The 115,343-nt window shown below is 63.0% G+C and carries 100 protein-coding genes, 5 tRNA genes and 4 pseudogenes (2 of these 109 running past the window's edge); 45 read left to right on the top strand and 64 right to left on the bottom strand.

The window, feature by feature from the left end:
* From D886_RS0114335 to D886_RS0114345, 3 genes and pseudogenes are all read right to left on the bottom strand, one after another.
* A pseudogene (locus D886_RS0114335) lies at positions 1–5,538 on the bottom strand (non-ribosomal peptide synthetase) (it extends 651 nt beyond the left edge of the window).
* A gap of 1 nt (position 5,539) precedes the next feature.
* Positions 5,540–12,019 (bottom strand): non-ribosomal peptide synthetase, encoded by a 6,480-nt coding sequence (locus D886_RS0114340; RefSeq protein WP_027594584.1) that lies wholly within the window; start codon positions 12,017–12,019, stop codon positions 5,540–5,542.
* 377 nt (positions 12,020–12,396) lie between these two features.
* Complete coding sequence (locus tag D886_RS0114345) at positions 12,397–13,380, bottom strand: TauD/TfdA family dioxygenase (protein WP_027594585.1); 984 nt, start codon at positions 13,378–13,380, stop codon at positions 12,397–12,399.
* Positions 13,381–13,559: 179 nt separating this feature from the next.
* Between D886_RS0114345 and azu the strand changes: the two genes are divergently transcribed.
* Positions 13,560–14,012: an azurin gene (gene azu, locus D886_RS0114350; protein WP_027594586.1), complete on the top strand. Its 453-nt coding sequence runs from the start codon at positions 13,560–13,562 to the stop codon at positions 14,010–14,012.
* A gap of 46 nt (positions 14,013–14,058) precedes the next feature.
* Complete coding sequence (locus D886_RS0114355; RefSeq protein ID WP_027594587.1) at positions 14,059–15,711, top strand: cyclic peptide export ABC transporter; 1,653 nt, start codon at positions 14,059–14,061, stop codon at positions 15,709–15,711.
* Positions 15,712–15,872: 161 nt separating this feature from the next.
* On the opposite strand, the gene D886_RS0114360 is transcribed toward D886_RS0114355, so the two are convergent.
* Together D886_RS0114360 and cysK are read right to left on the bottom strand one after the other, a co-directional pair.
* On the bottom strand, positions 15,873–16,808 hold the full coding sequence (locus D886_RS0114360) for an aspartyl/asparaginyl beta-hydroxylase domain-containing protein (RefSeq protein ID WP_027594588.1): 936 nt from the start codon (positions 16,806–16,808) through the stop codon (positions 15,873–15,875).
* A 172-nt stretch (positions 16,809–16,980) separates the two neighbouring features.
* On the bottom strand, positions 16,981–17,955 hold the full coding sequence (cysK, locus tag D886_RS0114370; RefSeq protein WP_027594589.1) for a cysteine synthase A: 975 nt from the start codon (positions 17,953–17,955) through the stop codon (positions 16,981–16,983).
* Positions 17,956–18,088: 133 nt separating this feature from the next.
* On the opposite strand from cysK, the gene D886_RS0114375 reads away from it, so the two are divergent.
* The 3 genes from D886_RS0114375 to D886_RS0114385 all read left to right on the top strand — a co-directional run bounded on the left by D886_RS0114375 (position 18,089) and on the right by D886_RS0114385 (position 21,426).
* On the top strand, positions 18,089–19,162 hold the full coding sequence (locus tag D886_RS0114375) for a DUF748 domain-containing protein (RefSeq protein ID WP_027594590.1): 1,074 nt from the start codon (positions 18,089–18,091) through the stop codon (positions 19,160–19,162).
* A 229-nt stretch (positions 19,163–19,391) separates the two neighbouring features.
* Positions 19,392–20,237, top strand: coding sequence for a MoxR family ATPase (locus D886_RS0114380; protein WP_027594591.1), 846 nt, complete (start codon positions 19,392–19,394; stop codon positions 20,235–20,237).
* 10 nt (positions 20,238–20,247) lie between these two features.
* The gene (locus tag D886_RS0114385) at positions 20,248–21,426 is read left to right on the top strand and encodes a VWA domain-containing protein (RefSeq protein WP_027594592.1); all 1,179 of its coding nucleotides are present in this window, start codon (positions 20,248–20,250) and stop codon (positions 21,424–21,426) included.
* A 36-nt stretch (positions 21,427–21,462) separates the two neighbouring features.
* Here D886_RS0114385 and D886_RS27855 read toward each other — a convergent pair whose 3' ends face one another.
* From D886_RS27855 to D886_RS0114415, 5 genes are all read right to left on the bottom strand, one after another.
* Complete coding sequence (locus D886_RS27855) at positions 21,463–22,254, bottom strand: RHS repeat-associated core domain-containing protein (RefSeq protein WP_256215091.1); 792 nt, start codon at positions 22,252–22,254, stop codon at positions 21,463–21,465.
* 331 nt (positions 22,255–22,585) lie between these two features.
* Positions 22,586–23,503: a biotin-dependent carboxyltransferase family protein gene (locus D886_RS0114400; protein ID WP_027594595.1), complete on the bottom strand. Its 918-nt coding sequence runs from the start codon at positions 23,501–23,503 to the stop codon at positions 22,586–22,588.
* A complete protein-coding gene (gene pxpB, locus D886_RS0114405; RefSeq protein ID WP_027594596.1) occupies positions 23,500–24,195 on the bottom strand; it encodes a 5-oxoprolinase subunit PxpB in 696 nt (231 codons plus the stop codon). The genes D886_RS0114400 and pxpB overlap by 4 nt, the downstream gene beginning before the upstream one ends.
* Entirely contained in the window at positions 24,192–24,971 is a 780-nt protein-coding gene (locus D886_RS0114410) for a 5-oxoprolinase subunit PxpA (RefSeq protein WP_027594597.1), read from the bottom strand. The genes pxpB and D886_RS0114410 overlap by 4 nt, the downstream gene beginning before the upstream one ends.
* A 9-nt stretch (positions 24,972–24,980) precedes the next feature.
* Positions 24,981–26,267 (bottom strand): MFS transporter, encoded by a 1,287-nt coding sequence (locus D886_RS0114415; RefSeq protein ID WP_027594598.1) that lies wholly within the window; start codon positions 26,265–26,267, stop codon positions 24,981–24,983.
* Between the two features lie 131 nt (positions 26,268–26,398).
* Here D886_RS0114415 and D886_RS0114420 point away from each other — a divergent pair, with 131 nt between their 5' ends.
* A complete protein-coding gene (locus D886_RS0114420; protein ID WP_027594599.1) occupies positions 26,399–27,310 on the top strand; it encodes a LysR family transcriptional regulator in 912 nt (303 codons plus the stop codon).
* Positions 27,311–27,434: 124 nt separating this feature from the next.
* On the opposite strand, the gene D886_RS0114425 is transcribed toward D886_RS0114420, so the two are convergent.
* Genes D886_RS0114425 through D886_RS0114435 form a run of 3 tightly spaced genes read right to left on the bottom strand, consistent with a single transcriptional unit; the run spans position 27,435 to position 29,251 of the window.
* A complete protein-coding gene (locus tag D886_RS0114425; RefSeq protein ID WP_027594600.1) occupies positions 27,435–27,956 on the bottom strand; it encodes a DUF2937 family protein in 522 nt (173 codons plus the stop codon).
* Between the two features lie 9 nt (positions 27,957–27,965).
* Complete coding sequence (locus tag D886_RS0114430; RefSeq protein ID WP_027594601.1) at positions 27,966–28,739, bottom strand: class II glutamine amidotransferase; 774 nt, start codon at positions 28,737–28,739, stop codon at positions 27,966–27,968.
* A gap of 14 nt (positions 28,740–28,753) precedes the next feature.
* Positions 28,754–29,251, bottom strand: a complete 498-nt coding sequence (locus tag D886_RS0114435) for a hypothetical protein (RefSeq protein ID WP_027594602.1) — start codon at positions 29,249–29,251, stop codon at positions 28,754–28,756.
* A 132-nt stretch (positions 29,252–29,383) separates the two neighbouring features.
* On the opposite strand from D886_RS0114435, the gene D886_RS0114440 reads away from it, so the two are divergent.
* Positions 29,384–31,426: a S9 family peptidase gene (locus tag D886_RS0114440; RefSeq protein ID WP_027594603.1), complete on the top strand. Its 2,043-nt coding sequence runs from the start codon at positions 29,384–29,386 to the stop codon at positions 31,424–31,426.
* A gap of 144 nt (positions 31,427–31,570) precedes the next feature.
* Here the strand turns inward: D886_RS0114440 and D886_RS0114445 are convergent, their stop codons facing one another.
* Positions 31,571–31,849 (bottom strand): hypothetical protein, encoded by a 279-nt coding sequence (locus tag D886_RS0114445; protein WP_027594604.1) that lies wholly within the window; start codon positions 31,847–31,849, stop codon positions 31,571–31,573.
* A 132-nt stretch (positions 31,850–31,981) separates the two neighbouring features.
* Here D886_RS0114445 and D886_RS0114450 point away from each other — a divergent pair, with 132 nt between their 5' ends.
* Together D886_RS0114450 and D886_RS0114455 are read left to right on the top strand one after the other, a co-directional pair.
* Positions 31,982–32,353 carry a YajD family HNH nuclease gene (locus D886_RS0114450; RefSeq protein ID WP_027594605.1) on the top strand — a complete coding sequence of 124 codons (372 nt, stop codon included), beginning with the start codon at positions 31,982–31,984 and terminating at the stop codon, positions 32,351–32,353.
* A gap of 71 nt (positions 32,354–32,424) precedes the next feature.
* Positions 32,425–32,895 (top strand): RNA methyltransferase, encoded by a 471-nt coding sequence (locus tag D886_RS0114455; RefSeq protein ID WP_027594606.1) that lies wholly within the window; start codon positions 32,425–32,427, stop codon positions 32,893–32,895.
* Between the two features lie 127 nt (positions 32,896–33,022).
* Here D886_RS0114455 and D886_RS0114460 read toward each other — a convergent pair whose 3' ends face one another.
* The 5 genes from D886_RS0114460 to D886_RS0114485 all read right to left on the bottom strand — a co-directional run bounded on the left by D886_RS0114460 (position 33,023) and on the right by D886_RS0114485 (position 39,104).
* Positions 33,023–34,513: an aldehyde dehydrogenase gene (locus tag D886_RS0114460; RefSeq protein ID WP_027594607.1), complete on the bottom strand. Its 1,491-nt coding sequence runs from the start codon at positions 34,511–34,513 to the stop codon at positions 33,023–33,025.
* Positions 34,514–34,515: 2 nt separating this feature from the next.
* Entirely contained in the window at positions 34,516–35,418 is a 903-nt protein-coding gene (locus D886_RS0114465; RefSeq protein ID WP_027594608.1) for a dihydrodipicolinate synthase family protein, read from the bottom strand.
* A gap of 75 nt (positions 35,419–35,493) precedes the next feature.
* Positions 35,494–36,822: an MFS transporter gene (locus D886_RS0114470; RefSeq protein WP_027594609.1), complete on the bottom strand. Its 1,329-nt coding sequence runs from the start codon at positions 36,820–36,822 to the stop codon at positions 35,494–35,496.
* 183 nt (positions 36,823–37,005) lie between these two features.
* Positions 37,006–38,325 (bottom strand): FAD-binding oxidoreductase, encoded by a 1,320-nt coding sequence (locus D886_RS0114480; protein WP_027594610.1) that lies wholly within the window; start codon positions 38,323–38,325, stop codon positions 37,006–37,008.
* 62 nt (positions 38,326–38,387) lie between these two features.
* On the bottom strand, positions 38,388–39,104 hold the full coding sequence (locus D886_RS0114485) for a GntR family transcriptional regulator (RefSeq protein ID WP_027594611.1): 717 nt from the start codon (positions 39,102–39,104) through the stop codon (positions 38,388–38,390).
* 333 nt (positions 39,105–39,437) lie between these two features.
* Between D886_RS0114485 and D886_RS0114490 the strand changes: the two genes are divergently transcribed.
* Complete coding sequence (locus tag D886_RS0114490; protein ID WP_027594612.1) at positions 39,438–39,779, top strand: YgaP-like transmembrane domain; 342 nt, start codon at positions 39,438–39,440, stop codon at positions 39,777–39,779.
* A gap of 179 nt (positions 39,780–39,958) precedes the next feature.
* Here the strand turns inward: D886_RS0114490 and D886_RS0114495 are convergent, their stop codons facing one another.
* A complete protein-coding gene (locus D886_RS0114495) occupies positions 39,959–41,173 on the bottom strand; it encodes a hypothetical protein (protein WP_027594613.1) in 1,215 nt (404 codons plus the stop codon).
* Between the two features lie 41 nt (positions 41,174–41,214).
* Positions 41,215–41,664 carry a YcgN family cysteine cluster protein gene (locus D886_RS0114500; RefSeq protein WP_027594614.1) on the bottom strand — a complete coding sequence of 150 codons (450 nt, stop codon included), beginning with the start codon at positions 41,662–41,664 and terminating at the stop codon, positions 41,215–41,217.
* Between the two features lie 144 nt (positions 41,665–41,808).
* On the opposite strand from D886_RS0114500, the gene D886_RS0114505 reads away from it, so the two are divergent.
* Entirely contained in the window at positions 41,809–42,402 is a 594-nt protein-coding gene (locus tag D886_RS0114505) for a nitroreductase family protein (RefSeq protein ID WP_027594615.1), read from the top strand.
* A 110-nt stretch (positions 42,403–42,512) separates the two neighbouring features.
* Here the strand turns inward: D886_RS0114505 and D886_RS0114510 are convergent, their stop codons facing one another.
* From D886_RS0114510 to D886_RS0114525, 4 genes are all read right to left on the bottom strand, one after another.
* Positions 42,513–43,445: a D-2-hydroxyacid dehydrogenase gene (locus tag D886_RS0114510; RefSeq protein ID WP_027594616.1), complete on the bottom strand. Its 933-nt coding sequence runs from the start codon at positions 43,443–43,445 to the stop codon at positions 42,513–42,515.
* Between the two features lie 78 nt (positions 43,446–43,523).
* A complete protein-coding gene (locus tag D886_RS0114515) occupies positions 43,524–43,817 on the bottom strand; it encodes a YcgL domain-containing protein (protein ID WP_027594617.1) in 294 nt (97 codons plus the stop codon).
* Positions 43,814–44,947, bottom strand: a complete 1,134-nt coding sequence (rnd, locus tag D886_RS0114520) for a ribonuclease D (RefSeq protein WP_027594618.1) — start codon at positions 44,945–44,947, stop codon at positions 43,814–43,816. The genes D886_RS0114515 and rnd overlap by 4 nt, the downstream gene beginning before the upstream one ends.
* Before the next feature lie 108 nt (positions 44,948–45,055).
* Positions 45,056–46,693 (bottom strand): phosphoethanolamine transferase, encoded by a 1,638-nt coding sequence (locus D886_RS0114525; protein WP_027594619.1) that lies wholly within the window; start codon positions 46,691–46,693, stop codon positions 45,056–45,058.
* A 297-nt stretch (positions 46,694–46,990) separates the two neighbouring features.
* Between D886_RS0114525 and D886_RS0114530 the strand changes: the two genes are divergently transcribed.
* Positions 46,991–47,227, top strand: coding sequence for a YdcH family protein (locus D886_RS0114530; RefSeq protein WP_027594620.1), 237 nt, complete (start codon positions 46,991–46,993; stop codon positions 47,225–47,227).
* Positions 47,228–47,288: 61 nt separating this feature from the next.
* Here D886_RS0114530 and D886_RS0114535 read toward each other — a convergent pair whose 3' ends face one another.
* Positions 47,289–48,473, bottom strand: a complete 1,185-nt coding sequence (locus D886_RS0114535) for a PLP-dependent aspartate aminotransferase family protein (protein WP_027594621.1) — start codon at positions 48,471–48,473, stop codon at positions 47,289–47,291.
* Between the two features lie 128 nt (positions 48,474–48,601).
* Between D886_RS0114535 and D886_RS0114540 the strand changes: the two genes are divergently transcribed.
* Positions 48,602–49,063, top strand: a complete 462-nt coding sequence (locus tag D886_RS0114540) for an Lrp/AsnC family transcriptional regulator (RefSeq protein WP_027594622.1) — start codon at positions 48,602–48,604, stop codon at positions 49,061–49,063.
* A 39-nt stretch (positions 49,064–49,102) separates the two neighbouring features.
* Here the strand turns inward: D886_RS0114540 and D886_RS0114545 are convergent, their stop codons facing one another.
* A complete protein-coding gene (locus tag D886_RS0114545; RefSeq protein ID WP_027594623.1) occupies positions 49,103–51,433 on the bottom strand; it encodes an FdhF/YdeP family oxidoreductase in 2,331 nt (776 codons plus the stop codon).
* Positions 51,434–51,778: 345 nt separating this feature from the next.
* On the opposite strand from D886_RS0114545, the gene moaA reads away from it, so the two are divergent.
* Positions 51,779–52,783, top strand: a complete 1,005-nt coding sequence (gene moaA / locus D886_RS0114550) for a GTP 3',8-cyclase MoaA (RefSeq protein ID WP_027594624.1) — start codon at positions 51,779–51,781, stop codon at positions 52,781–52,783.
* 20 nt (positions 52,784–52,803) lie between these two features.
* Complete coding sequence (locus tag D886_RS0114555; RefSeq protein ID WP_027594625.1) at positions 52,804–53,703, top strand: bestrophin family protein; 900 nt, start codon at positions 52,804–52,806, stop codon at positions 53,701–53,703.
* Between the two features lie 40 nt (positions 53,704–53,743).
* On the opposite strand, the gene moaB is transcribed toward D886_RS0114555, so the two are convergent.
* Complete coding sequence (gene moaB / locus D886_RS0114560) at positions 53,744–54,283, bottom strand: molybdenum cofactor biosynthesis protein B (RefSeq protein ID WP_027594626.1); 540 nt, start codon at positions 54,281–54,283, stop codon at positions 53,744–53,746.
* 141 nt (positions 54,284–54,424) lie between these two features.
* Between moaB and D886_RS0114565 the strand changes: the two genes are divergently transcribed.
* Positions 54,425–55,312: a LysR family transcriptional regulator gene (locus tag D886_RS0114565; RefSeq protein WP_027594627.1), complete on the top strand. Its 888-nt coding sequence runs from the start codon at positions 54,425–54,427 to the stop codon at positions 55,310–55,312.
* On the opposite strand, the gene D886_RS0114570 is transcribed toward D886_RS0114565, so the two are convergent.
* Positions 55,300–56,082 (bottom strand): AraC family transcriptional regulator, encoded by a 783-nt coding sequence (locus D886_RS0114570; RefSeq protein WP_027594628.1) that lies wholly within the window; start codon positions 56,080–56,082, stop codon positions 55,300–55,302. The two genes, D886_RS0114565 and D886_RS0114570, sit on opposite strands and share 13 nt — an antisense overlap.
* A gap of 359 nt (positions 56,083–56,441) precedes the next feature.
* On the opposite strand from D886_RS0114570, the gene D886_RS0114575 reads away from it, so the two are divergent.
* The 5 genes from D886_RS0114575 (at position 56,442) to D886_RS0114595 (ending at position 62,993) form a co-directional block, all read left to right on the top strand.
* The gene (locus tag D886_RS0114575) at positions 56,442–58,058 is read left to right on the top strand and encodes an APC family permease (protein WP_027594629.1); all 1,617 of its coding nucleotides are present in this window, start codon (positions 56,442–56,444) and stop codon (positions 58,056–58,058) included.
* Between the two features lie 28 nt (positions 58,059–58,086).
* Positions 58,087–59,013, top strand: a complete 927-nt coding sequence (locus D886_RS0114580; protein WP_027594630.1) for a 4-hydroxyproline epimerase — start codon at positions 58,087–58,089, stop codon at positions 59,011–59,013.
* Positions 59,014–59,069: 56 nt separating this feature from the next.
* Positions 59,070–60,017, top strand: coding sequence for a dihydrodipicolinate synthase family protein (locus tag D886_RS0114585; RefSeq protein ID WP_027594631.1), 948 nt, complete (start codon positions 59,070–59,072; stop codon positions 60,015–60,017).
* 138 nt (positions 60,018–60,155) lie between these two features.
* Entirely contained in the window at positions 60,156–61,733 is a 1,578-nt protein-coding gene (locus D886_RS0114590) for an aldehyde dehydrogenase (NADP(+)) (RefSeq protein WP_027594632.1), read from the top strand.
* Between the two features lie 3 nt (positions 61,734–61,736).
* A complete protein-coding gene (locus D886_RS0114595) occupies positions 61,737–62,993 on the top strand; it encodes an FAD-binding oxidoreductase (RefSeq protein WP_027594633.1) in 1,257 nt (418 codons plus the stop codon).
* Between the two features lie 121 nt (positions 62,994–63,114).
* On the opposite strand, the gene xenA is transcribed toward D886_RS0114595, so the two are convergent.
* Positions 63,115–64,206: a xenobiotic reductase XenA gene (xenA, locus tag D886_RS0114600; RefSeq protein WP_027594634.1), complete on the bottom strand. Its 1,092-nt coding sequence runs from the start codon at positions 64,204–64,206 to the stop codon at positions 63,115–63,117.
* A gap of 49 nt (positions 64,207–64,255) precedes the next feature.
* On the opposite strand from xenA, the gene D886_RS0114605 reads away from it, so the two are divergent.
* On the top strand, positions 64,256–64,591 hold the full coding sequence (locus tag D886_RS0114605) for a helix-turn-helix transcriptional regulator (protein ID WP_027594635.1): 336 nt from the start codon (positions 64,256–64,258) through the stop codon (positions 64,589–64,591).
* A 117-nt stretch (positions 64,592–64,708) separates the two neighbouring features.
* On the opposite strand, the gene D886_RS0114610 is transcribed toward D886_RS0114605, so the two are convergent.
* The 3 genes from D886_RS0114610 to mqo all read right to left on the bottom strand — a co-directional run bounded on the left by D886_RS0114610 (position 64,709) and on the right by mqo (position 67,843).
* Positions 64,709–65,326 (bottom strand): metalloregulator ArsR/SmtB family transcription factor, encoded by a 618-nt coding sequence (locus D886_RS0114610; RefSeq protein WP_027594636.1) that lies wholly within the window; start codon positions 65,324–65,326, stop codon positions 64,709–64,711.
* Positions 65,326–65,964, bottom strand: coding sequence for a hypothetical protein (locus D886_RS0114615; protein ID WP_027594637.1), 639 nt, complete (start codon positions 65,962–65,964; stop codon positions 65,326–65,328). The genes D886_RS0114610 and D886_RS0114615 overlap by 1 nt, the downstream gene beginning before the upstream one ends.
* Positions 65,965–66,205: 241 nt before the next feature.
* Positions 66,206–67,843 (bottom strand): malate dehydrogenase (quinone), encoded by a 1,638-nt coding sequence (gene mqo, locus D886_RS0114620; protein ID WP_027594638.1) that lies wholly within the window; start codon positions 67,841–67,843, stop codon positions 66,206–66,208.
* Between the two features lie 334 nt (positions 67,844–68,177).
* Between mqo and D886_RS0114625 the strand changes: the two genes are divergently transcribed.
* The 3 genes and pseudogenes from D886_RS0114625 (at position 68,178) to D886_RS26995 (ending at position 72,280) form a co-directional block, all read left to right on the top strand.
* A complete protein-coding gene (locus D886_RS0114625; RefSeq protein WP_027594639.1) occupies positions 68,178–68,708 on the top strand; it encodes a sigma-70 family RNA polymerase sigma factor in 531 nt (176 codons plus the stop codon).
* A 4-nt stretch (positions 68,709–68,712) separates the two neighbouring features.
* Positions 68,713–69,678 (top strand): FecR domain-containing protein, encoded by a 966-nt coding sequence (locus D886_RS0114630; protein ID WP_027594640.1) that lies wholly within the window; start codon positions 68,713–68,715, stop codon positions 69,676–69,678.
* A gap of 161 nt (positions 69,679–69,839) precedes the next feature.
* Positions 69,840–72,280, top strand: a pseudogene (locus D886_RS26995) (TonB-dependent siderophore receptor).
* Between the two features lie 85 nt (positions 72,281–72,365).
* Here D886_RS26995 and D886_RS0114640 read toward each other — a convergent pair.
* Complete coding sequence (locus tag D886_RS0114640; RefSeq protein WP_027594641.1) at positions 72,366–72,557, bottom strand: DUF4223 family protein; 192 nt, start codon at positions 72,555–72,557, stop codon at positions 72,366–72,368.
* Positions 72,558–72,762: 205 nt separating this feature from the next.
* Between D886_RS0114640 and D886_RS0114645 the strand changes: the two genes are divergently transcribed.
* The 5 genes and pseudogenes from D886_RS0114645 (at position 72,763) to D886_RS0114660 (ending at position 75,069) form a co-directional block, all read left to right on the top strand.
* Positions 72,763–73,380, top strand: a complete 618-nt coding sequence (locus tag D886_RS0114645; protein ID WP_027594642.1) for a LysE family transporter — start codon at positions 72,763–72,765, stop codon at positions 73,378–73,380.
* Positions 73,381–73,895: 515 nt separating this feature from the next.
* Positions 73,896–74,159, top strand: a complete 264-nt coding sequence (locus tag D886_RS0114650; protein WP_027594643.1) for a hypothetical protein — start codon at positions 73,896–73,898, stop codon at positions 74,157–74,159.
* 108 nt (positions 74,160–74,267) lie between these two features.
* Positions 74,268–74,543, top strand: a complete 276-nt coding sequence (locus tag D886_RS0114655; RefSeq protein WP_027594644.1) for a DUF3077 domain-containing protein — start codon at positions 74,268–74,270, stop codon at positions 74,541–74,543.
* 63 nt (positions 74,544–74,606) lie between these two features.
* Positions 74,607–74,732 (top strand): annotated as a pseudogene (locus D886_RS28585) (type II toxin-antitoxin system RelE/ParE family toxin); the annotation flags it as partial.
* Positions 74,725–75,069: an addiction module antidote protein gene (locus tag D886_RS0114660; protein ID WP_027594645.1), complete on the top strand. Its 345-nt coding sequence runs from the start codon at positions 74,725–74,727 to the stop codon at positions 75,067–75,069. The pseudogene D886_RS28585 and the gene D886_RS0114660, both read left to right, overlap by 8 nt.
* A 128-nt stretch (positions 75,070–75,197) precedes the next feature.
* On the opposite strand, the gene D886_RS0114665 is transcribed toward D886_RS0114660, so the two are convergent.
* From D886_RS0114665 to dapA, 5 genes are all read right to left on the bottom strand, one after another.
* Positions 75,198–75,287, bottom strand: a tRNA-Ser gene (locus tag D886_RS0114665).
* 92 nt (positions 75,288–75,379) lie between these two features.
* Positions 75,380–76,090, bottom strand: coding sequence for a phosphoribosylaminoimidazolesuccinocarboxamide synthase (gene purC / locus D886_RS0114670; RefSeq protein WP_008097517.1), 711 nt, complete (start codon positions 76,088–76,090; stop codon positions 75,380–75,382).
* Between the two features lie 29 nt (positions 76,091–76,119).
* Positions 76,120–76,878 (bottom strand): MBL fold metallo-hydrolase, encoded by a 759-nt coding sequence (locus tag D886_RS0114675; protein ID WP_027594646.1) that lies wholly within the window; start codon positions 76,876–76,878, stop codon positions 76,120–76,122.
* On the bottom strand, positions 76,879–77,997 hold the full coding sequence (gene bamC / locus D886_RS0114680) for an outer membrane protein assembly factor BamC (RefSeq protein WP_027594647.1): 1,119 nt from the start codon (positions 77,995–77,997) through the stop codon (positions 76,879–76,881).
* A gap of 17 nt (positions 77,998–78,014) precedes the next feature.
* The gene (dapA, locus tag D886_RS0114685; protein ID WP_027594648.1) at positions 78,015–78,893 is read right to left on the bottom strand and encodes a 4-hydroxy-tetrahydrodipicolinate synthase; all 879 of its coding nucleotides are present in this window, start codon (positions 78,891–78,893) and stop codon (positions 78,015–78,017) included.
* 259 nt (positions 78,894–79,152) lie between these two features.
* On the opposite strand from dapA, the gene D886_RS0114690 reads away from it, so the two are divergent.
* Positions 79,153–79,713: a glycine cleavage system protein R gene (locus D886_RS0114690; RefSeq protein WP_027594649.1), complete on the top strand. Its 561-nt coding sequence runs from the start codon at positions 79,153–79,155 to the stop codon at positions 79,711–79,713.
* Positions 79,714–79,723: 10 nt separating this feature from the next.
* The gene (locus D886_RS0114695) at positions 79,724–80,197 is read left to right on the top strand and encodes a peroxiredoxin (RefSeq protein ID WP_027594650.1); all 474 of its coding nucleotides are present in this window, start codon (positions 79,724–79,726) and stop codon (positions 80,195–80,197) included.
* A gap of 100 nt (positions 80,198–80,297) precedes the next feature.
* On the opposite strand, the gene D886_RS0114700 is transcribed toward D886_RS0114695, so the two are convergent.
* A complete protein-coding gene (locus D886_RS0114700) occupies positions 80,298–81,368 on the bottom strand; it encodes an AI-2E family transporter (RefSeq protein WP_027594651.1) in 1,071 nt (356 codons plus the stop codon).
* 20 nt (positions 81,369–81,388) lie between these two features.
* Positions 81,389–81,628: a sulfurtransferase TusA family protein gene (locus tag D886_RS0114705; RefSeq protein WP_027594652.1), complete on the bottom strand. Its 240-nt coding sequence runs from the start codon at positions 81,626–81,628 to the stop codon at positions 81,389–81,391.
* Between the two features lie 120 nt (positions 81,629–81,748).
* Here D886_RS0114705 and D886_RS0114710 point away from each other — a divergent pair, with 120 nt between their 5' ends.
* On the top strand, positions 81,749–83,185 hold the full coding sequence (locus D886_RS0114710) for a M48 family metalloprotease (protein WP_027594653.1): 1,437 nt from the start codon (positions 81,749–81,751) through the stop codon (positions 83,183–83,185).
* A gap of 118 nt (positions 83,186–83,303) precedes the next feature.
* Here the strand turns inward: D886_RS0114710 and nadA are convergent, their stop codons facing one another.
* Both nadA and D886_RS0114720 read right to left on the bottom strand, forming a co-directional pair.
* On the bottom strand, positions 83,304–84,362 hold the full coding sequence (gene nadA, locus D886_RS0114715; protein WP_027594654.1) for a quinolinate synthase NadA: 1,059 nt from the start codon (positions 84,360–84,362) through the stop codon (positions 83,304–83,306).
* Between the two features lie 215 nt (positions 84,363–84,577).
* Positions 84,578–86,086 (bottom strand): YdgA family protein, encoded by a 1,509-nt coding sequence (locus tag D886_RS0114720; protein WP_027594655.1) that lies wholly within the window; start codon positions 86,084–86,086, stop codon positions 84,578–84,580.
* Between the two features lie 473 nt (positions 86,087–86,559).
* Here D886_RS0114720 and D886_RS0114725 point away from each other — a divergent pair, with 473 nt between their 5' ends.
* From D886_RS0114725 to D886_RS0114735, 4 genes and pseudogenes are all read left to right on the top strand, one after another.
* Positions 86,560–87,912, top strand: coding sequence for an APC family permease (locus tag D886_RS0114725; RefSeq protein WP_027594656.1), 1,353 nt, complete (start codon positions 86,560–86,562; stop codon positions 87,910–87,912).
* Between the two features lie 285 nt (positions 87,913–88,197).
* Positions 88,198–89,187, top strand: a pseudogene (locus tag D886_RS28855) (HAMP domain-containing protein); the annotation flags it as partial.
* A 102-nt stretch (positions 89,188–89,289) separates the two neighbouring features.
* Positions 89,290–90,045, top strand: coding sequence for a methyl-accepting chemotaxis protein (locus D886_RS28860; protein ID WP_371097899.1), 756 nt, complete (start codon positions 89,290–89,292; stop codon positions 90,043–90,045).
* Positions 90,046–90,183: 138 nt separating this feature from the next.
* Positions 90,184–91,143: a cation diffusion facilitator family transporter gene (locus tag D886_RS0114735; protein ID WP_027594658.1), complete on the top strand. Its 960-nt coding sequence runs from the start codon at positions 90,184–90,186 to the stop codon at positions 91,141–91,143.
* 69 nt (positions 91,144–91,212) lie between these two features.
* On the opposite strand, the gene D886_RS0114740 is transcribed toward D886_RS0114735, so the two are convergent.
* The 18 genes from D886_RS0114740 to D886_RS0114825 form a co-directional block, all read right to left on the bottom strand.
* Positions 91,213–91,288: transfer RNA gene (locus D886_RS0114740), tRNA-Lys, on the bottom strand.
* Between the two features lie 61 nt (positions 91,289–91,349).
* On the bottom strand, positions 91,350–92,024 hold the full coding sequence (queC, locus tag D886_RS0114745; RefSeq protein WP_027594659.1) for a 7-cyano-7-deazaguanine synthase QueC: 675 nt from the start codon (positions 92,022–92,024) through the stop codon (positions 91,350–91,352).
* Between the two features lie 17 nt (positions 92,025–92,041).
* Positions 92,042–92,689: a 7-carboxy-7-deazaguanine synthase QueE gene (gene queE, locus D886_RS0114750; RefSeq protein ID WP_027594660.1), complete on the bottom strand. Its 648-nt coding sequence runs from the start codon at positions 92,687–92,689 to the stop codon at positions 92,042–92,044.
* Between the two features lie 159 nt (positions 92,690–92,848).
* Positions 92,849–93,664, bottom strand: a complete 816-nt coding sequence (gene ybgF / locus D886_RS0114755; protein WP_027594661.1) for a tol-pal system protein YbgF — start codon at positions 93,662–93,664, stop codon at positions 92,849–92,851.
* Positions 93,665–93,670: 6 nt separating this feature from the next.
* On the bottom strand, positions 93,671–94,168 hold the full coding sequence (gene pal, locus D886_RS0114760) for a peptidoglycan-associated lipoprotein Pal (RefSeq protein ID WP_008090230.1): 498 nt from the start codon (positions 94,166–94,168) through the stop codon (positions 93,671–93,673).
* Positions 94,169–94,222: 54 nt separating this feature from the next.
* Positions 94,223–95,494, bottom strand: coding sequence for a Tol-Pal system beta propeller repeat protein TolB (gene tolB, locus D886_RS0114765; RefSeq protein WP_033694211.1), 1,272 nt, complete (start codon positions 95,492–95,494; stop codon positions 94,223–94,225).
* Between the two features lie 26 nt (positions 95,495–95,520).
* Positions 95,521–96,645 (bottom strand): cell envelope integrity protein TolA, encoded by a 1,125-nt coding sequence (gene tolA / locus D886_RS0114770; protein WP_033694212.1) that lies wholly within the window; start codon positions 96,643–96,645, stop codon positions 95,521–95,523.
* Entirely contained in the window at positions 96,645–97,097 is a 453-nt protein-coding gene (gene tolR / locus D886_RS0114775; RefSeq protein ID WP_012273765.1) for a protein TolR, read from the bottom strand. The genes tolA and tolR overlap by 1 nt, the downstream gene beginning before the upstream one ends.
* Positions 97,098–97,111: 14 nt before the next feature.
* Positions 97,112–97,807, bottom strand: coding sequence for a protein TolQ (tolQ, locus tag D886_RS0114780; protein ID WP_008090219.1), 696 nt, complete (start codon positions 97,805–97,807; stop codon positions 97,112–97,114).
* A 2-nt stretch (positions 97,808–97,809) separates the two neighbouring features.
* The gene (gene ybgC, locus D886_RS0114785; RefSeq protein ID WP_027594664.1) at positions 97,810–98,262 is read right to left on the bottom strand and encodes a tol-pal system-associated acyl-CoA thioesterase; all 453 of its coding nucleotides are present in this window, start codon (positions 98,260–98,262) and stop codon (positions 97,810–97,812) included.
* Between the two features lie 123 nt (positions 98,263–98,385).
* Positions 98,386–99,432, bottom strand: coding sequence for a Holliday junction branch migration DNA helicase RuvB (ruvB, locus tag D886_RS0114790; RefSeq protein WP_027594665.1), 1,047 nt, complete (start codon positions 99,430–99,432; stop codon positions 98,386–98,388).
* A complete protein-coding gene (gene ruvA, locus D886_RS0114795) occupies positions 99,429–100,046 on the bottom strand; it encodes a Holliday junction branch migration protein RuvA (protein ID WP_027594666.1) in 618 nt (205 codons plus the stop codon). Before ruvA ends, ruvB begins: the two co-directional genes overlap by 4 nt.
* 109 nt (positions 100,047–100,155) lie before the next feature.
* The gene (gene ruvC / locus D886_RS0114800) at positions 100,156–100,680 is read right to left on the bottom strand and encodes a crossover junction endodeoxyribonuclease RuvC (protein ID WP_027594667.1); all 525 of its coding nucleotides are present in this window, start codon (positions 100,678–100,680) and stop codon (positions 100,156–100,158) included.
* A gap of 110 nt (positions 100,681–100,790) precedes the next feature.
* On the bottom strand, positions 100,791–101,537 hold the full coding sequence (locus D886_RS0114805) for a YebC/PmpR family DNA-binding transcriptional regulator (RefSeq protein ID WP_027594668.1): 747 nt from the start codon (positions 101,535–101,537) through the stop codon (positions 100,791–100,793).
* Positions 101,538–101,651: 114 nt separating this feature from the next.
* A complete protein-coding gene (aspS, locus tag D886_RS0114810; protein ID WP_027594669.1) occupies positions 101,652–103,427 on the bottom strand; it encodes an aspartate--tRNA ligase in 1,776 nt (591 codons plus the stop codon).
* Positions 103,428–103,520: 93 nt separating this feature from the next.
* Positions 103,521–103,742, bottom strand: coding sequence for an FmdB family zinc ribbon protein (locus tag D886_RS0114815; RefSeq protein ID WP_027594670.1), 222 nt, complete (start codon positions 103,740–103,742; stop codon positions 103,521–103,523).
* Between the two features lie 92 nt (positions 103,743–103,834).
* Entirely contained in the window at positions 103,835–104,164 is a 330-nt protein-coding gene (locus tag D886_RS0114820; RefSeq protein ID WP_027594671.1) for a ribbon-helix-helix domain-containing protein, read from the bottom strand.
* A 181-nt stretch (positions 104,165–104,345) separates the two neighbouring features.
* Complete coding sequence (locus D886_RS0114825) at positions 104,346–104,819, bottom strand: Dps family protein (protein ID WP_027594672.1); 474 nt, start codon at positions 104,817–104,819, stop codon at positions 104,346–104,348.
* A 277-nt stretch (positions 104,820–105,096) separates the two neighbouring features.
* On the opposite strand from D886_RS0114825, the gene D886_RS28675 reads away from it, so the two are divergent.
* Complete coding sequence (locus D886_RS28675) at positions 105,097–105,690, top strand: cold shock domain-containing protein (RefSeq protein ID WP_027594673.1); 594 nt, start codon at positions 105,097–105,099, stop codon at positions 105,688–105,690.
* Between the two features lie 39 nt (positions 105,691–105,729).
* On the opposite strand, the gene D886_RS0114835 is transcribed toward D886_RS28675, so the two are convergent.
* Together D886_RS0114835 and D886_RS0114840 are read right to left on the bottom strand one after the other, a co-directional pair.
* Positions 105,730–105,936 (bottom strand): SlyX family protein, encoded by a 207-nt coding sequence (locus tag D886_RS0114835; RefSeq protein WP_027594674.1) that lies wholly within the window; start codon positions 105,934–105,936, stop codon positions 105,730–105,732.
* A gap of 1 nt (position 105,937) precedes the next feature.
* On the bottom strand, positions 105,938–106,360 hold the full coding sequence (locus D886_RS0114840) for an HIT domain-containing protein (protein ID WP_155951424.1): 423 nt from the start codon (positions 106,358–106,360) through the stop codon (positions 105,938–105,940).
* 765 nt (positions 106,361–107,125) lie between these two features.
* Between D886_RS0114840 and D886_RS0114845 the strand changes: the two genes are divergently transcribed.
* The 3 genes from D886_RS0114845 to D886_RS0114855 all read left to right on the top strand — a co-directional run bounded on the left by D886_RS0114845 (position 107,126) and on the right by D886_RS0114855 (position 111,259).
* Complete coding sequence (locus D886_RS0114845; protein ID WP_027594676.1) at positions 107,126–108,409, top strand: OprD family porin; 1,284 nt, start codon at positions 107,126–107,128, stop codon at positions 108,407–108,409.
* A gap of 160 nt (positions 108,410–108,569) precedes the next feature.
* Positions 108,570–110,285, top strand: coding sequence for a proline--tRNA ligase (locus D886_RS0114850; protein WP_027594677.1), 1,716 nt, complete (start codon positions 108,570–108,572; stop codon positions 110,283–110,285).
* Between the two features lie 20 nt (positions 110,286–110,305).
* On the top strand, positions 110,306–111,259 hold the full coding sequence (locus D886_RS0114855; protein ID WP_027594678.1) for a hypothetical protein: 954 nt from the start codon (positions 110,306–110,308) through the stop codon (positions 111,257–111,259).
* Between the two features lie 28 nt (positions 111,260–111,287).
* On the opposite strand, the gene dinB is transcribed toward D886_RS0114855, so the two are convergent.
* Complete coding sequence (gene dinB, locus D886_RS0114860; protein WP_177323896.1) at positions 111,288–112,346, bottom strand: DNA polymerase IV; 1,059 nt, start codon at positions 112,344–112,346, stop codon at positions 111,288–111,290.
* A 221-nt stretch (positions 112,347–112,567) separates the two neighbouring features.
* Between dinB and D886_RS0114865 the strand changes: the two genes are divergently transcribed.
* The 4 genes from D886_RS0114865 to mprF all read left to right on the top strand — a co-directional run.
* Positions 112,568–112,644 (top strand) — tRNA-Met (locus D886_RS0114865).
* Between the two features lie 134 nt (positions 112,645–112,778).
* Positions 112,779–112,855, top strand: a tRNA-Met gene (locus D886_RS0114870).
* Between the two features lie 133 nt (positions 112,856–112,988).
* Positions 112,989–113,065: transfer RNA gene (locus tag D886_RS0114875), tRNA-Met, on the top strand.
* Positions 113,066–113,330: 265 nt separating this feature from the next.
* On the top strand, positions 113,331–115,343 hold the 5' portion of the coding sequence (mprF, locus tag D886_RS0114880; RefSeq protein WP_027594680.1) for a bifunctional lysylphosphatidylglycerol flippase/synthetase MprF. 630 nt of this gene lie beyond the right edge of the window; the window shows 2,013 of its 2,643 coding nt (coding positions 1–2,013); the start codon lies at positions 113,331–113,333; its stop codon lies beyond the right edge, outside the window.

Genomic DNA, 115,343 nt, shown 5'->3' on the forward strand with positions numbered 1-115,343 from the left:
CTCGGCACGGGGCGCGCCAATCACCGGCAGGGTGTTGATGAACAGGCCGATCTGCTCTTCCACCCCGGCGAGGTCCGCGGGGCGGCCGGCCACCGTGGCGCCGAAGCACACGCTGGCCTGACCGGTGCAGCGCTGCAACAGCAGCAACCAGGCCGATTGCACCAGGGTGTTGACGGTAACGCGGTTAGCGCGGGCGAAGGCTTCGATGCGGGCGGTCTGCTCGGCATCGAGGGCCAGGCGATGATCACCGTAGCCGCTGCCCGCATCGCCTGCGCTACCGGCAATGGCCTGGGCCAGGCGCGTCGGCTCGTCGAGCGCGGCCAGCTGGGCCTGCCAGAAGGCTTCGGCGACCGCCGCGTCCTGGCCTTGCAGCCAGGCGATATAGTCGCAGTAGTGCGTGGTCTGGGCCTTTGGCGCCATGCCTGTGTAACGTTGCAGCACTTCGCCCAGGAGGCGTGAGGTGCTCCAGCCATCCATCAAGATGTGGTGGTTGGTGTAGATCAGGTGGTGGCGGGCTTCGCCCGTTTGCACCAGCACCAGGCGCAGCAGCGGCGCTTCGGTCAGGTCGAACGCTTGTTGGCGCTCGCCTTCGGCCAGCGCCTGCAGGGCCTGCTCAAGCGCCGGCTGGCCACGCCAGTCATGCTCGCTGCACGGCAACGCCACCGATTTGCGCACCACCTGCACGGCCTGCTCCAGCTCGCCCTGCAGGACGAAACCGCTGCGCAGGATGTCATGGGCATCGAGCGCGGCCTGCCAGGCCTGCTTGAAGCGCTGCACATCCAGCCCCTCGACATCGACCCGCAACTGGTTGATGTAGTTGCCGGCCTGTTGGTCGTAGAGCGTGTGGAACAGCATGCCCTGCTGCATCGGCGACAGCGGATACACATCGGCGATCTGCGCTGCAGGTACAGGCAAGCTGTCCAACTGGCCCTGGGTGAGCGCGGCCAATGGGAAGTCTGAAGGCGTCACGCCGTGGTGCTGCGCCTGGCAGCAATGCTCGACCAACTCGGCCAGTGCCTGCTCGTAGGCCTGGGCCAGCTGCTGGATGGTTTCCGGGCGGTAGACGTCGTCGCTGTAGGTCCACTCCATGAACAGCTCGCCGCCATACACCTGGCCGGTGATGCTCAGCCAGTTGCCCAGTTGCGCACCGGCGCATTGGGTACGCCCGGCGCTTTCGCCGCTCGGGCTGAACACGGCAGCATCGTCGGTCGTGAAACTGCTGTCGAACTGGCCCAGGTAGTTGAAGGTGACGCGTGGCTGCGCAGTGCCGCTGAGCCGCTCACGTACCGGGGTGTCGCCCAGGTAACGCAGCAAGCCGTAACCGATGCCCTTGTCCGGCACCGCGCGCAATTGCTCTTTGATTGCCTTGATCGACGGGCCCAGCGCCTGGCCAGGGGCAAGGCGTACCGGGAACACGCTGGTGAACCAACCCACCGTGCGGCTGAGGTCAAGGTCGTCGAACAGGTCTTCGCGGCCATGGCCTTCCAGTTGCACCAGCACCTCGTCCTGCGCGCTCCACTGGCACAGGGTACGCGCCAGCGCGGTCAGCAGCAGGTCGTTGACCTGGGTGCGGTAGGCGGCGGGTGCCTGCTTCAGCAACTGGGCGGTACGCGCGGCATCCAACCGCGATGCAGCGGTGCGGGCATGCGGGTTGCCCAGGCTGCCCTGCGGGTTGTCACGCGGCAGTTCTGCCGGGCTGCCTTGCAGCACCTGCTGCCAGTAGTCAGCCTGGGCGTGCAGCGCTGGGCTGCTGGCGTGAGTGACCAGGCGCTCTGCCCAGGTTTTCACGCCGCAGGTTTTGGCCGGCAGGCTAACGACTTGCCCGTTCAGGCGTTGCTGGTAAGCCTCTTGCAGGTCCTCCAGCAGTACCCGCCATGACACGCCGTCTACCACCAGGTGGTGAATGACCAACAGCAAACGCTGCTGGCCATCGGCGACGTCGAACAGTTCGGCACGCAGCAGCGGCCCGTGCTCCAGGTCGAGGCTGGCTTGCGCCTGAGTGCCCGCAGCGTCCAGTTCGCTCAACGCCGCGAGGCTGCGCTGGCGCAGCACCGGCGAAGCGTCCAGGGCCTGGAAGCGCGCTTGCCACTGGCCGTTCTGGCGGCTAAAGCGCAGGCGCAAGGCATCGTGCTGTTCCAGCACCGCACGCAGGGCCGACTCCAGGTGCTCCACTTGCACACGCTGGGCCGGTTTCAGCAGCACCGACTGGTTCCAGTGCGCAGGCTGGGCGATGTCCATCTCGAAGAAACGCACCTGGGCCGGCAGCAGCGCCACCTCACCGCGGGTCGCGGTATCTACGGGGGCTGCAAGCGGTTGCTTGGCTTCGATGAGCTTGGCGACCTGGGCCAGTTGGCCAACGGTCTGCTGTTCGAACAGTTGCTTGGGGGTGATCTTGATGCCTTGGCGCTTGGCCCGGGCAATGATTTGCAGGCTGAGGATGGAGTCGCCACCCAACTCGAAGAAGTTGTCGCTGCTGCCCACGCGTTCCAGCTTGAGCACATCGGCCCACACGGCGGCGAGCTTCTCTTCGACCTCGCCTTCTGGGGCCACATAGCCGCGGCTTACCGCGCCCGGTGTGGGCAAGGCACGCTTGTCGAGCTTGCCGTTGGCGGTCAGTGGCAGGCGCTCGAGCAACAGGATGTGTGCGGGCACCATGTAGTCAGGCAGGTGCGTCTGCAGGTGCGCCTGCAACTGCTGCGTGCTCATGCCCCCTTCAGCCACCAGGTAGGCCACCAACTGCAGGCGCTCGGCATCGCCTTCCAGCGGCACGGCCAGGACCACGGCGTCGCTGACACCGGGCAGCCCAGCGATGACTCGGCCGATTTCACCCGGCTCGACGCGATAGCCACGGATTTTCACTTGGTCATCGGCACGCCCGATGAATTCGATCAGGCCTTCAGCACTCATTCGCGCTCGGTCGCCCGTGCGGTACAGGCGGGCGCCACCCGGGGCCGGTACAAAGCGTTCGGCCGTCAGCCCCGGCTGGCCCAGGTAGCCCTGGGCAACGCCCTGCCCCCCCAGGTACAGCTCGCCGGCCACGTGCGGCGCCAGCGGGTTGAGGTAACCATCGAGCACCTGGGCGCAGGCATTGCCCAGCGGGCGACCGACCGGCACTGTGCGGCAGCCTTGCAGACGCTGGCTTGGCTCGAAGGTCAGCACGCCGACCGTGGTCTCGGTCGGGCCGTAGTGGTTGATGACCCGGCACCCCGGGCGCAACTCACGAACTTTTTCCAACAGGCTCCAGGGGCACGCTTCGCCGCCCAGAATCAACGCTTCAGCAGGCAGCACCTCGGCGGCGCGGGACGCTTGCAGCAGGCCTTGCAGGTGGCTTGGCACCAGCTTCACCACGCCCACCTGGTGCTGCGCCATGTAGCTGGCAAACCCGTCGGGGTCGAAGGCCAGTTCCTGCGGCAACAAATGCAGCAGGCGGCCCGAGGCCAGGGCACCGAACAGCACGGTGTGGCCCAGGTCGGCGGCGGTGGTGGACACCATGGCCATGCTCGCGCCGGCGGGCAGTTGCAGGCGCTCCAGCACGGCTTGGATGTAGCTGGCCAGCGACCCGTGGCTGACCACCACGCCTTTCGGCTGGCCGGTCGAGCCCGAGGTGTAGATGAGGTAGGCCGGCTGTTCAGGGCTGACTGCAACCGCTACTCGGCTGTCGCTGCAGCCTGCCCAGGTGGCGGGTTCACAGGCAACCGCCTGTACCCCGTCGAGGCCCGCGAAGCGTGTATCGCTCGGCTCATGCAGCAGCACGGCAGCGCCACTGTCGACGATCAACTGCTGCAAGCGCTCTTGCGGCTGCTGGGTGTCCAGCGGCAGGTAAGCGGCCCCGGTCTTGAGGACTGCCAGCAAGGCCGTAACCCACTCGATGGAGCGCGGCAGGCACAGGGCAACGATGCTGCCGGCACCGACGCCGCGCTGGCGCAGGTAGTCGGCCACGCGGTTGGACGCAGCGTCCAGCCCGGCCTGGGTCATGAAGCGGTCACCTGCACGCACGCCACCCTGGGCCTGCCCTTGGGCCATCGCCTGGTGCCACAGGGCAAGGAAGTCGCGGTGCGGGTAAGCTGCTGGCGCGGCCTGCTGCTGCGCCGCCACTTCAAGGTGTTCGACGATCGGCGTGTGCGGGGCGTGGCTGAGCACGTCCAGCACGCGCCGCAGCGAATCCGCCAGGCGCTGAATGGTGGCCTGCTCGAACAGGTCGGTGGCGTAGGTGAAGTACCCCTCGATGCCTTCGGGTTTGTCCGAGAAGTCGAAGGCCAGGTCAAAGCGCGCATCGCCTCCTTCGCGGGCAAAGCCTTCTACCTCCAGCTCGCCCAGGCGCTTGCGCGAGGGGTCGCCGGCCGCCACGTGCTGGTTGATCTTGAACTGGAACAGCGGGTTGTGGGCCAGGTTGCGCTCTGGCAGCAAAGCATCCACCAGGTGCTCGAACGGCAGCTCCTGATGCGACTGGGCGCCGCCGATCACGTCCTTGACCTGTTCCAGCAGCGCAGCGAAGGTCGCGCGCTCGTCCACTTGCACGCGCAGCACTTGGGTATTGATGAAGAAGCCGATCAGGCCTTCCAGCTCTTTGCGGTTACGCCCGGCATTCGGCGCGCCGATGCGGATGTCCGACTGCCCGCTGTAGCGCGACAGCACCACCGCCATGGCCGCCAGCATCAGCACGAATACGGTGTGGCCGCCCTTGCGTGCCTGGGCGCGCAAAGCCTCGGCCTGCTCGGCGCCGATGTTCAGTTTGAGCACCGCGCCGCGATAGCTCGGCGTGGCCGGCCGCTCGAAGTCCAGCGGCAGGCTCAGCAACGGCTGCTCGTCACCCAGTTGCGCCTGCCAGTACGCCAGCTGGCGCTGGGCCTCACCGGCCTCCAGCCAGGCACGCTGCCAGATCGCATAATCGGCGTACTGGATCGGCAGGGCCGGCAATTCGGCCTGACGGCCTTCAGCCAACGCGGTGTACAGCTGGATGAATTCCTGCACCAGCAGGTCGCTCGACCAACCGTCGGAGATGATGTGGTGCATGCTCAGGGCCAGCACATGGTGCTCGGCGTCCACGCGCAGCAGCGTAACCCGCATCAACGGCCCGGCCAGCAGGTCGAACGGCTGCTTCAGCGCGGCATCGACAGCCAGGCTCAAGGCGGCTTCATCGTCCTGGCACTCGACCACGTCCAGCAGCAGCGGGCAGGCGTCGAGAATGTCCTGATGGAACTCGCCTTCATCCGAGACGAAGCGGGTACGCAGTGATTCATGGCGGCTGACCAGCGCATCCAGCGCCTGCTGCAATACCGCCAGGTCGAGTGCGCCCTTGAGGCGCACGGCCATCGGCACGTTATAGGCCGGGCTATCGGGCTCCAACTGCCACAGGAACAGCAAGCGCTGCTGGGCAAACGACAACGGAATGCGCGCCAGGCCCTGGCGTGCGGGCACGATGGGCAACAGGCGGAAGCTTTGCCCGGTGGCCTGCATTTTCTCCAGGATCTGCTGACGCTGCTCCACAGGGAGGCCGACGAAGCGTTGGGCAATGCGTTGTGCTGCAGTGAGTTCCATGTCAGGCCTCTGTGAATTCATTCATCATTTTTTCGATATCGCTCAGGCCATCGTCGCTCAGCGACAGGCCCTGCTCGTCCAGTGCCTGGGCGAACGCACGCAGCTCGGGGTGGGCGAAGATCAGCCGCAGGGGCAGGTCCAGGCCCAGCTCCACGTTGATGCGCGAAACCGCCTGTGCGGCCAGCAGGGAGTGGCCGCCGAGCTCGAAGAAGTTGTCGTTCAGGCCAACCTGGCCGAGGTTCAGTAATTGCGCCCAGATCTGCGCCAGTTGCTGTTGCAGTTCGGTCTGCGGCGCTTCGTAGTCGTGCTGCGGCTGGCTGGGGTCGGGCAGCGGCAGCGCCTTGCGGTCGAGCTTGCCGCTGGGGGTCAGCGGCATGTTCGGCAGGGTCACCAGGTAGGACGGGATCATGTAGTCCGGCAGGCTAGCCTTGAGGTACTGCTTGAGCGCCTGGCGCAGGTCGCCAGTGCTGCCTTCGACAGGCACGGCATAGGCGCACAGCTGCTTGCCGCTGGGCAGGTCGATGGCCAGTACCGTTGCCTCGCGCACATCCGGGTGCGCGCGCAGGTACTGCTCGATCTCGCCCAGTTCAATGCGGAAGCCGCGCACTTTCACCTGGTGGTCAGCTCGCCCGCGATAGGCCAGTTGCCCCTGCTCGTCGTAGTAGCCGAGGTCGCCGGTGCGGTACAAACGGCCTCCACCCACGGGGTCGAACGGGTCGGGAATGAAGCGTTCGGCTGTCAGCGATGGGCGTTGGTGGTAACCCCGCGCCAGGCACCCTGCCCCGCCGATGAACAGTTCGCCCGACACGCCGACCGGGGTTGGCGCCAGGCCGTCGTCCAGGGCGTGCAAGGTCCGGCCTGGCAACGCGCGGCCAATCGGCACGCCGCCTGCGCTGATCTGCTCAGGCGTCATTGGCGAGCAGTCGAACGTGGTGGCGACCACGGTCGCCTCGGTCGGGCCGTAGGTGTTGAGCAGGCGCACCGCCGGCGGCCCGTCGGCCAGCCAGGCGCGCAGGGCATCTTCCGGCACCGCTTCTCCGCCCACGTGGATCTGCTTGAGCCGGCCATAGGCCTCGGGTGCGCGACGCTCCAGGGCCAGGAGGCGCCAGTAGGCCGCCGGCAGGTCGGCCACGGTAACCCCGTGGCGGTTGATCTCGTCCACCAGGGTGTTGGTGTCCCACAGCCGCAGGTCGCGCAGCACCACGCAAGCGCCTTGCGCCAGCGGCGGGAAAAACTGCTCGATGAAGCCGTCGAAGCTGAAGGTAGCGAACTGCAGCACACGGTCTTCCGGGCTCAGGCGCGAGTAGTCGCCAGCCACCTGGCAGAACACCGATAAGGCATGGTGATCGATGGCCACACCCTTGGGCATGCCGGTGGAACCGGAGGTGTAGATGACATAGGCGAGGTTGTGCGGCGCGGCCAAGTTCGGCAGCGGCTCGGCTGGCCAGGCGTGCAGCCACTGGGTGCCGGGTTCGAGCACCACGCAAGGCAGCTGCTTATCCAACTGCAAGCGCGCCAGCGACGGCGCATCGGCCAGCAGCAGGCCGATGCCGCTGTCCTCGACCATGTACGCCAGGCGCTCTTGCGGGTAGTCCGGGTCCAGCGGCACATAGGCACCGCCAGCCTTGTGAATGGCGATCAGCGCCAGCGCCATGCCCAGGCCGCGCTCGACGGCTACACCTACCAGGCGGTCTGGGCCTACGCCCAGGGCACGCAGGCGGTGGGCCAACTGGTTACTGCAGCGGTCCAGCTCGGCGTAGCTCAGTTGCTGGTCGTCGAAAATAAGCGCCACGGCGTCGGGCCGCGCACTTGCCTGGCGTTCCAGCAACTGGTGCGCACACAGGCCGCTGCTGGCCTGCGGTGCCGGGTTCCAGCCTTGAGTCAGTTGACGGCGCTCAGCGTCGGCCAAGAAGTCCAGCTCGGCGATGCAGCGCTGCGGCTCGGCACAGATGGCTTCGAGCAGCGCTTGCCAGTGCCCGGCCATGCGCTCGATACGCGCTGCATCGAACAAGTCGGTGGAGTAGTTGAACGAGGCCGTTACACCGTCGGAACGTTCCAGGGTGTTGAGCGAGATGTCGTATTGCGCGCCCGGCTCCAGCAGGTCCACTTCCCGGACCTTGAGGCCGTGCAGGGCATCGCTGGACACCTGCTCGCCCAAGTCGCGCAAATGGTTGTACAGCACCTGGAAGAACGGGTTCACGCCCTGGTCGCGCTCGGGGTACAGGGCTTCGGCCACCTCAAGGAACGGCACGTCCTTGTTGGCCTGGGCCTGCAACGTGGTCTCCTTGATCGCGGCCAGCAGTTGCGGGAACGGCAGGCTGCCATCGACGCCCACCCGCGCCACTACCACGTTGATGAAGAAGCCGATCAGCCCTTCGAGCTCCAGGCGGTTGCGGTTGGTGACCGGCACGCCGATGTTGATCGTGTCCTTGCGGCTGTAGCGCGACAGCACGATGGCATAGGCCGCCAAAAAGACATGGAACAGCGTGGCATTGGACGACACCGCCAATGCCCGCAGGCGCTCGGTCAGGGCCAGCGGCAGGCGCACATCGAAGCGGCTGCCCTGGTAGCTTTTGACCTGCGGGCGAATACGGTCGGCGGGCAGTTCGAGGACCTCGAAGTCGTCTTCAAGGCGCGCCTTCCAATAGTCGATCTGTGCCTGCATCTGCCCCTCGTCCAGCCATTTGCGTTGCCAGGCGGCGAAGTCGGCGTACTGCACCGGCAGCGGTTCAATGGCCCGCACCTGGCCGCTGGCGGCCGCGTTGTAGGCCGCTGCGAACTCGCGTACCAGCAGGCTCATCGACCAACCGTCGGAGACGATGTGGTGCAGGGTCAGCGACAGCAGGTGCTCTTGCGCATGCACCTTGAACAGGCGGGCACGCAGCAGTGGGCCGTGCTCCAGGTCGAACGGGGCGAAGGCTTCGGCCTCCAGCTTGCGCATCTGCGCGGCTTCGTCCTGGCCACTGAGGTCTTCGAAACCGATCGGCACCGAGGCGGCGGGCAGGATGCGTTGCCACGGCAAACCGTTGGCTTCGACGAATACCGTGCGCAGTGACTCGTGGCGCGCCACCAGCGCATCCAGCGCGGCCTGCACCGCAGCACGGTCGAGGGTGCCTTGCATGCGCACGGCCATTGGCGTGTTGTAGGCCAGGCTTTCGGGGTTGAGCTTCCAGAACAGCCACTGGCGGTTTTGCGAGCGGGACACCGGCAGTGGCTGCTCGCGGTCGAGGATATCGATCTCAAGCCCAGCGCCCTGCTCGCCCTCAGCCACTGCCTGGGCGAAGGCCTGCAGGTCGACCGTGTCGAACAGGGTACGCAGCGGGATGTCCAGGCCCAGGTGCTTGCGCACCCGCGATACGGCCTGGGTGGCCAGCAGCGAGTGCCCGCCCAAGGCAAAGAAGTTGTCGCTCAGGCCCACCTGCGGCACCTGCAGCACTTCAGCCCAGATCTGCGCCAGTTGCACCTGCAGCGGGGTCACCGGTGCCTGGTAAACCGCCTGGGTGGCCACCGGCTCGGGCAGCGCCTTGACGTCGACCTTGCCGTTGACCGTGACCGGCAGTTGCGCCAGCACCATCAGGTGGGTCGGCACCATGTGCTCGGGCAGCAGGCCTTTGAGCGTGGCGCGAATCGTGCCCTGCCAAGCTTGGCTGTCTGCCGGCATTTGGCTGGGCACCAGCCAGGCCGCCAGCACCGCTTCCGGTGCCTGGCCCTTGACCCGGACCACGGCGTTGGCGACGCCTTCCAGGCTAAGCAACTGCTGCTCGATCTCGGCAAGTTCCACGCGGTAACCGCGGATTTTCACCTGGCCGTCCATGCGCCCGGCAAACTGCAGCTCGCCAGCGGCGTTGTGCCGTACCCAGTCGCCACTGCGGTACAGGCGTTCGCCCTGTGCACCACTTGGGTCGGGCACGAAGCGCTCGGCGGTGAGCGCCGGGCGGCCGAGGTAGCCACGGGCAAGGCCGGCGCCGCCGATGTACAGCTCGCCCTTGGCCTTGGCCGGCAGTGGCTGCAGGCAGCTGTCGAGCACGCTGACGGTTGCGTTGGCCAGCGGTTGGCCGAGCGACGCCTGATCGTCCAATTCAGCCACCAGCACGCCGACCGTGGTCTCGGTCGGGCCGTAGTGGTTGAACACCTTGAGTGCCGGCGCCAGGGCGCGGATTTTGCCGAGCAGGCCCGGGCTGATGGCTTCGCCGCCCAGCACCAGGCACTGGCCAGGCAGTGCCGCGCGACCGGCGACCAACATGGCCTCCAGGTGCGAGGGCACGATCTTAACGGCGTCCACCTGGTGCTGTGCCAGGTAGGCCGCAAAGCCCTCGGCATCCAACACTTGCTCGCGCCGCATCAGGTGCAAGGTCTGGCCGCCACACAGGGCGCCGAACAGCATGGTGTGGCCAAGGTCCGCTGCCGGGGTCGAGACTTGCGCCATGCTGTGGATCTGCCCCACCGGCAGGCGTGCGGCGATGCCCTCAACGTAGTTGCCCAAGGCGCCATGGCTGATCGCGACGCCCTTGGGCTGGCCGGTGGTGCCGGAGGTGTAGATCACGTAGGCGAGGTTGGCTGCGGCAGCACCAGGGCGTGGCGTGTTTTGGCTTAGGGCTTGGGTATGTTCCCACGCCAGGCGGGAAACGCCTTCTGGCAGTTCCGCCTGCCAGTTGCCAGGCGCCAGCACCCGCTGGGTGCCGCTGTCGGTGAGCAAGTAGGCCAGGCGTTCGGCCGGTTGTTCAGGCTCCAGGGGCAGGTACGCGCCGCCCGCCTTGAGCACGCCGAGGATGCTGGCGAGCATGCCGACACTGCGGTCAGCCAGCACGCCGACCAGGGTGTCTGGCTGCACGCCGGCTTCGACCAGCCTGTCGGCGATGGCCTCGGCGCGGGCGTCGAGTTCGGCGTAGCTGGCTGCCTCGCCGGCGGCCATCACTGCGGTGCGCGCGGGGTGGCGGCGGGCGGCGTCGGCAAAGCGCTGGTGAACCAGCAGTGGTTCGACCAAATGACCTGGCACACCCCGAGTGGCTGCCAGGCCAGGCAACGGCAACTCGCCCACCGCGCCAGCGGTGTCATCGGCCAGCGCCTGCACCAGGGCCAGCCATTGCTCGCCCAGGGCCTCGACAGTGGCCGCATCAAACACGTCCAGGGCATAAGTGAAGGCCGCATGCAGCTGCCCGGCACGCTCGTGGGTATCCAGCGCCAGGTCGAAACGGGCGCTGTGCTTTTCCAGGGTGATCGGCGCCAGGCTCAGCCCGGAGCGGGTCTTGATGGCTTCGACATCCGCCACCTGGGCCTGGTGGTTGAACAGCACGCGGAACAGCGGGCTGTCGGTGCTGCGGGGCAGGTCCAAGGCTTCGACCAGTTGCTCAAACGGCAGGTCCTGGTGGCTCTGCGCGCCCACGGCGGTTTCGCGTACGCGCTGCAACAGGCCGGTGATATCCAGCAGCGGGTCAAGCTCGGTGTGCAGCACTTGGGTATTGATGAAGCAGCCGATCAAACCCTGGCTTTCGGCGCGGTTGCGGTTGGCGATGGGCACGCCGACGCGGATTGCGCCCTGCCCGCTGTAGCGCTGCAGCAGCAGCTTGAAGGCCGCCAGCAAAACCATGAACAAGGTAACGTTGTGCCGACGCGCCAGGCCGCGCAGGCGCTCGGCGACATCGGCAGCAATCGGGAATGCGTGGCGAGCGCCGCGGTAGCTTGGCCGGCCTTTGCGGGTGCGGTCCAGCGGCAGCTCCAGCGGGGCGTGATCATCGCCCAGGCGCGCCTGCCAGTACGCCAGCTGGCGGTCCTGCTCACCGGCCTCGAGCCAGCTGCGCTGCCACAGGGCGTAGTCACGGTACTGGATCGGCAGGGGCTCGAGTGTGGCTTGGGTGCCGGCCACGGCGGCGTCGTAGAGGTGCAGGAATTCGTCGATCAACACGTTCATCGACCAGCCATCGGCGACGATGTGGTGCAGGGTCAGCAGCAGGACATGTTCCTGCGCTGCCAGTTGCAGCAGGCGCACGCGCAGCAGCGGGCCGGTGGCCAAGTCGAAAGGCGCCAGGGCCTCTGCTTCGGCAATCGATTCGAGGGCGTGTTGGCGGGCCGCTTCGGCCAGCTCGCTCAGGCAGTCCTGGCGCAATTGCAGCGGGGCCGCGACGGCATCCACGTGCTGACGCACGTCATCGCCGTCGGCGACAAAGCGGGTGCGCAGGGTTTCGTGGCGGGCGACCAGGGCGTCGAATGCGTGTTGCAGGGCGCTCAGGTCCAATGGGCCATTCAGGCGCACGGCCATTGGCAGGTTATAGGCTGCGCCTTGGGGGTCGAGCTGCCAGAGGAACCACATGCGCCGCTGGGCGTAGGACAACCGGTCACGCTCGTCGACCTCGACACTCGGCGCAATCGGCAGCACCGAGAAGTCCATGCCCTCGCCCTGCAGCGCCTTGAGGAACAGGCGGCGCTTGTCGGGGCTGAGTTCGATGAAGCGGCGGGCGAGTTTGAGCGTCTGTTCAGCATTCATGTCGAGCGGTGTCCTGGCAGTCGAGCGGTAACTGTCAGACGAAGGCATGGGGGGCTGATTTAGGGGTGGCCAGTTTTGGGGGCTGCTGGGCGCATGCCTTAAGGGTTGTGGCGCCTATGAGATCGAGCGCCGCCCGCGCGGCGCTTCGCAGCACAAGGCTGCTCCTACATCTGTTTCCGGCCAGTAAAGCCTGTGATAGAGGCGCGCGACCGCCTTGTTTGTTCGACTCGATATCGTGTCAGGCGCCAAGGGTCCGCGCGCTAATGCCTCAGGAATAATTGGCCCGAAATAGATGTAGGAGCAGCCTTGTGCTGCGAAGCGCCGCGCGGGCGGCGCTCGATCTCACAGGCGATAAAACTCCCAAGGCATGCACCTCCTCACCGCCCCACCTGCGAATGCCCCTGCGCCATCGCCACCACCACCTTGCGCTTCCCCGTAAACGGCGAACGCGCATGCGCCGCGAGCATGTTGTCGAGCATCAGCACATCATTCTCCAGCCAAGGGAAACTGATAGTGCACTCATCCAACACCCCGCGTATCTCATCAAGCAACGCGTCCTCAATGGTCGAGCCATCGCCGTAATACACATTACGCGGCAGGTCCTCTTCCTCGACGATGTCCATCAACGACTCCCGCACCTCCGGCTGCAGGTTAGACACATGGAACAGGTGCGCCTGGTTGAACCACACGTCCTCCCCCGTCACCGGATGACGCGCTACCACCTGGCAGCGTTGGCGTGTGCGCAACTCGCCATCCTCCTTCCAGATGCATTCAATGGCATGCGCACGGCAGTAGGCCTCGACCTGCCGCGGGTCTTCGGTGTTGAACACCTGCGACCATTCCACGTCCAGGCCGTTGCCGTAGTTACGTACATACATCAGGCCCTTCTCGACCAAGCGCTCGCGAATACGCGCTGGCATCCGCCGATACACCTCGCGGCTGTCGGCTATCGGCGTCTCGCCGCCGGTCTCGGCGGGGATCACGCTGTAGAACCAGATCTTCATCGGCCACTCGAGGGTGTAGGCCTGCTCGTTGTGCAGCGGGATGCTCTGGTGCGCCGGGTACTCGGTCGAGGTGTAAACGCCTTGGGTCACGTTGCTGCGCGGCGTGGAGCCGAACTCGTAGTTGAGCAGCGGGTGACCGAACGCGGCGGCGAACTGGCGAAAAGCCTCAGCCCCGCCCACCTGGAAGCCCCTGAACAGGATGCCGCCTGCGTGCAGCAGGTGGCGGTCAACCAGCGGTTTCAGCTCGTCGAACGCGTCGAGCAGGTCGATGCCAGGCTCCGGCGCGCGCACCAACAACGGCAGGTCGCCGCGGGCAGCGTCCAGGGGTTCGATCGCAAAGCTCAGCAATTCACTCATGTACCGTCACCTCAAGCCAGGGCCGCCGTGGCGGCGAAAGGGATGCTGCGCCATCAGGGCGCCTGACTAGATGAACGAGCATGCCCGGCAGAAATTCACCCGCGCGAACACACAGGTAAAGCGAACGCGCGCCGGTTCGTCTGAACGATGTGCACCCTTTTATCGTCCAGGAACCCTACATGACTCGCCAGCTTCTGCTCCTCGCCTTGCTTGCCGCCGCCCCTGCCGTCGCCTGGTCGGCCGAGCACTGCGCCGTGGACATCCACGGCACCGACCAGATGACCTTCGACAAGGCCGAAATCACCATCCCCAAGGCCTGCACGTCGTTCACCGTCACCCTCGCCCACCCTGGCGAAATGCCGAAGAACGTGATGGGCCATAACTGGGTCCTGAGCAGCCAGGCAGACATGCAGGGCGTGCTGGACGACGGCCTTAAGGCAGGCGAGGCACAGGACTACGTGAAGCCCGGCGATACCCGGGTCATCGCCCATACCCGCCTGATTGGCGGTGGCGAAAAAGACAGCGTCACCCTCGACACCCGTTCGTTGAAGGCCGGCACTGCCTACAGCTTCTACTGCTCGTTCCCGTTCCACAGCACCTTGATGAAGGGCACCCTGGCCCTCGGGAGCTGACCCCGCCGCGCCGCCCACCTCCACTCCCTCACCGAGATCGCGCTTCATGAAAACGTCTTCCCCCGGGGCCATCCGCGAATTGCTGGGCCTGCTCAAACCCTACCGCCCAGCGGTTATCGTCTCGGTGCTGCTGGGCATGGTCGGCGGCCTGGCCGTGACCGCGCTGCTGGCCACCGTCAACCAGGGCCTGCATGCCCCCGACGGCATGAGCCAGGGCGTGATCCTGGCCTTCGCCGGCCTGTGCGTGCTGGCGCTGGTGAGCAGCGTGGCCGCCGACAGTGGCACCAACTACGTAGGCCAGAAGGTCATCGCCCGGCTGCGCAAAGACCTCGGCGCCAAGGTGCTGTCGGCGCCGATCGAGCAGATCGAGCGCTACCGCACCCACCGCCTGATCCCAGTGCTGACCCGCGACGTGGACACCATCAGCGACTTCGCCTTTGCCTTCGCCCCGCTGGCCATCTCGCTGACCACCGTGACTGGCTGCCTGGCCTACCTGGCCTGGCTGTCGTGGCCGATCTTCCTGATCACCCTGGTGGCGATCGGCATCGGCAGCGCCGTGCAGTACGTGGCCCGGCAAAAAGGCGTGGCCGGTTTCAACGCCGCCCGCGATGCCGAGGACAACCTGCAAAAGCACTACTCGGCGATTGCCGAAGGCGCCAAAGAGCTGCGCATCGACCGCCGCCGCCGCCATGCCATGCTGACCCGCAACATCCAGGGCACCGCCGACTTCATCGCCAACACCCACATCCGCGCCATCAACATTTTCGTGGCTGCCAAGAGCCTCGGGTCGATGCTGTTCTTCGTGGTCATCGGCCTGACCCTGGCCCTGCAGTCGCTGTGGCCGAGCAACGACCCGGCCGTAATGAGCGGCTTCGTGCTGGTGCTGCTGTACATGAAAGGCCCGCTGGAGACGCTGATCGGCAACCTGCCGATTCTCGGCCGCGCGCAAGTGGCGTTCCGCCGCATCGCCGACCTGTCCGAGCGCTTTTCCTCGCCCGAACCGCACCTGCTGCTGGACCAGCCGGTCAAGCACACCGCCCCCGGCAGCGCGCACCTGGAGCTGCACAATGTCGAATACGCCTACCCACCGGTGGACGGCAACGAACCCTTCCGCGTCGGGCCGGTGAGCCTGAGCATCGCGCCGGGCGAGATCCTGTTCATCGTCGGCGAAAACGGCTGCGGCAAGACCTCGCTGATCAAGCTGCTGCTGGGCCTGTATACCCCGCAACGCGGCGAAGTGCGCCTGAACGGCAAGGCCGTTGAGCCGCAGGGGCTGGACGACTATCGCCAGCTGTTCACCACCGTGTTCGCCGACTACTACCTGTTCGAAGACCTGCCCGAGCACGAGCACAGCCTGCCCAGCGATGCCACGCGCTACCTGGAGCGGCTGGAAATCGCCCATAAGGTGAGCGTGCGCGATGGTGCGTTTACCACCACCGACCTTTCCACCGGCCAACGCAAACGCCTGGCGCTGGTCAACGCCTGGCTGGATGGGCGGCCGGTATTGGTGTTTGACGAATGGGCGGCGGACCAGGACCCGACCTTCCGCCGGGTGTTCTACACCGAGCTGCTGCCGGACCTGAAGCGGTTGGGCAAGACCATCATCGTGATCTCGCATGATGACCGCTACTTCGATACGGCGGACAAGGTGGTGCACCTGAGCCGCGGGAAGGTGGTCGAGGCGTTGGAGCCGGCGTGAAGTAGCGTAGCGCGGGCTTGGCTAGGGGCGGTCACGACAATGGCCGCCCTTTTTTTGCGCTATCTATAATGGCTCTATAATCGATCTATAATTCACTATAAACCCCGAAAAAGGGTCGTCTGCAAGCGCCAGGAACACCTGGCGCTGCGGGCAATTAGCAATCAGAACAACCAGCGGTACAACAGATACGCCACCACCACCGCCAACACCGGCCGCAGAATGCGGTAGGCCTTGGGGTTGGCGCGCTTGAACTGCTTCACGTGGCTGCTGATCTTGTTGCTGAAACGCTTGCTCCAGGCATACGCCTGGTTGATCCCGCCGACGCGCTCGTCGTCGGTGTTCTGCGGCGCGGTGGCGCGGCCGAGGAAGGCACTGACTTGGCGGTTGATGCGGGTCATCAGCGGGCTGCTCAGCGGGCGTTCGATGTCGCAGAACAGGATCACGCGGGTGACGTCGGTCTCGTTCTTGACCCAGTGCACGTAGGTTTCGTCGAACATCACGTCCTCGCCGTCACGCCAGGCATACACCTGGCCATCGACGTAGATGCGGCAGTCGTCGGAATTGGGCGTGGACAAGCCCAGGTGATAGCGCAAAGAGCCGGCGAACGGGTCACGGTGCGGGTTCAGGTGGCTGCCACCGGGCAGCAAGGCGAACATCGCGCCCTTGACGTTGGGGATGCTGCTGACCAGCTCGACGGTGCGCGGGCACAAGGCCTCGGCCGACGGCAGCGGTTTGTCGTACCACTTCAGGTAGAAGCGCTTCCAGCCCTTCTTGAAAAACGAACCGAAGCCGGCGTCGTTGTCTTTTTCAGCTGCGCGAATATAGCCCTCGTCGAACAGGCGCATGGCCTCTTCACGGATTTCCTGCCAGTTGTCCTTCAGTACATCCAGCTCAGGGAAGCGCTGGCGGTCCAGGTACGGCTTGGACGGCACGCCAGAAAACAGGTACATCAAGGCGTTATAGGGGGCGAACAGCGCCGAATGGTTGACGAACTGGCGCAACACCGGCAGGCGCGCCTTGCCGCGCAGGTGCACGAACAGCACGCTGCCGAAAAACACCAGCAGGACACCCGCCTTGGCTGCAAAGGAAAAGGTCATGCAACACTCCTTGGAAAGGAAGCAGGCCTGCGCCGCCTGCTCCCGAAAAAATCATCCGGCCATCATAAACCCATCCCGCCCCGGTAAAAACAACCTGGGCGGGATCTCATTCATGAAGATTCTGCAATAAACCGGATTGCCGAGTGTTGCGCCTGATCAGAGGACGAGGCGATTACTGCTGGTTTTCCTGCTCGCTGAACATATCGCTGAACAGCATGCTCGACAGGTAACGCTCACCAGAGTCGGGCAGGATTACGACGATGGTCTTACCCTGCATCTCTGGTTTTTCGGCCAGGCGCACTGCCGCCGCCATCGCTGCGCCACAGGAAATACCGCACAAAATGCCCTCTTCCTGCATCAGCCGAATGGCCATGGCCTTGGACTCTTCGTCAGTCACCGTCTCGACCTGGTCGACCATGGAAAGGTCGAGGTTCTTCGGCACGAAGCCCGCACCAATGCCCTGGATCTTGTGCGGGCTGGGCTTGAGTTCTTCACCGGCAAGGGTCTGGCTGATCAGCGGCGAGGCCACCGGCTCCACCGCCACCGAGAGGATCGACTTGCCCTGGGTCTGCTTGATGTAGCGCGAAACGCCGGTGATGGTACCGCCAGTGCCCACACCGGCCACCAGTACATCGACGGCGCCGTCGGTGTCGTTCCAGATCTCCGGGCCGGTGGTCTTTTCATGGATTGCCGGGTTGGCCGGGTTTTCGAACTGGCCTGGCTGGAAGTACTGGGCCGGGTCGGAGTTGACGATTTCGTTGGCCTTCTCGATGGCGCCCTTCATGCCCTTGGCCGGCTCGGTCAGCACCAATTCGGCACCCAAGGCCTTGAGCACTTTGCGCCGCTCCAAGCTCATCGAGGCCGGCATGGTCAGGATCAGCTTGTAGCCACGGGCGGCGGCAACGAACGCCAGGCCAATGCCGGTGTTGCCCGAGGTGGGCTCGACGATGGTCATGCCAGGCTTGAGCTTGCCGCTGCTTTCGGCGTCCCAGACCATGTTCGCGCCGATCCGGCATTTGACCGAATAGCCCGGGTTGCGCCCTTCGATCTTGGCCAGGATGGTCACCCCACGCGGGGCGATGCGGTTGATCTGCACCAGCGGTGTGTTACCGATGGAATGGGCGTTGTCTGCGTAGATACGGCTCATGGCAGGGGTCCTTGAACATGAAGATGCAGGGAAAGACTTCAAGGGTAAGCCTGCCCCGTTGGCCCGTAAAGCCTGTTCGAACTCCCAGGCGGCGGCTGCGGTCAACCGCACATCCAGCCTAGGAGAACCTTCGATGAAAGGTCGCTACCGCTGGCCGCTGGTCGGCCTGGCCAGCCTGGTCGTGCTGCTGGTGGCCCTGCACCTGGCCCTGCCCTACCTGGTGCGCGACTACCTCAACGACAAGCTGGCCGACATGGGTGACTACCGCGGCCAGGTCGTCGACGTCGACCTGGCCTGGTGGCGCGGCGCTTACCAGATCAACGGCCTGAAGATCGTCAAGACCAGCGGCAAGGTCCCGGTGCCGCTGCTCGATGCGCCCTTGATCGACCTGTCGGTGAGCTGGCACGCGTTGTGGCACGACCGCGCCGTAGTGGCCGAGGTGACCTTCGTGCGGCCAGCGCTGAACTTTGTCGACGGCGGCAGCAAGCAGGCGTCACAGACCGGCCGCGGCACCGATTGGCGTCAACAACTGGAAAAACTGCTGCCGATCACCCTCAACGAAGTGCGCATTGAAGACGGCGTGCTGACCTTTCGCAACTTCACCTCCAAGCCCCCCGTCAACCTCAAGGCCACTCGGCTCGACGCCAGCATTCGTAACCTGACCAACGTGCGCAACGAAAAAGGCCGGCGCGACGCCAGTTTCGACGCCCATGCCGTGTTGTTCGGGGATGCCAAGGTGGAGAGCCGCGCTACCTTCGACCCGTTCAGCGACTTCGACGACTTCGAATTCCGCCTGCGCGCCTCCGATATTCAGTTGCGCAAGCTCAATGACTTTGCCAGCGCTTATGGCAAGTTCGACTTCAATGCCGGGCATGGCGACCTGGTGATCGAAGCCCAGGCTGAGAAGGGCCGGCTTACGGGCTATATCAAGCCGTTGCTGCGCGATGTCGATGTGTTCAACTGGCAGCAAGACGTGCAGAACAAGGACAAGGGCTTTTTCCGCTCGGTGTGGGAGGCGCTGGTGGGGGGCACCGAATCGGTGTTGAAAAACCAGCCGAAAAACCAGTTCGCCACCCGGGTGGAGCTTAGTGGCAGCGTGCACAAGCAGGATGTCAGTGCCTTCGAGGCGTTTTTGCAGATCCTGCGCAATGGCTTTGTCCAGGCGTTCAATGCCCGGTATGAGCAGCCTGCGCCAAAGTCCGACTGAAAGCGCGTGACGGGGCATTCAGGGACTGAATACCCGGTCTGCGTTTGCAGGCGCCGAGCCCCGCGTTATAGTCGGTAACAAATCAAAAATAGGTACTGGCTGTCATGGCCCTATCGCCGGCAAGCCGGCTCCCACAGGGATACCACAGTTCTCAAGGCTTGTGGTGCTCCTGTGGGAGCGGGCTTGCCCCCCGAAAAGGCCGGCCCAGCCACCCGCAGAGGACACTCCCATGAAGTTCGAAGGCACCCGCGACTACGTCGCCACAGACGACCTGAAACTGGCGGTAAACGCGGCCATCACCCTCGAACGCCCGCTGCTGGTCAAAGGCGAACCGGGCACTGGCAAGACCATGCTCGCCGAACAGCTCGCGGCCTCCTTCGGCGCCCGGCTGATCACCTGGCACATCAAGTCCACCACCAAGGCCCACCAGGGCCTCTACGAGTACGACGCGGTCAGCCGCCTGCGCGATTCGCAGCTGGGCACCGAAAAAGTCCACGATGTGCGCAACTACCTGAAAAAGGGCAAGCTCTGGGAAGCCTTCGAGGCTGAAGAGCGGGTCATCCTGCTGATCGACGAAATCGACAAGGCCGACATCGAGTTCCCCAACGACCTGCTGCAAGAACTCGACAAGATGGAGTTCTATGTCTACGAAACCGACGAGACCATCAAGGCCAAGCAGCGCCCGATCATCATCATTACCTCGAACAACGAAAAAGAACTGCCCGACGCCTTCCTGCGCCGCTGCTTCTTCCACTACATCGCCTTCCCCGACCGCGCCACGCTGCAACAGATCGTCGACGTGCACTACCCGAACATCAAGCAATCGCTGGTCAGCGAGGCGCTGGACGTGTTCTTCGACGTGCGCAAGGTGCCGGGCCTGAAGAAAAAGCCCTCCACCTCCGAGCTGGTCGACTGGCTCAAGCTGCTGATGGCCGACAACATCGGCGAAGCGGTGCTGCGCGAGCGTGACCCGACCAAGGCCATCCCACCCCTGGCGGGCGCCCTGGTGAAGAACGAGCAGGACGTTCAATTGCTCGAGCGCCTGGCGTTCATGAGCCGGCGCGGCAACCGCTGAGGGGCCGGCCATGCTGCTCAACCTGTTCAACGAAATGCGCGCGGCCAAGGTGCCGGTGTCGGTACGCGAACTGCTCGACCTGCTCAATGCCCTGCAAAAACGCGTGGTGTTCGCCGACATGGACGAGTTCTACTACCTGGCACGGGCGATCCTGGTGAAGGACGAGCGGCATTTCGACAAATTCGACCGAGCATTCTCGGCCTACTTCAAGGGCCTGGAAAACCTCGACCGCCACCTTGAAGCGCTGATCCCCGAAGACTGGCTGCGCAAGGAGTTCGAGCGCTCGCTCACCGATGAAGAACGCGCGCAAATCCAGTCGCTGGGTGGCCTGGACAAGCTGATCGAGGAATTCAAGAAACGCCTCGAAGAGCAAAAGGAACGCCACGCCGGCGGCAACAAGTGGATCGGCACCGGCGGCACCAGCCCATTCGGTTCAGGCGGTTTCAACCCCGAAGGCATCCGCGTGGGCGAGGCTGGCAAGCGCCAGGGCAAGGCGGTGAAGGTGTGGGACCAGCGCGAGTACAAAAACCTCGACGACCAAGTCGAACTGGGCACGCGCAACATCAAGCTGGCCTTGCGCCGGCTGCGCAAGTTCGCCCGTGAAGGCGCTGCCGAAGAGCTGGATATCGACGGCACCATCGACCACACCGCACGCGACGCCGGGTTGCTGAACATCCAGATGCGCCCGGAGCGGCGCAACACCGTCAAGCTGCTGTTGCTGTTCGACATCGGTGGCTCGATGGATGCCCACGTCAAAGTCTGCGAAGAGCTGTTTTCGGCCTGCAAGACCGAGTTCAAGCACCTGGAGTACTACTACTTCCACAACTTCGTGTACGAGTCGGTGTGGAAGAACAACCTACGGCGCACCTCGGAGCGGTTCTCCACCTTCGACCTGCTGCACAAGTACGGCGATGACTACAAAGTGGTGTTCGTCGGCGATGCGGCCATGGCGCCCTACGAGATCACCCAGCCTGGTGGCAGCGTCGAGCACTGGAACGAAGAAGCCGGGTATGTGTGGATGCAGCGCTTCATGGAGAAATTCAAGAAGATCATTTGGATCAACCCGTACCCGAAGCAGGCGTGGGACTACACGGCGTCTACGCACCTGGTGCGGGATTTGATCGAGGACAAGATGTACCCGCTGACCTTGCAGGGGTTGGAGGATGGGATGCGGTATCTCTCCAAGTAAACACGTAGCCTGGCTGCGTCTCACCTGCATGCGCAGCTAAGGTGTGTAACGCTCATTCCAGAAGCCAGCGTGCCAATCCTTTTCGATCAACGGCTTGCCATCCCTTATGTTTGCAAGCCGTTCCTTGAAAATATGTATAACTTCTTCTTTGAGCTGACTATCCCCGACTTTTAGGGACTGACGTACCTCCGCGAACCTTTGGGAAGGAATACCGTTATCTGTCAGGTACATCACCATATCACCATCTAGTTTCGTCATTCCTTGACGAAAGCGTTTTTCGACAAATGCGCTTTGGACTGTGACTTTCCCCGTTATTCGTTTCAGCGCACGCTCTGTCATATTGATCATGATGGCGTCTGCCTGACCAGGGTAACGTTTGATCAAAGGTTCGAAATTTCCAGGAAGCAAGCGCTCAACCACAGGCCCGACATCACCGCTTTTGAAGCGAGCTTCAACGGCGTAACCGTTGAAGCCGCTGTCGATACCCAAGTTCGAGAAAGGTGCTTTTGTCCCCGCAGGAAAAACATTTCGCTGGATTTTTGAATTTGCCCAATGTGCCAGGTCTACAAGCGTATATCCTCGCCCGCTGGGATCAACTCTGTTTACCGGGTCTCCGGTACAGTAGGCATAGGCATTGATACCACCTTGGGCGAAGGGGCTTTCTGCATCTGCAGTGAAGAACCTCATCAACAGAGGGTCGTAGAACCGGTAACCGCGACCCAAGTGATAACCGCGCAGGTTTTCATCCAGATGTTCACCATTGAATGCCTGTGGATAGGCGGACTCGTGTCGGGAATGATCGCCATAAACCGAGTATGCTGCTTTCACGCCACCTGTTTGATACGCCCCCAGGACTGAGCGGGAACGGTCGACTGCAAGGCACAATATTTCAAGCTTGAAACTGGCAGAAGACCGGATAGCCAAAGGCACCGTATCGGTACCAAAGTATAAAATGCTCCCCGAGTCATGCAGCTCGCAGTGTCGTCGTTTTCCCGCATAGAAAAATGTTTTCTTAAAGATGAGCCACCTCCAGCAGTGGAGCATTGCCAAGCAATGAAGGGCAATGTTCGCAACATCGCAACGCGCCTACAACTGGCAAAATTAACAGCTCCGCGTTGGTTGTTACGACTGCACTGCGTTGATCTTTACCGGCTGCTCATCAGCACCAACGCTTCAGATAATCACGATGTGCCTGCCACGCGGTATCCTGCACGACCGCTTGAAACCTGACGACCGCCCCCGGCATGCACTGCGCCAATTGCGCCAGCGCCAACGGCGTCAACGCCCCCAGCCGCGGATACCCGCCAATGGTCTGCCGGTCATTGAGCAGCACGATCGGCTGCCCATCTGGCGGCACCTGCACCGCGCCCAGCGGAATCCCTTCGGAGATCATCGGCGCGCCCTGGTAAACCAGCTGTGGCCCAAGCAATCGAATCCCCATGCGGTCTGCTCGGCTGTCCAACGTCCAGTCACTGTTGAACGCTTCAAACAGGCTCATGCCGCTGAAGTCACCGATCTGCGCGCCCATCACCAGGTCGAGCACAGGCTTCGCCGAATACACAGGCCGCAACGCCCCAGGCACTTCGCGCAAGGCCGGGGATGAACCGGCAAATGTCAGCCCCTGACCTTTGCCAAGCGCGTCCCCTCGCCCATCGATGCCGCCAAGCTCTTCACGTACAACGGTGGCGCAACTGCCCAGCACTGCCTCGGCCTGGAACCCGCCAGGCGCGGCAAGATAAGCGCGTACGCCCTGCTTGGGCTGCCTCAACGTCAGCCGCTGGCCATTGGCCAGGGTAAAGCTGCGCCAAGGCGCCAGGGGCTGGTCATCGACCCGCGCATCCAGGTCGGCGCCCGCCAAGGCCAGGACGCAATCCTGCTCCGCCACCACGCTGAATCCGCCCAACGCCACCTCGATCACTGGCGCACCCAGCGGGTTGCCCAGCAACCAGTTGGCCCAATTCATCGCCACCCAGTCCAGGGCCCCGCCCTGGGTCACGCCCAAGTGGCGCACGCCAAACCGCCCGGCATCCTGCAATTGGCACAGCGCAGTGCTGGCCTCGATCTTCAACTGCGTCATGCCTGCGCCTCCAGTGGGCTGTCATCCCCCCCCAACGCCCTGAACTCGGCGTGGGAAACCGCCACGAAACGCACCCGGTCACCCGGTTGCAACAAGCTGTAGCCTTCGCGTTCACGGTCGAACAGGCGCACCGGGGTACGCCCGATCAGGTTCCAGCCGCCCGGCGATACCGCCGGGTAAGCGGCGGTCTGGCGCTCGGCGATACCCACGCTGCCCGCCGTCACACGCTTGCGCGGGGTGCTCAGGCGCGGCGATGCCAGCCGCTCGTCCACCAGCCCCATGAAGCCGAAGCCTGGGGCGAAGCCGAGGGCGAATACCGGGTACTCGCGCTCGCTGTGCAGGCGGATCACCGCTTGCTCACTCAGGCCGGTGCGCGCCGCCAATACGGGCAATTCAGGGCCGACACTGGCGTCGTACCACACCGGAATCTCATGCCGACGGCCACCGCTGCCGGTGTCCGGCTGCAGCCCCTCCAGCGCTTGGGTGATCAGCGCCCTCGCCTGCCCAGGCGGCAGATCGAACTGCACCATCAGCGTGGTGTAGGAAGGCACCAAGTCCACCAGGTGCTTCCCGAACGCGGTACTCAAGCGCTGGCTGGCCGCGAGCATCCACGGCATGTTGGCTTCATCGATGGTGTCGAACAGGCGCACCATCAGGCTATCGAAGGCGACCACTTCAATGCGCAATTTCATGCGTGCTCCAGCGCATCGAGGGCCTGGCGGATCTGCCGCACCGCTGCCACTGAACTGTCGTTGTCGCCGTGCACGCACAGGGTGCTGGCGCGCAGGCGCAGCGCGCTGCCATCGTCCGCTACCAGGGTTTCGCCACGGGCCAGGCGCAAGGCCTGTTCGACCACCAGCGCCGGGTCGTGATGCACAGCGCCAGGCAGGCGCCGCGACACCAGATGGCCGCTGGCGGTGTAGGCGCGGTCGGCGAAGGCCTCGAACCACAGCGGCACGCCAATCTCCTCCCCCAGGGCCTGTGCCGCACTGTCGTCGGCGGTGGCCATGAGCATCAACGGCAAGCCGCTGTCATAGGCCGCCACGGCTTCGAGCACTGCGCGCAACTTGAGCGGGTCGGCCATCATGTCGTTGTACAGCGCGCCATGGGGTTTGACATAGGCCACCCGGCTACCAAGCACCTTGCAGATGCCGTCCAGCGCACCGATCTGGTAGTGCAGCAGGTCGCGGATTTCCTCCGGGCTGCAGGCCATGGAGCGGCGGCCGAAGCCGACCAGGTCTGGGTAGGCCGGGTGCGCGCCGATAGTTACGCCATGGGCCAGTGCCAACTCCACAGTACGGCGCATGATGCTGGGGTCGCCGGCGTGGTAGCCGCAGGCGATGTTGGCGCAATCGATAAACGGCATCACTTCGGCATCCAGGCCCATGCGCCAGCTGCCAAAACTCTCGCCCATGTCACAATTGAGAAGCAGGCGTTCCACCACACAGACTCCCTTGTCGCTGTTCATAGGCCTACCTTACCGCGCCTGAAGGTGTTTGCCGCGTGTTTCCGGCAGGCTGAGCGCTGCCAGGATTACCACGCCGTACGAGACAGCCGAGAAAACACCAATCCCCAACCCCAGTGGCACCTGTTGGCTGAGCACGCCGATCAGCAAGGGGAACAGTGCGGCGATGACCTTGCCGATGTTGTAGCAAAAGCCCTGCCCCGAGCCACGAATGCGGGTGGGGAACAGTTCGGTCAGGAACGCGCCCATGCCACTGAAGATGCCCGAGGCGAAGAACCCCAGCGGGAAGCCCAGCCACAGCATCACGCCATCGCTGACCGGCACCTGCGTGTACAGCAGCACGATGATGAACGAGCCCACGGCGAACAGGATGAAGTTCTTCTTGCGGCCCAGCAGGTCGGACAGGTACGCGCTGACCACATAGCCGATGTAGGAACCGACGATCACCATCGCCAAATAGCCACCGGTACCCAGCACGCTGAGGCCGCGCTCGTTTTTGAGGAAGGTCGGCAACCACGAGGTGATCGCGTAGTAACCGCCCAGTGCTCCGGTGGTCAGCAAGGAGGCACGCACGGTCGTCCAGAGCATGCCGGGGGCGAAGATTTCGTAGAAGTGCGACGGTGCTTCGACCGCCTCAGCCGCCTTGGCCTGGCGGTACACCTCCGGGTCCTTGACCAGGCGGCGCACGAAGATCACGAACACGGCCGGCACCAGCCCCAACAAGAACAGCGCGCGCCAGGCCTGCTCGGCCGGCAGCCAGGAGAACAGCAGCGCGTACAGAATTGCGGTCAGGCCCCAGCCGATGGCCCAACCGGACTGCACCATGCCCACCGCCTTGCCACGGTCCTGGGCGCGGATCACTTCGCCGATCAGCACCGCGCCGGCGGTCCATTCACCGCCAAAACCGAAGCCCATCAGGGTACGGGCAATCAGCAGCTGTTCGTAGTTTTGCGCGAAGCCGCAGAGGAAGGTGAAGAACGCGAACCACAGCACCGTGAGCTGCAAGGTGCGGACCCGGCCAATACGGTCGGACAGGATGCCGGCGACCCAGCCGCCGATGGCAGACGCGATCAACGTACTGGTATGGATCAGCCCGGCCTCGGCGGTGCTGATGCCCCACAGCATGATCAGCGTGGGGATGACGAAGCTGAGCATCTGCGTGTCCATGCCGTCCAGGCCATAGCCGATCTTGCAGCTCCAGAAGGTGCGTCGTTGCTGCTTGTCGATGTCGCGGTACCAGGCGAAAGGCCCGGTCGAAGAAGGTGAAGCGACCTGCTGCTGCACGCCGGTGGGGTTCATGCTTGCCTCGGCTTGTTGGTATTGTTTTATGGGGCGACCTATTGCGTCGCGGCCTGGGCATCATTGTTCAGAGACCGCGCCAGGTGCGTCCAACGAGAAAAACCGCCGGTCTGGAACAAGAAAAACTGATCATGAACCTTCGTTTCCTCGAAACTTTCGTCTGGGTCGCCCGGCTCAAGAGCTTCCGCCTGACCGCAGAAAAGCTGTTCACCACCCAGGCCTCGGTCTCCAGCCGCATCGCCGCGCTGGAAGCCGACCTGGGCGTCAAACTGCTGCTGCGCGACTCGCGCGGCGTCAGCCTGACCCCGGAGGGCAGCAAGGTGCTGGAATACGCCGAGCGCATGCTCGACACCGCCAAGGCCATGAAGCAATCGCTGGACAGCGACCGGGCCAAGGTCGGGCGCATTCGCATCGGGGTGATGGACACGGTGATCCATACCTGGATGAGCGCGTTGGTAGCGGCGTTGACCGAGCGCTACCCGCAGGTAGAGATCGAGCTGGTGGCCGATACCGCGCTGAACCTGCGCGAACAGCTGCAGAAGGGCTTTTTGGATGTGATCCTGCAGACCGACCTGTTGCGTGAACAGTCGATCCGCAGCCTGGACCTGGCGCGTTACCCGATGGGCTGGATCGTGGCCGCAGGCTCGCTCCAGCACCGTGATTACGCCTCGCTGGCGGAACTGGGCCGCGAGCGCATCGTGACCTTTTCGAAAAACTCGAGGCCGCACCAGGAGGTGCTCAGCCTGTTGCAAGGTGCCGGGGTGCAAACACCGCGCTTGAACTGCGTGAACTCGGTGGCAGCGATTACCCGGCTATTGCGCGACGGCTTTGCGGTGGGTGCGCTGCCACCAGCCTTGGTGGATGCGGAGCTAGGCTTGGGGGAATTGGTGCTGCTGGAAGGGCTGCAACCACCACCCAGCCTGGAGCTGGTGGTGGCCTGGCAGACTGGGGTGGCATTGGTGGATGAGGTGGTCGAGGTGTGCCGGCAGGTGCTTGAGCGGTATGCGCAGGATGTGGGTGGGCAACGGATTGTGCTGGTCTAGGGATTATCGCTGCCTTTACCGGCCCTTTCGCGGGGCAAGCCCGCTCCCACAGGCTGCCCACTGAGCCTGGGAGCAGTGGGAGCGGGCTAGCCCCGCGAAGAGGCCCGCACAGGCGCTACATGACTCAGCGCCAGCTTTCCTTCACCACCCGGCGCCGCCCGCCCATGATCACCCAGCCAAGCGCCAGCAACAGGCTCTCGACCACAAAGGCCAGCACAAACCCGGCACCAATGCCCCAGCCAACCGCCTCTGGCACCAGCAGAATCTGGTAGCTGTAGCCCTTGAGCGTTTCTTCACGCATTTGCGGGTCCGGCTGTACCAACACATGCCAGGTACGGCTCACCCACGACCCTTGCAACGCCTGCCATTCGTTTTCCAGCAGTTCGTTGCGGATCATCAGGCTTTCGATGCTGTTGGCATCACTGTTGAACACCGGGTCATCACTGCTGCGGTAATGCCGCAGCAGCGCCTGGAGGTCGCCATTGAAGAAGCGTTCGGCCGTCTGCTTGAAGCCATCCAGCGCCTGACGCGATTCGAACAGGTGCGCCTCGACCCGCTGGGTGTAGTCATTGACCAGCCCCGGAACCTGGATACCGGCCAGCAGGCCGAAGGTGAACAGCAACAACCGCAGGTAACTTCTGAACATGCACCGTCCTTAGCTCTGGCCTTGCGAAACGCACTCTCCGTGCCGCCACAGTGCCCACTCGCCCGGCGCGTAACGCGCCCAGGTCTCATTCTCGGTCAGGGCCTCGGTGGCAATCACCGTGACCACGTCATTGGGGGTCGTTTCGGTGTGAAAATCGACGATCAGGTCGACATCCTTCAACCGTGCCGCACCAAAGGGTGCGCGCCGGGTAATGTGCACCAACTTCGTCGAGCAGAAGCAGAACAACCAGTCGCCGTCACTGAGCATGCAGTTGAACACGCCCTTGCCACGGTAGCCGGCACAGGCTTCGACCAGCACTGGCAGCAGCTGTTCCACGGCTACCGGCTCTGGGAAGGCCGCGCGGATGCGGTTGAGCAGGTCGCAGAAGGCCGCTTCGCTGTCGGTATCGCCCACGGGCCGATAGAAGGTCGCTTCACCCTTGAAATCGCCCAACTGGCCGTTGTGCGCGAAGCACCAGTTGCGGCCCCACATTTCGCGGACGAACGGGTGGGTGTTGGACAGGCACACTTTGCCGACGTTGGCCTGGCGAATGTGGCCGATGACCACTTCGCTTTTGATCGGGTAACGCTGCACCAGGTTGGCGACTTCCGACTCGCTGCTCGCGGCCGGGTCCTGGAACAGGCGCAGGCCGCGCCCTTCGTAGAAGCCGATACCCCAGCCATCACGGTGCGGGCCGGTGCGGCCGCCGCGTTGCATCAGGCCGGTGAAGCTGAAAACGATGTCGGTGGGGACGTTGGCACTCATGCCCAGCAGTTCGCACATGCGCGTGTCTCCGATTACAGGCGAGGCTCGACCCGACCGCCGCCCGCAGGCGCGGCAGGGGGTGGATCGTTGCGGTAACGGTCGCGGCGCTCGGCCGCCAGCGGGGCGTCGACCCGGACCTCGTCATCTTCGGCGGCCTGGCGCTTGGCCGCGGCTTCGGCTTGCTCGCGGCGCTCACGGGCACGTTTTTCCAGCGGCCAGCGCACCAGCACGAAGAGCAAGTACAGGCCAAAGGCGATCATGCCGTACATGGCAAAATCGGACACCGCGCGCCAGGCGTTGTTGCCGACCTTGAAGGCCACGTCCAGGGCGGTAATGGCGATGGCCGGGGCAAAGCTGTCCTTGACCGGGTCGACGATGGTCGGGGTCAGCAGCAGTACCGCCAGGATCACCCGCAGCGGTTCGCGCAGCCAGCGCCACATCCAACCCGTGAGCTTGAAGCCCACCAGCAGGCAGCCCAGGGCGGCAAGGGCGTACAGGCCCCAGGCGAGGGTATAGTCGTTCTCGGTCATGGTGTTCGTGCAAGCCAGGCAAAGAGTTGCCTATGATAAACACTTTTCAGGGCGCAGACAGCGCTTCCCTGTTCAGGCTTGCCCGCGAAGCGGCCTGAACAGGCACCGCAAGCCCTCAGCCAAGGACCCCCGATGCCCACCAAGCCCCAGCCCCCCATCGCCCGTGCAGACCAAGCCGCCGACCCATACGCCTGGCTGCAACAGCGCGACGCGCCCGAGGTGCTCGAATACCTGCAGGCCGAGAACAGCTACCAGGAGGCCTGCCTGGCCGACCAGGCGCCCCTGCGTGAACAGCTGTTCGAGGAAATCAAAGGCCGCATCCAGGAAACCGACCTGTCGCTGCCTTCCCCTTGGGGCCCGTACCTGTACTACACCCGCACCACCGCCGGCGACGAATACCCGCGCCATTACCGCTGCCCGCGCCCGGCTGACGACTCCAACACGGTGGATGAAAGCCGCGAACAGCTGCTGCTCGACCCTAACGCACTGGCCAACGGCGGCTTCCTGTCACTGGGGGCGTTCAACGTCAGCCCCGACCATCGCCTGCTGGCCTACAGCCTCGATACCAGCGGCGACGAAATCTACACCCTGTACGTCAAGGACCTGGGCGACGGCAGCATCACCACCCTGCCCTTCGAGGACTGCGACGGCAGCCTGACCTGGGCCAATGACAGCCAGACGCTGTTCTTCGCCGAACTGGATGACACCCACCGCCCTTGGCGCCTGCGTCGTCACACCCTGGGTAGCAGCAGAGCGCCAACCGTGTTCGAAGAGCCCGACGGCCGCTTCTTCCTGCATTGTTACCGCACCAGCTCCGAACGCCAGTTGGTGCTGCTGCTGAACAGCAAGACCACCAGCGAGGCCTGGGTACTTGATGCCGAAACGCCGCAGCTGCCGTTCACCTGCCTGGCGCCACGGGTCGAAGACCATGAGTACTTCCCCGACCACGGCCAGCTCGATGGCGAGTGGCGCTGGTTCATCCGCACCAACCAGGACGGCATCAACTTCGCCCTGTACCACGCCCCAGCCGATGACGTACCAACCCGTGATCGCTGGCAGTTGCTGGTAGCGCACAGCGACGAGGTAATGCTGGAAGGCCTAAGCCTCAACGCAGGGGCATTGACCCTGAGCCTGCGCGAAGGTGGCCTGCCGATCATCGAAGTACGCCCCCAGGGCCTGGCCGCTTACCGTGTCGAATTGCCGGATGCTGCCTACAGCCTTTACGTGCAGGACAGCCTGGAGTTCGTCAGCCCCCGTGTGCGCCTGCGCTACGAAGCGCTCAACCGCCCGGCCCAGGTGCGGCAGCTGGAGCTGGCCACCGGGGCGCAGGCGGTGCTCAAGCAAACCCCGGTGCTGGGTGCGTTCGATGCCGACGACTATGTCAGCCAGCGCCTGTGGGCCACCGCCCAGGACGGCACTCAGGTGCCGATCAGCCTGGTGCGCCGCCGCGAAGACCTGGGCAAGACCGTGCCGCTGTACCTGTATGGCTATGGCGCCTATGGCGAAAGCCTCGACCCGTGGTTCTCGCATGCCCGCCTGAGCCTGCTGCAGCGCGGCGTGGCCTTTGCCATTGCCCACGTGCGCGGTGGTGGCGAGTTGGGTGAGGCCTGGTACCGGGCCGGCAAGCAGGCGCACAAGCAGAACAGCTTCACCGACTTCATCGCCTGTGCCGAGCACCTGATCGCCGAAGGCGTGACCTCGCCCGAGCGCCTGGCCATCAGCGGCGGCAGCGCGGGCGGCTTGTTGATGGGCGCGGTGCTCAACCTGCGCCCCGAGTTGTTCCGCTGCGCGATTGCCGAAGTACCTTTCGTCGACGTGCTCAACACCATGCTCGACCCCGACCTGCCGCTGACCGTCACCGAGTACGACGAATGGGGCAACCCGCAAGAGCCCGAGGTGTATGAGCGCATCAAGGCCTATGCACCGTACGAGAACGTAACAGCCCAGGCCTACCCCGCCATGCTGGTGGTGGCCGGGTACAACGACAGCCGCGTGCAGTATTGGGAGGCTGCCAAGTGGGTCGCCCGCCTGCGCACGCGCAAGACCGATGACAACCTGCTGCTGCTCAAGACTGAAATGGGGGCTGGGCATGGCGGCATGAGTGGGCGGTACCAGGGGCTCAAGGATGTGGCGCTGGAGTATGCGTTCGTGTTTGGCGAGTTGGGGGTGGTGTAGCGCAAAGGTGAGACCGCACAGTGTTTTATAGGTGCATGCCGTTGGGGATGCAGCGGCTTTGAAACCGAGCGCCGCGCGGGCGGCGCTCGATCTTCGCAACACTGCAAATGCCACGGCAAACCCTTCCCGCCCAAAACCGTCACTCTAATCCTCCTCCACCGGCACCTTCACAGGCTCTGGCCGCAAGCCTGGCAACGGCTGGTCCTTCGGCGGCCCAGGCACCGGCATTGGCGGCAACAACGGTGCGCCAGGCTGGCTGTCATAAGCCTTCGGCGGCGTACTCGGGGTGATCTGCGGATAGGGCGTGGGCGTGGGCGTGCCGGGGGCGCCGGGCACGGGTGTATTGAGCCGGGGTGGCGCGCTGGCGGCTTCGGCCATGGGCAGGCCAGCCAGGAGCAACGCGGTGAGGATCGCATGCAACATCAGCAACCTCCTGTCGGGAACCTTCCTACAGGCTACGCCTAAATGGAAGCTTTCGCCTGTCCGCCTGGCCTGCAAGCGCGCTAGACTCAGTGGCATAACCGTCATTTGCCTGATCAGAACAAAGGAAACACCATGAGTTCGGCCTCTACCTCCGCCGCCACCGCACGCCTCGACCGCATCCTTGCCGACGCCAAGCGCGACAAAGAGATGGGCTACCGCGACAAGGCCCTGAAAATGTACCCGCACGTGTGCGGCCGCTGCGCCCGCGAGTTTGCCGGCAAGCGCCTGAGCGAGCTGACCGTGCACCACCGTGACCACAACCACGACAACAACCCGCAGGACGGTTCGAACTGGGAGTTGCTGTGCCTGTACTGCCACGACAACGAACACTCGCGCTACACCGACCAGCAGTATTTCAGCGAAGGCTCGACCAGCACCCCGAGCATCGCCAAGGCTACCCATAACCCGTTTGCCGGGCTGGCTGGCCTGCTGAAAAAAGACTGACCATCGACACAGCCCCCGCTGCGGCCGGCGAGCCCGTATAATCGCGCTTTTTTTGCGAAGGGCCCCGGCACGTGGCAAACAAACGATACAGCTGCATCGGCCTGTTCAACCCCAAGTCGGCGGAAAACGTCGGCTCGGTGATGCGCGCAGCGGGTTGCTACGGCGTCAACTCGGTGTTCTACACCGGCAAACGGTATGAGCGCGCCCGCGACTTCGTCACCGACACCAAACGTGTGCACTACGACATCCCGCTGATCGGCATCGACGACCTGCAGCGCATCATTCCGCTGGGCTGCACGCCGGTGGCGGTAGAGCTGGTCGACGGCGCACGGCCGCTGCCCGAGTACACCCACCCGGATCGCGCCATCTACATTTTCGGGCCAGAAGACGGCAGCCTCGATGCGGATGTGCGGGGGTGGTGTGAAGAGACCATCTACATCCCGACCCAGGGCTGCATGAACCTGGCGGCGACAGTGAATGTGGTGCTGTATGACCGGATGGCCAAAGGGCTGAATACCCGGTCGGGGCCCAAGTTCAAGTAAAAAAACCGCCTCTGAGGGTGCCTGTACCGGCCTCTTCGCAGCACAAGGCTGCTCCAGGTCGGTAGAGGCATCACCAGAGGCGGCCAGGTGCTGAGCTCCGTCAGAACAGCACCGTCCTGCAGTCAGCTCACGAAGCGTTGATCCAGATGGTCTTCAACTCCGTGTACTGATCGTGCGCCCAGATGGACTTGTCGCGCCCACCAAAGCCGGACTCTTTGTAGCCGCCGAACGGCGTCGAAGCATCGCCTTCGCCGAAGCAGTTGACCGTGACCACACCCGCGCGGATTTCCCGCGACAGGCGCAGGGCATTGCGCAGGCTGCCGGTGTAGGCCGAAGCCGCCAGGCCGTAGAGGGTGTCGTTGGCCAGCTCGATCGCTTGGTCAATGGTTTCGAAGCTGGTCACGCTCAGCACCGGCCCGAAGATTTCCTCGACGAACAACCGATTGTCAGGCGTCACCCCGTCAACGATGGTCGGTTGCACGAACACGCCCTGCTCGGTCTCACCGCCCTGCACCACGTTGAGCTTCTGCTCGGCGGCATATTCCAGGTAAGACTTCACCTTCTCGAAGTGCGCTTTGCTGACCATCGCCCCCAAGCGGTTTTCCGGGTCCAGCGGGTCGCCCAGCTTCCAGTCCTTCAAGTGCTTGCCGATCAGCGTCAGCAGCTCGTCCTTGACGTCCTTGTGCACGATCAGGCGCGAGGACGCCGAGCAGTTTTCGCCCATGTTCCAGAACGCACCGGCGGTAACGAACTGGGCCACTTCGTCCAGGTCTTCACAGTCGTTCATGACCACGGCCGGGTTCTTGCCACCCAGCTCCAGCACGATGCGCTTGAGGTTCGACTCGGCGGCGTATTTCAGGAACAGGCGGCCGGTATCGGTGGAACCGGTGAAGCTGACCATCGGGATGTCCATGTGGCGGCCGATGGCTTCGCCCACTTCACGGCCACCGCCTGGCACCAGGTTGAACACACCCGCCGGTACGCCGGCCTGATGCGCCAGCTCGGCCACGCGCAGGGCGCTGAGGGTGGTTTCCTTGGCCGGCTTGACCACGATCGAGCAACCGGCCGCCAGCGACGGGGCAATCTTCCAGGCCAGCATCAGCAACGGGAAGTTCCACGGCAGCACCAGGCCGACCACACCGATGGCTTCACGCACCACCATGGTCACGGCCGCATTGCCGGTGGGGGCGGTGTTGTCGTAGATCTTGTCGATCAGCTCGGCGTGCCAGCGAAGGGTGTGGATGGTTTCCGGCACGTCGACGTTCTGGCATTCGCTGACCGGCTTGCCGCTGTCCAGTGCCTCCAAAACCGCCAGTTCGTGGCTGTTGTCTTCCAGCAGCTGGGCGAACTTCAGCAAGATGTGCTTGCGCTCAGCGGGTTGCAGTTTCGACCACGAGCCGTCTTCGAAGACACGCTTGGCCGCCGCCACGGCAACGTCGACATCCTGCACGTCGCAGGCGGCGACTTCGGCCAGCTGTTTGCCAGTGGCCGGGTTGGTGGTGACGAAGGTACGGCCCGAGACGGCGTCGCGGAACTCACCGTCGATGAATGCCTGGGTACGCAGTTGCAGGTCGGCGGCGATGGCCGCGTACTGTTCCTTGCTCAGCAATTCAGCCATGGTCAGGCACCTCCGGTGATCTGGGCGATGTTGCGCTTGAGTTCAGTGACCACGCGCTCGAGTGCCTGCTTCTCGGCGGCATCCAGGTCGTACAGCGGCTTGCGCACGCCACCGGTGCTCAGGCCGTTCAGCGCGCAGCCGTACTTGATCGACTGGACGAACTTGCCACCTTCGAGGAAGTCCATCAGCGGCATCATGGCGGCCATGATACGGCGGCCTTTGGCGAAGTCCTTCTCGATCACGCAGGCCTCGAACAGGGCCACGTGCTCACGCGGGATGAAGTTGGAACCGGCGCAAACCCAGCTCTGCGCGCCCCAGGCAAAGAACTCCAGGGCCTGGTCGTCCCAGCCGCACGACAGCTGGATGTTCGGGCGCTGGATGGCCAGGCGGTGCAACTGGGCCATGTCGCCCGAGCTCTCCTTGATGGCGACGATGTTTTTCACATCGGCGACCGCATCGAAGAATTCCTCGCCCATGCCCACACTCATGCGGCCTGGGTAGTTGTAGAGCATGATCGGCAGGCCGGCAGCCGCGTCGACCGCTTTGACGTGCAGGGCGATTTCCTGTTGGGTCGGCAGCGCGTACGGCGGCGTGCCCACCAACAGCGCGTCGGCCTTGATTTCCTTGGCGTGCTTGGCGAAGGCCACGGAGTCTTCGGTGCGGATCGCGCCGGTGCCGATGATCAGCGGCAGGCGGCCATTGAGCACGTCCTTGGCCTGGGCGGCCAGTTCGATGCGCTCTTGCGCGGTGTGGGCGTAGTACTCGCCGGTGGAGCCACCGATGATCACGCCGTGGATTTTCGATTCGACCAGGTAGTCGAGTACTTCGGCGAACGCCGCCTTGTCGATCGAGCCGTCCGCAGCCAGCGGAGTGATTGCCGGGGTGTAGATGCCTTCGAATTTCACGGTAGGTTCTCCAGTGCGTTGTTCAGGGGTGTAGAAGCCACAGCGGTTCTACGCTGCGGCGGCTTTTCGAATAGCTCAGCTCAGCGATGCCGCTTGCTGCAGGTTCAATGAACGGGTTTCCGGGGCCAGGGCGACAGAGACGGCCAGGCCGACAAACGTGACGGCGGCGGCGGCATACATGGTTGCGCCGATGCCATAGTTGTCGAGGGCGATGGGTACCAGCCAGGTACCGACAGCAGCACCGACCCGCGACATGGAGGTGCCCACGCCCACGGCGCCGGCACGGATTTCGGTGGGGAACAGCTCGTTGGGATAGACCAGTTGCAATACCTGGGCACCGCCGATGAACAGTGCATAAGCACCGAACAGCACCAGGATCAGCAGCTCGCTGCCGTGGCTGAATGCCGCCAGGCCCAGCAGCGCCAGCCCCGACCAGAAGAAGCTGTGCAGCAGCGTGGTGCGCCGACCGAGGGTGTTGAGCAGGCGGGTGCCGATGATGCAACCGACCACGAACAGGAAAGTGATGGCGACCGAACCGATCGATGCCCAGTCACCCTTGAGGTTGAGCGCGCCCAGCACTTTCGGGGCGAAGGCGTACACGGCGAACACCGGGATCACCGAACAGGTCCAGAACAGGGTGACGAACAGCATGCGCTTGCCATACCCGGCGTGCAGCAGGCTGAGAAACGACAGCTTGCGGGCCTTGGGTTCTTCCGGCAGGTTGCGCAGCGAGAAGCCATTGCCATAGACCCGCTTGATCACCTGTTCGGCCTCGGCCGAGCGGCCCTTGCTGATCAGCCAGCGTGGCGATTCCGGGGTGCCCAGGCGAATGGCGAACAGCAGCGCGCCAATGACCGCCGCACTGGCCAATACCAGGCGCCAGGCATCATCGCCACCGTGGCGCAGGATCGCCTCACCGACCATGTAGGCGGTCGCGGCACCGGCGAACCACAGCACCGTCAGGGTGGCCAGGCGCGGGCCGCGGTTCTTCTTGGGCAGGAATTCCACCAGCAGCGAGGTGGCCACCGGGTACTCGATGCCCACCGCGATGCCGATGGCAAAACGCAACAGGAACAAGGCCAGCGCCGACTCCACCCAGAACTGCGCAAGCGACGACAGAATGAACAGGGTCGGGCCGACGAAAAACACACGCTTGCGGCCAAAGCGGTCGGTCAGCCAACCGCCGAAAAAGCCGCCGAAGAAAATGCCGATCAGCGCCGAGGCGGCGATCATGCCCTGCCAGAAGCTGGTCAGGCTCAGGCCCGCGGACATTTGCACCATTGCCACGCCGATGATGCTCAACACATACCCATCGACGAAAGAGCCCCCGCCGGAGCGCAGGGTCAAAAACTGGTGAAAACGGTTGATCGGTACATCTTCAATCGAAATATTCGGACTTGTCATTGTTGTTCCTACCACTTCTTCTGCATGCACGTTTTCAAGGCGAGCGCGTCCGCGAAACTGAAAACAGCCTTCAGCCCCGGGTCATCGGACATGACATCTCGATCATCAATTTCGGGCAAAGCGCGCCCGTGCCGGGCAAAGCCGCCCGACGTCAAATATTCAATGGCCTAACTTACAAAACGATCAGCTTTCTTTGCCCGCGCGCAGTTGCCCCCACATCAAGTTGGCGTTCAAGCCCAGGGATACCAAGGGCTGCGGTGGATTCGCGCAAGGCCCGGGGGCATTGAGCAAAAACTCGATAAGTTCGTGTTTGTCACCGGCCAGCCAGTCGGCCAGCAACTTCCCGGTGACCGTGCCGCGGGTAACACCCAGGCCGTTACAACACAGTGCGCCGACCACATTGGGCGCCAACTGGCCAAAGAACCCCATGTGATTACGCGACAACGCCAGGGCACCGCCCCAGGTGTATTCAAAGTTCACGTCGGGCAACATCGGGAAGCGTCGGGCAAAGGATTCGCGGTGGCGTTGAACGAAACGGTCCAGGTACTTGCGGTTGCTGCGCCCGTCCGGGTTGAAGCTGAAGCTGTTGCGCACCAGCAGGCGGTTGTCGACGGTACGCCGCAGGGTGGTGCCGAATGGGTCGGCGGGGATCACGCCCCAGTAGGGTTTGCCACCCAGGCGGGCCTGCTCGTCTTCGGTCAGCGGGCGGGTGATGCTGCCGTAGGTGAACACGGGCAACATGCGGCCCTTGAGGAAGCCGAAGCTCATGCCAAAGGCATTGGTGGTGAGCACCAGCTTGTCAGCAGTGATCGAGCCCTTGGCGTGGCGCAGTACCACTTTGTCACCGTACTCGACGTCAGTAATCGGCGTGTGCTCGTACAGCGAAACGTTACTCGGCAAGCTGTCGGCCAGGCCTTTGACCAGCGCCGAAGGCTGCAGCAACGCGGTACCCGGCGTGAACAAACCCTTGCGGTAGAAGTGCGTGCCGATGTGTTCGGGCAGGTCGCGACCTTCGATCACTTCATAGGGCTGGCCGAGTTTGTCCAGGCCTCGACGGTAGGCATCGAGCACGGCAATGCCACGATCCTCGACAGCGGCCTGGTATTTGCCACAGTGCCGAAACTGGCATTCGATGCCATGGCGCTCGATCAGCTCCTTGAGGTACGACTGCCCACCCAGGTTGAGTTTGAGCACGGTCTTGGCGGTATCGATATCGCCGATGTAGTCCTCGGCGCCGATGTCATGGGGCAGGTCGATGGCAAAACCGGCGTTGCGCCCGGAGGTGCCAAAACCGACTTCCTGGGCCTCGACCAGCACAACCTCGTCATGCGGAAAGTTCGTTGCCAGCTGGCGAGCAGTGGCCAGCCCGGTGAAGCCGGCACCGACCACCACCCAGCGCGCCTGGCTATGGCCACTGTGGGCCGGCCGTGGCGTGCGGGGTGTGCTCAGGTGATACCAACCACAGGTGGCATCATCGGCAGGTAACGAGCTTATTCTTGTCATGTCACTAACCTGGATCTTGTTGTTGACGAGCGATCAGCGCCAGTGGCGACGACCTGGAAACCTCATATCTGAATCGGTACATCCAGCCCTTGCGGTGCGGCGTATTCAGCCATGCGCCGGCGCGACAGCTCGAAGTGCTCACGCACCAGTTGCCCGGCGCGCGCGGGGTCGCGGCGTTCGATGGCATCGATCATCTGGTCATGCTGGTCGCAGGCGGTTTCAAGGTCCTGTTGCATGTCATCAGTGGTCGGGTGGCGATAAAAAATCTTGCCTAGGCGGGCATGGTCGATAAGCAGGCGGCGCAGGCTCGGCATCAGGTAGTCGTTGTGCGCCATCCTGCCGATTTCCAGGTGGAAGGCGTCGTTGTAGACCACCCGGTTTTCCACATCACGCGCTTCGATGGCCTGGCGGAACTGCGCCTGGATAGCCTTGAGCGCCTCGATTTCCGCTTCGCTGGCGTAGGTAGCGGCCAACTGGGTGGTGGCGATATAGATGAGCGGCGCCGCGACGAAAAAGCTGTGCAGCGAATCGTGGTTCATCGCGGCAACCCGTGGCGCGCGGTTGGCCTCGAGCTCGATATAGCCTTCGGCGGCAATCTGGCGCAGCAGCTCACGCACCGGTGGGCGCGACAGGCCGAACTCGTCACACAGGGCCAACTCGTCCACCACAGCGCCGGGGGCCAGTTCCATGCTGAGGATCCGGCGGCGCAGCGCATCGGCGAGGACGGCCTTGCGGTCCTGCGGCGCTTCTTCGCTGATGGCTTGAACGGTGGCTTTCATGTCGGCCTTCTTTGTTGTCATAGCGCTGTGTCTACTATTTGTATAACGACTATAGGGCACTGTTAGACAATGTGTCTACAGCATTTTAGATGAGCGGTTGAATCTCTGGATCGCCCGTATTTAAAGGGCTTCGCGGTTTTAAAGGGTGAGATTAAACACCTGGCGGGCTGCATTGCCAAACCGGACAAATAACTGCCCAGACAAGACATTTTTCAGGTGCTGGCGCTGAATGGCAATGTGCAGGCCGTGCGCCTGGCAACCATTCGGCACAGCGAATGAACGGCTGCGAGCCCCCTGCGGTCAGCTGCTTACACTTCATACGGAGGGCTTGCCATGCTCGATATCCATTCCGCTGCGGCGTCGCCGGAGCACAATGTCCAGGGCCTGGAAAGGGTCGGTTCGCTGGCCGGCGGGGCGCTGATGTTCAGCAAGGGGCTGCGCCATGGCGGCCTGGTTGGGCTGCTGCAGATGGTGGTGGGCGGTATGGCCGTGGCGCGCGGGGTCAGCGGGCATTGCTCGACCAAGGCCTGGTGGCAGCGGCATCGTCAGGAATACAACCGGTTGCGCGCGGACATCGAAGACAGTGCAGCGCAGTTGCAGGCGTTGAAGGCGAGTGCCAAGGCAGCTACCCGCGGGGTGACGGTGACAGGGAAGGACCCGTTGACTGGCCTTTGATTTTGTTTTTGCCTGTGCCGGCCTCTTCGCGGGCAAGCCCGCTCCCACAGGGTCTTCAGTAATCCTGAGGGCAGTGTGGCCTGTGGAAGCCACTGGGTCTTCACCGGTCCTGTGGGCCGCTCAAGGACCTGTGGGAGCGGGCTTGCCCGCGAAGAGGCCGGCACAGGTGACACAAATCGCTAGCGCAACACCTTGCTCTTCAACACCTCAGACCGCCGCCCCAGCACACGCTCGCTGATCTGCACGAACTCCTCGGTGCTGACACTCGGCAAGCGCATCAGCGCCCGCGCCACGTCATCCAACGAACCCTTGGCCTGGGTGTGGATGCGGATCTCCTTGTCCAGGGCCTGCAGCAACAGCACCCCTCGGGCAACCTGCGCCGGGTTGGCCTGCTCTCCCTTGAGCTGGGTAACCTTGGCAGCCTGCTTGCTCAAGCGCGCCTGCCAGGCCTCGTAGCGGTCATCGCTGACCCCGCCTGCCCGGCGCAACAACTCACTGGCGTAGTAATCAGTCAGGCTCTCGATCAGCCAGTCACTGCCTTCACGGCCATGAATCTGCGCAAACAGTTGCACCAATTCGCGCAACAACGGGCTGCTGCCATTTTCGCTGATCATCGGCCGGGCACTGTGCATGTACAGCGACCCCTGCGCCGCCATCGCCCCGCGCCACATACCATCCCGGGCGCCGACCAACAGCAGTTTGGGTGGGTTACGCGGGAACACGGCCTGCAATTGCGGCCAGACGAAGGTTAGCAGGGTCAGGCTGTCCATGCGCCGCATGCCCTGCCCGACTGGCGCGGCAACGGTAACTTCAGTCTCGCCCAGGCGAGCCCGGCGGCTGCCCAGGTCTCCCGCCAGCATCCAGCCCGTGGGGCGGTCGAACAGGCGCGAGACGTTGTCGATGCGGAACTTGTCCTTGCCAATGCGCGGCCAGGAAGTTTCGATGCTTTTCCAGCCTTCTGGCAGGTCGAACCACAGGCGTGCCACCAATTCGGTACCGTCCTGCTGATCGAGGCGCGCGGGCGGTACCAGTTGGTCGCCGAGGAACAAGGCCCAATGGGGCGTGATACGCGACGAATAAGCGCCACTGCGCAGCTTCTGGTCCAGTTGCACGCGGTAGCTGAGGCTGGTCTTGCCAGGCGCCGGGTGCCACACACCGCGCTCGCCCTTGTCTGCGACTTGCCATTGGCCGTCAGCCTGGAAGCCACTGTAAGTACCGGCCTTGCCCAGCTCGAAGTCGAGGCTGCGCACGCTGCTGCCTTCGGCCAGGGTCAGGCGCACTTCGGCCTGGCCATTGGCTGGCAACAGGCGCACGTGATAATCCAGGTCGACTTTCTTCGCCCAGGCCGGCGAACAGGCCATCAGGCTCAGCAGCAACAACAGCTGGCAACGCATACAGAAACTCCTTGTTTCCCAGAGGCGACGGGGCGCGCCGGTCAGCTGGCGCGAAAAATCAGGTGGTCTTCCCAGTCGTCTTCATCGACATCATGCTCACTGAGCATACGCCCTGACTGGGAAATACGCTGTTCATGGACCTGCTGGCGATCGCCGCAGATCAAGTGGTGCCAGTCAGGCAGGTCCTTGCCTTCGCTGACCAGGCGGTAACCGCAGGTGCTTGGCAGCCACTTGAACTGGTCGGCCTTGCCGGGGGTCAGCTGGATGCAGTCGGGCACGTGGGCGAAGCGGTTGGGGTAGTCGCTGCACTGGCAGGTGTCGAGGTCCAGCAGTTTGCAGGCAATGCGCGTGTAATAGATGCTGTTGTCGTCCTCGTCCTCGAGCTTTTGCAGGCAGCACAAACCGCAGCCGTCACAGAGCGATTCCCACTCTTGCGGGCTGAGTTGTTCGAGGGTTTTGCGCCGCCAGAACGGCGCGCTGTCAGCGATCATCACACGGGTTTCCTGCATTCATCATCAGTGCGCGGCGCGCGGCGGCGCCAGTCTAGAGCCTGGCCTTCGGCAAAGCCAGACCGCTTGTCAGTCATGACGGGACGCAGTAGCGTGCGGTTTTCCCATCCGCTTGCAGGAACAGCCATGAGCGCCACCCCCCGTATTGCCGATTACGCCATCAACGAGCAGTTCATCAACCGCTGGTCGCCACGGGCCTTCACCGCCGAGCCGATCAGTGAGGAGACCCTGCTGAGCTTTCTGGAAGCCGCGCGCTGGGCGCCTTCGGCGTACAACTCGCAGCCTTGGCGCTTCCTCTATGCCCGTCGCGACACGGCGAACTGGGAGCGTTACCTGAGCCTGCTGGTGCCGTTCAACCGCAGTTGGGCGCAACAGGCGTCGGCGCTGGTGCTGATCATCTCCAAAACCACCTTCGCAGCGCCTGGCGCCGCTGAAGAAAGCCCTGCCCTGTGGCACACCTTCGACACCGGCTCCGCCTGGGGGCACTTGGCCCTGCAGGCCAGCATCAGCGGTTGGCACACCCACGGCATGGCTGGCTTTGACAAGGAGCTGGCACGTAGCGAACTGAAGGTGCCGGAAGGCTACGAGCTGCATGCCATGGTGGCGATCGGCAAGCTAGGCGACAAGGCGACCTTGGCTGAGGCGCTGCAGGCGCGAGAAGTGCCGAGCTCGCGCCGGCCGCTGAGCGAGCTGGCGGCTGAGGGGGATTTTAGCCTCTAAGCATTTTTGTGGGCTGTACCGGCCTCTTCGCGGGGCAAGCCCGCAGGTATTGCGCCATCCCTGTGGGAGCGGGCTTGCCCCGCGAAGAGGCCGGTACAGGCCACTAGCAATCAGTAACCCCGGGCGAAATCCACTTCCCCGCGCAACCCCTGCCCTGCCTCATACGCCCGCACATTCTCGACAAACAACCGCACCATCGCCGCCGGCGAGGTGGGCGCCGAGCTGTGCCCGGTCAGCAGCAACCCCCAGGCGGTCCAGAACGGGTGACGCTGGGGCAGTGGCTCCTGGCGGCATACATCGATCACCGCGCCCGCCAGATGCCCCTGCTTCAGTGCTTCCACCAGGTCGCCATCGACCACCGCCACTCCACGCCCGGCATTGATGAACAAGGCACTGGGCTTGAAGCGCTGAAACAGCGCAGCATCGTACAGGTCATGGGTGGCAGGCGTGTCCGGCAGCAGGTTGATCACGTAGTCGACCTGCTCGACCATGCGCGGCAGGTCCGCCAGGGCCGCCACTTCGACGAATGGCAGCTGCTCGCGGGCGCTGCTCGCGACCCCGTACAAGGTCACGCCGAACGGCAGCAGAAACTCCGCCACACGTTGGCCGATATCACCGGTGCCGACGATCAGCACCTTGCGCCCCTCAAGGGTGCGCCCTGGGCGGTCGTCCCAGCGCCGCTCGACCTGGCTCACCAGGCGCGACAGCACCTCGCGTTCATGGCCGAGCAGGTAGGTGAGCATGTACTCCGCCATGACCTGGCCAAAAATGCCAACTGCGCGCGTCAGGCGATAGTCCCGTGGCAAACCCTCGGCCAGCAACGGGGTGATGCCGGCCCAGGTCGACTGCATCCAGGCCGGCTTGTGGCCCTGGCGCAGCAGGCTCGCCAGCAAGTCGGGCTGGCCCAGCCACACCGGGCACTGCGGTGCCTGTAGCGCCAGCTCGGCAGAATCGCTGCTGGTCAGGATTTGCAGGTCAGGGGCCGCTTCGCCCAGCAGCTGGGTGTACTTGGCATGATCCTGTTCGGCGATCAGAACGCGCATCGTGAAAACAACCTTGGCAGACAACGAAAGCGGCCCGACAGGCGGGCCACTTGGCGAATGAGAGGAACCGGGCCTGGGTCAGACCGGGTCGTTACGGCGCAGCAGCTCTTCGGGCAGGTGCTCGATGTACTCATCCTCGGCCGGCGGCATCTGCAGGTGATAGCCCTGGTTGTCGAGGTTTTCCAGCACCTTGGTGATGTCCTCGCGCGCCAGCTTGCGCTCGGGGCTCAGCACCAGGTCGAAAGCATGCACGGGGGTGCCGAAGAACGGCAGCAAGGCCTCGGGCACGCGCTCCAGGCCTTCGGCCTTGAGCACATACAGGTACATTTCGTTCTTGCGGGGGCTCTTGTAGATCGAGCAAATACGTTTCATCGGGTCTCTCCGGCGCCTGCCAGGTTGTCCAGCAGGGCCTGGCCCATGCGCTCGCGACGCCAGCCGCGCAGCGAATCGGGCAGTTGATAGGGGCCATTGGGGTAGCCGCTCTTGAGCAGCGCTTCCAGGGTTTTCTTGCGCAGCATCAGCTCGGGGGCAATGCCTAAGCGCTCGCCTTCGGCCTGGCCGATGGCGCGCAGCTGCTTGAGGATGCCGGCCGCTTCGATCGGCAATGGCTCAGGCAAAACCTGCGGCCACTGATCGGCGGGCAGGCTGGCAGCACGCTTGATCAGCTGGACGAGAAACTCCCCGTCCTGGCGGATGGTGCGCGGGTGCATCTCGTCGATCTTGGCCAAGGCCGACAAGTTAGAGGGCTGGGACTTGGCCATCGGCCACAGCGAGTGCTCTTTGAGGATGCGGTTGCGCGGCACGTCGCGGTTGCGTGCTTCGCGCTCACGCCAGGCGCACAGCTCGCGCAACACGGCCAGCTGCTGGGGCGCCAGCTTCCAGGCCAGCTTGACGTCGCGGTACAGGCTCTCGGGCTCGACTTCCCGGCGCAGCTGGGCCACCAGCTCGGCGCCGTCTTCCAGCACCCAGGCGTACTTGTCATCGGACAGGCGCGGGCGCAGCGCGATGAACAGCTCGGCCAGGTGCACGGCATCTTCGGCGGCGTAGCTGACCTGGGTGTCGGACAGCGGGCGTTGCAGCCAGTCAGACCGGGTTTCGCCCTTGGGCAGCTCGAGCCCCAGCACGTCCTGGACCAGGCGCGAGTAACCCATGGAGAAACCCAGGTTCAGGTAACCGGCGGCCAACTGCGTGTCGAACAGTGGCTGTGGCAGCTTGCCGGTCAGGCGCAGCAGCACTTCGAGGTCTTCGCTGCAGGCGTGCAGCACCTTGACCACGCCGCTGTCTTCGAGCAGCTCGGCCAGGGGTTGCCAATCCTTGATCAGCAGTGGGTCGATCAGAAAGGCACGTTGACCGTCGCCAATCTGGATCAGCCCCGCCTTGGGGTAGAACGTGTCTACCCGCATGAATTCGGTGTCGAGCGCTACGAAGGGCAGTTGGCGCCACTTTCGGCAGAGGTCGGCCAGGGTCTGGTCGTCACGGATCCAGTGAATTTCGATGGCCACGAGGCTCTCCCACTAACATTGGCGCGCAGTATATACGGCGCGGGCACTGCGGGTGAAACCTGCGCCATCCCTGGAATAGATAAACGGTGGTGTAAAAGCCATGCGCGATCAGCGCTTGGCGGCCAGCCACGGCCGGCAGCTGGCGAACATGTCCAGCGATTGCTGGTAGACCTCGGTGCGCACCTGCAACAGGCCGAGCATCGAGTGGAACAGGTTGTCCTGGGACAGCGGCGCGTCGCTGAGCTTGGCCAGGCAGTCGGTGTCCAGGCCAAAGTCCTCTTTGTAGCTGTCGGAGAACCAGGTCAGCAGTGGCACGTGCTTCTGCTGCTCCGGGGCGATGGGGTAAGGGGTGCCGTGCAGGAACAGGTTGTACTCACCCAGCGACTCACCGTGGTCGGAGAGGTAGATCATCGCTGTGTCGACCTTGTCCTGTTTGCTGCGCAGCGTGTCGATCAGCGACGCCAGCACCTTGTCGGTGTAGGCCAGGGTGTTGTCGTAGCCGTTGATGATTTCCTGCTCGCTGCACTGGTTCAGCGCATTGCTCTGGCACACCGGGGCGAAGCGCTCGCCGGCGTTGGGGTAGCGCTTGAAGTACTCGGGGCCGTGGCTGCCCATCTGGTGCAGCACCAGCACGGTGTCCTTGTCGAGGTTGTCGATCAGCTCGCCCAGGCCCTGCAACAGGATCTCGTCATGGCATTCGCCGTTGGCGCACAGCGCCGGGTCGGTGAGGTTGCTGACATCGATGAACTGCACCCGATCACAGGTGCCCTTGCAGCCCGACTGGTTGTCACGCCACTGCACGGCCAGGCCGGCCCGCTGCAGGATATCCAGCAGCCCTTCGCGGTTTTTCGCCACGCGCGCGTCGTAGTCTTTGCGCGGCATGCCCGAGAACATGCAGGGCACCGACACGGCGGTTTCAGTCCCGCACGAATGCACATCGGAGAAGGCCAGCAGGCCCTGCTCCTTGGCCAGGTTAGGGGTGGTGTCGCGGTTATAACCGAGCACACCGAAATGGTCGGCCCGCGCACTTTCGCCGACGACCAGCACCGTCAACGACTTGCGCTCATGGTGCTGCCAGGCGGCATCACGTTTCGCATCCGTGCCATAACTCTGGAAGGGCCTGGCCGCTGTACCGACGCGTTCGCTGACATAACCAATGGAGGCACCCACGATATTGCTCGGGGTGAGCATCAGGCGCAGTTCGTGGTGATTGCGAAACAGTGACGACAAACCCTGGTAGTTGACCAACGCCACCGACCCGAGGGCGACCACGCAGGCGCCGCTGACCACCAGCTTGCCCAACAGCTCACGGTGCCAGGCGCGATAGGCGATCGGTGTTTTCCACAGCACGACCGAGGGCAATACGCCCAGCAACAGTATATAAGCGGCAAACTTGAACGACATCAGGTCGCGCACTTCCGCAACATTGGTCTCTGCCATGTTACGGAACATGCCAGCATCAATAAGCACCCCGTACTGATTCATGAAGTAAGCAACACCCGCGCCACTCATGAACAGCACAATAAGTACCGGCTTCAATACATACCGGAAGGCAAACAAGGTCAAAATCAGGTTGAATGCGAACAGCATCAGCACGGCAAACGCCAGGCTCAGCCAAAGCCCCGCCAACCCTGGCGGAACCACGTGCTCCAGGTGCTGCCAGAGAAAGAAATTGAAGCCGATCAGCAGGTACAGGCTGGCCAGCAGCGTGACCCATTCAGTCCGCAGGGATTTAAAGTTGAGCATCAGTGTTCGCAATCAAGAGTGATTATCAGCCCACGGGCCTGTGCGGCACCGCGAAAAGTTGGCTGAACTCTAGAAAGGCCACCATCAATTTTTCGTGAAAAAGACGCCAACAAAACCGTGAGATGGCGTTTTTCCAACATTAAATGAAGTTTATTCAGCCGCCATTCAGCCTGGCAGGCCAAGTTTGCTGCGCGGTTGCGAGAAGGCTGCGCCGGCCTCCCCCCGCCCCCCACCTGCGCAAAGGCGACTATCCTCAAAGGTCAGGACCGTTCGCCAACCCCCACGAGAGGTGAAGAAATGCCCGTTCCGCATGATCTGCTCGCTGACCTGAACATCACTGCCGAGGATTTCCAGACGCGCATCGACAAAGACCATGACCTGCACAAACTGCACAAGGAGTACAACGCCAAAGACAAGGAAGTGCTGGCCGCTGAAGGTAACGCCAGCACCGATGACACCGTCACCCGACTGCGCAAGGAGCGGCTGCTGATCAAGGACAAGATCGAACGGATCATTCATCCGCCGAAATCTTGAGGGGTTTCTGCTGAATCAACCGGCCCTATCGCCAGCAAGCCGGCGATAGGGCCAGCCGCATTTATACGCTAGCCGACGCCTTCAACGCCGTATCCAGATCATCGATCAGGTCCCGATAGTCCTCGATCCCCACCGACAGCCGCAGCAAGTTCTCACTGATGCCCATCACGCCCTTCTGCTCCGGGCTCAGGGAGTTGTGCGACATGCTCCAGGAGTGGTTGATCATGCTCTCCACGCCGCCCAGCGAATCGGCAAGTACGAAGATCTGCAGCGCCTCGACCAGGCGATTGAGCGCCGCCCGGTCGCCACCCTTGACCTTCATGGCCACCACAGCCCCGCCCGCACGCATCTGGCGCTTGCACAGCGCATGCTGGGGATGGCTTTCAAGCCCCGGGTAAAACACCTGCTCGATCTGCGAATGGCTTTCGAGAAAACGCGCCACCTCCAGGGCATTGGCGCACTGGCGCTCCATGCGTACATCCAAGGTTTTCAGGCCACGCAGGGCCAGGTAGCAGTCGAACGGCCCCTGAATCGCCCCGACGGCCATGCTGATCTTGCGCAGCCGCGCCAGCAGCGCGTCATTGGCGGCCACCACCACACCGCCGGTGAGGTCGGAATGGCCGCCGATGTACTTGCTTGCCGAGTGCATCACCAGGTCCACGCCCAGGGTGATCGGGCGCTGATTCCAGGGCGAGCAGAAGGTGTTGTCGATGCAGGTGAGGATACCGCGCGAGCGCGCCAGGTCGCAGACCGCCTTGATGTCGACCAGGTGCAGCAAGGGGTTGGTCGGCGACTCGATCCATATCAGCTGGGTTTCTGGGCGAATCGCCGCGGCCACAGCCTGCACGTCGTTGAGGTCGACGTAAGTGGTGGTCAGCCCTGATGTGTGGCTGCGATAGTCCTCCAGAATACGGAAGGTGCCGCCGTATACGCCGTTCATCACCACCACGTGGGCATCCTTGGGCAACAACTCCAGCACCGTCGCCGTGGCGTTCACGCCGGAGGCGCAAGCCACCGCGCCGACACCTTCTTCCAGCGCCGCGACACAGCTCTCGTAAGCATGCCGGGTCGGGTTGCCGACGCGGCTGTAGGCATACTCGGGGTTGTCGTCCAGGCTGCGCTTGATGTACGAACTGGCGGTATAAATGGGCGGGAAGATCGCGTTGTCGGCAACGCTATCCTGCTCGCCGGCGTGGATGGTACGGGTGGCGAAATTACGCGGCTTGTCGGACATGATCCGGTCCATTGACTGAGGTAAGCCTGCAACTATCGCACAACCATTGCCGGCGGCAAGGACGTGCAACGGGGGTCACGTATTTTTCCGGTTTTGCAGTAATCTGGAGAAAATCATTCTCTGGCCAGCCTGTAACCGACATGGACAATTTCGACCAACACATACTCACCTTGCTGCAGCGCGACGCGTCCATTTCTCTCAAGGACCTGGCCGAGGCGGTAAACCTGTCCACCACGCCCTGCTGGAAGCGGGTCAAACGGCTGGAAGAAGAGGGTTACATCCTTGGCCGCGTCGCCCTGCTCGACCCCACGCGCCTCGGGCTGGGCCTGACGGTGTTCGTCCAGCTCAAGACCCAGCGCCACGACAGCGCCTGGCTGGAGCAGTTTGCCGCGACGGTGACCGGTTTCGAGGAGGTGATGGAGTTTTACCGCATGTCGGGGGATTGGGATTACATGCTGCGGGTGGTGGTGGGTGACATTGCCGCCTATGACCGGTTCTACAAGAAGCTGATCACCCGCACGGACGGGCTTTCCAACATTACGTCGAGTTTTGCCATGGAGCAGATGAAGTACACCACCGCTTACCCGGTGCACCGGCCCTGACCGGTGCTGGCCCGCGAAGAGGCCGGATCAGGCAAACCTTTATTCAGCCGCCTGCACCGCCTCGATCCGGTTCCCCGCCTTGGCTTTCTCTACCCTGATCGCGACGAACTTCGAGGTCGGCGTATACGTCCCCTCGCCATAACTCTCCAGCGGCACCAGCGGGTTGGTCTCCGGGTAATACGCCGCGGCCTGCCCCTGCGGCACGTCATACGCCACCAGGCGGAACCCGGACACCCGCCGCTCGCGCCCGTCCTCCCACAGCGACACCAGGTCCACGTGCTCGCCAGGCTCGAACCCCAGGCGACGGATGTCAGCCTCATTGACGAACACCACCTCACGCAGGCCAAACACCCCACGGTAGCGGTCATCCAGGCCATACAGGGTGGTGTTGTACTGGTCGTGCGAACGCAACGTCTGCAGGATCAGGTCCGGTTTGTCGCCACGGGCCAGCACCTGGGCATTGACCAGTTGCTCCGGCAACTGGCTGGCACTGAAACGCGCCTTGCCGGTGGCGGTACGCCACGTGCGATCCGCCGCGTTGTTGCCCAGGTGGAAGCCACCGGGGTGCTGCAATCGCTCGTTGAAGTCGGTAAAGCCGGGGATCACATCGGCGATCATGCTGCGGATGCGGCCGTAGTCGGCAATGGCATATTCCCAATCAATCGGCTGCTTGCCCAACGTCGCCTGGGCCATGCCGGCCACGATGGCCGGCTCCGAACGCAAGTGTGGCGAGCGCGGGCGCAATTGGCCGTGGGAGATGTGCACCATGCTGAAGGTGTCCTCCACGGTCACGCCCTGCGGCCCGTCGGCCTGCAGGTCGATCTCGGTTCGCCCCAGGCACGGCAGGATGAGCGCATCACGGCCGGTGACCAAGTGCGAACGGTTGAGCTTGGTGGAAATCTGCACGGTCAATGCGCAGTTGCGCAGGGCCGCGTGGGTTCGAGGGGTGTCTGGGGTAGCCTGGGCGAAGTTACCCCCCAGGGCGATGAAGACCTTGGCCTGCCCTTCTTCCATGGCCTTGATCGCCAGCACCGCGTTATGCCCGTGGGCACGGGGCACACGGAACTGGAAGCGTTTTTCCAGGGCATCGAGCAGCCCGGCCTTGGGCTTCTCGTCGATGCCCATGGTGCGGTCGCCCTGCACATTGCTGTGGCCACGCACCGGCGACAGGCCAGCACCGGGTTTGCCAACGTTGCCCCGCAGCAGTTGCAGGTTGACGATTTCCTGCACCGTGGGCACCGAGTGGCGGTGCTGAGTGACGCCCATGGCCCAGCACATGATGACCCGCTCGGCCTTGCGGTACATGCGCGCAGCCAGCTCGATCTCGGCCTGGGTCAGGCCCGACTGCTCGACGATATGCGCCCAGGAGGTGGCATCCACCGCCGCCAGGTAGGCGTCGACGCCGCTGGTGTGTTCGGCGATGAAGGCATGGTCGAACACCGCCGGTTCACCCTTGGCCTGGGCCTCGCGTTCCCATTGCAGCAAATACTTGGCGATGCCACGCATGGCCGCCATGTCGCCGCCCAGGGCCGGGCGGAAGTACGCGGTGTTGGTCGGTTCGGAGCCGTTGCTGAGCATTTCGAACGGGTGTTGCGGGTGCTGGAAGCGCTCCAGGCCACGCTCCTTCAGCGGGTTGAAGCACACCACCTGGGCACCACGCTTGACCGCCTCGCGCAGCGGTTCGAGCATGCGCGGGTGGTTGGTGCCGGGGTTCTGGCCAATGACGAAGATGGCGTCGGCCATTTCCAGGTCATGGAACACCACGGTGCCCTTGCCCACGCCGAGGGTTTCCGACATGCCCACACCGCTGGCCTCGTGGCACATGTTCGAGCAGTCGGGGAAGTTGTTGGTGCCGTAGGCGCGGACAAACAGCTGGTACAAAAACGCCGCTTCGTTGCTGGCCCGCCCCGAGGTGTAGAACTCGGCCTGGTTGGGCGAATCGAGCGCCTGCAGGTGTTTGGCAACCAGGGCGAAGGCCTCTTCCCAGGAGGTTTCGACGTAGTGATCGGTGGCCGCGTCGTAGCGCATCGGGTGGGTCAGCCGGCCTTGGAATTCGAGCCAGTAATCGGTCTGTTCGGCCAACGCACTGACGCTGTATTTGGCGAAGAATGCGGGGTCTACCGAGCGACCGGTGGCTTCCCAGTTGACCGCCTTGGCGCCGTTCTCGCAGAACTTGACCATGTCGTTTTCCGGCGATTCGCCCCAGGCGCAGCCGGGGCAGTCGAAGCCGCCGTTCTGGTTGGTCTTGAGCATGGCCCGCAGGTTCTTGAAGGCGTTTTCGCTGCCCAGCCAGCTTTTGGTCACGCTCTTGAGCGCCCCCCAGCCGGCGGCGGCGCCTTTGTAGTCCCTGATATGTTCGTCCTGGCTCATGCGGTGAATCCTCACGCTCGGTGTTTTTTCCAGACTATTGAGCGTGGGGCACAAGCGTCCAATCGAAAGATCTTACGGGCTGATAAGCCGTTTCGATCACGGATCCAGATCGCGTCCTGTAGGAGCAGCCTTGTGCTGCGAAGAGGCCGGTTTGGCTAGCCGAGAAGCTGTGGCTGCAATGGCCTCTTCGCAGCACAAGGCTGCTCCTACAGGGGGAATCTCCCATGCATGCCGGGGCCTGAAGCCGTGATAGAGCAGATTGATCAACCAGTCGGGGAAAGCAATTTGACGGGGGTGCGGCCAGGTTATAGCTTGGAGCTGAGTCCATCCCATTCGAGCGCAATCGTGGAACAGAACAGCCGGGCCCTGATCGACGGCTTCAACCGGAAAATCGACTACCTGCGGATGTCGGTCACCGACCGCTGCGACTTCCGGTGCGTGTACTGCATGGCTGAAGACATGCAGTTCCTGCCGCGCCAGCAGATCCTCAGCCTCGAAGAACTGTTCCAGGTGGCCGAGCGCTTCGTCGCATTGGGCACCCGCAAAATCCGCCTGACCGGTGGCGAGCCGCTGGTGCGCCAGGGCATCGTCGAGTTGTGCGGGCGCATCGCCGCCCTGCCCGGCCTGCGCGAACTGTGCATGACCAGCAACGGCTCGCAACTCGGGCGCCTGGCCCAGCCGCTGTTCGACGCCGGCGTCTCGCGCCTGAACATCAGCCTCGACAGCCTGGACCCTGGGCGCTTCAAGCAACTGACCCGCACCGGCGACCTCAACCAGGTGATCGCCGGCATCGACGCCTCGCGCCAGGCAGGCTTTCGCAAGACCAAGCTCAACTGCGTAGTGCTCAAGGGCCGCAACGATGACGAACTGGTCGACCTGGTGCGCTTTGCCATCGACCGCGAGCTGGACATCACCTTCATCGAAGAAATGCCCCTGGGTAACATCAGCGAACACCAGCGTGGTGAGTCGTTCTACTCCAGTGACGAGGTGCGCGACCGGCTGGCCGAGCAGTTCACCCTGATCGAGTCCACCGAATCGTCCCAAGGCCCGGCACGCTACTGGCGCCTGGCCGAAGCGGCGCACACCCGGGTCGGCTTCATCTCGCCGCACAGCCATAACTTCTGCGCCACCTGCAACCGCGTGCGCCTGACCGTCGAAGGCCGCCTGCTGCTGTGCCTGGGCAACGAGCATTCGGTCGACCTCAAGCAGGTCCTGCGTGCCCACCCAGGCAACGCCGAGCGCCTGGAAAACGCCATCCGCGACTCCTTGCACCTCAAGCCTTACCGCCATCATTTCGAGGTGGGGGGTGACGTGCAGATCCTGCGTTTCATGAACATGACCGGCGGCTGAACAGCCACCTCTGGATTTCCATGATCGTCCACCCCCGCCCCGATGTGCTGCGCGTGCTGTTCACCCTCAAGGGCTCGATCATCAAGCGCATCGCCCTGCGCTGCCTGATGGTCACCTTGCTGGCCGCACTGATCGTGCTGGTCGAGCGCCACTATCCGGCATTTTTCTACCCGGTCAGCGCCACACCGTTCACCTTGCTGGGCCTGTCGCTGTCGATCTTCATGAGCTTTCGCAACAACGCCTGCTACGACCGCTGGTGGGAAGGCCGCAAGGCCTGGGGCAAGCTGATCATCGAGACCCGTTCGTTCGTGCGCGAAAGCGTGGTGATCGCCGACCCGGCACTGCGTGCCGAACTGTTGCGCAGCCTGTGCGGCTTTGCCCATGCGCTCAACGCCCGGCTGCGCAACGAGGATGACCTGGCGGCCGCCCGGCCTTGGCTGGCCAACCCCAATGCGATCAGCGCGCACAATGTGTGCGACACGATCTTGCGCGAAGCCGGCGGGCACTGCTCACGGCTGGCGCAGCAGGGGCAGATCAGCGATTGGCGCTACAGCGTGCTGGAACAGCGGCTGGTGGGGCTGACCGAAGTGCAGGCCACCTGCGAGCGGATCAAAGGCACGCCGTTGCCGTTCCCCTATACCTTGTTGCTGCACCGCACCATCTACATTTTCTGCCTGCTACTGCCGTTCGCCCTGGCTGAACCGCTGGGCTGGTTGGCGCCGCTGTTCACCACCATCGTCGGCTATACGTTTTTTGGGCTGGATGCGATTGGCAACGAACTGGAAGACCCGTTTGGGCGCGATGAGAACGACCTGCCTACCGATGCGCTGGTGCGCACCGTGGAGCGCGATGTGCTGGCAGGGTTGGGGGTTGAACCGCTGCCACCGGCATTGGAGCCGGTGGGGTATGTGTTGAGCTGATTCTTTTACTGCCTGTGCTGGCCGCTTCGCGGGCAGGGCATTAACCGCGGCTTGCGCAAGCCTCCACAGGCTTCAGGTGCGGCACGAAGTTGCACGGCCGGTGGCGCGCATCCAGTTGCTCGGCCAGGATCCCTTCCCACGCCGTGCGGCAAGCCCCGGTCGAACCTGGCAGGCAGCACACCAAAGTACCGTTGGCCAGCCCGGCCAATGCCCGGCTCTGAATGGTCGATGTGCCGATATCGAGAATGGACAACGCCCGGAACAGCTCACCAAAGCCATCGATACGTTTGTCCAACAGGCATTCAACGGCTTCAGGCGTACTGTCACGCCCGGTGAAGCCGGTACCGCCGGTGATCAGTACCACCTGCACCTGCTCGTCGGCGATCCAGGTGGCGACCTGGGCGCGGATCTTGTACAGGTCGTCCTTGAGCAGGGCTCGCGCCACCAGGCGATGGCCGATTTCCACCGAGCGGCTGGCCAGCAGCTCACCGGAGGTGTCGGTGTCGTAGGTGCGGGTGTCACTGACGGTCAGTACGGCGATGTTGAGCGGTACGAAGACCGCATCGGGTTTGACGCTCACGGTGGGCTACTCCTGAAAGGGCATTGTCACCACGCTAGAGGCACGGCCGGGGGGCGTCCAATCGATATGGCGTACCGGGTGATCAATGACATCTATCGCTGACTTGGTTAAGGTCAGCATAACCAGACGCCAGGCACTCCCATGGACATCAAGCAACTCAAGTTCCTCATCGCGCTCGACCAGACTCGCCATTTTGGCCAGGCCGCGGCGCTGTGCCACATCACCCAGCCGACGCTGTCGATGCGCCTGCGCAACCTGGAAGACGAACTGGACCTGGTGCTGGTCAAACGCGGCCAGCGCTTCGAAGGGTTCACCGAAGCCGGCGAACGTATTCTGGCCTGGGCCCGCACACTGCTGGCGGCCCACGACGGCCTGCAAGCCGAAGCCGCCAGTTGCCGCGGCCAGGTGGTCGGCAGCCTGCGCCTGGGCACTGTGCCGCTGGCCAGCTTCAACCCGATGCAATTACTGTTGCCGCTGCGCGAAAAATACCCCGAGCTGCACTTCCAGATCAGCTCGCACAGCACCGAGCAGATCATGGATGGCCTGAGCCGCAACCAGCTCGACCTGGGCATCTGCTACCTCGACCAAGTCAATGCCAGCTTCTTCGAAGTGATTGAGTTGGGCACCACCACCATGGGCCTGCTGCACGATACCCGGCACTTCCAGTTCCAGGCCGACACCCTGCGTTGGGAAGACCTCGGCGATATTCCACTGGGTTTGCTGAGCAAAGGCATGCACTACCGTCAATCGCTGGACCTGAGCTTTCGCAGCCGCAGCCTGGAACCCAACGCCGTGCTGGAAAGCGACTCGAGCTTCCAGTTGATCCAGGCCATCAGCACCGGCGTGTGCTGCGCGATCATGCCACTGGATTGCGGGTTGGAAGACTTGAGCGAGCACATGCGCATCCTGCCTATTGTCGACGCCAGCATCCACAGCCCGGTGGGCCTGCTGCTGCGCCGCAGCGAGCCGCGTTCGGCGATTGCCGAGCAATGCTTTGACGAGGCGCGCGCGCTGTTTCAACCCTCCTGAGCGGCCGTCGCCTGGCGGTACTGGCGCGGGGTGAACCCGGTCAATTGCTTGAACTGGCGGCTGAAGGCGCTGTGGTCGGTGTAGCCGCACTGCATCGCCACCTCGGTGATTGGCAAGTCGCTGTGCAGCAAGCGATGGGCATGCTCCAGCCGCGCCTTGTGGATCATCTGCCGTGGCGTGAGGTGGAACACCCGCTTGCAATAGCGCTCCAGCTGCGCCACGGAAATACCCGCGATGCGGGTCAGTTCGCCCATGCTGATGGGTTGATGAAAATGCCGACGAATGTGCTCATCCACGGCTGCCAGGCGCTGGTAAGCGGGGTGGGTGTCGGCGGCTGACTGCAGGTCGACCGAGATGCCCACCAGGCCGATGATTGCGCCGTCGGGGTTGAGTAAAGGCCGCTTGTGGGTCAGGCACCAACCCGGTTCGCGGCTGCCGTATAGGTGCAGTTCGAGCTGGTCTTGCAGCACCAAGCCATCCTTCAGTACGCGACGGTCCTGCTCGGTGTAGCCGGGGCCCAGTTGTGCCGGGAAGACCTCGGCGCTGGTCTTGCCCAGCAAGGGTTGCAAACGCTTGAGGCCGCAGCGCTGGACCAGCGTGTTGTTGGCCAGCACGTAGCGGGCGTCGGCGTCCTTGATGAAGATCGCGGCGTTGGGGATCGCGTCGAGGATCGGCAGCAGCAGGGAGACCCCGGCAAGCAGGGCCTCCAGGGTGGCGGGGCGGTGCTGGTCCAAGGACTGGTACAGGGTTGCCAGGGGGGGTGCGGTCATCGAGTTGATCTCTAATGGCTTTACTGGCCTCTTCGCAGCACAAGGCTGCTCCTACAGGGACCGCACTGCCTTGTAGGAGCAGCCTTGTGCTGCGAAGAGGCCGGCACTGGCACTGCATCTCCCAAGCCCTTATGCGGTATGGCTTTCAGCCTATCCACGTGCCCACCACCCCGCCACTACTTTTCTGCAACTGTGCCGATTTCGTCATCCACCCTGCAGAAAACCATCAAGAACCGATGCCCAGATCGGTCCACTCTATGCCCCACGCAAGCCGCCCAAGACCTACAAGAGCGCGGCCCAAAAAGCCGCACCTCGTGACATCAGACCTGCCTATCCAAAACCTACAAAAAGGCGCACCCATGTCAGGCAAATTCAAAAAACAGCTCTCATTGCTCGACCTCACCTTCATCGGCCTAGGCGCCATCTTCGGCTCTGGCTGGCTGTTCGCCGCCAGCCACGTCTCGGCCATCGCTGGCCCCGCCGGTATTTTGTCCTGGTTCCTCGGCGGTTTCGCCGTGCTGTTGCTGGGCATCGTCTACTGCGAGCTCGGCGCCGCCCTGCCCCGCGCCGGTGGCGTAGTGCGCTACCCGGTGTACTCCCACGGCCCGCTGCTTGGCTACCTGATGGGCTTCATCACGCTGATCGCGTTTTCCAGCCTGATCGCCATCGAAGTGGTCGCGTCACGGCAATACGCCGCGGCCTGGTTCCCCGAACTGACCAAGGCCGGCTCCAGTGACCCGAGCGTGCTCGGCTGGCTGGTGCAGTTCGCGCTGCTGGGGCTGTTCTTTCTGCTCAACTACCGCAGCGTCAAAACCTTCGCCAAAGCCAACAACCTGGTCAGCGTGTTCAAGTTCATCGTGCCGTTGCTGGTGATCGGCGTGCTGTTCACCTTCTTCAAACCGGCAAACTTCGAGGTCCAGGGCTTTGCGCCGTTCGGCCTGTCGGGTGTGGAAATGGCCGTCTCGGCGGGTGGCATCATCTTCGCTTACCTGGGGCTGACACCGATCATTTCGGTAGCCAGTGAAGTGAAGAACCCGCAGCGCACCATTCCCATCGCGCTGATCCTGTCGGTGCTGTTGTCCACCGCGATCTACGCCCTGCTGCAACTGGCCTTCCTCGGCAGCGTGCCGACCGAAATGCTGGCCAACGGCTGGGCCGGTGTGACCAAGGAACTCGCCCTGCCTTACCGCGATATCGCCCTGGCCTTGGGCGTGGGCTGGCTGGCCTACCTGGTGGTGGCCGACGCGGTCATCTCGCCAAGCGGTTGCGGCAACATCTACATGAACGCCACCCCGCGGGTGATCTATGGCTGGGCGCAGACCGGGACCTTCTTCAAAGTTTTCACCCGCATCGACGAGCAGTCCGGCATCCCCCGCCCGGCGCTGTGGCTGACCTTTGCCCTGTCGGTGTTCTGGACCCTGCCGTTCCCGTCCTGGGAAGCGCTGATCAACGTGGTCTCGGCGGCACTGGTACTGAGCTATGCCGTGGCCCCGGTCACTGTCGCCGCGCTGCGCCGCAACGCACCCGACATGCCGCGCCCGTTCCGCGTCAAGGGCATGAGCGTGCTCGGCCCGCTGTCGTTCATCATCGCCGCGCTGATCGTCTACTGGTCTGGCTGGAACACCGTGTCGTGGCTGTTGGCCTTGCAAATCGTGATGTTCGTGCTTTATCTGCTGTGCGCCCGCTTCGTGCCAACCCAGCACCTGTCCATCGGCCAGCAAGTGCGCTCGTCAGCCTGGCTGATCGGTTTCTACGCGGTGACCATCCTGCTGTCCTGGCTGGGCAGCTTCGGCGGCCTGGGCGTGATCGGCCACCCGTTCGACACCGTGGTCGTGGCCGCCTGTGCCCTGGGCATTTACTACTGGGGCGCCGCGACCGGCGTGCCGGCGCACCTGGTGCGCCTGGATGGCGAAGACGAGAGCGAAGCCACCGCCGACACACACCTGGGCCACCGCCCTGCCGCTGTCGCCTCCTGACCTCGGCCACCATTCAAGGGACCTGCCCATGAAACACATTCACGTCATCGACTCGCATACCGGCGGCGAACCGACCCGCCTGGTGATGAAAGGCTTCCCACCGCTCAATGGCCGCACCATGGCCGAACAGCGCGACGAACTGCGCGAACTGCACGACCCATGGCGCCGCGCCTGCCTGCTGGAGCCTCGCGGCAACGATGTGCTGGTCGGTGCGCTGTATTGCCCACCGGTCTCGGAAGACGCCACGTGTGGGGTGATTTTCTTCAACAACGCCGGCTACCTGAACATGTGCGGCCACGGCACCATCGGCCTGATCGCCTCGCTGCAGCACCTGGGGCTGATCGCGCCAGGCGTGCACAAGGTCGACACGCCGGTCGGCCAGGTGAGCGCCACCTTGCATGAAGACGGCGCGGTCACCGTAGGCAACGTGCCTGCCTACCGCTATCGCCAACAGGTGCCGGTCGAGGTACCGGGCCATGGCGTGGTGCACGGCGATATCGCCTGGGGCGGCAACTGGTTCTTCCTGGTGTCCGAGCATGGCCAGCGCATCGAACTGGACAACGTCGAAGCGCTCACCGACTACACCTGGGCGATGCTCAAGGCCCTGGAGGCCCAGGGCATCACCGGCGAAAACGGCGAGCCGATCGACCATGTCGAGCTGTTTGCCGACGACCCCGACGCCGACAGCCGCAACTTCGTCATGTGCCCCGGCAAGGCCTACGACCGCTCCCCTTGCGGCACGGGCACCAGCGCCAAGCTGGCCTGCCTGGCCGCCGACGGCAAGCTTGGCGAAGGCCAGACCTGGGTCCAGGCGAGCATCACCGGCAGCCAGTTCCAGGGCCGCTACCAGCGCGAGGGCGAGCGCATTCGCCCGTTCATCACCGGCCGCGCCTACATGACCGCCGACAGCACCCTGCTGATCGACGAACAGGATCCTTTCGCCTGGGGCATCTGACCTGCCCAGGCCTTTTTATTCGCAACCCAGACTGAATACTGCAAGGAGTGACACCCATGAGCGACAACATCTTCACCGGCTGCATGCCTGCCCTGATGACCCCCTGCACCGCCGCGCGCAAACCGGACTTCGATGCCCTGGTACGCAAAGGCCGCGAGCTGATCGAAGCCGGCATGAGCGCCGTGGTGTACTGCGGCTCGATGGGCGACTGGCCGCTGTTGACCGAGGCCGAGCGCCAGGAAGGCGTGGCGCGCCTGGTGGCTGCCGGCATCCCGACCATTGTCGGCACCGGCGCGGTGAATACCCGAGAAGCGGTTTCCCATGCGGCCCATGCCGCCGAAGTTGGCGCGGCCGGCCTGATGGTGATCCCGCGTGTACTGTCCCGCGGCGCTTCGTTGATCGCCCAGAAGCACCACTTCTCGGCCATCCTGGCCGCCGCGCCGAAACTGCCGGCAGTCATCTACAACAGCCCCTACTACGGCTTTGCCACCCGCGCCGACCTGTTCTTCGAGCTGCGCCGCGAATACCCGAACCTGATCGGCTTCAAGGAATTTGGCGGTGGCGCCGACCTGCGCTACGCCGCCGAGCACATCACCTCCAAGGACGATGACGTGACCCTGATGGTCGGCGTCGACACCCAAGTGGTGCATGGCTTCGTCAACTGCAATGCCACCGGTGCCATCACCGGCATCGGCAACGCACTGCCCCGTGAAGTGCTGCAACTGGTGAGCCTGAGCAAGCAGGCTGCCAAAGGTGATGCCAAGGCCCGGCGCCTGGCCCGCGAACTGGAAGCGGCGCTGGCGGTGTTGTCCTCGTTCGATGAAGGCTGCGACCTGGTGCTGTATTACAAGCACCTGATGGTGCTCAACGGCGACCGCGAGTACAGCCTGCACTTCAACGAGACCGACGCCCTGACCGATGCCCAGCGCAACTACGCCGAACAGCAATACGCGCTGTTCCGCCAGTGGTACGCCAACTGGTCGGCCGAGCAAAACGTCGCCTGATCACTGTGGGAGCGGGCTTGCCCGCGAACACCGGTGAAGCCGGTGCCATGCACCGTGGTGCCTGCTTCGCGGGTAAACCCGCTCCCACTGGGTATGCGCTACACCCTTGCACCTGAATCCGACTCCAAAGGAGGCTCTATGCCCCTGACAGGCAACCTGCTGATTGGCCAAACGCCGGTAACCGGCAGCCGCGACGCCATCCGCGCCATCGACCCGGCCACCGGCCAAGCGCTCGAACCCGCCTACCTCGGCGGCACTGGCGAACACGTGGCCCAGGCCTGCGCACTGGCCTGGGCGGCGTTCGATGACTACCGCGAGACCTCGCTCGAACAACGGGCACACTTTCTTGAAACCATCGCCGAACAGATCGAGGCCCTGGGCGATGCACTGATCGACCGCGCCGTCGCCGAGACGGGCCTGCCCAAGGCACGCATCCAAGGCGAACGCGGCCGCACCTGCACGCAACTGCGCACGTTCGCCCGTGTGGTACGTGCCGGCGAATGGCTGGACGTGCGGGTCGACAATGCCCTGCCCGAGCGCCAGCCCCTGCCGCGCCCCGACCTGCGCCAGCGCCAGGTGGCCCTGGGGCCGGTGGCGGTGTTTGGCGCCAGCAACTTCCCCCTGGCCTTCTCGGTGGCCGGCGGCGACACGGCTTCGGCACTGGCCGCGGGTTGCCCGGTGGTGGTCAAGGCCCACGGCGCCCACCCTGGCACCAGCGAGCTGGTGGGCCAGGCAGTGGCGCACGCCGTGAAGCACTGTGGCCTGCCTGAAGGCGTGTTCTCGCTGTTGTACGGCGCGGGCCGTGAAGTGGGCATCGCCCTGGTCAGCGACCCGCGCATCAAGGCCGTCGGTTTTACCGGCTCGCGCAGCGGGGGCATCGCCCTGTGCCACGCCGCGCAGGCCCGCCCAGAGCCTATCCCGGTGTACGCCGAGATGAGTTCGATCAACCCGGTGTTCCTGTTTGACGCCGCCCTGCAGCGTCGCGGCGAAGCACTGGCGCAAGGGTTCGTCGCTTCGCTGACCCAAGGCGCCGGGCAGTTCTGCACCAACCCTGGCCTGGTGATTGCCCGGCAAGGGCCGGCGCTGCAACGCTTCGTCGACGCCGCCAGCGAGCAGGTGCAACGTGCAGCCGCACAAACCATGCTCACCCCCGGTATTTTCAGCGCTTATGAAACGGGCGTTGGCGCATTGGCCGAGAACAGCAACGCCCACGTGGCCGCCAGCGGTCAACCGGCGCAAGGCCCTAACCAGTGCCAAGCCCAGTTGTTCGTGACCCAGGCCAGCGCGTTTCTGACCGACCCGGCGCTGCAAGCCGAGGTCTTCGGCGCTGCCTCACTGGTGGTGGCGTGCGACAGCGACGCGCAGGTGCGCCAGGTGGCCGAGCACCTGGAAGGCCAACTGACCGCGACGCTACAACTGGACGAGGCCGACATCGACAGTGCCCGCGCGCTGTTGCCGACCTTGGAACGCAAGGCCGGGCGCATCCTGGTCAACGGGTGGCCGACCGGGGTCGAGGTGTGCGATGCAATGGTCCATGGCGGGCCATTCCCGGCTACTTCCGATGCCCGCACCACGTCGGTGGGCACGGCGGCGATCCTGCGCTTCCTGCGCCCGGTGTGCTACCAGGACTTCCCAGACGGGCTGCTGCCAGAGGCCTTGCGCCACGGCAACCCGCTGCAACTGCGCCGGTTGCTCGACGGCAAGCGGGAAGGCTGAACCATGGTCGAGCCGCTCAACGCTGCTGAAACTGATATCGCTGTGGTCGGCGCCGGCATCGTCGGCGTCGCCTGTGCCCTGCAGCTGGCAAGGCAAGGCCGTCGAGTGCTGCTGATCGACCGCCAGCCACCTGGCCACGGCGCCTCGTTCGGCAACGCCGGGCACCTGGCCACCGAGCAGGTGTTCCCGATTGCCGACTTGTCGATTCTCAAACGCCTGCCCAGCATGCTGATGGACCCGATGGGCCCGCTGCGCCTGGACTGGAAGTACTTGCCCAAGGCCATGCCCTGGTTCACCCGCTTGCTGCTCAACCTGCGGCCCGCGCCATTTCAGCGCAGCGTGGCTGGCATCCGTGCGCTGAACGAAGGCAGCCTGGCGGCCTGGCAGCGGTTGCTCGGCTCGATTGAGCGCAGCGACCTGTTCAAGGAAGCGGGGTCGTTGCTGGTGTTCGAACGCAACGAATCGCGCCAGGCACTGGCGGCCTTGCAGGCGCGCATGCAGCAGCAGGCGGTGCCGGCGGAGTACTGGTCGGCCGACAGCGTACGGGCAACGGCGCCTCAGTTGAGCCGCTCGATCCTGGGCGGGCTGTTTTTCCCCCGTACCGGGCATTTCATCGACCCGTACCGCGTGGTCTGCGAGCTGTTCGAAGCGGCCAAGGCCAGTGGGGTTCGCTTCGTCCAGGCGCACGTTGACGGCGGGCACCTGCACGGCAGCGGCGTCAGCCTGGCCAGCGACCAAGGCACGTTCAACGCGCGCCAGGTGTTGATCAGTTGCGGCGCGCATTCGGCCAAACTCACTGCGGCCCTTACCGGCAAGCGGGTGCCGCTGGACACCGAACGTGGCTACCACCTGATGTTGCCGGGTGAACATCAACGGCTGCCCTTTGCCGTCACCTCGCTGGAGCGCAAGTTTATCATGACGCCGATGGCCGACGGGTTACGGCTGGCCGGCACGGTGGAATTCGCCGGGCTCGATGCGCCGCCAAGCATGCAGCGGGCATGGCAGCTACATCGGCTGAGCAAGGGCTTGTTCCAGCAAGATCTCGATGCCGAAGGGGCGACGCCGTGGATGGGCTTCAGGCCGTCATTGCCGGATTCATTGCCGGTGATCGACCAAGTGTGCGAGGGACGGGTGATGCTTGCGTTCGGGCATCAGCACCTGGGGTTGACCCAGGCGGCGGTGACGGCCGAATGGGTGGGGCGGCTTGCCGACCAGGAAAGAGGGCCGCAGATGGAAGCTTATCGGTTGGATCGGTTTTGAAGCCTGGGGCCGCTTTGCGGCCCAATCGCCGGCAAGCCGGCTCCCACAGAGGCCGGCATGCGCACCACCTGTGGGAGCCGGCTTGCCGGCGATTGGGCTGCGCAGCAGCCCCCTGCATCACTCAGCGATAACGCTCAAGCCAGTGCGCATAAGGCGCCGGCAAGGTCCACGACGCTTTATCCACCCCCAACTCCTTGGCCGCGAAGTACGCCCAGTGCGGGTCCGCCAGGTGCGCACGCCCTACCGACACCAGGTCGAGCTGATTGGCTTTCAGCGCGCCTTCAGCCAGCTGCGGCGTACCAAAGCCCCACGCCGACGTCACCGGCAGGCCGGCCTCGCGGCGTACGCGCTCGGCAATCGGCCCCATGAACGCCGGGCCCCACGGGATGTTCGTCTCAGGGATGGTGAAGCCGACGCTGACACTCAGCAGGTCCAGGCCACCGGCTTTGAACATCCGGGCCAACTCGATGGACTCATCCAAGGTCTGCTCATCGCGACCGTCATATTCCAGCACACCAAAGCGGGCGGTCAGCGGCAGGTTCTCCGGCCACACCTCACGTACGGCTGCCAGGGTTTCCAGCAAGAAGCGGCTACGGTTCTCGAAGCTGCCACCGTAGGCGTCGGTACGCTGGTTGGAATGCTCGGAGAAGAAGCTTTGGCCCAGGTAACCGTGGGCAAAGTGCAGCTCGATCCACTCAAAGCCCGCCTCGCGCGCACGGCGGGCGGCATCGACGAAGTCCTGCTTGACCCGGGCAATGTCGTCCAAGGTCATTTCGCGCGGTACTTTCGGCAAGTGAGCGCCGAAGGCGATGGCCGAGGGGGCGATGGTCTGCCAGCCGCGGGCATCGTCGGCGGCGATATGGTCGTCCCCTTCCCACGGGCGGTTGGCGCTGGCCTTGCGCCCGGCATGGGCAATCTGGATGCCCGGCACTGAGCCTGCTGCTTTGATCGCCTGCACCATCGGCACGAACGCCTGGGCATGGGCGTCGCTCCAGATACCGGCGCAGCCGGGGCTAATGCGCCCTTCTGGCGCGACTGCAGTGGCTTCGACCACCACCAGGCCGGCACCACCCCGGGCCAAGCCGGCCAGGTGGACGTGGTGCCAATCATTGACCATGCCGTCCTCGGCCATGTACTGGCACATGGGCGGAATCGCGATGCGGTTGCGCAGGGTGACGTCTTTGAGGGTATAGGGTTCGAACAATGCGGACATGAGGGACTCCGGGTTCATCTGAATACGATAGTTCGATCATAATCGAACTATGGCAATAATTGAAAGGCCCGTTATCATGTCGACCATGCGAGCCTACAAACATCCCAACCCTGAAGACCTGATCCTCGAGCGCCTGCTTTACGCCTTGAGCGACCCCGTGCGCATGGAGATCGTGCGCCACTTGGCGGGCGTGGCGGAGGCCAGCTGCGGCGAGCTGGACGGCGGCCGGCCGAAGTCGAGCATGTCGCACCATTTTCGCGTGTTGCGCGATGCGGGGTTGGTGCATACGCGTAATGTCGGCACGACCCACATGAACTCGTTGCGCAGCGAAATGCTCGACGAACGGTTCCCTGGGTTACTGGCGTGCATTCTGCGGCAGCAGTGATTGCTGTGCGGGCCTCTTCGCGGGCAAGCCCGCTCCTACAGGTACATCGCCAGACTTGAAGTTGGCGCAGATCCTGTGGGAGCGGGTTTACCCGCGAAGAGGCCCGCACTATCAGCATCAAGTCTGTTCCTTACGCAGCGCAAACCTGCACACCTGCCCTCCCCTCAGCATGCATTCTTCATGGCTCACCTCGGCGCCCCCCAACGCCCCGATCAGCGCCAGGTCCAGCTCACACACCACCGGGTGCGCCTTGGCCAGGTGATGGAACACGCAATTGTGCGCGACGATCTGCGGCTCCCCGGCTGAGCGAAAGAACACCTCGGCCTCATACCCGGCCGTGTTCATGTGCTGAACGATGCGCGCTTCATCCACCACCTGCCGCTCCAGGTCTGCCGCCAGCTTGCGCCCCAACTGGCGCATCAGCACCTGCAAGGCGTCATGGCCGATGATGCCGGCCACTTCATCGATCAACAGATTGGCCAACAGCGGATACTGCCGCGGGAACAGCTCGCGGGCATGCTCGGTGAGCTGGTGCAGTTGCTCCGGGCGGCGCCCGGTAGGCCGGGTGGCACCGCGCATCACCAGGCCGTCACGCTCCAGTGCGGCCAGGTGCTGACGCACGGCGGTGCGGGTGATGGCCAGGGCCTGCGCCAGGTCGTCGATGCTCATGCCAGCCGGCTGATGCAGCAATGCATGGAGCAGGTCCTGTTGGGTACGGCCAAGCCCTTCGAGCATCAGAACTTGTCCGGGAACTGCTTGACCAGCGCCGCCGTCAAGGCGTCCGCCAGTGCCAGGATATGCTCGCGCATCATCCCCCAGGTGCGTGCCTCACCGGCATAGTCGCCAGCGGCAAGCTGGTCGATCTGCGCAATATGATGGCCGCCATGGGCGCCGAGCATCGTGATCAGGGTCTGCTCGGGCAGGTTGGGGTTGGCCTTGGCCAGGAACGCGGCAAGCGCCTTGGCGTTACTGGTCAGGTCATCGACAGCGGCCTGCTGGCCTTTTTTGTCCTTGCCCACGGTGGCGTCACTGTAATGCTTGATGGCGCCCCAGTGGCCGGCAAGCAGTTTGAGCAACTGGTCGGCTGCCGTCTGGCCGTACAACGGCGCAATGCTGTTGGCGATGCGGGTGGCATCGGCGACCACTTCGTTGGCAGCAATTGCGGCTTGCTTGGCATTGCCGGCCTGGTTGGCCACGGCGTAGTTGCGGACCCAGAAAATGTGCTCGACCCACAGGTCGCGCAGGGCCAGGCGCGTGGTCAGTGCACCGGCTTGGGCGGGTTTGGCGGCGGGGGTAGCGGTTGAGTAACTCTGGCTCCATGCCGGCTGTGCGCACAGCGCTAGCAGCAGTAAGGCAGCAATCTTGAGGTTCATGACGGCACCCTCCTGGAGGGGATCGACTGACAAGATTAATTTAAGCATCAAAATATGTTTTTATTGGCTCCCGCCAGGGTTTCCGATCAGCGGTTTTCGGTGCCGGCCCTTTCGCGGGTGAACCCGCTCCCACAGGTAGTGTGCTTAACCTGTGGGAGCGGGTTCACCCGCGAAGAGGCCGGTACAGGCAATAAAAAAGCCACGAGGTCACCCCCGTGGCTTTCGTTCACAACAGTGTCGCTTACAGCGCCATGTCGTTCTCAGGCTTGCTTTCAACCGCTTTGCCTGGCGCAGCACCGAAATCGACGCTGGCATCGATCACGGGTGGCTTCTCCAACTGCAGCACTTCAGCGGTGTAGTTCCACTCTTTCTGCGTGGCGGCTGCCGAATCATTCAGCTTGGTACCGTAGCTCGGCACGATCTCTTTGATCTTGGCTTGCCACTCAGGCGTCGCCACCTTCTCTTTGAACACGGTTTCGAGCACGTTCAGCATGATCGGCGCAGCAGTCGAAGCACCTGGCGAGGCACCCAGCAGGCCGGCAATGGTGCGGTCCTCGGAGGCCACGACTTCGGTACCCAGCTTCAGCACGCCGCCTTTCTCGGCATCACGCTTGATGATTTGCACGCGCTGGCCGGCCTGCCACAGGCGCCAGTCTTCTTTCTTGGCGTTCGGGAAGTAGGTGCGCAGGGCTTCGAAGCGGTCGTCGTCAGACAGCATCAGCTGGCCCGCGAGGTACTCCACCAGCGGGTACTGTTCGATACCGACCTTGGTCATCGGCCACACGTTGTGCAGCGTGGTGCTGCCCAGCAGGTCGAGGTACGAGCCGTTCTTCAGGAACTTGGTCGAGAAGGTCGCGAATGGCCCAAACAGGATCACGCGCTTGCCGTCCAGCACGCGGGTGTCCAGGTGCGGTACCGACATGGGTGGCGCGCCGGTCGAGGCGATGCCGTAGGCCTTGGCCATGTGCTGCATGGCAACGGTCGGGTTCTCGGTCACCAGGAACGAGCCGCCCACCGGGAAGCCGGCGTATTCCTTGGCCTCAGGGATGCCCGACTTCTGCAGCAGCTTCAGCGCGCCGCCGCCGGCACCGATGAACAGGAACTTGGCGTCGGTGGCCGATTCGGTACCGTCCTTCAGGTTCTTGTACTCGACGTGCCAGGAGCCGTCCTTGTTGCGGGTGATGTCCTGCACTTCGCTGGACAGCTTCAGGTCAAACTTGTCCTGGGTCTTCAGGTGGCCAACGAACTGGCGGGTGATCTCGCCGAAGTTGACGTCGGTGCCAATCGGCGTCCAGGTCACGGCCAGCTTCTGGTTAGGGTCGCGGCCTTCCATCATCAGCGGGACCCACTTGGCGATCTGCGCGTGGTCCTCGGAATACTGCATCGGGCGGAACAGCGGGCTGGCCTGCAGCGCGTCATAACGCTTCTTGAGGAACTTGATGTTGTCATCGCCCCAGACGAAGCTCATGTGCGGGGTGCTGTTGATGAACGAATGCGGGTTCTTCAGCACGCCCTGACGCACCTGCCACGACCAGAACTGGCGGGAGATCTGGAAGGCTTCGTTGATTTCGATGGCCTTGGTGATGTTGACGTTGCCGTCTTTGTCTTCCGGGGTGTAGTTCAGCTCGGCCAGCGCGGAGTGGCCGGTACCGGCGTTGTTCCAGCCGTTAGAGCTTTCTTCGGCGACGCCGTCCAGGCGTTCGACCATTTCCATCGACCAGCTCGGCTCCAGCTCGTGCAGCCAGACCGCCAGGGTGGAACTCATGATGCCGCCGCCGACCAGCAGCACGTCGACTTTCTTGGTTTCTACCGCGTGCGCTTGCATGACGCTCGCCGCGACAGCCAGACCCAGCAAGGTCTTGCCAGCTTTCTTGAACATTGATCAATCCCAATGGTTAGCACGTAAGGGAGGCCTAGGCGGGGCCTCGTGTCGTTCTGTCCTTCAGCGCGCGCTTGTTATTGATCATTGGAGTCAGCAGCCAAGAGAAACAGTGAACGCCCAGCCAATGGTCGAATTGACCCGCCATCGCTGAAACGTTTTTCCGATTGTATCTGAATTGCCAGCACAAACAAATTGAGGGGCTGCGCGTCAAGGCGACAGGTTGTCCCAGCCACGCGGGAATATTCGACAGCGATTGCAGTATTCTTCCGCCACCCCTACTATTGCGATCATTTCTCATTCGCACCAGTACGCGCTCGCGCCGGATGCCGCCGTGGTTTCGATACCTGAGTTGAACACCTCCATCCATAGCCTGTACCACAGCCATTCGCGCTGGTTGCTTGGCTTTTTGTACCGGCGCCTGGGCAGCCGTTGCGATGCTGCCGACCTGGTTCAGGACACGTTCCTGCGCATCCTCAACCGCCCGCGCCAATTCGATGGGGAGCGCGCTGAACGCTCCTACCTGGCCACCATCGCCCGTGGCCTGTGCGTGGACCACTGGCGGCGCCAGCGGCTGGAGCATGCCTGGCTGCAACAGCTGGCGTTGCAGCCCGAAGCCGTGCAGCCCTCCCCCGAGCAGCGAGCGATCATCGTCGAAACCCTGCACGAGGTGGACGCGATGCTGTTGCGCTTGCCCGGCAAGGTGCGCCAGGCGTTTCTGCTGGCACAACTCGATGGCCTGGCCTACCGCGATATCGCCGCGCACATTGGCGTCAGCGAACGCATGATCAAGAAGTACCTGGCGCAGGCCTTTTTGCACTGCGCCATTCTTGAAGCCGAACTCGACGGCGTGCTGGTGGAATGACGCCATGAGCACACCCACACAGAAACTCAGCCACGCCAGTTTGCAAGAAGCCGCGCACTGGTACGTGCAACTGCAGGACGAGGACGCCGGCCCGCAGGTGCACCACCAGTGGCAACACTGGCTCGACCAGCACGGCGACCACCGCGCAGCCTGGCACTACGTGCAACGTGTCGGCCAGCGCTTCGCGCCTTTGCAGGCCGAAGGCACTGCCGCGGGCCGGGCCCTGCGCGAGCACGACCCGCGCCGCTTCAGCCGGCGCACCGGGCTCAAGACGTTGCTGGTGCTCGGCGCCAGCTCGCTGCTCGGCTCGCAGGCCTGGCGGGGTGCGCCACTGCCGGGCTGGGGTGCCGACCTTGCCACCGGCATTGGTGAAACCCGGCAAACCCGCCTGGCCGACGGCAGCCAGCTGTGGCTGGGCGCCCAGAGTGCAGTGGACCTGGAGTTCTCTGCGCTGAGCCGCGTGCTCACGTTGCGTTTTGGCGAAATCCTGGTGGAAACCGCCGCCGACTCGCGCCGGCCATTTTTTGTCGACACCGCGCAAGGTCGCATGCAAGCCCTCGGTACCCGTTTTGCGGTGTGCCAGCAGGGCGAGACCACGCGGCTGGACGTGTACGCCGGTGCGGTCGAAGTGTGCACTGCGAAGCGGGCCGAGCGCCTTATTGTCCAGGCCGGGCAGCAGGTGGTCTTCACCGCCCAGGGCATCAGCGCGCCGCGCCCGGCGCAGAGCGCGGGCGAGTCGTGGATTCATCAGCGCCTGAATGCCGAGGACATGCCCCTGGCGCAGCTGTTGCAGACGCTGGGCCGCTATCGCCATGGCCACCTGGGCTGGCACCCGTCGGTGGCACAGCTGTCGGTGATGGGGGCTTTTCCGCTCAACGATACCGACCGCGCACTCGACCTGCTGCAGGCCGCGCTGCCGGTTCGTGTGCAAAGGCTGACGCCCTGGTGGGTGAGCGTCGAGCCGGCGTGAGGAGTGGGGCTGATGGATGGTTGCCGATAGGTTTGTAGCGCCATACCCCCCCCAAAGTCCTCATGCAAAAAAACCGCACCAACCGGTTCCCTTTTCCCAATCTCGTTCGGTTAACCCCTCACAACCTCCCTCAACTGACCGTATCGACCTCAGGGACCAGCATGCCGACGCCCCTCCACCCCGCCTTTCGCCTGGCGCTTGCCGCCCCGCTTTCCCTTTGTGCCGCTGCACCGCTAATGCTGCCGGCGACCTTGGCGCACGCCGAACAAGCGATCAATGCCGAGACTGCCTTCAACATCGCCCCCGGCTCGCTGACCAGCGCCCTCAACCAGTTCAGCAGCCAGGCCGGCATCTACCTGGCCGGCAGCAACGCATTGGCCGCCGGTAAAACCAGCCAGGGCCTGCAAGGCCGCTACAGCGTCACCCAAGGGCTGGCCCGTCTGCTGCAAGGCAGCGGCCTGCAGGCTATACCGCAAGGCAGCAGCGGCTATGTGCTGCAACCGGTCGAAGACGGCAATGCTTTGCAACTGGATGCCACCGCCATCAACGCCGCCACCCTGGCTGCCAGCAATGGCCAGGGCGACACGGGCTACCGTGCCGTCTCCAGCGCCACGGCCAGCAAGACCAGCAGCGCCCTGGCCGACACCCCGCGCTCGGTCTCGGTGGTGACGCGCCAGCGCATGGACGACCAGCAATCGCAAACCCTCACCGAAGTGCTCGGCTATGTACCGGGCATCTTCTCCCCACCCTTTGCCGGCGGTGACGGCCAGGCGGGCGACCTGTTCTTCATCCGTGGTTTCAACGCCACCGACTATGGCTACGGCCTGCTGCGCGATGGCCTGCGGGTGCAAGGCAACCGTTACGACACCAGCAGCGAACCCTATGGCCTCGAGCGGGTGGAAGTGTTCCGCGGCCCGACCTCGATCCTGTACGGCGAGAACGCCCCAGGTGGCGTGGTCAACCTGGTAAGCAAACGGCCGACCGCCGAGGCCCGCGGCGAAGTGCAGCTGAGCTATGGCTCGCACAACCGCCGCCAGCTGGGTGTCGACGTCTCCGGCCCGTTGAACGATGAAGGCAATGTGCTTGGCCGCTTGGTAATGATGGGCCGCAACGCCGATACCCAGGTCGATCACCAGCCTGATGACCGCCTCTACATCGCCCCGTCGCTGACCCTGAACTTCGACGAGTTCAACAGCCTGACCGTGCTGGCCACCTACCAGCGCGACCGCACCTTGATGGAGTTGGGCTACCCCGCAGCCGGCACCTTGCTGCACAACCCCAACGGCAAGATCGACAAGGACCAGCTGTCCGGCAACCCGGACTGGGACAACTTCGAACGCGAAACCTGGAGCCTGGGCTATGAGTTCAGCCACCGCTTCAACGACACCTGGCAGTTCCGCCAGAATTCGCGCTATATGCAGTCGCGCATCGACCGCCAGGAGATGTGGCCAGGCAGCCTGAACAACGGCGGCTTCGGCACCACCTTGGGCAACACTGCCTACGACCGCTACAACAAGTCCATCGCCTACTCGCTGGACAACCAGTTCGAAGGCCACTTCGACAACGGTGAGTTCGAGCACACCCTGCTGCTGGGGGCGAGCCTTGACCGCACTTCGTTCAACCAGGACTGGGATGCCGGCAACGGCGGCACCATCAACGTGTTCAACCCGGTCTGGAATGGCAAGCCAAGCACGCCTTTACACGTGCAGAACGCCTTGCTCGAACAGACCATGTACGGCCTCTACAGCCAGCTGCAAACCAAGGTCGACAACTGGGTGTTGCTGCTCGGCGGGCGCCTGGACCGGGTCAACAGCCAGTTCCGCAACAAGGCCGGTACCCTCAATGCACAAGCCGACATGGACAGCTGGGACAGCGACTTCACCTGGCAGACTGGCGTGATGTACCAGTTCGAAAACGGCCTGTCGCCGTACTTCAGCTACTCCACTGCCTTTGCCCCCACCCAGCAGACCGAGAGCAAGAGCGGCCCGCTGGACCCGACCACCAGCGAACAGTACGAAGTGGGTATCAAGTACGAGCCCAAGGGCTGGAACACCGCCTTTACCGCGTCGGTGTATGACCTGCGCAAGAAGGACGATGTGCTGTTCGACTCAAGCGTCGGCGACTACCGCCAGATCGGCGCCAGCCGCGCCAAGGGTGTGGAGCTGGAGCTCAACAGCGACCTGAGCGAAAACCTCAACCTCACTGCGGCCTACACCTACACCGATTCGCGCATAACCAAGGACGTGGCGGGCTCGCTGTATGAAGACCACCAGATGACCGGCGTGCCGCGCAACCAGGCATCGGTGTGGAGCACCTACCGTTTTCGTGACGGGCTGTTGAAGGGGCTGCAGATCGGCGGTGGCGTGCGTCACTTCGACAGCACCTTCGCTTATACCCGGCGAGCCTGTACGGCAAGCTCGATACCGGTGATGTCACGCTGGTGGATGCCAAGGTGGGGTATACCCTCGACGAAAATTGGTCAGTCGAGGTCAATGCCCGCAACCTGTTCGACAAAGAGTATGTAGCAGGCTGCAACAACGCCGGGCGTTGCTACTGGGGTGAAGAGCGGACCTTGCTCGGTACCGTTTCGTTGCGCTGGTGATCCCTTAAACAAAAGACCCCGGGCATCTGCATGACCGGGGTCCTTGGATCACGCCGCAAGCGTCGCGATCAGCGTATCGCCAAGATTACTGCGGCTGAGGCAGTTTATCGATCGGGCCGCAGCCACCGATGACCTTGGAGATGGAAACCGAAGGGTGGAACAGGTAGTCGTACGAGCAGTTCTTCTGCTGGTTGTAGACTTGACCAGTGCAGCCGGACAGCAGGGCAACGCCCGAAACGACAGCAACGGCAACAGTGGCTTTCAACAGCTTTTTCATACTAAGTCCTTTAAATGAATCGTCGGCCATCGTACTGATGGCGCCCGGATCATACAGAACCAAAGCATTGGATCCAAGTCACAGAGGGCTCGATGTAACAATACGTCGCGTTATCGCAGCATTAACCGACAGTTGAAAAGTAAGCCGCCGGGGAAGATAGTCTGTAGTTCTGCCTTGCACCTGCACTATTACAGGAGTCCCCCCCATGCTGGGTGTTACCGACTACGGCGCCTTCGTCATCGCCTTCATCATCGTCCTGGCCATCCCTGGCCCAGGCAACTTTGCCTTGATCACGGCCACGGGCAAGGGTGGCATCAAGGCCGGCTTGGCGGCGACCTTCGGGGTAATCCTGGGTGACCAGGTGCTGCTGTGGCTGGCCGTGGCCGGCGTGGCCACCTTACTTGCCGCCTACCCTGCCGCCTTCCACGTGGTGCAATGGGCGGGGGCTGCGTACCTGGCCTACCTGGGCCTGCGCATGGTGCTGAGCAAACCCGGCGGCGCCCCGCGTGCAAGCCGCATGGACAACGGCCACTACTTGCGCCAGACGATGATGATCACCTTGCTCAACCCCAAGGCGATCATGTTCTACATGGCGTTTTTCCCGCTGTTCGTCGACCCGGTGAAGCACCAGGGGTTGCTGACCTTTGGCTTTCTGGCGGCGACCGTGGCGGTGGTGACGTTCCTGTATGGGCTGATTGCGGTGGTATTGACCCACAAGCTGGCCGAACGCATGCGCGCGAACCCACGGATTGCCAACCTGTTCGAGCGGTTGGCGGGGGTTTGCCTGGTTGGGTTCGGGATCAAGCTGGCGGCGATGCGCTGATTCGAGATTTCCGGGGCTGCTGCGCAGCCCATCGCAGGCAAGCCAGCTCCTACAGGTACTGCACTGCCTTCAAGGCTTGCGCTTTACCTGTAGGAGCTGGCTTGCCTGCGATGGGCCGCAAAGCGGCCCCAGGTTTACCCAAAACGCATAAATAACAGAAGAGCGCAGTTGTCATTTCTTGAACTGTAAAGGATGGCGAATCAGCCATCCGCCCTACAGCTAACCTTCAGTTTTTTCCCCTATCTTGCAGTCCATTTCCCAAACATACTGCCGATCCGCTCAAACTGTTGCGAGTGCTTGGGTCGCGCTCTAGTCTCGCCGTGTCGTTGCCAAATCAACGACTGGCTTTGACAGGCCGACAACCCAAGTTTCCGCTGCAGCGCTTCATGGCGGCTGTACATAGGGCACATTCGTGTGCGCCGGGTTGCTTGGGTACCGGTCTGTCAACCTGTGTATAGCTGCCTCCATTCGTTTGACAGCGTTGCCAGGCAGCTCCACTTACCCAAGGAGCTTTCATGCGCAAGATAGTCCCCGATCCGCCCTACTCCCTCAATTCCTCGCAGATATTGCAGGACACCCTGATCCAATCCACAGAGTACGTCCTCTGTGCCCTGTCTGTAGCCCGCCAATCAGTGCAACTCAAGCCCACCTCCCCCAACTCGATCGTGATGCAGGCAGTCATCCACGAGATGGAGGCAGTACAAAGCCTGGTTGAGTCCGCATTGATGCAATTGCAGATGCAGCCGCACATCCCCGCAGCGCCGGGCACGGTGCATTGAACGTTCGAGTAGCTGCGTACCCCTCCCACAGGGCTCTTCTCCATACCTGTGGGAGCGGGTTCACCCGCGAAGGGGCCAGACCCGGCACTAAAGATTTCAGGGAGTTAAATGACGACTACAGCCACCCCAAAGCCGCCCACCACGGTCGGCCTGACAACGTTCTACCAAGGCGAAAACCAAACCCACCCACTCTTTCGCATCGAGCCAGGCATCTGCTGCCAAAGCGCCCGCGAACAGGCATCCGAGCTGATGGGCTATGTACGCGACATGACCCTGACAGGGTTGATGGAGGGCGATCAGAAGTTGATCTGGGCTTCGCATTACCTGAGCGCGATGGCCAAAGCGCTGCTTGATGATGCGGAACTGGGGATGATGAAGCTTTAGGGACAGGCAACGAAGGCATCGAACCTCTCCGCCAAGGCGCCATCATCAAGATGGCTATCTCACTACTACGTGCGTACAGGCACAACCCGCTACCTGATGCTCTACGGCAGTGATAAGACGGCTCAATCCAGAAGCATTAAACGAGCGAAGGAAATTCTTGACGCCCTGCGAGGTAAAAATCATGAGTAACACAGCCCATCACGACGAGATGCCAATCCTCGATCTAGATTTGAGCAATACCAAGCCTTTCGAAGCCTCTCGGTTCCTTGATAGCCCTGAAACCATTGCCGCGTTTCTAGCTGAAGCGATGAAGGCTAACGACGCTCAGGTCTTGATGCACGCCATGGGAGAAGTGGCAAAAGCAAGGGGCGTGAACCAGTTCGCTCAGGATGCCGGGGTAAACCGAGAATCTCTTTATAAAACACTCAAAGGTGGCGACAAGACTCGTTTCGCTACAGTTCAAAAGCTCATGCTTGCCCTGGGAGTGGAGTTAACGGTTAGGCCGCTTGATAAGCATCTAGCGTAAAAGATGCCGCCTAGACCAAGGTGACGTCTTTTATGACGCCGACCAGGCGACCGATGAGGGCGTATTAGAGACCAACGAAAAAGCCCCTGAAAACTCATCGTTTTCAGGGGCTTCATCTACCACATATATGGCGGAGAGATAGGGATTTGAACCCTAGGTACTGTTGCCAGTACAACGGATTTCGAATCCGTCCCGTTCGACCACTCCGGCATCTCTCCAATGGCGCGCATCATACCAGCGAATTTATGAAACGCAAACCTTTATTTCAAAAAAATTCGCGTGGTATCAGGCGCTTGCGTGAACGGGCCGCTTACAGCGGCACGCCCAGGCGCTTGGCAACTTCTTCGTAGGCTTCGATGACGTCGCCCAGGCCCTGACGGAAGCGGTCTTTGTCCATCTTCTTGCGGGTTTCTTTGTCCCACAGGCGGCAGCCGTCTGGGCTGAATTCGTCGCCCAGGACGATCTGGCCGTGGAAGACGCCGAACTCCAGCTTGAAGTCGACCAGCAGCAGGCCGGCGTCATCGAACAGCTTGTTCAGCACTTCGTTGACTTTCAGCGACAGCTTTTTCATTTCGACCAGCTGCTCGGCGGTGCCCCAGCCGAACGCGACAACGTGGGATTCGTTGATGAAGGGGTCGCCCTTCTCGTCGTTCTTCAGGAACAGTTCGAAGGTGGACGGCTCCAGCTTGATGCCCTCCTCCACGCCCAGGCGCTTGACCAGGCTGCCCGCGGCGTAGTTACGCACCACGCACTCGACCGGGATCATGTCGAGCTTTTTCACCAGGCACTCGTTGTCGCCCAGCAGCTTGTCGAACTGGGTCGGCACGCCGGCTTCTTCGAGCTTTTGCATGATGAAGGCGTTGAACTTGTTGTTCACCATGCCTTTGCGGTCGAGCTGTTCGATGCGCTTGCCGTCGAACGCCGAGGTGTCGTTGCGGAACAGCAGGATCAAGCGGTCGGCGTCGTCGGTCTTGTAAACCGATTTGGCCTTGCCGCGGTAAAGTTCTTCGCGTTTTTCCATGATGGGCTCCGCTTGCTTGAGTAGTTGGGCTAGGCGATTTCGCGCCAGTCGAGCCCGTGTTCCTGATTCGCCACCTGAAGCCAGTCCGGGTCGCACCCAAGGGTGTCGACGAAGCACTGGCGGGCCAGTTGTGGCAGGTTGTTCTTGCTGCTGAGGTGGGCCAGCACCAGGTGTTGCAGGTTGCTCCAGCCCAACTCGTCCACCAGGCGCGCAGCCTGGTGATTGTTCAAATGCCCTTGCGCGCCACCCACCCGCAGCTTCAAGAAGGCCGGGTAGTGCCCGCGCGCCAGCAGGTCACGGCAGTGGTTAGCCTCGATCAACAAGGCATCCAGGCCTTGGTAGCGCTCCAGCAACAACGCATCGTACGAGCCCAGGTCGGTGAGCATGCCGAAACGCCGTCGGCCGTCGCTGAACACGTACTGCAACGGCTCGTAGGCGTCGTGTTCGACGCGCGCCGCCGTCACCTCCAGGCCACCGATGCGCAGGCTGTCGCCACACGCGAGAAAACCGGCCACCTCCACCGGCTTGCGCAGGCCGCGCAAGGTCCCTTGGCTAAGGTAGACCGGTACATTGTAGCGCCGCGACAGCAACCCCACCCCATGCACGTGGTCGGCATGTTCGTGGGTGACCAGCACGGCGCTAAGCTGTGCTGCGCTGACCCCGAGCAGCGCCAGGCGCCGCTCGGTTTCACGCAGGGAAAACCCGCAATCGACCAGGATGAGCGTGTCACCACTGGCGATCAGCGTGCCGTTTCCCTGGCTGCCGCTTCCGAGTACCGCGAAGCGCACTTAACCCAGGTGGTCCTGAATGGCGCTCAGCACGCGGCGGGCGACATCGGCCGGAGCCACGGTGTTGATGTTTTTCTCGACCGTTACCTGCACGCTTTCACCGACCTTGCTCAGGCGCACCTGGTAGCGTTCGGCACGGGCTTCACGCTCTTCCTTGGACGGCGCACTGCCGAACAGGCGGCTGAAGAAGCCCGGCTCGTTCTGCTTGTCGTCAGGCTTTTCGGACAGGTTGATGTAGTACAGGCCTAAGCTGCGGTTGATGTCTTCGACACGCCACTCGCCACCTTGCTCCAAGGCGCGGCCTACGCTGGACCAGGCACGATCCAGGTCGGCGCCCAGGTACAGCACCGGGTTGCCGCTGCCGTCTTCGCTCAGGCTGACGCGGCTCGGGGCATCGAAATCGCGTGCGGCCAGCAGCGAGACCGACCCGCCCTTCTCGGCGCTGCGGTTCATGCTGGCAAGCATTTCGTCGACCAGCAGGGCATCGGCGCCAGTGTTGCTGGACGAGGACGGGAAACCAGGCTCGGCAGTGCTGCCGGCCGGGCGCTCGACGCTGACGATGTACACCTCGGAGGTGTTGCGTTGCACGCCGGGCTCCATGCGTACACGCACGCGCACTTCGCTGTCTGCGCTGCTGGCGGTGCTCGCCAGGCGCTGACCGAGTGACGCGGAGAGTTCGTCGAAACGCTGCCAGGTGGTGTTGAATTCGCCAGTCTGTGGGCGCTCTTCAGCAATGCGGAAGCCATTGTCTTCAAAGAACTGACGGGCTGCCGGCCAAACTTCGGCGGGCGAGCGCTGGGCCAGGACCCAACGGCTGTTGCCGCTGCGCTGCAGGCTGAAATCGCTGACTTCGGCACCCGCAGTCAGGGGCTGCGGGCGCGGTACTTCGAACTCGCCGGTGGCACGGTCATCAGCAACGTTACGCGGAATAGGCAACAGCGGGTCGAGGCGCTTGACGTTGCTGGCGTCCGGCGGCAGTTGCATCGGCGCAGTCGGGTGCGCCTGCAGGTAATCGCTGCCGCGGTCGCGGAAATAACCCTCGTCGCCCCACAGCCAGCCGCAACCGCTGGTGCTGGAAATGATCAGGGCAAGGGCGGAAAGACCAGCCAGTCGCTTCATGCGGTGTACTTCCTCGATTAAACCAGTACGCCGGACTGGCGCAAGGCAGTACGGACTTTTTCGTGACAGCCTTCGCTCAGCCAGGTCAGCGGCAGGCGAATGCCCTTGTGCATCAGGCCCATTTCAACGAGCGCCCACTTCACCGGAATCGGGTTGGCTTCGCAGAACAGGTCTTTGTGCAGCGGCATGAGTTTTTCGTTGATCGCGCGGGCCTTCTCGGCATTGCCCTCAAGGGCGGCCTCGCACAGATCGGCCATTTCGCGCGGGGCGACGTTGGCGGTCACGGAGATGTTGCCCTTGCCGCCCAGCAGGATCAGCTCGACAGCGGTCGGGTCGTCGCCGGACATGACGATGAAGTCCTTGCTGACGCCATCGAGGATGGCTTTGGCGCGGGTCAGGTCGCCGGTGGCTTCCTTGATGCCGATGATGTTCGGCACGGTCGACAGGCGGATCACGGTCTCGGCCTGCATGTCGCACGAAGTGCGGCCGGGCACGTTGTAGAGGATCTGCGGGATGTCGACGGCTTCGGCGATGTGCTTGAAGTGCTGGTACAAGCCTTCCTGGGTCGGCTTGTTGTAGTACGGCACGACCAGCAGGCAGGCATCGGCGCCAGCGTTCTTGGCGTTCTGGGTCAGGTGCACGGCTTCCGACGTGGAGTTGGCGCCGGTGCCCGCGATGACCGGGATGCGGCCATTGACACGTTTGACAACAAATTCGATGACCTCGATGTGTTCTTCAACAGTCAGGGTGGCCGACTCGCCGGTGGTGCCGACGGCGACGATCGCATGAGTGCCGTTTTCCAGGTGGAAGTCTACAAGTTTGCCGAGGCTGTCCCAGTCAAGACGCCCTTGTGCATCCATGGGAGTGACCAATGCCACCATACTGCCCGCAATCATGTAACTGCTCCTGCCGGAAAAAGAGAGCGGTAATGGTACTGGGGGCATCGGCCTTGCACAAGCGAAGCAGGCGGGCGGAGCATTCCCCTCGGCGGCTTATTTCGCTACCCTTGGCCCTTTGATCGGTGCAGCGCGGCCCGCCGGGCCGTCGACCTTGCTCCCCGCCGGCGTCCACGACCTCGCATGCGAGCCCCGGGCCCTGCCGACTGGAGGCTTTTGCCTGTCCTGCACCGACCGCTCATCGCTTTAGGAATGCTGCATGTCCACCCCCACCGTCCGCGAACAATTCCTTGTCATCAGTGCCCTGGGCCCAAACCCCATGGAACTGGCCAACGTCCTCAGCCGCGCTGCCTTCGAAAACCGCTGCGCGGTCGTCACTTCGCGCCTGAGCCGCCATGGCGAGACCAGCGCCCTGGTGCTGCAGGTCGGTGGCAGCTGGGACGCCCTGGCGCGTCTTGAAGCTTCCCTGCCGGGCCTGGGCAAAAAGCACGGCCTGACCCTCGATGTGGTGCGCAGCGCCGACCAGGAGGTGCGCCCGCAGGCGCTGCCTTACGTGGCCTATGTCAGTGCGGCCTACCGCCCGGACATCATCAATGAGCTGTGCCAGTTCTTCCTCGACCACCGCGTCGAGCTCGAAGCCATGACCTGCGACACCTACCTGGCGCCACAAACCGGCAGCAGCATGCTCAATGCCCAGTTCACCGTGATCCTGCCCGCCGGCACCCAGATCAGCTGGCTGCGTGACCAGTTCCTGGACTTTGCCGATGCCTTGAACCTGGATGCGCTGATCGAGCCTTGGCGCCCACAGAACCCCGTGTAAGGAAGCCCCTATGGCCGTAGCACTCGACCAACCCGTTGCCGACTTCCAGGCCCAGGCCACCAGCGGCCAGACGGTCAGCCTCGCCGAGCTCAAGGGCCGCCAGGTGGTGGTGTACTTCTACCCGAAGGACAGCACCCCGGGCTGCACCACCGAAGGCCAGGGTTTCCGCGACCAGCATGACGCCTTTGCCGCAGCCAACACCGTGGTGTTCGGCGTGTCGCGCGATGGCATCAAGTCGCATGAGAACTTCAAGGCCAAGCAAGGCTTCCCGTTCGAGCTGATCAGCGACAAGGACGAGGCCCTGTGCCAGCTGTTCGACGTGATCAAGCTGAAGAAGCTGTATGGCAAGGAATACATGGGCGTGGACCGCAGCACCTTCCTGATCGACAAGGACGGTGTGCTGCGCCAGGAATGGCGTGGGGTGAAGGTACCAGGGCATGTGGAGGCCGTTTTGGCGGCGGCCCAGGCTTTGAACAAGGCTTGAGATAGGTTGGGGCCGCTTCGCGCCCCATTCGCAGCACAAGGCTGCTCCTACAACGGCAACCTTGTGCTGCGAATGGGCCGCAAAGCGGCCCCAATGTCATTCAAAGCAGTGGCGAAACACTCGGCTCCTGCCGCGGCCAGGCATCCAGCACGGCCTTGAACAGCGTCGCCAGCGGGATCGCGAAGAAGATCCCCCAAAAGCCCCACAGCCCACCAAACAACAACACCGCGCAGATGATCGCCACCGGGTGCAGGCTGACCGCCTCGGAAAACAGCAGCGGCACCAGCACGTTGCCATCCAGTGCCTGAATGATCGCGTACACCGTCATCAGGTAGATGAACTGGTCCCCCCAGCCCCACTGGAACAAGGCAATCAGCGTCACCGGCACCGTCACCACCACCGCGCCCACATAAGGCACCACCACCGACAAGCCCACCAGCAGCGCCAGCAGCGCGGCATAGTTGAGCCCCAGGCTGATAAAGGCGATGTAGGTGGCAATCCCGCAGATCAGGATCTCGATACCCTTGCCACGGATGTAGTTGGCAATCTGCCGATTCATCTCGCTGCCCACCCGGTTCAACAGTGTGCGCTGGCGTGGCAGATAACCACTGACCCAGCGGGCGATCATTTCCCGGTCCTTGAGGAAGAAGAACACCAGGATCGGCACCAGCACCAGGTAGATCATGGCGTTGACCAGCAGCGGCAGGCTCGACAGCGAGAAGGTCAGGGCCCATTGGCCGAACTTACCGATTTCACCGCGCACCGACTCGATAGCTCGCAACACCTGCTCATCCGACACCAAGTGTGGGTAGCGCTCAGGCAGCAGCAACAACAGCGACTGCCACTTGCCGAGCATGCCGGGCAACTCGTTGAACAGGGTGATCAGCTGGTGCCAGAGCAACGGCACCAGCACCAGCAGGATGACCGCCAGCGCCCCCATGAACAACGCGAACACCACCGCCACCGCCAGCCGAGTAGGCACGCGCAGACGCTCCAGGGCATTGACCAGGCCTTGCATCAGGAACGCCAGGACCATCCCCGCCAACACCGGCGCGAGCATGCCGCCCAAGGTCAGTACCGCGGTAAACGCCAGAAACAGCAGGACCGCCAGCACCACCGCTTCTTCATCGGAGAAGTAGCGCTGCATCCAGTCGCGAAGCACTTTGAACATTGACGATCCTTGGTTAAGACTCAGGCCTTGCGCAGCCAGTAGGTGTAGGTACCGGCCTCGGCCGTTTCGTGCAGCAGGGTATGACCGGCCAGCTTGGCAAAAGTGCGGAAGTCACGCTGCGAGCCGGCATCGGTGGCAATCACCTTGAGCACCGCGCCACTGGCCAGGCGGTTGAGTTCCATCTTCGCCTTCAGCAGTGGCAGCGGGCAGTTCAGCCCGCTGGCGTCGAGTTCGGCGTCGCAGGTCAGGGTGTCACTCATCAGGGGTTCTCCACACGCGGGTAGACGTCTTTGGTAACAGGCCCGCTAGGATACCGCCACTGGTCGCCAACGTGTGAGCGGGCTACAGTAGAGGCCTTTGACCCGACGCGAGCTTCGTGCATGAATCTACTGCGCCCTACCCTGTTGACGCTGGCCTGCCTGATGGCCCTTCCCGGCCATGCTGACGACCTGCCATCACTGGGTGATGCCAGCTCTGCGATCGTCTCGCCGCAGCAGGAACACCAGCTCGGCCGCGCCTGGCTCAGCCTGTTGCGTGGCCAGGTCAATCAGCTGAACGACCCGCAGCTCAAGGACTACGTCGAAACCAGCGTGTACCGCCTGGCAGAAACCAGCCAGCTGCAGGACCGACGCCTGGAATTCATCCTGATCGACAGCCGCGAGCTCAACGCATTCGCCGCCCCTGGGGGCATCGTCGGGGTCAACGGCGGCCTGTTCCTCAATGCCCAGACCGAGGGCGAATACGCCTCGGTACTGGCGCACGAACTGGCGCACTTGTCGCAGCGCCACTTTGCCCGTGGCGTCGAAGCCCAGCAACGCATGCAACTGCCCATGATGGCAGCACTGCTGGCTGGCATCGTGCTGGCGGCCGGGGGCGCTGGCGACGCTGGCATCGGCATGATTGCCGGCACCCAGGCGGCGGCGATCCAAGAGCAGCGGCGCTTTTCGCGGCAAAACGAGCAGGAAGCCGACCGCGTCGGTATCCAGAACCTGGAAAAGGCCGGCTACGACCCGCGCAACATGCCAAGCATGTTCGAGCGCCTGGCGCGCCAGTACCGCTACGATGCCAAGCCGCCAGAATTCCTGCTGACTCACCCGGTTACCGAGTCGCGCGTTGCCGACACCCGCAACCGCGCCGAGCAGGCGCCCAAGGGCGGCATCGAAGACACCCAGCGCTACCAGTTGATCCGCGCCCGCGTGGCCCTCACCTACGAAGGCACCCCAGGCCTTGCCGCCAAGCGCTTCCGCGCCCAGCTGGATGAAGACCCCAAACTGGACGCCGCACGTTATGGCCTGGCCCTGGCGCAGATCAAGGGCGGCCAGCTCAACGAAGCCCGCGAACTGCTCAAGCCGTTGCTGGCCAAAGCGCCCAACGACATTACCTATAACCTCGCGCAGATCGACCTGGACATCACCAACAACCGCCTCGCTGACGCTCAGCAGCGTGCCGAGCGCATGCAGGGGCTGTACCCGGGCAACTACCCGCTGAAACAGGTGCGGGCCGACCTGCTGGTGAAGCAGAACAAGCCAGCTGAAGCGGAAAAAGTACTGAACGACCTGCTCAAGAGCCGGCCGGATGATCCGGATGTGTGGTACGACGTTGCCGAAGTGAGGGGGTTGTCGGGTAACACCATCGGCTTGCACCGGGCGCGTGCCGAGTACTTCACCTTGGTCGGTGACTTCGACCAGGCTATCCAGCAGCTGGATTACGCCAAGCGTCGTGCGGGGAGCAACTTCCCGCTGGCGTCACAGATCGATCAGCGCCAGCGCGAGGTCATGGAGCAGCAGCGGATGGTCAGGGAGATGATGGGGCGCTGAGTTTTTCGGGAGCGCTTTGCGCTCCATTCGCAGCACAAGGCTGCTCCTACAGGAGATCGCATTCCCCTGTAGGAGCGGCCTTGTGCTGCGAATGGGCCGCAGAGCGGCCCCAGCATTTTCAGGCGTTACCCGAAAGCTTCAAGCGCGCCGCCTGGGTGAAATCCAGCATGCGGTTAAGCGGTTTGATCGCCTTGGGCACCAACGCCGGGTCAACAAAAATCTCGTTGCTGCCCGTGCGCAAGCATTCCAACACCCGCTCCAGCGTGTTCATCGCCATCCACGGGCAGTGCGCGCAGCTGCGGCACGCGGCACCGTTACCGGCAGTCGGGGCCTCGACGAATTCCTTGTCCGGGCACAGCTGCTGCATCTTGTAGAAGATGCCGCGGTCGGTCGCGACGATGAAGGTCTTGTTCGGCAGGGTCTGCGCGGCTTTGATCAACTGGCTGGTGGAGCCAACCGCGTCAGCCAGGTCGATCACCGATTCCGGCGATTCGGGGTGGACCAGAATCGCGGCATCCGGGTAAAGCGCCTTCATGTCGGCCAACTGACGCGACTTGAATTCTTCGTGGACGATGCACGCACCGTCCCACAGCAGCATGTCGGCACCGGTCTGCTTCTGGATGTAACGGCCCAGGTGCTGGTCCGGGCCCCAGATGATGGTCTCGCCGTTGTCCATCAGGCTTTCGACGATCTCCAGTGCGCAGCTCGAGGTCACCACCCAATCGGCACGGGCCTTCACGGCCGCCGAGGTATTGGCATACACCACCACGGTGCGTTCCGGGTGCTGGTCGCAGAACGCCGAAAACGCTTCGACCGGGCAACCCAGGTCGAGGGAGCAGGTGGCTTCCAGGGTGGGCATCAGCACGCGTTTTTCGGGGGTGAGAATTTTTGCCGTCTCACCCATGAAGCGCACGCCGGCGACGACCACGGTTTCGGCGGGGTGGTTCTTGCCGAAGCGGGCCATTTCCAGCGAGTCGGATACGCAGCCGCCGGTTTCTTCGGCCAGCGCCTGGATCACCGGGTCGCAGTAGTAATGGGCGACCAGCACGGCGTTCTGGGCCTTGAGCTCGGCAGCGATGGCCGCACGGTATTCGGCCTCCTGCTCGGCTGTCAGCGGGTTGAGCTGTTTGGCGTCGAGGTGGGCCTGAACCAACAGGCGTTCGGAAATCTGGGTCATGATCGCTGGACCTGCAAGCGCGTGCGCGCATCAAATCGAGTGTATCACCCGGCCCTGGCAGATCGGCTAAGGGCGCCGGACGGCGCGCAGGCCATCACGGCCCTCTGCGGGCGCGGATTATTATCGGACGCCGAAGGCTACAGACAATCGAGGGAATTCAAAAGGGGTTTTTATGCAGCCTGCCCCGGCGAACGGGCCGGGGCAGGCTTAGCGAATCAACCTTGCGGCTGCAAGGCGGCAAGACGCATGGACATCAGCATGGCGAACTCTTCTACGGTCATCTTCTGGCCATTGAAGTCGACCATGCCATCGGCATAGTGCAGGCGGGTCACCACGTCGTTGCCCTGCACCGTGGCCATGCCGCTCTGCAGCGCCATCATGCCAACCATTTCACCTGCCTGGCTCGACTGCATGGCGATGGCCTGGGCATCGGTCTGCCCTTCCAAAAGAGCCTGCAAAGTTGCCAGGTCACCGATCATCGGCTTGGACAGCGACAGCGACGTCTTGACCTCGGTGATCAGTTGTTTGCTCAGCTGGTCGGGCGGCAGGTCGAAGGAGGCCGGGCTGGCGAAGTCCATTGCCAGGTTGAAGCGGCTCTCGCCGTTGGCGGTCTTGAACGACAGGTTTTCTACCGCGAGCTTGGGCTTGGAGGCCAGCAGCTGCTGCAGGTCAGCCTGGAACTTGGCCTTCTCGGCTTCGCCCATCTGGATCTGTGGTACTGCCTGGCCCGCTGCGGCCGCAGCCTCGAACTCCGGCAAGTGCGCCTGGTACCAGTGCGACAGCGCTTGCAGCGCCGGCGCATTGACCGACTTGATGCTCACGGCCATCTGCGCATTGCCGACGGCGCGGCCGTCCCAGGTGATATCCGCCAGCGTGTAATCCGCGCGCCCACCGACGGTGTCCGGGCCGTCGAGGGCTTGCTGGGCTTTCTGCTCAAAGCCTTTGATCGACAGCACCTGCTGCTTGGGCCCCAAGGTCACCTTGGTTTCCGCCAGCGACAGGTCGACCTTGCCGACATAGATCGCATCGTGCTGGGTGGCGGCCAGGTCGCCGTCGACCTTCAAGCCCTTCAGCTCGAAGGTGGCAGGCGGCTGATCGTCGTGCACCCACTTCATTTCGAAGCGCTCGGCGCTGCCCTGGAATTTCGTCGCCTTGCCTTCGCGGTCGCCGCTGAGCTGCAACTGCATGCCCGAGAACGCGAGGCTGTTGCCGTCGGTTTCGTTGACCTTGAGCGGGGCCAGCAGGACCGTGCTGTCGACGTTGCCGCCGTAGCCCAGGCTGGTCTGCGCGCTGACCGGCGCCTGTTCGCCCGCTGCCGCGAACCAGGGGGCGGTGAAATCGTCCTTCTGCAGGGTGCTGTTGCTGACAGCCAGCACGGGCATCAGCTTGAGTGCCTTGACCCGCGACCACGGGAATGGGCCATGCTCGATCTGGTCGGTCATGCCTACATCGAAACTGACCACTTCGTCGTCGCCCAGGTTGATGTCCTTGGCCTTGAGCCGGTACTGGGCGGTACTGCTGAAGAAGTGCCGATCCAGCGAGACCAGTTCGACGGTCAGGCTGCCACCGACGCCCACCAGGGCTTTTTTCAGTTCGGCGTTGCTGCGGTTGACGGAATATTCCAGCTCCGCAGGCAAGCGCTCGCCGGTGTACCAGGCGCCAGCGGTGGTTGCGACGGCAATGGCGATAGCCAGGCCGGTAAGGATGCCTACTGATTTCTTCATGAATAGAACCGAATGCTGTCCATAAGGGCTTACACGTGACCAAGGTGCCACGCAAGGCCTGAAGAATATCACCGCAGCATCTGGCAGGTGGTGGACGAAGCCGAGAAATCCCGCTTTTAGGACCCGTCTGATAGGCCCATAGGAAACATCCTATTTGTTCAATTTTACGAACATCTAAATCGATCAAAACCGCAAAAAACCGCGCAAAAACTGAACAAAACCCTATTGAAATCGATAAATATTTCAGTTTGGCAACATCTTGTCATGTTTAACTTGACACCAACCTACCCATCGTTTTTTATTTTCACCACTTGCACCGCGCCCACCCCACAAAGAACAACCGGCGCCTCGCACGCGCCTCCCTCTGCTCCGAACAATAAAGGTGAACAACATGGAGCCCACCCGCTCGCCCTTGCCGCATGCGCAACTCACTGTGCCCGCCGTTCACGTCCAGCCGCAGGAGCCACGCCAGCATGCAGCCTGACCAAAGCGCTTCCGGCGGCGACCAATTCCGCAAATCCCTGCGCCTCTGGCACGTGGTGATCATCGGCCTGGCCTACCTGACGCCGATGACCGTGTTCGACACCTTCGGCATTGTTTCCGGCATCACCGCCGGGCACGTGCCAAGCGCCTACATCCTGGCGCTGGCCGGTATCCTGTTCACGGCGGTGAGCTACGGCACCCTGGTACGACGCTTCCCGCAATCGGGTTCGGCCTACACCTACACCCAGCGCGCCATCAACCCGCACGTGGGCTTCCTGGTGGGCTGGTCATCGCTGCTGGACTACCTGCTGCTGCCCATGGTCAATGCCTTGCTGGCCAAGCTCTACCTGTCGGCCATGTTCCCCGAAGTGCCGGCGTGGGTCTGGGTGGCCGGGTTCGTCAGCCTGATCAGCCTGATCAACATGCGCAGTATCAACCTGGTGGCGCACTTCAACCTGTTGTTCGTGGCGGTGCAGGTCGCGATCATTGCGGTGTTCATCTACCTCTGCGTGCGTGGCCTGGGCCACGGAGAAGGGCTGGGCACCACCTGGAGCCTGCTGCCGTTCGCCGACAACCAGACCCACCTCAGCGCCTTGGCCGCTGGTGCCACCATCCTGTGCTTCTCGTTCCTGGGCTTCGACGCAGTGACGTGCCTGTCTGAAGAAACCCGCGACCCAGGCAAGACCATCCCACGGGCCATCTTCCTGACCGCGCTGATCGGCGGGATGGTGTTCATCCTGGTCTCGTACTTCATCCAGGCCTACTTCCCGACCATGGCGCGCTTCCATGACCAGGAAGCCGCCCTGCCGGAGATCGCCCTGTACGTGGGCGGCAAGCTGTTCCAGTCGGTGTTCATCGCCTGCACCGTGATCAATACCATCGCCTCGGGCCTGGCCTCTCAGACCAGCGTCTCGCGCCTGCTGTACGTGATGGGCCGCGACAATGTAATCCCGGCCAGCATCTTTGCCCGCCTGCACTCGCGCTACAAGACACCGGTGATGAACATCGCCGTGGTCGGGCTGATCTCGCTGTCGGCGATCTTCTTCGACCTGGTCACCGCCACGTCGATCATCAACTTCGGCGCCCTGGTCGCGTTCAGCTTCGTCAACCTGTCGGTGATCAACCACTGCTACCTGCGCGAAGGCAACCGCAAAGGCTTGGCCAACAAGCTGAAGTACCTGGTACTGCCGACCATCGGCTTCTGCATCATCGTTTCGCTGTGGCTGGACCTGAACGCGCACTCGTTGATGTTCGGCGGGCTTTGGGCACTGCTCGGGGTGATCTACCTGGCCTGGCTGACCAAGGCCTTCAGGGTTGCGCCACCGAACTGCATCGCTGAATGACCCACGCTGCCGACAACGCCCGCGCCTGACCGCGGGCGTTGTCCTTGATCGAAAAGGAAAGCCCTCATGTCGCTGCGTCGCCTCTCCATCCAGTGGAAGATCACCCTGCTTGCCGGCTTGTGCCTGCTGGCCATCGTCGCACTGCTGGTCACCACCTCGCTGACCCAGGCCCGGCGCAGCGCGGCATTGGTCAGCCAGGCCAACTCGGAAATGCTCGACCACAGCGCGCGCCTGCGCCTGCAGGCGCACGCCGAAACCCAGGCGCTGCGTATCCAGCGCTATTTCATGGACGCCTATCAGCACGGTAATGGCTTCCGACGCCTGGTACAGGTGCTGAAGGCCCGCGGCGGCAACGACTTGCGTGGCGAGCTGACCCGCGAGGCGCGCGCCAGCCTGGCCAGCAACCCGGATGTGATCGGCCTGTACCTGGTGTTCCAGCCGGACGCGCTGGACCACCAGGACAGCCAGTTCGTCGCCCAGGAGGCCGTGGGCAGCAACGACAGCGGGCGCTTCTCGCTGTACTGGTCGCAGCCACGCCCAGGCACCCTGGAGCAAGAAGCCATGCCTGAGGCGATGCTCGCCGACACCCGCACCAGCACCAGCGGCAGCCCGCAAAACCGCTGGTTGACCTGCCCGCAAGAAACTGCCCGGACCTGCATGCTCGAGCCGTACCTCGACGAAGTCAACGGCCGCCAGGTGCTGATGACCAGCATTGCCCTGCCCCTGCTGGAAAACGGCAAGGTCGTCGGCGTGGTCGGCCTGGACATAGGCCTGGACAACCTGCAGCAGTTGAGCCTGAACGGCCGCCAGGAGCTGTTCGACGGCCAGGGCCAGGTCAGCATCGTCAGCCCGGCCGGCCTGCTGGCGGGCCACAGCCGCGACAGCAGCCAGCTCGGCAAGGCGCTGGACGCGGCGGTACCACACGGCTTGCTGCGCGTTGCTCACCCGTTCAGCCCCATCCCCGACGCAGCGCCCTGGCAAGTGTTGCTGGAGTTGCCTGAAAGCGTGCTGCAAGCACCGGCCATGGCGCTCAACCAACGCCTGGGTGCGCACAACCAAACTGCCAACCTCACCAGCCTGCTGATCGGCCTTGGCGCCGCTGTGCTGGGCCTGGTACTGGTCTGGCTGACCGCGCGCGGCGTGACGCGGCCGATTCTCGCCGTCGCCGCACGCCTGAAAGACATCGCCAGCGGCGAGGGTGACCTCACGCGCCGCCTGGACTATGCCCGCGAGGACGAACTGGGCCAACTGACCGGCTGGTTCAACCGCTTTCTCGACAAACTCCAGCCGGTGATCGCCCAGGTCAAAGGCTCGCTGCAGGAAGCCCGTGGCACTGCCGACCAGTCCGCCGCCATCGCCAGCCAGACCAGTAACGGCATGCAGCAACAGCACCGGGAAATCGAGCAGGTCGCCACCGCGGCCAACGAAATGAGCGCCACCGCGCTGGATGTAGCCCACAACGCCTCCCAGGCCGCCCAGGCGGCCCGTGGCGCCGACCAGGCAAGCCGCGAAGGCCTGCAACTGATTGCCAGCACCCGCCAGGCCATCGACCGCCTGGCAGCCGACATGAACACCGCGATGGACGAGGCGCGCACCCTGGAAAGCCGCAGCGATCAGATCGGCTCGGTGCTAGAGGTGATCCGTGCGATTGCCGAGCAGACCAACCTGCTGGCGCTCAATGCCGCCATCGAAGCGGCCCGCGCCGGCGAGGCTGGCCGTGGCTTCGCCGTGGTCGCCGATGAAGTGCGCAGCCTGGCCCAACGCACTCAGGTGTCGGTCGAGGAAATCCGCCAGGTCATCGAGGGCCTGCAGCAAGGCACCCAAGATGTGGTGGGCGCCATGCATGAGGGCCAGCGCCAAGCCCAGGCCAGCGCAACGCGCATGGAACAGGCGCTGCCGGCCCTGCAGCGTATCGGCGAGGCGGTGGCGGTGATCAGCGACATGAACCTGCAGATCGCGTCGGCGGCCGAGGAACAAAGTGCGGTGGCCGAGGAAGTGAACCGTAACGTGGCAGGTATTCGTGATGTGACAGAATCGCTGGCTGGCCAGGCCGATGAATCGGCGCGGATCAGCCAGGCGCTGAACCGGCTGGCCAATCAGCAGCAAGCGTTGATGGAGCAGTTTCGCGTTTAGCCGGTACCGGCCTCTTCGCGGGCAAGCCCGCTCCCACAGGACCTGTGCAGCCTTCGAAACTGCACTTTACCCTGTGGGAGCGGGCTTGCCCGCGAAAGGGCCAGCACAGGCAACCCACCTTTTGAAAGAGCTTTACCCATGCAAGCAACAAACAAAACCCCGTTCTTCGACATCACCAGCGAACAAGGCCTGCTACGCACCTCGATCGCCGTTACCCTGTTCATCGCCACTATCGGCATTGCCTTCGGCCTGGCCTCGGGCTCGTTCTCGATCATCTTCGACGGCGTTTACTCGCTGGTCGACGCCAGCATGAGCGGCCTGTCGCTGGTGGTGGTCAAGCTGATCACCTCTCACGCCACCAGCCTGCAGATGTCACGCAAGCTGCGTGAGCGCTTCACCATGGGCTTCTGGCACCTGGAACCGATGGTGCTAGCGCTCAATGGCATCCTGCTCAGCGGCGTAGCCATCTATGCGTTGATCAACGCCGTCAGCAGCGTGCTGCAAGGCGGGCGGCACTTGGAGTTCGGCATCGCCATGGTCTACGCGGTACTGACCGTGATCGCCTGCGTGACCATCGCAGTCGTCGAAGCCCGGGCAAACCGCAAGCTGGGGTCGGACTTCGTACGCATGGACGTTAAGGGTTGGGTGATGTCAGCGAGCATCACCGCCGCGTTGCTGATCGCTTTCTGCTTTGGCTATGCGGTGCAGGGCACGCAGTGGGAATGGATGTCCCCGTACATCGACCCGGCGGTGCTGGCACTGGTCTGCCTAGTGATCATTCCATTGCCGCTGTCGGTGGTACGCCAGGCGTTTTCGGAGATATTCCTGGTGACGCCGGGGGACCTCAAACTGCATGTCGACGAAGTCGCCAAGGCCTTCGTTGCGCGCCATGGGCTGCAGTCGTACCGCGCCTATGTGGCCAAGGTAGGGCGCTCGCGGGAGATCGAGCTGTACTTCATCGTGCCTACCGGCATGGGCGCAAAAACCATCGATGAATGGGATGCGTTGCGCAATGAGATCGGCGATGCCGTGGGCGGCGAAGGGCCGGACCGTTGGTTGACCGTGGTGTTTACCGGGGATCCGGAGTGGGCTGAGTAACCGGCAGTTCGCGCCAGAAACGACAAAGCCCGCTACCGTTGCCGGTAGCGGGCTTTGACTTACTGCGTATGGTGGGTCGTGTAGGATTCGAACCTACGACCAATTGGTTAAAAGCCAACTGCTCTACCAACTGAGCTAACGACCCGTTGGATGGCGCGTATAATACTGATTTCTAACGGGAAATCAACACCTCGCCATAAAAAAAATCAAAAATAACGCGTCGGGTCGGTCACCCCGGCAGCCTTGAAGCCATCAGCACGCAGGCGGCAGCTGTCGCACTTGCCGCAGGCACGGCCTTGATCGTCGGCTTGGTAGCAGGAAACCGTCAGGCTGTAATCCACACCCCGGGCGATGCCCGCTTGAACGATCTGCGCCTTGCTCAAGTTCTGCAACGGTGCCTGGATGCGGAAGCCCTGCCCTTCGACACCCGCCTTGGTCGCCAGGTTGGCCATGCGCTCGAAGGCTTCGACGAATTCGGGGCGGCAGTCCGGGTAACCGGAGTAATCCACGGCATTGACGCCGATGAAGATGTCACGCGCTTCGAGCACTTCCGCCCAGCCCAGGGCCAAGGACAGGAAAACGGTGTTGCGCGCCGGTACGTAGGTGACCGGGATGCCTTCACCTGGGGTTTCCGGTACGTCGATGCTGCTGTCGGTCAGGGCCGAGCCACCGATACCGTCCAGGCTCAGGCCAATGACCTTGTGCTCGACCACACCCAGGTCACGCGCCACACGGGCAGCAGCATCGAGCTCGGCCCGATGACGCTGGCCGTAGTCGAAACTCATGGTGTAGCAGCTGTAGCCTTCGGCTTTGGCCATGGCCACCACCGTGGCCGAGTCCAGGCCACCGGACAGCAAGATTACCGCGCGTTTCTCAGTCATGTACTGCAACTCCTCAATCAACGTCCGGGTTCGTCGTTCCACAGCAGCTTGTGCAGCTGCAACTGGAAACGTACGGGCAGGTTGTCGGCAACGATCCAGTCGGCCAGGTCACTCGCGCTCACCTGATGGTGGCTGGGCGAGAACAACACCTCGCCGGCACGCTCGGCCAGGTTGTACTGGATCAGCTTAGACACGGCCCAGTCATAATCCTCACGGGAGCAGATCACGAACTTGACCTGGTCGTTGCGGGTCAGGTGCTCGATGTTCTCGTAGCGATTGCGGTGCGACTCCTCGGAGCCTGGGGTCTTCAGGTCGACCACACGGCTGACGCGGGTGTCAGTACCGGAAATATCCAAGGCGCCACTGGTCTCGAGCGAGACCTCGTAGCCGGCATCGCACAGCTGCTGGAGCAAAGGCAAGGCATTGGGCTGGGCCAGCGGTTCGCCACCGGTGACACAGACGTAGCGCGGCTTGAAGCCGGCCACTTGCTCCATGATCGAATCGAGGGTGCGAATAGTGCCGCCGGTGAAGGCGTAGGCACTGTCGCAGTACTGACAGCGCAGGGGGCAACCGGTCAGGCGCACGAATACCGTGGGTAGCCCAGCCGTTCGTGTTTCACCCTGCAACGAGTAAAAGACTTCGGTGATGCGTAATGTGTCTTGCATGATCGCCACGGGCGTGACAGCTAAACAGGCTGTCCGCCTCCGTCAGGCACTGTCGCGGACTCGACATGGCGTTATCCGCAGCAGCGTGTTTAGGAAAAAGGGCACTGATTCTAACGAAAAAACCCGCGACTCGCGCGGGTTTCTTTTGAAAGGTGCTGCTTAGAGCTTCTGCAGGTCGCGTTGCGCCAGCTGTGCGGCAGAGGTGCCGGGGTACTGGGTGATGACCTGTTGCAGAATGCCTTTGACCTTGTCGGTATGGCCCATGCGGCGCTCGACGTCGGCCAGCTTGTACAGCGAATCAGGCACCTTGCTGTGCTTGGGGTACTTCTGGCTCACCTGAGCGAAGGCCTGGCTTGCACCCGGCAGGTCGCCCTTGGCCAGGTTCACCTCACCCAGCCAGTACTGGGCGTTGCCGGCGTACTGGCTGTTGGGGTACTTGCGCAGGAAGGCGTTGAACGCCTGGCTGGCCTTGTCGAAGTCCTTCTGCTTGATCAGGTCGAAAGCAGCGTCGTAGTAGAGCTTTTCTTTCGCCGGATCACCGGGCTCGCTGCTGGCGGCCGGTTGTTGTGCAGCAGCGCCAGCGGCGCCTGCTGCTGCACCGGCGGCGGCATTGGATGCGCCACCGGTAGCGGAATTGTCAGGGGTCGCGGCAGGCGCGGCACCACTGTTGATGCGACGGTCCAGATCCTGGTATCGCTCCAGGTTTTCCTGCTTCATGCGCGACACATCGTTTTGCAGCTCTTCGATGATGCCTTGCTGGCGGGAAAGCTGATCCTGCATCTGTTGCAGCTGCATGAACAGCTGGCCCTGTGCTGAGGCAGGGGTCGAAGCCCCTGCCCCGGCATAGGCGCCGCTCGTGCCATAACCCGCAGGTGGATACCCACCCGCGTTGTCATCTACTACAGGGACCTCAGCCCAGGCCGCGAGCGGCAGGCTGAGTGCGAGGACGGTTACAACACGGCGGCACATTCGCATAGGAACTTACTTACGCAGTTCTACGCGACGGTTCTGAGCCCAGGATTGCTCGTCGTTGCCAGTGGCAACCGGACGCTCTTCACCGTAGGAGACCAGTTCCAGCTGAGCAGGGGAAACGCCCTGCAGAACCAGGTAACGCTGAACGGCCTTGGCACGACGCTCACCCAGAGCCATGTTGTACTCGCGGGTGCCGCGCTCGTCGGTGTTGCCTTCCAGAACAACGCGGTTGCCGTTGGACTTCAGGTCCTTGGCGTGAACGTCCAGAGCGCGCATGGCTTCTGGCTTCAGGTCCGAGCTGTCGTATTCGAAGTAGAAGGTGGTGATTGCGCGCAGGGCGGCTTCTTCGCTCAGGGAGCCGTCAACAGCGCCAGTGTTGGCACCGTAGCCAGCGTTCGGGTCAACAGCGCCTTCACCAGCGTTGTCACCGCCTTTCGAGGAGCAACCTACAGCTACAGCCATGGCCAGAGCCAGCGCAGCGAATTTACCAAACTTCAGCATTTCCATCGTGAAACTCCTAATGAAACCCCAGTGTGTTAAGCAAAACGTATTACGCCGCAATCAGTTCAGGAAAGGGGACCAGGACGGTTCTCTGACTTCGCCTTGAGCGGTAGGAAGTGGGAGCCTCACGCGGCCATTAAGCGACACGAGCATCAAGACTCCCCGGCCCTGCTGGCGGGTGGCGTAGATTAGCATGGTGCCGTTTGGCGCAACAGTGGGAGACTCATCAAGACTTGTTTCCGAGAGAATCTTTACACTTCCGCGCTGCAAGTCCTGTGCCGCCACTTTGAAGTTGGTGAAGCCCTGCTGACGGTGAATCATCACCAGCGTCTTTTCGTCCGCCGAAAGTTTCGGGTTGGCGTTGTAGTTACCCACGAAAGTTACGCGCTCGGCACCACCGCCACTGACCGACTGCTTGTAGATCTGCGGCTTGCCGCCACGGTCGGAGGTGAAGTACAGGGTGTTGCCATCTTTGCCCCAGAACGGCTCGGTATTGATACCCGGGCCGGCAGTGACACGGCTGATCTGACGCGACGCCACGTTCATCACGTAGATGTCCGGGTTGCCATCTTTGGACAGCACGAACGCCAGGCGCGAACCATCCGGCGACCAGGCAGGCGCACCGTTGAGGCCTTCGAAGTTGGTGACCTGCTCACGGCGACCGGTGTCGATGTGCTGAACGAAGATGCGCGGGCGCTTCTGCTCGAACGACACATAGGCAATGCGCTTGCCATCCGGTGCAAAGCGTGGCGACAGGATCGGCTCGCGCGATTGCAGCAGGGTCACTGCGCGGGCACCGTCGTAGTCCGAACGCTGCAGGGTGTAACGGGTGTTGTTGGTAGAGAAACGCTCGGCCGTCACGTAGAGCATGCGGGTCGAGAACGCACCCTTGATGCCGGTGAGTTTTTCGAACGACTGGTCGGCGATGTAGTGCGACATGTCGCGCAACTGGTCGACGCTGCCCGCCACGCTACCGGTCAGCACTTGCTGCTCGGTAGCGACGTTGAACAGGGCGTACTGCACCTGCAGGCGGCCACCGGACGGCACGATGCTGCCGACCATGACGTACTGCGCACCCAGCGCTTTCCAGTCACGGAAGATGACTTCGCTGGCCTGGGAAGGCTGGCTGATCATGTTCTGACGCGGAATCGGCGAGTAGTAGCCGGAATTGCGCAGGTCGTTGCCGATGATCTCGGCCATGTCTTCGGGCAGCACGCTGCCACCCTGCAGACCGAACGGCACTACCGCGATGGGAGTAGCCCGGTCACTGCCACTGGTGACCAGGATGTTCTTTTCATCTGCTACCGCCATGCCTGCTACGCAGCAGAGCATGACCAGCAGTCCTCTCAGACGTTTAATCACAACGCTAGATCCTCAGGTGTAAATGTCATCTTGAACGAACGATACTGATTGAAATCGCTCGGCTTCATACCCTGCATTTCGGTCAGACGACCGATGTTCTTCACTGCTGCCACCGCCGAACTGTCGAACGGACCGTCGCCACTGGAGCGCAGAACGCTGGCATTGGTGATGGTGCCATCTGGCAACATGTTGATCTGCAGGACCACCGTCATGCCCTTACGCGCGGAAGGCGGACGCGCCCAGCCTTCGGCCGCTCGCAAACGGATCAGGTCGTCGAAACTGCCGGCCACCTGGTCGCCTTGCTCGTCAGCCAGTGCCTGCTGCCGCTCTGTGGTGTCGGACAACAGCTCGGCCAGGGCCTGAGCTTTCTTGTCTTCCGCCGACTTGCGGGCCGCTTCCTGTGCCTTTTTCTTCTGGGCGTCTGCAGCGGCCTTTTTCTTGGCCTCTTCAGCTGCCTTCTTCTTCGCGTCCTCGGCCGCCGCTTTCTTCTTGGCGTCCTCGGCTGCTTTCTTCTTGGCCTCTTCGGCTGCCTTTTTCTTGGCGTCCTCGGCGGCTTGCTTTTTCGCTTCTTCGGCGGCCTCTTTCTTGGCCTCCTCGTCGGCTTTCTTCTTGGCCTCTTCCTCAGCCTTCTTCTTGGCGATGTCGGCCTGCTGTTTCTCGGCGGCCTTCTTCGCCTCCTCGGCTTTCTTGGCTTCGGCGGCTTTCTTGGCCTCGGTGGCCTTGGCAGCCTCCTCAGCCTTCTTGGCTTCAGCGGCTTCAGCCTTCTTGGCCTCGGCGGCTTCGCGAGCCTCTTCGGCCTTTTGAGCGGCGTCGGCTTTCTTTTGTTCCGCGGCCTTCACGGCCTCTTGCTCGACCTTCTTCTGTTCCAACTGCTCGACTTCGGTCTGGCGCGAGGCGGTTTTCTTCGCTTCCCCGGCAATCTTCTGATTGGTCTGGGTAGTCGCCTGGCTCTTGGACTTCAGCTGATACAGGGTAGCCTGGACGATCGGCTTGGAAGGCGGCAGTTCAGGCGTCATGGCAAAACTGACGAACAGCATGCCGAACACCAGCACGTGCAGACCGATGGCCCAGACACTGGGCCAGAAGTAGCTTTCCGAGGCGGATGGCTCTCGCTGTTGCATCAGGGCGCCTCGGTAATCAGGCCAACGTTACCGACACCGGCCTTCTGCAACCCGCCCATGGCACCCATGACCGCGCCGTAGTCGACAGCCTTGTCGCCACGAATGAAGACCTGTGTCTGCTTGCCCTGGTCACGGCCGGCGGCAATGATCTTGGTCACTGCGTTGGTCATGTCGGGCAAGGTCATGGCCTTGTCCATCTGCTTGTCGGTATCGACTTCGCTGCCGAGGTTCCAGTAGTAGGTCTTGTCGGCCTTGATGGAAATGGTGAGGATCTGGACGTTGTTGTCCTGCGGCAAGGCTTCACTGGAAACCTTGGGCAGGTCGACCTTCACGCCCTGGTTGAGCATTGGGGCCGTCACCATGAAGATGACCAGCAGCACCAGCATCACGTCGATGTAGGGCACCACGTTCATCTCGGCGACCGGCTTGCGTTTGTGGCGAACTCGGGCCATGGGCTTCTACCTGATTACTCTTCGCTGGTGTGCACTTTGCGGTGCAGGATCGCCTGGAACTCGTCGGCGAAGGTGTAGTAACGACCGATCAGCACTTCGCTGCGCGCGGCGAAACGGTTGTACGCGATAACGGCTGGGATTGCTGCGAACAGGCCGATCGCAGTGGCGATCAACGCTTCGGCAATACCGGGGGCAACCGTGGCCAGGGTGGCTTGCTGGGCGCTGGCCAGGCCGCGGAAGGAGTTCATGATGCCCCATACGGTACCGAACAGGCCGATGTACGGGCTGGTCGAACCGACGGTGGCGAGGAACGGCAGGCTCTGCTCGAGCTTTTCTTCTTCACGCGAAATGGCCACGCGCATGGCTCGGCCAACGCCTTCCATGACCGCGTCAGGGTCTACACCCGGCTGCTGACGCAGGCGCGAGAACTCTTTGAAGCCTGCACGGAAGACCTGCTCCACCCCCGAATCCGGGTCTGGGTTGCTGCCGGCCTGACGGTACAGCTTGGACAGGTCGATACCCGACCAGAAACGCTCCTCGAAGGCATCCAGCGCTCGACGACCGGCGCGCAGCATGGTGCTGCGCTGGAAGATCATGATCCATGAGGTGACCGAGGCGGCCACAAGGATCAGCATTACCAGCTGTACCACCACGCTGGCATTGCTGACCAGACTCCACATGGAGGTATGGTCGACGACGTTAGCTTCCACGCTTATTCTCCTGCATTCGATTGAGTACCCGAGCCGTCCGCCATAAAGGCGTCGCGCAGCTTGGGGGGTATGGCTCGGGGTTTGAAAGTGTCGGCGCGCACGGCGGCCACCAGGAACTGCCCCTCGCAGAGCAGCGTTTCATCCTTTTCCCGCCAGACCTGCTGCACGAAGCGCAGGCTGGCACGATTGAGTTCAAGTACTTGCGCGGTCACCCGCAGTTCATCGTCCAACCGCGCCGGCGCGTGGTAGCGCGCCTCGCTGGAATGGACCACGAAGAGCAGGTTCTCCCCGGCCAACTGCAACTGGGAAAAGCCCAGGTGCCGCAGCCGCTCGGTACGCGCGCGCTCCATGAATTTCAGGTAGTTGACGTAATACACCACGCCGCCCGCATCGGTGTCTTCGTAGTAGACGCGACAACGGTGGGCGAACGGTTCGAGCTGATTTTGCGCGCGCATACTCTAGTGCTTACTCCTCAGCTTGCCAATCCGCTGCGGCAACTGTTTTTCTCATTAATGTCTTATTGCCAGCGCGCCGAGGGCATGCCAGCGGTAGGACCACAAAAAGCCGGTTTTGATCTGTCATTCATCGCCTGGCTCGGAAAAATCACCACCCTCCCCCAAACGCCCGGGAACATTCAGGCCAAAGTGCAGGTAGGCATGCCGGGTGACCACACGGCCGCGCGGCGTACGCATGATGTAACCCTGCTGGATCAGGTAGGGTTCAAGCACGTCTTCGATGGTATGACGCTCTTCACTGATGGCGGCGGCGAGGTTGTCTACCCCCACCGGGCCACCGTCGAACTTCTCGATCATGGTCAACAGCAGGCGGCGGTCGGAATGGTCGAAACCACGCTCGTCGACGTCCAGCAGGTTCAGCGCCAGGTCGGCCACAGCCTTGGTGATCTGGCCCTTGCCGCGCACTTCGGCATAATCGCGCACACGGCGCAGCAGGCGGTTGGCGATACGCGGCGTGCCACGGGCACGGCGGGCAATCTCGAAGGCGCCCTGGTCTTCGATGACCAGGCCCAGGATGCCAGCGGAGCGGCTGACGATGGTTGCCAGGTCCTTGTCGCTGTAAAACTCCAGGCGCTGGACGATACCGAAGCGGTCACGCAAAGGGTTGGTCAGCATGCCGGCGCGGGTGGTGGCACCCACCAAGGTGAACGGCGGCAAGTCGAGCTTGATCGAGCGGGCGGCGGGCCCTTCGCCGATCATGATGTCGAGCTGGAAGTCTTCCATCGCGGGGTAGAGCACTTCTTCGACCACCGGTGAAAGCCGGTGAATTTCGTCGATGAACAGCACATCATGGGGTTCGAGGTTGGTCAGCATCGCCGCCAGGTCACCCGGGCGCTCGAGGATCGGCCCCGAGGTGCTCTTGACCGAAACGCCCATCTCGTGGGCGATGATGTTGGCCAAGGTGGTCTTGCCCAACCCGGGCGGGCCAAAGATCAAGGTATGGTCGAGTGATTCGCTGCGACCACGAGCCGCCTGGATGAACAGCGACATCTGCTCACGCACCACCGGCTGCCCGATGTATTCGTCCAGGCGCAGGGGGCGGATCGCGCGGTCCTGGACCTCTTCGCGGTCACGCCCACTGGCGGCGATCAGACGGTCGGCTTCGATCACTTGGTAATCATCCCTTTAAGGCTGGCGCGGATCAGCTCTTCACTGCTCAGGCCTGCCTTGTCCTTGATGGCGGACACTGCCTTGCTGGCTTCCTGCGGCTTGTAGCCCAGGGAAACCAGCGCACTGACGGCATCGGCCTCGGCCGTGGAGGCACTGCTGACCGGCACCGGCCCGTCGGACACCAGGGTGAACATGGCCGGTGAAGTTTCCCAGGCCTTGAAGCGGTCCTTGAGTTCGACCAGCAAACGCTCGGCGGTCTTCTTGCCGACACCGGGTACGCGCACCAGGGCCGAGGTGTCCTGGGCCTGCACGCAGCGCACCAGCTCGTCGGCTTCCAGGCCCGACATCAAGGCCAGCGCCAGCTTCGGCCCAACGCCATTGAGGCGAATGAGCTCGCGGAACAGTTCGCGCTCGCGCTTTTCGTGGAACCCGTACAGCAGGTGCGCGTCTTCGCGCACCACCAGGTGGGTATGCACGGTTACCGTTTCGCCGACCTTGGGCAGGCGATACAGGGTGGTCATGGGCACTTCCAGCTCATAGCCCACGCCATTGACGTCGATAATCAGGTGTGGCGGTTGCTTTTCCGCCAGGGTGCCGCGCAAACGTCCAATCACGTTCCGATCCTTCCTCTTGGGGAGCCGATCAAAGACCGCTCAACCCTATCAGCAAATGCCTCAGGTGAACGCTTCACCTGAACAAAATGTGTATCACCGCATGAAGCGACTACAGACGCAAGCGCCCGCCGCGACGCCGTGCCGTGGCCAGGCCGTGCGGTACCAGACTGGAACGGGTGTGGGCATGACACAGGGCGATGGCCAGGGCGTCGGAGGCGTCGATCTGCGGCTTCTTCGTAAGCTTGAGCAGGTGCATGACCATCATCATCACTTGCTCCTTGTTGGCCCCACCCGTACCCGCCACGGCCTGCTTGACCTGGGTGGCACTGTACTCGGCGATTTCCAGGCCGGCCTCGGCGGCGGCGACGATTGCCGCACCGCGGGCCTGGCCGAGTTTGAGCGCCGAGTCGGGGTTGCGGGCCATGAACACCCGTTCGATGCCCATGGTCACAGGCTCGTGCAGCTTGATGATCTCACTGACACCGCGAAAGACAATCTGCAGACGTTCGTGCAACTCACCACTGCCCGTGCGGATACAACCCGACGCCACGTACTCGCAACCACGGGCAGTCTGGCGCACAACGCCATACCCGGTGATGCGCGAGCCGGGGTCGATACCAAGAATCAGAGTCATAAAGCCTGTCGTGTAGGGAGATGCTTGAAAGCCTGAGCTCGATTCAAGGCCATTGGGGCCGCTGCGCGACCCATCGCAGCGGCCCCAATTACAGCCTTGTAGGCGACACCTTAGCCGAGTTTTTCCATGATCTCGTCGGAAATCTGCGCATTGGAATAGACGTTCTGCACATCATCCAGGTCCTCAAGCATGTCGATCAGCTTGATCACCTTCTCCGCACCTTCCTGATCCAGTTCGGCACTGGTGGTCGGCTGCATGACGATTTCAGCGTCATCGGCCTTGAAGCCAGCCTCTTCCAGGGCATTACGCACGGCATAGAAGCTGTTGAACGAGGTGAAGACGTCGAACGAACCATCGTCATTGGCGACGACGTCGTCGGCATCGGCCTCCATCGCGGCTTCCATCAAGGCGTCTTCATCAACGCCCGGCGCGAAGCTGATCTGGCCCTTGCGCTCGAACAGGTAGGCCACCGAACCGTCGGTACCGAGGTTGCCGCCACACTTGGTGAAGGCATGACGCACGGCAGCCGCGGTACGGTTGCGGTTGTCGGTCATGGCCTCGACCATGATCGCCACGCCACCTGGGCCGTAGCCCTCGTAGCTGAGCTCTTCGACGTTGTCGCTTTCGTTGGTGCCAGCACCACGGGCCACGGCACGGTCGATGATATCGCGGCTCATGTTGGCGCCGAGCGCCTTGTCCAGGGCCAGGCGCAGACGCGGGTTGGACGCCGGGTCACCACCGCCTTGCTTGGCGGCAACGGTCAGCTCGCGAATCCACTTGGTGAAGATCTTGCCTCTCTTGGCATCCTGGCGCTCTTTGCGGTGCTTGATGTTCGCCCACTTGGAATGACCAGCCATAACGACTCCAAATTCTTTGAAACACAAACAATTGCGCCCCTGACGGGGCGCAACGACAAAAATACCTGCGCCGTAACGCAAAGGCGCATCCATCTGGATGCGCCCGGGGCCCGCTTACTCGACCTTGGTCTGTTCGCGCAGGCGGATGTGCAGCTCGCGCAAGGCCTTGGCGTCGACCATGCCTGGGGCTTGGGTCATGACGCAGGCAGCGCTCTGGGTTTTCGGGAAGGCGATCACTTCACGGATCGACTGGGCGCCGGTCATCAGCATGACCAGGCGGTCCAGGCCGAAGGCCAGGCCACCGTGAGGCGGTGCACCAAACTTCAGGGCGTCGAGCAGGAAGCCGAACTTCTCTTCCTGTTCCGCCGCTTCGATACCCAGCAGACGGAACACCGCCTGCTGCATCTCTTTGCGGTGGATACGGATCGAACCGCCACCCAGCTCAGTACCGTTCAGGACCATGTCGTAGGCACGGGACAGGGCTGTGGCCGGGTTGGCCTCGAGCTCTTCTGGCGAGCACTTCGGCGCAGTGAACGGGTGGTGCAGCGCGGTGAAGCTGCCGTCTTCGTTCTCTTCGAACATCGGGAAGTCGACGACCCACATCGGTGCCCACTCGCAGGTGTGCAGGTTGAAGTCGTTGCCGACCTTGATGCGCAGTGCGCCCAGGGCCTCGCTGACGATCTTGAACTTGTCGGCACCGAAGAAGACGATGTCGCCATCGACCGCGCCAACGCGATCGAGGATCACGTTCAGGTTAGCCTCAGGGATGTTCTTGACGATCGGCGACTGCAGGCCTTCAACACCTTTGGCGCGCTCGTTGACCTTGATGTACGCCAGGCCTTTGGCACCGTAGATGCCGACGAACTTGGTGTACTCGTCGATCTTGCTGCGCGGCATGCTGGCGGCGCCTGGCACGCGCAGGGCGGTAACACGGCACTTCGGATCGTTGGCCGGGCCGGCGAATACCTTGAAGTCGACATCCTTCAGCTGGTCGGCAACGTCGACCAGCTCCAGCGGGTTACGCAGGTCTGGCTTGTCGGAACCGTAACGGCGCATGGCTTCTTCGAAGGTCATGTGCGGGAATTCACCGAACTCCAGGTCCAGGACTTCCTTGAACAGCTTGCGAATCATGCTCTCGGTGAGGCCCATGATCTCGGACTCATCGAGGAAGCTGGTCTCGATGTCGATCTGGGTGAATTCCGGCTGGCGGTCAGCACGCAGGTCTTCGTCACGGAAGCACTTGGCGATCTGGTAGTAGCGGTCGAAACCGGCCACCATCAGCAGCTGCTTGAACAGCTGAGGCGACTGCGGCAGGGCGAAGAAGCTGCCTGCGTGGGTACGGCTCGGTACCAGGTAGTCGCGCGCGCCTTCTGGCGTGGCACGGGTGAGGATCGGCGTCTCGACGTCGAGGAAGCCGTTCTCGTCGAGGAAGCGACGGATGCTGCTGGTGATGCGCGAACGCAGGCGCAGCTTGTCGGCCATTTCCGGGCGACGCAGGTCGATGAAGCGGTAGCGCAGGCGGGTTTCCTCGCCAACGTCGGAGTATTCGTTGAGCGGGAACGGCGGGGTTTCCGCTTCGTTGAGCACGGTCAGCTGGTAGCCAAGGATCTCGATGGCACCGGAGGCCATGTTGGCATTCACCGCACCGTCTGGGCGCTTGCGAACCTTGCCAGTGACTTGCACGACGTATTCGCTGCGCACACGGTCGGCGGCGGCGAAGGTTTCGGCGCGATCGGGGTCGAATACGACCTGGGCCATGCCCTCGCGGTCACGGATGTCGAGGAAGATCACCCCGCCGTGGTCGCGGCGACGATGGACCCAGCCGCAAAGGGTGACTTCCTGGCCGTCCAGGCTCTCGTTCAGTTGGCCGCAATAATGGCTGCGCATCATGATGGTGGTTTCGCTTCTCGTGATTCGTGTATTCGGTGGAGGCCTTGGCCGCCCAGAGGGCTAATACTGCAAGACCCGGTCACAGCATTCAACTCAGTCGGCTTTGTCGCCGCCTGCAAGGTTCTTTTTTGCCCCGGTCTTGAAGTCGGTTTCGTACCAGCCGGTGCCGCTCAGGCGAAAGCCGGGTACCGACAACAGCTTCTTCAGTGCCGGCGCCTGACAGGCCGGGCAATCGGTCAGCGGCGCAGCGCTGATCTTCTGCAGCACTTCCATGCGGTGCTCGCAGGACGCACATTGATAGTCATAAAGGGGCATGGGTGTCTCTCGTCAACCATAACACTGGCTGCCGGGGCAGCAAAAAGCGGGATTATATATGGTTAGCAAGCACTGCGCAGCCCGCCTGGCGATCAGCGTGCACTCGGCGGATCGAGCAACCAGGCGACGCAGATGACGCGGATCAGGCCACTGAAGTTGCGCACCCCGCCCTGGCGCAGATGCACCTCGCGGTCCACGTAGGACAACACCGCGCTGACCGAGCAGCGGTTGGCCTCGGCGATACGCTCCAGGATCCCCCAGTAGACCGCTTCCAGGCGCAGGCAGGTGGAAAACCCGTTGAGCCGGACCGAACGCGACACCGGCCTGATCTGCAGCATGTCGAAGTCGGCCTTGAAGGGGTCGACGCATTGCTTGCCCGGCCAACGCCCCTGACCACCGCCTCGCTTGTCTTGTTGCATCATGCCTATCATCCGGCCACTCCATCGCGACTGCCATTGCCCCTGTACCCGGGGCCCTAGGGCAACCATGAAGCGCCAGCCTGCGCCTTCGAAGCAGCGGCAAAACCTTCCCGCATAAACGCAAAAAGCCCGGCTGCACTGCCGGCAGCCGGGCTTTTCAGACGTTTCTGACGCTACGCGGCGACTATTGGCCGTCCAGCAAGACGCGCAGCATCCAGGCGGTCTTCTCGTGCACCTGCATACGCTGAGTCAACAGGTCGGCGGTCGGTTCATCGCTGACCTTGTCCACCACCGGGAAAATGCTGCGCGCGGTGCGCACGACCGCCTCCTGGCCCTGCACCAGCTGACGTATCATCTCCTCCGCGGCCGGCACGCCCTCCTCTTCCTTGATCGAAGAATGCCGCGCATAAAAAGCATAGGACCCCGGTGCCGGGAAGCCCAAGGCACGGATCCGCTCGGCAATCGAGTCCACCGCCAGCGCCAGCTCGTTGTATTGCTCTTCGAACATCAGGTGCAGGGTACGGAACGACGGACCAGTGACGTTCCAGTGAAAGTTATGGGTTTTCAGATACAGCACGTAGGTATCCGACAACAGGCGGGACAGCCCATCGACGATAGACTTGCGATCTTCTTCACTGATACCGATATCAATTGCCATGAAGTTCCCCTTTCCATAAGGCTTGATGATCAAGCGGGCCCTTCCAACTGTATCAACACTTGGCGCAACCCGCCTGTGACATGGCGCAACACATCGGCTGTGGCGGCCTGCGGTTTGAGTAGCCTGCGCCTTTGCTGTTAAATAGGCAGGGTGCCACCCGTGCGGACTGTTATTGCCGGGTGCATAGGCTGGCCCACCACGTGTTCGCGCTTTACACCTCATGCGCACCGTGTCGCCAGCTCTTCCTGTGATCAGCTTGTCAACTGTGAGCCAACCCATGTTCAAGATCGTCCATCTGGTGACGGGCGTAGCGGCTTTGCTGCTATCGCTCATACCCAGCCTGAAAACCGACGCAACACCCTTCCTGCAGCAACCCGACGCGGTCTACCTGGCACTGCTCGGCCTGCTTAACCTGGTATTGGCCCCGGTCGTGCCGCTGTATTACCGAGGTGCCCGGCAACAATTGCAGCACCTGGCTTGCGCCTTGCTGGTGGTGGCCGTGGTATTGCAGACCCTGACGCTGCTGGCTCGCCCCGAAATGGGCAACCTGGCCGCCCTGGTCTGCGCGGCCTTGGCCGTGGTGCTGCACCTGGCTGCGGGCTTCGCCCGAGCCAACCGAAAAGCCCGCACCAGCCAAAGCGCCCCCTTGGAGGCCGGCAACCGCGATACGGGCACCGTCAAGTGGTTCAACACGTCCAAAGGCTTTGGCTTCATTTCCCGCGATTCGGGCGATGACATCTTTGTGCACTTCCGCGCCATCCGCGGCGAAGGCCACCGCATTCTGGTCGAAGGCCAACGCGTCGAGTTTTCGGTCATGCACCGTGACAAAGGCCTGCAGGCCGAAGATGTGGTCGCGGTAACCCGTCGCTGACCGTGTGCAGCCCTGGTGCAAGGCCAGGGCTGCCTCAACTCAATAATGAGGGGGCGGCGCCTCTTCACCTTCGCTGCCGTATTGCCCCACCATTTCTTCGTAACGCTTGAGCAGCTCGGCCATCTGCAGTTGCAGGCGCTCGATCACACGCCCTTGCTCGACCACTACATCATTGAGCGCCTGAAGCGTGTCGTCCTGGAAGGCCTGGCGGGTTTCCAGCTCGATGATTCGCGATTCAGAGGACACTTCAGGCCACCTGCTGGTAGTCATCGTTGAGCAGCGCGCGCAGGCGCTGACCAATGGCATCGACTTGCCCCGGCGCATACTCGACGGCGGGCACTTTGCCCCATACCGGCGCTGGCCAAGCGGCGTCATGCGTGTGACGGACAATGACGTGCATGTGCATCTGGCTGACAACGTTACCCAGGGTGGCAACGTTCATCTTGTCAGCGTTGAATTCGCCCTTCAGCGCTTCAGCCAGGTACGTGGTTTCTTTCCACAGTTGCGCCTGGTCTTCCTGGCTCAAGTCGAACAATTCGCTCACTCCAGGGCGACGCGGCACCAGGATGAACCAAGGGTAATTGGCGTCTTTGCTGAGCAACACACGGCACAACGGAAAGTCTCCAAGTACATAGGTGTCTTGCTGCAAACGCGAATCCATCTCAACCACCACCAACCTCCAATACTCGATAACGGGCCCGCGAGACACGGGAACATTGCGCAAGGATACCTTGCTTCGCGCACGCCGGCATGCAACAGCAGCCCGACACTGCACACTTTAAGTTCATGAATACCTGCTGCCTGCACAGTCGCGGTAACACACCGCTACTTTTCGCACCAAAATGAGGCCGCAAACGAGCACACCACTACGCTTTTACCCACACGAATGACTCCGCATGAACAGTTGCCGGTAACACATTGACTTTTATGGCAGGTTTTGAATTTGAAAACCGCCAGAGTTGTGGCACACCATCAGACAAGTCCCGCCCCGTGTTTACGGTACTTTCCGACCTTCGGCAGCCTCATTTGTGAAAATTTCATGAACCGGTGGTAATTTTGAGCACGCTTGTTGCATTCCTCTCCCGCCAAGTCGGCACGACATCTGCATCAAGCGATGTACGCAACAAATAACAACAGCCGCTTTGGATACACCAGGGAGTTTCCCTAACCGGAACCTGTAGTTACAGATTCGTTACGGTGACAGGAACAGCGCTGGCGTTGTACGACCCGGGAATCCGGGACGTGATTTGCGACATGGAAATACCTGAAAGCGACATGGCCATAAAGTTCCCGAAACCTTGGATATGCCCATATCGCCAACAACAGTCAGCGTGTTATACATTTCCGCCGACATAACAAGAAAGAGCTGCCCCATATAACTAAAAGACTTGGGCGCAGCGGTACTCTTCCTAAAAAACCAAAGGAGCAAATCACGATGCGCGTGATGAAGTGGAGCATGATCGCCCTGGCCGTTTCGGCAGGGACCTCGCAATTGGCCTTCGCCTCTGCACAAGACGAGTCCAAGGGTTTCATCGAAGACAGCCAGCTGAACGTCAAAACTCGCATGCTGTACTTCAGCCGTGACTTCCGCAACAACCCAGCCGGCACTCAAAGCCGCGTGGAAGAAACCGGCCTTGGTTTCCTCGGCACTTACGAATCGGGCTTCACCCAAGGCACCGTAGGCTTCGGCGTCGACGCCATCGGCATGCTCGGCCTGAAACTGGACAGCGGCAAAGGTCGCGCCGGCACCGGCCTGTTCCCACAAGGCTCCGACGGCCGTTCGCAGGATGATTACTCCGAAGGCGGCGGCGCTGTAAAAATGCGCATCTCCAATACCGTGCTGAAGTTCGGTGACCAGTTCACCGCCATGCCAGTATTCGCCACTGACGACAGCCGCTTGCTGCCGGAAGTTGCCGAAGGCGGCTTGATCACCAGCAACGAGATCAATGGCCTGACCCTGAACGCCGGTCACTTCACCGCCATGAACGCCCAGGCTCAGACCTACCATGACAGCCTGAACCTGACCGAAGCCAACATCTTCGGCGGTACCTACGCGTTCACTGACAGCCTCAGCACCAGCGTTTACTACTCGCACATCGAAGATCACTTCCGTAAGTGGTACGGCAACATCAACTGGGCGCTGCCGATCAGCGACAAGCAAGGCCTGGTGTTCGACTTCAACATCTATGACACCAAGTCGATCGGCGCCAACCGTACCGGTGCATTCGTCACCAAGTCCGACGGCACCAACGAGCTCGACAACATCGCAGCCAGCTTGTCGGCTGCCTACAACATCGGCGCCCACACCTTCACCCTGGCCTACCAGAAAGTCAGCGGCGACGGTGACTACGCCTACGGCGTGGACGGCGGCGGTACCGTGTTCCTGGCCAACTCCATCGCCCGTTCCGACTTCAACGCCGAAGACGAGAAATCCTGGCAGGCTCGCTACGACCTGAACTTCGCCGAGTTCGGCGTACCAGGCCTGACCTTCATGACCCGTTACGCACGCGGTACCGGTGCAACCACCCGCACCACCGACGACGGTAAGGAATGGGAACGCGACGTAGACGTCAAGTACGTCATGCAGAGCGGCCCAGCGAAAGACCTGAGCTTCCGCGTCCGCCAGGCCACCTACCGCTCCAGCGACGGTGTGTACTACGGTTCGAGCTCGATCGACGAACTGCGTCTGATCGTCGAGTACCCGCTGAGCATCCTGTAAGCCTGGCTTGCAGTGCCCCGCACTTGAAAAAGCCCGGCGATCACGCCGGGCTTTTTCTTGGCTGACAAGTGTCACGCCCTGGGGCATCCTGTACGCCTTCGTTTCGCCCCCGTACAATGCGGGGTCATTTCAACGTCTTAGGCAATCGACACGGCCCACCATGCGCACCAGTCAATATTTGCTCGCCACCCAGAAAGAAACCCCTGCCGACGCAGTGGTCATCAGCCACCAGCTCATGCTGCGCGCCGGCATGATCCGCAAACTGGCCTCTGGCCTGTACACCTGGCTGCCGATGGGCTTGCGAGTGATGCGCAAGGTCGAAGCCGTTGTGCGCGAGGAAATGAACGCCGCCGGCGCCCTGGAAGTGCTGATGCCCAGCATCCAGCCCGCCGAACTGTGGCAGGAATCCGGCCGTTGGGAGCAGTACGGCCCAGAGCTGCTGCGCCTGAAAGACCGCCACAACCGCGACTTCTGCGTCGGCCCGACCCACGAAGAAGTCATTACCGACCTGGCCCGTAACGAGCTGTCCAGCTATAAACAGCTGCCGCTCAACATGTACCAGATCCAGACCAAATTCCGTGATGAGATCCGCCCACGCTTCGGCTTGATGCGCGGCCGCGAGTTCATCATGAAGGACGCCTACTCCTTCCATGCCGACCAGGCTTCCCTGCAGGAAACCTACGACCGCATGCACCAGGCGTACAGCAACGTCTTTACCCGCCTGGGCCTGGACTTCCGCCCTGTGCAAGCCGACACCGGCTCCATCGGTGGCAGCTACTCGCACGAATTCCACGTGCTGGCCGAATCCGGTGAAGACGATGTGATCTTCAGCGACAGCTCCGATTACGCTGCCAACATCGAGAAGGCCGAGGCCATCCCGCGTGAAACCGTGCGCCCTGCCCCTTCCGAGGAGCTGCGCCTGGTCGACACGCCGGACGCCAAGACCATCGCCCAACTGGTCGAAAACTTCGGCCTGCCGATCGAGAAGACCGTCAAGACCCTGATCGTGCGCGGCGCCGAAGAAGGCAAGCTGATTGCCCTGATCGTCCGTGGCGACCACGAGCTCAACGAAATCAAGGCCACCAAGCTGGAACAGGTTGCCGACCCGCTGGTCATGGCGACCGAAGCTGAACTGCGCGACGCCATCGGCGCCGGTGCAGGCTCGCTCGGCCCGCTGAACCTGCCACTGGAATGCATCATCGACCGTTCGGTTGCCCTGATGAGCGACTTCGGCATCGGCGCCAACATCGATGACAAGCACTACTTCGGCGTCAACTGGGAGCGCGACCTGCCGGTTCCGCAAGTCGCCGACCTGCGCAACGTCGTCGAAGGCGACCCAAGCCCAGACGGCCAGGGCACCCTGGTGATCAAGCGCGGCATCGAAGTGGGCCACATCTTCCAGCTCGGCACCAAGTACAGCGAGGCACTCAAGTGCCAGGTACTGGGCGAGAACGGCAAGCCTGTCGTGTTGTCCATGGGTTGCTATGGCATTGGCGTGTCCCGCGTGGTCGCCGCCGCCATCGAACAGAGCTACGACGACAAAGGCATCATCTGGAACGACGCCCTGGCGCCTTTCCAGATCGCCCTGGTGCCGCTGCGCTATGAAACCGACGTGGTTCGCGAAGCGACCGACAAGCTGTACGCCGAACTGACTGCCGCCGGCTTCGAAGTGCTGCTGGATGACCGCGACAAGAAGACCAGCCCAGGCATCAAGTTTGCCGACATGGAGCTGATCGGCATTCCGCACCGCATCGTCGTCAGTGACCGCGGCCTGGCCGAAGGCAACCTGGAATACAAGCACCGCACCGAACAGGATGCTCAAGCGCTGCCACTCAATGAAGTGCTGTCGTTCCTGCAGGCCCGCGTTCGCCGCTGATAATCAATGCACGAGTGATCATGTCCAAGCGAAGTACCTTTCCCCTGGGGGGCGCCGCACTGTGCGGCGCCCTGCTCATCAGCGGCTGCGCCAACCAGATGTCCCAGCGCAGCGAGCACGAGGAGCGCGTCGAGCGAAAACTGCTCGAACACAGTCTGCAGATCGATGTCGGCGAGCCGAAGGTGATGGAGCTGCCGCAACGACGTGTGCGCGTGCATGAGCTGAAGCGCTTCGAAGTCACCGAGTTCGAAGTTACCCGGCGCTACGACCGCTACACGCCCTACCAGCCTTGGCGGGAGATCTACGAGATCCCACTGGGTGCGGTGGCTGTCGTAGCGGGCGTGGGTGCCAACGTGGTCAACGTGTTCGCCTTGGGCAACCTGCCTGAAAGCGTGACCCACGACTGGCTCAGCTACGGCGTGGCGGGGCTTAACCCGTTCATGAACGTGCAGTCCAACGGTCGCGCCCAGCAGAACCTTGCCGGGATCAGCGAAGTGCAGAAGGACCAGCGCGAGGAGTCCACCAGCCTGCCCTGGAGCGAGCGCCTGGTCGAAGTCAAGGCCGGCAAACTCACCCACGAGCTGACCACCGACAGAAACGGCGTGCTGCGCCTGAACCTGCTCGACAGCCCGTTCTCCGAGCAAAACCTCAACCACATTGGCACCCTGCACCTGCAGGTGGTCGATGAGGACAATGCGGTGCGCGGTGACGCCAGCCTGCTGGTCAGCGCCACGCTGCGCAACAAGCTGCTTGAAGCGCACGAGCTGATCTTCGACGACCTGGAAGACGATGATGTCAGCCAGTGGGTGCACAGGGTCAAACGCCTGTCCGAACTGGGCCTGGAAGAGGAAGCCAGTGAAATGGAGCAGAGCCTGATCGAGCTGACGCGCAACGATCCGGAACTGCAGCAGGAATTCCTGCAATCCCTGACCAAGGCCACCGGGCGGCTGGTAGCTGACCCAGGCGTGCAATAAATGAAAGGGGCCGCTTAGCGGCCCTTGTTCATTTAGGTGGGAACAGCTCCAGTTGCTCATGCGCACCGCGCAAATCCCGCAACCTTACCCCGACCCCCAACAAGCGCACCGGCTTGTCACCCCGCGCGAAGGCCTTCTTCATTAATTGCCGGTAACTTTCCAGGTCCCTGCCTGCCCCCGCCTGCTCCATCGTCGTCTGGCTGAAGTCATGGAACTTGACCTTCACGAAAGGCTTGTCCGGCCGGTAGCTGCTGTCCATGCGGGCAATGCGTTCATTAAGGCTGTCGAGCAACGCGGGAAGACGCTCCAGGCAACTGGCCAGGTCCGGCAGATCGGTATCGTAGGTATTTTCCACGCTGACCGATTGCCTGCGGCTGTCATTGTGCACAGCACGCTCATCAACCCCCCGCGCCAGCCCCCAAAGCCGCTCACCAAAACTGCCGAACTCACGCACCAGGGCCAGGCGGGACCACTCGCGCAGGTCCAGGCAGGTATCGATACCCAAGCGCGCCAGCTTGTCCGCCGTGACCTTGCCCACCCCGTGCAACCGGGCGACGGGCAAGGCCGCGACAAACGCCTCGACCTCCCCCGGAGTGATGACGAACAGGCCATTGGGCTTACGCCAGTCACTGGCGATCTTGGCCAGGAACTTGTTGGGGGCGACACCCGCCGACACCGTGATATGCAGGGTACGGGCGACGCGCCGGCGAATGTCCTCGGCAATCCGTGTCGCGCTACCGGCGTACCATTGGCTGTCGCTGACATCCAGGTAGGCTTCATCCAGCGACAAGGGTTCGATCAGCTCGGTGTAATCGCGAAAAATGGCGTGAATCTCACGCGATGCCTCGCGATAGGCTTCAAAACGGGGTTTGACGATCAACAAGTCAGGGCACAGCTTGAGCGCATGGCGCGAGGACATGGCCGAGCGCACGCCATAGGCACGGGCTTCATAGTTGCAGGTGGCGATGACCCCGCGGTGGTCGGCCGACCCACCGACCGCCATGGGCCGACCGGCCAGGCGCGGGTCATCACGCATCTCGATCGCGGCGTAGAAGCAATCGCAGTCGACATGGATGATCTTGCGCAAGGACATGGATGACCGTCAGTACTGTAGATTCATACAGATAGTATCGCATGGCCCCTCTGGCGCAACAGCCTGCACGGCGCATCCCTCGACAATTGGCCTGCAAGGCCCGGCGCGCCTGCCCCGCGCGCCTTGCTCAAACGCTAAGGGTTTGAACGAAAAAGGGTTTTCTTGGAATAATGCTTGACATAGGGCGGGAAATCCGTAGAATTCGATCTCACAGGCGCGGGATGGAGCAGCCTGGTAGCTCGTCGGGCTCATAACCCGAAGGTCGTCGGTTCAAATCCGGCTCCCGCAACCAGATTCGAGAAAAGGCCACTGTTAACGCAGTGGCCTTTTTCTTTGGCTTCGAAAAAGTCATTGTGGAAAATTGACGATAAATCAAGAGCTAACGCTTGACACACTGTCAATAAACTGTAGAATCCGCCCCACAGACGCGGGATGGAGCAGTCTGGTAGCTCGTCGGGCTCATAACCCGAAGGTCGTCGGTTCAAATCCGGCTCCCGCAACCAAACAAAGAGAAGGCCACTGTTAACGCAGTGGCCTTTTTCTTTGCATCGAAAATGATCCAGAAGAAAAAAGGTTGAGAAATCAACAATTAACGCTTTACACAGATTCAACAAGCTGTAGAATGCGCACCTCTGACGCGGGATGGAGCAGTCTGGTAGCTCGTCGGGCTCATAACCCGAAGGTCGTCGGTTCAAATCCGGCTCCCGCAACCATATTCGTCAGAACAAACCCCGCCTGTGTAACAGCAGCGCGGGGTTTGTTGTTTTATGGCCCCACGGTTTCCACCGCCACGGCACCAAGCTGCCACTCGCCTGCCCCTCAGGCTTGAGATACCCCTCTCAGGATGAACTATCTTTAACCCGGCCAGAACGCTGAAAGCGCCTGTGCACGGAGTACTATTGGATACGTTTTCCTAAGGGACTTTCACTTGGCCGCACCTCTCCCCTACCTCGCGCTGCCGGCTCGGGGTACCAATCGATGACTTCCCACAACCCTGAACCTCCGGTGCCCCTCGCATCGGCGCTACCGACTGCTGCGCAGCGCCTGCCCATGATCGAGCGCTTGAGCCGCTATCGTCAGCCCATTGGCCTGGCGGTGACGCTGGTGCTGTTCGCCATGGCGCTGGTTGCCTGCCGCCACCTGCTGAGCGAGCTGGACATCTATGCACTGCACGATGCCATGCTCAGCGTGCCGACGCAGTCGTTGCTCGGTGCGTTGCTGGCGACGGTCGTCGGGTTCGTGATCCTGCTGGGGTACGAATGGTCGGCCAGCCGCTATGCCGGCGTGAAACTGCCCGCGAGCAGCCTGGTCCTGGGCGGCTTCAGCGCCTTCGCCATCGGTAACGCCATCGGCCTGTCGATGCTGTCGGGTGGTTCGGTACGCTACCGCCTGTATGCACGCCGGGGCCTTGGGGCTGCCGAAGTCGCGCGGATGACCGTTTTTGCCAGCCTGTCGCTGGGGTGTGCGTTGCCGCCCCTGGCTGCCTTGGCGACCTTGAGCGATCTACCCGCCGCCTCCACGGCGCTGGGCCTTTCGCCGAGCCTGTTGGCGGGTATCGCAGCTGCTGTACTGGTGCTGTTTGCAGTGTTGGTGATCGGGCTCTATCGCAGGCGCCTGGCCGAACAACCCGTGGCCGATAACCTGTTGGTGCAACTGGGCCGCCGCACGCTGCGCCTGCCGGGTGCCCGCCTGGCTGCACTGCAATTGCTGATCACTGCCTTGGACGTGGCCGCCGCAGCCACCGTGCTGTACCTGCTGCTGCCCGAAGCACCGCCCTTTGGCGCGTTCATCCTGGTGTACCTGCTGGCCTTGGCCGCTGGCGTGCTCAGCCATGTACCCGGCGGTGTCGGGGTGTTCGAGGCGATCTTGCTGGCAGCCTTTGCCGACCAGTTGGGCGCCGCGCCACTGGCAGCAGCCTTGTTGCTGTATCGCCTGATCTACGTGGTATTGCCGCTGCTGCTGGCCTGCGTGCTGTTGTTGGCCAACGAGGCACGGCGCCTGCTGTTCGCGCAACAGGCGATCAAGGTGGCTTCAGGGCTGGCCGCGCCGGTGCTGTCGATCCTGGTGTTCCTGTCCGGCGTCGTGCTGCTGTTCTCCGGTGCCACGCCGGAGATCGACACGCGCCTGGAGCACATGGGATTTCTGGTGCCCCATCGCCTGATCGATGCCTCGCACTTCGGCGCCAGCCTGATCGGCGTGCTCTGCCTGCTGTTGGCCCAAGGGCTGCGCCGGCGCCTGTCGGCGGCCTGGCTGCTGACCACCACATTGCTGCTGGTCGGTGCCTTGCTGTCGCTGCTCAAAGGCTTTGACTGGGAAGAAGCGTGCCTGCTCACGTTCACCGCCGCCCTGCTTGCCCTGTTCCGCCGCTCCTTCTACCGCCCCAGCCGCTTGCTGGAGCTGCCCTTCTCGCCGGTATTCCTGGTGGCCAGCGCCTGCGTGGTGGGTGCTTCGGTGTGGCTGCTGCTGTTTGCCTACCAGGATGTGCCCTACAGCCACCAGCTGTGGTGGCAGTTCACCTTGGATGCCGATGCCCCGCGCGGCCTGCGGGCAGCCATGGGCAGCGCCGTGCTGCTGGTGGCCGTGGCCCTGACCTGGCTGCTGCGCACCGCACCGCCGGTCATCCACCTGCCCGATGACGAAGAGCTGCAACGCGCCAACCGCATTCTGCTGGCGTCCGACCAGCCCGATGGCGGCCTGGCGCTGACGGGGGACAAGGCCTTGCTGTTCCACCCACGCGACAACGCCTTCCTGATGTATGCCCGTCGCGGTCGCAGCCTGGTGGCCCTGTATGACCCGATCGGCCCCGCACAGGAGCGCGCCGAGATGATCTGGCAGTTCCGTGACCTGTGCGACCTGCACCACGCCCGGCCGGTGTTCTATCAGGTGCGCGCAGAGAACCTGCCCTTCTATATGGACATTGGCCTGACCGCTCTCAAGCTGGGCGAGGAAGCCCGGGTCGACCTGCGCCGTTTCGACCTCGACGCCAAGGGC

Source organism: Pseudomonas sp. LAIL14HWK12:I7 (assembly GCF_000483465.1).
Lineage (GTDB): Bacteria > Pseudomonadota > Gammaproteobacteria > Pseudomonadales > Pseudomonadaceae > Aquipseudomonas > Aquipseudomonas kermanshahensis.

Coding starts and splice junctions, on each gene's coding strand:
- D886_RS0114340 (WP_027594584.1), bottom strand. CDS start 12,019: ATGAATGCTGAACAGACGCTCAAACTCGCCCGCCGCTTCATCGAACTC.
- D886_RS0114345 (WP_027594585.1), bottom strand. CDS start 13,380: ATGAGTGAATTGCTGAGCTTTGCGATCGAACCCCTGGACGCTGCCCGC.
- azu (WP_027594586.1), top strand. CDS start 13,560: ATGACTCGCCAGCTTCTGCTCCTCGCCTTGCTTGCCGCCGCCCCTGCC.
- D886_RS0114355 (WP_027594587.1), top strand. CDS start 14,059: ATGAAAACGTCTTCCCCCGGGGCCATCCGCGAATTGCTGGGCCTGCTC.
- D886_RS0114360 (WP_027594588.1), bottom strand. CDS start 16,808: ATGACCTTTTCCTTTGCAGCCAAGGCGGGTGTCCTGCTGGTGTTTTTC.
- cysK (WP_027594589.1), bottom strand. CDS start 17,955: ATGAGCCGTATCTACGCAGACAACGCCCATTCCATCGGTAACACACCG.
- D886_RS0114375 (WP_027594590.1), top strand. CDS start 18,089: ATGAAAGGTCGCTACCGCTGGCCGCTGGTCGGCCTGGCCAGCCTGGTC.
- D886_RS0114380 (WP_027594591.1), top strand. CDS start 19,392: ATGAAGTTCGAAGGCACCCGCGACTACGTCGCCACAGACGACCTGAAA.
- D886_RS0114385 (WP_027594592.1), top strand. CDS start 20,248: ATGCTGCTCAACCTGTTCAACGAAATGCGCGCGGCCAAGGTGCCGGTG.
- D886_RS0114400 (WP_027594595.1), bottom strand. CDS start 23,503: ATGACGCAGTTGAAGATCGAGGCCAGCACTGCGCTGTGCCAATTGCAG.
- pxpB (WP_027594596.1), bottom strand. CDS start 24,195: ATGAAATTGCGCATTGAAGTGGTCGCCTTCGATAGCCTGATGGTGCGC.
- D886_RS0114410 (WP_027594597.1), bottom strand. CDS start 24,971: ATGAACAGCGACAAGGGAGTCTGTGTGGTGGAACGCCTGCTTCTCAAT.
- D886_RS0114415 (WP_027594598.1), bottom strand. CDS start 26,267: ATGAACCCCACCGGCGTGCAGCAGCAGGTCGCTTCACCTTCTTCGACC.
- D886_RS0114420 (WP_027594599.1), top strand. CDS start 26,399: ATGAACCTTCGTTTCCTCGAAACTTTCGTCTGGGTCGCCCGGCTCAAG.
- D886_RS0114425 (WP_027594600.1), bottom strand. CDS start 27,956: ATGTTCAGAAGTTACCTGCGGTTGTTGCTGTTCACCTTCGGCCTGCTG.
- D886_RS0114430 (WP_027594601.1), bottom strand. CDS start 28,739: ATGTGCGAACTGCTGGGCATGAGTGCCAACGTCCCCACCGACATCGTT.
- D886_RS0114435 (WP_027594602.1), bottom strand. CDS start 29,251: ATGACCGAGAACGACTATACCCTCGCCTGGGGCCTGTACGCCCTTGCC.
- D886_RS0114440 (WP_027594603.1), top strand. CDS start 29,384: ATGCCCACCAAGCCCCAGCCCCCCATCGCCCGTGCAGACCAAGCCGCC.
- D886_RS0114445 (WP_027594604.1), bottom strand. CDS start 31,849: ATGTTGCATGCGATCCTCACCGCGTTGCTCCTGGCTGGCCTGCCCATG.
- D886_RS0114450 (WP_027594605.1), top strand. CDS start 31,982: ATGAGTTCGGCCTCTACCTCCGCCGCCACCGCACGCCTCGACCGCATC.
- D886_RS0114460 (WP_027594607.1), bottom strand. CDS start 34,513: ATGGCTGAATTGCTGAGCAAGGAACAGTACGCGGCCATCGCCGCCGAC.
- D886_RS0114470 (WP_027594609.1), bottom strand. CDS start 36,822: ATGACAAGTCCGAATATTTCGATTGAAGATGTACCGATCAACCGTTTT.
- D886_RS0114480 (WP_027594610.1), bottom strand. CDS start 38,325: ATGACAAGAATAAGCTCGTTACCTGCCGATGATGCCACCTGTGGTTGG.
- D886_RS0114485 (WP_027594611.1), bottom strand. CDS start 39,104: ATGAAAGCCACCGTTCAAGCCATCAGCGAAGAAGCGCCGCAGGACCGC.
- D886_RS0114490 (WP_027594612.1), top strand. CDS start 39,438: ATGCTCGATATCCATTCCGCTGCGGCGTCGCCGGAGCACAATGTCCAG.
- D886_RS0114495 (WP_027594613.1), bottom strand. CDS start 41,173: ATGCGTTGCCAGCTGTTGTTGCTGCTGAGCCTGATGGCCTGTTCGCCG.
- D886_RS0114500 (WP_027594614.1), bottom strand. CDS start 41,664: ATGATCGCTGACAGCGCGCCGTTCTGGCGGCGCAAAACCCTCGAACAA.
- D886_RS0114505 (WP_027594615.1), top strand. CDS start 41,809: ATGAGCGCCACCCCCCGTATTGCCGATTACGCCATCAACGAGCAGTTC.
- D886_RS0114510 (WP_027594616.1), bottom strand. CDS start 43,445: ATGCGCGTTCTGATCGCCGAACAGGATCATGCCAAGTACACCCAGCTG.
- D886_RS0114515 (WP_027594617.1), bottom strand. CDS start 43,817: ATGAAACGTATTTGCTCGATCTACAAGAGCCCCCGCAAGAACGAAATG.
- D886_RS0114525 (WP_027594619.1), bottom strand. CDS start 46,693: ATGCTCAACTTTAAATCCCTGCGGACTGAATGGGTCACGCTGCTGGCC.
- D886_RS0114530 (WP_027594620.1), top strand. CDS start 46,991: ATGCCCGTTCCGCATGATCTGCTCGCTGACCTGAACATCACTGCCGAG.
- D886_RS0114535 (WP_027594621.1), bottom strand. CDS start 48,473: ATGGACCGGATCATGTCCGACAAGCCGCGTAATTTCGCCACCCGTACC.
- D886_RS0114540 (WP_027594622.1), top strand. CDS start 48,602: ATGGACAATTTCGACCAACACATACTCACCTTGCTGCAGCGCGACGCG.
- D886_RS0114545 (WP_027594623.1), bottom strand. CDS start 51,433: ATGAGCCAGGACGAACATATCAGGGACTACAAAGGCGCCGCCGCCGGC.
- D886_RS0114555 (WP_027594625.1), top strand. CDS start 52,804: ATGATCGTCCACCCCCGCCCCGATGTGCTGCGCGTGCTGTTCACCCTC.
- D886_RS0114565 (WP_027594627.1), top strand. CDS start 54,425: ATGGACATCAAGCAACTCAAGTTCCTCATCGCGCTCGACCAGACTCGC.
- D886_RS0114570 (WP_027594628.1), bottom strand. CDS start 56,082: ATGACCGCACCCCCCCTGGCAACCCTGTACCAGTCCTTGGACCAGCAC.
- D886_RS0114575 (WP_027594629.1), top strand. CDS start 56,442: ATGTCAGGCAAATTCAAAAAACAGCTCTCATTGCTCGACCTCACCTTC.
- D886_RS0114580 (WP_027594630.1), top strand. CDS start 58,087: ATGAAACACATTCACGTCATCGACTCGCATACCGGCGGCGAACCGACC.
- D886_RS0114585 (WP_027594631.1), top strand. CDS start 59,070: ATGAGCGACAACATCTTCACCGGCTGCATGCCTGCCCTGATGACCCCC.
- D886_RS0114590 (WP_027594632.1), top strand. CDS start 60,156: ATGCCCCTGACAGGCAACCTGCTGATTGGCCAAACGCCGGTAACCGGC.
- D886_RS0114595 (WP_027594633.1), top strand. CDS start 61,737: ATGGTCGAGCCGCTCAACGCTGCTGAAACTGATATCGCTGTGGTCGGC.
- xenA (WP_027594634.1), bottom strand. CDS start 64,206: ATGTCCGCATTGTTCGAACCCTATACCCTCAAAGACGTCACCCTGCGC.
- D886_RS0114605 (WP_027594635.1), top strand. CDS start 64,256: ATGGCAATAATTGAAAGGCCCGTTATCATGTCGACCATGCGAGCCTAC.
- D886_RS0114610 (WP_027594636.1), bottom strand. CDS start 65,326: ATGCTCGAAGGGCTTGGCCGTACCCAACAGGACCTGCTCCATGCATTG.
- D886_RS0114615 (WP_027594637.1), bottom strand. CDS start 65,964: ATGAACCTCAAGATTGCTGCCTTACTGCTGCTAGCGCTGTGCGCACAG.
- mqo (WP_027594638.1), bottom strand. CDS start 67,843: ATGTTCAAGAAAGCTGGCAAGACCTTGCTGGGTCTGGCTGTCGCGGCG.
- D886_RS0114630 (WP_027594640.1), top strand. CDS start 68,713: ATGAGCACACCCACACAGAAACTCAGCCACGCCAGTTTGCAAGAAGCC.
- D886_RS0114640 (WP_027594641.1), bottom strand. CDS start 72,557: ATGAAAAAGCTGTTGAAAGCCACTGTTGCCGTTGCTGTCGTTTCGGGC.
- D886_RS0114645 (WP_027594642.1), top strand. CDS start 72,763: ATGCTGGGTGTTACCGACTACGGCGCCTTCGTCATCGCCTTCATCATC.
- D886_RS0114650 (WP_027594643.1), top strand. CDS start 73,896: ATGCGCAAGATAGTCCCCGATCCGCCCTACTCCCTCAATTCCTCGCAG.
- D886_RS0114655 (WP_027594644.1), top strand. CDS start 74,268: ATGACGACTACAGCCACCCCAAAGCCGCCCACCACGGTCGGCCTGACA.
- D886_RS0114660 (WP_027594645.1), top strand. CDS start 74,725: ATGAGTAACACAGCCCATCACGACGAGATGCCAATCCTCGATCTAGAT.
- purC (WP_008097517.1), bottom strand. CDS start 76,090: ATGGAAAAACGCGAAGAACTTTACCGCGGCAAGGCCAAATCGGTTTAC.
- bamC (WP_027594647.1), bottom strand. CDS start 77,997: ATGAAGCGACTGGCTGGTCTTTCCGCCCTTGCCCTGATCATTTCCAGC.
- dapA (WP_027594648.1), bottom strand. CDS start 78,893: ATGATTGCGGGCAGTATGGTGGCATTGGTCACTCCCATGGATGCACAA.
- D886_RS0114690 (WP_027594649.1), top strand. CDS start 79,153: ATGTCCACCCCCACCGTCCGCGAACAATTCCTTGTCATCAGTGCCCTG.
- D886_RS0114695 (WP_027594650.1), top strand. CDS start 79,724: ATGGCCGTAGCACTCGACCAACCCGTTGCCGACTTCCAGGCCCAGGCC.
- D886_RS0114700 (WP_027594651.1), bottom strand. CDS start 81,368: ATGTTCAAAGTGCTTCGCGACTGGATGCAGCGCTACTTCTCCGATGAA.
- D886_RS0114705 (WP_027594652.1), bottom strand. CDS start 81,628: ATGAGTGACACCCTGACCTGCGACGCCGAACTCGACGCCAGCGGGCTG.
- D886_RS0114710 (WP_027594653.1), top strand. CDS start 81,749: ATGAATCTACTGCGCCCTACCCTGTTGACGCTGGCCTGCCTGATGGCC.
- nadA (WP_027594654.1), bottom strand. CDS start 84,362: ATGACCCAGATTTCCGAACGCCTGTTGGTTCAGGCCCACCTCGACGCC.
- D886_RS0114720 (WP_027594655.1), bottom strand. CDS start 86,086: ATGAAGAAATCAGTAGGCATCCTTACCGGCCTGGCTATCGCCATTGCC.
- D886_RS0114725 (WP_027594656.1), top strand. CDS start 86,560: ATGCAGCCTGACCAAAGCGCTTCCGGCGGCGACCAATTCCGCAAATCC.
- D886_RS28860 (WP_371097899.1), top strand. CDS start 89,290: ATGCAGCAACAGCACCGGGAAATCGAGCAGGTCGCCACCGCGGCCAAC.
- D886_RS0114735 (WP_027594658.1), top strand. CDS start 90,184: ATGCAAGCAACAAACAAAACCCCGTTCTTCGACATCACCAGCGAACAA.
- queC (WP_027594659.1), bottom strand. CDS start 92,024: ATGACTGAGAAACGCGCGGTAATCTTGCTGTCCGGTGGCCTGGACTCG.
- queE (WP_027594660.1), bottom strand. CDS start 92,689: ATGCAAGACACATTACGCATCACCGAAGTCTTTTACTCGTTGCAGGGT.
- ybgF (WP_027594661.1), bottom strand. CDS start 93,664: ATGCGAATGTGCCGCCGTGTTGTAACCGTCCTCGCACTCAGCCTGCCG.
- pal (WP_008090230.1), bottom strand. CDS start 94,168: ATGGAAATGCTGAAGTTTGGTAAATTCGCTGCGCTGGCTCTGGCCATG.
- tolB (WP_033694211.1), bottom strand. CDS start 95,494: ATGCTCTGCTGCGTAGCAGGCATGGCGGTAGCAGATGAAAAGAACATC.
- tolA (WP_033694212.1), bottom strand. CDS start 96,645: ATGCAACAGCGAGAGCCATCCGCCTCGGAAAGCTACTTCTGGCCCAGT.
- tolR (WP_012273765.1), bottom strand. CDS start 97,097: ATGGCCCGAGTTCGCCACAAACGCAAGCCGGTCGCCGAGATGAACGTG.
- ybgC (WP_027594664.1), bottom strand. CDS start 98,262: ATGCGCGCGCAAAATCAGCTCGAACCGTTCGCCCACCGTTGTCGCGTC.
- ruvC (WP_027594667.1), bottom strand. CDS start 100,680: ATGACTCTGATTCTTGGTATCGACCCCGGCTCGCGCATCACCGGGTAT.
- D886_RS0114805 (WP_027594668.1), bottom strand. CDS start 101,537: ATGGCTGGTCATTCCAAGTGGGCGAACATCAAGCACCGCAAAGAGCGC.
- aspS (WP_027594669.1), bottom strand. CDS start 103,427: ATGATGCGCAGCCATTATTGCGGCCAACTGAACGAGAGCCTGGACGGC.
- D886_RS0114815 (WP_027594670.1), bottom strand. CDS start 103,742: ATGCCCCTTTATGACTATCAATGTGCGTCCTGCGAGCACCGCATGGAA.
- D886_RS0114820 (WP_027594671.1), bottom strand. CDS start 104,164: ATGATGCAACAAGACAAGCGAGGCGGTGGTCAGGGGCGTTGGCCGGGC.
- D886_RS0114825 (WP_027594672.1), bottom strand. CDS start 104,819: ATGGCAATTGATATCGGTATCAGTGAAGAAGATCGCAAGTCTATCGTC.
- D886_RS28675 (WP_027594673.1), top strand. CDS start 105,097: ATGTTCAAGATCGTCCATCTGGTGACGGGCGTAGCGGCTTTGCTGCTA.
- D886_RS0114845 (WP_027594676.1), top strand. CDS start 107,126: ATGCGCGTGATGAAGTGGAGCATGATCGCCCTGGCCGTTTCGGCAGGG.
- D886_RS0114850 (WP_027594677.1), top strand. CDS start 108,570: ATGCGCACCAGTCAATATTTGCTCGCCACCCAGAAAGAAACCCCTGCC.
- D886_RS0114855 (WP_027594678.1), top strand. CDS start 110,306: ATGTCCAAGCGAAGTACCTTTCCCCTGGGGGGCGCCGCACTGTGCGGC.